A 113,872-nucleotide genomic window follows, 5' to 3' on the forward strand; every position below is an offset into this window, starting at 1 on the left:
GATCGAGAGGTGTTTCAAATGAACAACCCAACCAACGTCAAACTCCGCCTCAACAACTCCGAACTCTGGGGCGGGCTGATCGGGCTCGCGCTCGGCGGCTTCGTGATCTGGCAGGGATTGAAGCTGAAGCTCGGCACCATCAACGATCCCGGCTCCGGCTATGTGCTGTTCTACACGGGCATGCTGATGTGCGTGTTCGCGGGCTCCATCGTCATCTCGGCCATCACGGAAGGCGGGCCGACGCTGGAGTCGCGCTGGGAGAAGGCGCGCTGGAGCAAGCCGCTCCTCGTCATCGCCTGTCTCACCGCGTTCTCCTTCGCGCTCGAGCCGCTGGGATTTTTGCTGTCGTCGATCCCCTTGATGCTGCTGCTGTTGCGCCTGATCGATCCCGTGCGCTGGACGCTGGCGATTCCGATCGCCGTCATGGTGCCATCAGGAATGTGGTGGGTGCTCAAGCGCCTGCTGTTGATCCAGCTACCCTCTGGCCTGTTCGGGATCGGCTGACCGCATGGACACGCTTCTCAACGTCGCACATGGATTCGGTGTCGCGCTGCTGCCGATCAACCTGCTCTACTGCTTCATCGGTGTCTTCATCGGCACGCTGGTCGGGGTGCTGCCGGGCATCGGGCCGATCTCGGCGATGTCCCTGCTGTTGCCCGTGACGCTTTCGGGCACGCCGGAATCCGGCATCATCATGATGGCCGGCATCTATTACGGGTCGATGTATGGCGGATCGACCACCTCGATCCTGGTCAACATCCCCGGCGAGGCGGCCTCCGTCGTCACCTGCATCGACGGGCACCAGATGGCCAAGCAGGGCCGTGCCGGCCCTGCGCTCGGCATCTCCGCCTTCGGCTCCTTCATCGCCGGCACGTTCGCGCTGGTCGCCCTGATGCTGGTGGCCCCGAAGCTCGCCGGCATCGCGATCGCGTTCGGCCCGGCCGAGTATTTCAGCCTGATGGTGCTCGGCCTCGTGGTGCTCACCTTCCTGACCCAGGGCTCGATGCCGAAGGCGCTGCTGATGGCCTGCATCGGCGTCGTGCTCGGCCTGATCGGGCTCGACAGCATCACGGCGCAGCCGCGGCTGACATTCGGCCGCATGGAGCTGATCGACGGCATCGGTCTCGTCCCCGTAGTGATGGGGCTGTTCGGCGTCGCCGAGGTGCTGCTCAACATCGAGCAGGCGATCAAGCGCGACATCATCAATGCGAAGATCACCCAGCTCCTGCCCAACAAGGAGGACTGGCAGGCGAGCGCCGGCCCCGTGGCGCGCGGCACGCTGCTCGGCTTCCTGCTCGGCATCCTGCCGGGCGGCGGTGCCGTGGTGGCCTCGTTTGCGTCCTATGCGCTCGAGAAGCGGCTGTCGAAAGCGCCGGAGCGTTTCGGCCGCGGCGCGATCGAGGGCGTTGCGGGCCCCGAATCCGCAAACAACGCGGCAGCGGGCGGGGCGTTCATTCCGCTGATGACATTGGGCATCCCGCCGAACGTGGTGATGGCGCTGCTGCTCGGGGCCTTCGTCATCCACGGCCTGCAACCGGGCCCGCTGCTGATCACGCAAAACCCCGGCCTGTTCTGGGGAATCGTCGCCAGCATGTATATCGGCAACGTCATGCTGCTGATCCTCAACCTGCCGATGATCGGGATGTGGGTGCAGCTGTTGAAGCTGCCCTACAACATCCTGTTCCCGCTGATCATCCTGTTCACGATCCTGGGCGTCTACTGCTCGAGCAACAACGTGTTCGACGTCTATGTGATGATCGCGTTCGGCGTCATCGGCTATTTCATGCGCAAGCTCGGCTACGAGCCGGCGCCGTTGGTGCTCGCCTTCGTGCTCGGGCCGATGCTGGAGAACAATCTGCGCAAGTCGCTGATCCTGTCGCAGGGCGATCTCTGGACCTTCGTGCAGCGGCCGATCTCGGCGGCGTGCCTGACACTGGCGCTGGTGCTGCTGATCGCGCCGCTGCTGCCGTCGCTGCGCAGGAAGCGCGAACTGGTGGCGCTGGATGAGGGCGCATGAGTGTTTTATGGCCGCTGTGCGATCTCTTCCTTCTTCCCGTGTGGGAGAAGGTGGCATAGGCGGCCAGTGGCCGCGGTTCTTAAGAACGCCGAAGCAAAGCTTCGGCTATGGCGCCGGATGAGGGTTGTCTCCACAAACTCAGATCGCAAGGGATCGACTCGGTACGCTTCGCTTGGCCCATCCTACGGCATCTGCGCAAGATGCGGCATGATCACCTCTCACCGGCCTCCAGCCGGTCACGCAGAGCGCCAATCACGCGGCGGGCCGCCTCGATCTCCTTCACTGACAGGCCGTCCGCCAGGCTGTTGACCCACGGCGTCTGCAGGCGGCCTGCGGCGTCAAAGACCTGCCGGCCCTTGTCGGTGAGCACGACGAGCTGCGCCCGGCGGTGATGCGGATTGGTCTCGAACGCAACGAGGCCATCCCGCTCGAGATCGTTGACGATCCGCTGCACGTTCTGGCGGTTGGCGCCGAGATTGCGCGCGAGCCAGGCGACGGGCTCCGGACGCTCGGCATCGACGATCGCCCCCAGAATCTGCCAGCGCGCGCTGGTGAGGCCGAGCGAGGCGACCAGCCGGTCACCGGCGGTGAGGAGCAGGCCGTTGGCCCGGAACAGCTCGAGAATGAAGCCGGTCAGGGCCTCGCCCGCCGGGGTCCGCTTGATCTTGCTCATTTGTCTCGATCGCTCCTCATTGACATCGTAATGTCACTTATCTATGTCAGGTATCGCCTAATTGACATGATGGTACCAATTACATGGAGTGATGTCATGCCCCAGATGCGTCCGCTCGACCCGACGTTCCCGATCGACCGCCAGATCGCGCTTGATGCCGGCCCCGTGGTGCTGGTCAACCTGTTCACGCTCGATGCGGCGGATGAGCAGCTTTTTCTGAAGCGCTGGCAAGACGATGCCGCCTTCATGAAGCGGCAGCCGGGCTTCATCTCGACCCAGTTGCATCGTGCGATCGGCGACAGCCCGACCTATCTCAACTACGCGGTCTGGGAGTCCAATGCGCATTTCCGCGCGGCTTTCACCCATCCGGAGTTCCGCGCGAAGATCGCGGACTACCCGACGTCGGCCATCGCAAGTCCGCATCTGTTTCAGAAGGTCGCAGTCGCGGGGATTTGTGTGGCGTAGGTGCGCATCGTCATTGCGAGCGCAGCGAGGCAATCCAGACCGCCGCGGCGGAAAGACTCTGGATTGCTTCGCTACGCTCGCAATGACGGAGGAGAGAGTCGAGCCCACGAGAGCAATCGTACGGAGGGCAAAGGCGCCCTTGCGCCTTTCCGCACCCCTCAGCCCGCCGCGGGCAGTGCGCTATCCACCGCCACACCCCACGGGCGCTCGGCTGAGGCGAGGCCGATCAGGCGGCCCTGGATGTAGTCGCAGCCCCAGTCGCGCAGCATGTTGGCGGCGTCTTCGTCCTGCACCCATTCGGCGACGGTCTTGATGTCGAGGCGGTGGGCGAGATCGATCAGGGTCTGTACGAAGGCGCGGTCGTCGGCGGAGTGCGTGATGTTCTGCACGAAGGCGCCGTCGATCTTGACGATGTCGACGCCGAGCTTGCGCAGATTCCGGAAGGAGGTGTAGCCGGCGCCGAAATCGTCGATAGCGATGCGGCTGCCGAAATTCTTCAGCCGCGTGACGAAACCGCGGACATCATCGATGTCCTGGATCGCGACCGTCTCTGTGATCTCGACGATCAGCCGCTCGGCGACCCCGGGATGGGCCAGCATCAGCGACTCGATTCCCGCCCACCAGTCCGGATCCATGGTGGTGTCGGGCGAGATATTGAGGCTGAGACTGACATCGGGCGCGGCCGCGAGCTCGGCCACCACGAGCTCGAGCACGCGGTGATCGACGAGGCGGATGAGGCCGAGCCGCTCGGCGACCGGCACGATGTCGGGCGCGAGCAGGACCTGGCCGTCGCCCTGGTCCATCCGCACCAGGCATTCGTGGAATGCGCGCTGGCGCGAGACGGCCGACACGACAGGTTCGTAGGCGAGCTTGATGCGGCGCTCGTTCAGCGCCGTGACGATCTCGTCGGTGACACGGATGTTGACGCGGCGCTGCGCATCGCGCGCAGCATCGGGACGCCAGGCCGCAAACGAGCCGGCCCGCCGGCGCTTGGCAGCATCGAGCGTCTCATGCGCGCGATTGACCGCCTCGTCGGTGTTGCGGGCATAGCGCGGCAGGCTGACCGCCCCGATCGAGGCGGTGACCGAGACCGGACCGGATTTCGTCGGCACCACCTCGTCGCGGATGCCGGCGAGGAAACGCTCGGCGGCGACGTTCATGTCGTCGATGGTGCAGTTCTTCAGGATCAGGCCGAACTTGTTGCCGGAGAAGCGCCCGAGCACGTCGCCGCCGCGCAGGCGCGCGCGGATGCGCCCGGCGATGTCGAGGATCACCGCGTCGGCGACGTCGAAGCCGAAAGCGTCGTTGACGCGGGCGAGATGATCGATGCCGACCAGCATGAAGGCCGCCGTCGAGCGGAAGCGCCTCGTCTCCTCGATCGCCTCGGCCAGCGCCGCGATCAGATGGGAGCGGTTGAGCTCGCCCGTCAGTGGATCGAGCCGGGCCAGCCTGGTCAATTCCTCGTCGCGGGCGTGGCGCTCATTGTTGATGCGGACGGAGCCGATCGCACGCGTCGGCCGGCCATCGGGGCCGGCGAACCAGCGGCCGGTCTCCTCGATCCAGATCACGGGATCGGAGGCGCTCATGCGCACGCCATACTCGACGCGGTAGGGCGTGCCGTCGCCACCGTGCACCGGGGAGGTCTGCGCCAGCGCGGCGCTCCGCAGCGACTGCGCGGGCTCGATCAGCTTGGCGAATTCGGCGCCGGTCGCAAGCCGCTCGGCGGGGATGCCGGGGAAGACGGCACTGACCTGCTCGCCCCAGGCGATGGCGTCACTGGCGATGTCCCAGGCGAACACGGCCTGGCCAAGGGCGGCCAGGATGTCGGAGGCTTGCGGCAATGCAGGGGTCAAAATCGCCTCGTTTCGGGACAGCGGGAGTCCTGAGCCGGCACAGGATAGAGCCAGATTCGCCTTCGACCCTAGGCAAAGTTGATAAACAATTTGGAAACCACGTTGTGAAGTGAGGAGGGAACCAAACCGGCCCGCGCGGCATAGGCCTTGCGAGTACTGACACGCACCCGGCGCCCGCGTCCCGAAACGCGACAGGCTCCGCCGGATCAACGGTGATCGCGATGTTGGCTACTGGTCGATCGGACGAGTTGGACAGCGGAAAGGGCACGGCCCTGGTGCCGATGGTGCCGACGTTGCAGTGGGTCAACAAGGCGCCGCTGCCCCGCCCTGACCCGAGCTTCGTCACCCAGCTGATCGCCAACGCCGAGCACCTGCCCCAGACCAGCCGGCTCCGCCGCGCCTCGTCGGAAGATGCGCTGATCGCCTATGGCAGCAAGCGCCCGCTCGGAAGCGTCAGCGCCCGCACGCGGCAGGTGGCTTGATAAGCAGGAGATCGCGCTTCACCTCGCCCCGCTTGCGGGGGCGAGGTCGATCGCGAAGCGATCGGGCGAGGGGGACCCTCCGCGAGTCCAACTCTCACCATCCCCGGTGGAGACCCCAACCCTCTCCCCGCAAGCGGGGCGAGGGAGCGCACCGACACCGCGGCGACAGGCTCAAGTCAGCGCGGCGTGTCGGGCGAGGGCGGCGTGCCGTTGCCCGGCTGCAGATGCGGCGAGGGGATTTCCGGCGAGGGCGGGCTCACCGGCTTCGGCGCGGGATGATCCATCAGCACGGATTCGGCGACCGACTGCGCGGAGGGCGCGGGCGGCACCACCGGCGCTGGCTGCGGCGCCGGCGCCGGCTCGAACTTGGGCTCGGCCACAGCTTCATCAGCAGGCGGTTCGGCCCGACGCTTGGCCTTCCGCGGCGCCGGCGCCGTGGTCTCGGCGACATAGGTGACGCGGCGGCGCGTGCGCTGGGCGATGCCGCCGAGGAAATCGGCCATCGCGAGCAGCACCAGCAGGAAAAAGGTGGAATTGCCGAATTTGGGCCACATCACGAATTCGGCGGCGGCCGCGCCGAAGATGATCAGCGACAGCAGATGGTCCATCAGGAATTTCGAGCCGGGCCGCGCGCCCTTGACCACCTCGAGCAGCAACAGCACCACGCCGAGCGCGAGCAGGAGATCGGCGAGCGTGACCGGCCAGGTCTCGCCCGTGATCATCGGCACCTTGAACAGCACGTCCGAGAAGGACACGCTGGGCATCAGAAAGGCGATGATGTTGTAGACCGCGAGCGGAATCAGAAGCAGCGGGAAACCGACCATCGGCAAGATGCCTTCTCGATCAAGATGTCCAGACAGGACAATGCGGCGGCGAAGCATTGGCTCCGCCGCCGTCACTGCCATATCTCATGGGTTGGCCGAAATCAGGCAGGCCCGATCATCCCGCCCGGAGAAAGGTCCTGAATTCAGGTCTCTTTCTTCTTCAGGACCTGACGGCCCTTGTACATGCCGGTCTTGAGATCGAGATGGTGGGGACGACGGAGCTCGCCGGAGTCCTTGTCTTCCACATAGGTCGGCTTCTTGATGGCGTCTGCCGAGCGGCGCATGCCACGGCGCGACGGCGAGGTTTTTCTTCTCGGAACGGCCATTTCAATATCCTCTAGGGATTGGTGTTATCGGGGCATCGTCCGGGAGGGGACGGCTCAGCACCCGCAATACGAGGCGAGCTGAATGCCGATCAAGGCCGGGCTTATAGAGGAAGGCCGGCCGTAAAGCTAGGCTTTTGGCCCGGAAAATGCGCCCCAAAAGGGCCCGGAATCAGCGATTTTCCCGCCAGCAGGTCACAAGCGAACTCGCCTGGCCCCGCGCCATATAGGTGGCTGCCAGCCGCCGGACACCCGGTCCCGGGGTCCGGGCGCTGCGTTTGACCGGATTCGGCAGGATCGCGGCCAAAAGCGCGGCCTCCCGGGGCGAGAGGTTCTCGGCCGATTTGCCGAAGGCATAGGCGCTGGCCGCCTCTACCCCGAACTGGCCCTGCGGGCCCAGCTCCGCGATATTGAGGTAAATTTCGAGAATCCGCGGCTTGGGCAGCACGAGGTCGATCCACAGCGCCAGCGGGAATTCCAGCGCCTTGCGGATGAAGTCCCGCCCCTGCCAGAGGAACAGGTTTTTTGCGACCTGCTGGGTGATGGTGGAGGCGCCCCGAAAGGCGGTGCCGTCCTCCCTCGCGTCGTCGATCGCCTCGCGCAGCGCGCCCCAATCGATGCCGTGATGCTTGCAGAAATGAGCATCCTCGGCCGCCACCACCGCACGCGGCAGGTAGGGCGACATTTCAGCCAGATCGATCCACACCCGCTGCATCGGCGCGCCCCGCAAGCTGCGCCAGGCCATCAGTGTCGAAACGGGATGGCCGGCGCGATAGAACGGCGCGATCACATAGGGCGCGAGGACCACGACCGCGAGCACCACCAGCAGGATCTTGACGATGCGCAAATCGACCTTTCCGGCGCAAACTGAACCGCGGCCACGGGCTGGACCATTAAGTCTGTGATAATTCGGCTCTTTTCCAGCACTTTTTAGGCCTTCCAAGCGATTGACTGATGCAGGCGCATAAAGGATTGTCCCGCCGAATTTTAGTTCTGGAGCCCTTCTTGATGACCGGCACGTCCCCGTCCGATTTCGCCAAACGTCTGGACAAGACCGCTGATGATACCGAGGCCCTGCTCGGGCGCCTGCTGTCGGACGACATCCTGCACGATGAGATCGCCCGGCCCAAGCGACTGATGGACGCAATGCGCTATTCAAGCCTTAACGGCGGCAAGCGCCTGCGGCCGTTCCTTGTGGTCGAAAGCGCCGCGGTGTTCGGCGTGCCGCGCGAAGCCGCCCTGCTCGTCGGCGCCGCGCTCGAATGCATCCACTGCTACTCGTTGATCCATGACGACCTGCCGGCGATGGACAATTCCGACCTGCGCCGCGGCCGCCCCACCCTGCACAAGCAGACCGACGACGCCACCGCGATCCTCGCCGGCGACGGCCTCTTGACGCTCGCCTTCGACATCGTCACCCGCGACGAGATCCATCGCGACGCCAATGTGCGGCTCTTGCTGACGCGCGCGCTGGCGCGCTGCGCCGGCATCGGCGGCATGGTCGGCGGCCAGATCCTCGACCTCGCCGGCGAGGGCCGCTTCGGCGGCAACGAACCGATCGATGTCGCCCGTATTCAACAGATGAAGACCGGTGCGCTCTTGCGCTACGGCTGCATCGCCGGCGCGATCCTCGGCCAGGCCTCGCAGAAGGAATATCAGGCGCTCGACGATTACGGCCGCGCGCTTGGCGAAGCCTTCCAGATCGCCGACGACCTGCTCGACGTCGAGGGCGATGCCGCCGCGCTCGGCAAGCCGGCCGGCGCCGATGCCGCACTCGGCAAGACCACCTTCGTCACACAACTCGGCATCGAAGGCGCCAAGCAGCGCGTACGCGACCTGCTCGCGCGCGCCGACAGCGCCGTCTCGATCTTCGGCGATCGCGCCGCCGTGCTGCAAGCCGCCGCGCGCTTCGTCGCCGAGCGGAAGAACTGACTAGGAACTATCTTCACCTCTCCCCGCTTGCGGGGAGGGGTCGGATTGCATCGAAGATGCAATCCGGGTGAGGGGGAGCCTCCGCGAAGCCAGCTCTCACCGTCCTTGCGGAGGTCCCCCCTCACCCCAACCCTCTCCCCGCAAGCGGGGCGAGGGAGCAGACCGCCGCCGCGGCAACTGTGAGAGAGCCCTCACCGTCATGGCCACCGACAAAGAAGATCCCGTTCTCGTCCGCTTCCGCAAGATGTCGCGGCCGGTGCGGCTGATCTATGCACGGCCGCGGACCTTCATTGCGCTCGCGGCCGGCATCCTGGTCAGCCTGCTGCTGCCGGGCTCGCACCGGCTGGTGACGCGGCTGCTGTTCGGCTGGGATGCGCTGATCGCGGTCTATCTCGTGCTGGTCTATGCGATGATGCTGTGCAACGACCACCAGCACATCCGCCGCGCCGCGGCGATGCAGGACGACGGCCGCTTCGTGATTCTGCTGGTGACGGCGACCGGCGCCTTCGCCAGCATCGCCGCGATCGTTTCCGAGCTCGGCACACCACATCGCGGAGCGCTGGAGCTGACCATCGCGATCACCACGATCGTGCTGTCATGGGCCGCCGTGCACACGACCTTCGCGCTGCATTACGCCCACGATTATTATCGGAACGCCAAGCCGGGCGGCTTGCAGTTTCCGAGCGGCGACAAGGAAGACCACGCCGACTATTGGGACTTCGTCTATTTCTCGTTCGTGATCGGCATGACCGCGCAGGTCTCCGACGTCGGCATCACCGACAAGACCATCCGCCGCACCGCCACCGCCCACGGCATCGTGTCCTTCATCTACAACACGGCCTTGCTGGCGCTGACGGTCAACATCGCGGCGAGCGCGATTTCGAACTAGGCTGCCGTCGCGGCCTAGTGGTGTCAGTTGCACACCTCGGCATTGGCATCGTTGCCAGGGCCGCCACCGCCACGATATTCGAGATGGCAGCCCCGGTTGACGGGACGGCAACCGCTGCTGTTGCAGAACACCTGACCCCCACCCGAGCGACGGCCGGCGCCGGCGGCGGCAGCGATGCCGGCAGCTGCACCGTAGCCGCCTGACGCTTCGGCAGCCGCACCGCCGGCCTGGCGACGCTGCCGGGTCGGACGTTCATCACTGTCGTCGCGCTTGGCCGTTGCAGGCTTGGCCGGCCTGGCGGCGCGCTGCTTCTCGCACTCATTGTCGTCGTTGACCGCATAGCCCTCACGGCAAACGATCTTCGTGCACCTGTCGCCGTCGGCCTTGAAGCCGTGCTCGCAGACCAGCGGACAGACGCGCGACGGCTTGGCCTTGACCGCGTCGAGCGCGTCGGTGCTCGCGACCTTCACGTCGAGCTTGGTGCCGGCGTAGCGGTTGAACTGCGACAGCGAGCGCTGCGAGGACGTGTTCCAATTGCCGTCGGCCTGACCGGAGTAGCAGCCGACCCGGCCGAGCTCGGTCTGCACCGAGCGGCTGAGATCGGCCGGACTGGTCGCCCGCGTCAGCGAGGCAACGTTGGTGCCCGCCGGGCTCGCGGTGGTGGCCGGCGCGGTGCCTGGCGCCGCGGCGGCGAGCTCGACGCGCTGCTGCTCGGCGGCGGCCGCCTGCTGCTGCGCCTGCTCCTTGGCCTTCTGCGCCGCGAGTTGGGCCTGCTCGGCGACCTTCGCATCGGCCGCAGCCTTGGCCTGCGCATCCTTCTGCGCGCCGAGAGCAGCAAGACGATCGCGCTCGGCCTCGGCTTGCTTCGCCTTCTCGATCGCCGCCGCATGGGCCTGCTCGGCCTGGATCTTGTCGATCTGCAGCTTGGCGAGGTTGGCATAGAAGCCGTCAGGGTGCTGGGCGAGGAAGGCTTCCCACGCCGGCTTGTTGCCGACCTGGAGCGCGAGCTCGTAGTCGCGGCGGATATCGGCCTGCGGGTTCGCCACCGGCGCCGCAGGCGCTGCAGCCACCGCCTTGACCGGCACCAGCGGGACATCGTCGCCGCCGAGCGAGCCGTAGACGAACGGTTCCTGCTTGTTGCCGGTCGACTTCAGCACGTCGTCGCGCACGAAGCCGAAGGCGCGGCGGACATCGAGGCCCGGCGTCGTCAGATGCTTCGACAGCGCCACCGTAAACGGACTGTTGGCGCCGTCCCCGTCCTGCGCCGTGAAGCCGGCCTTGGCCGAATAGGCGATCAGCGTGTTGGGGCTGGTCGGCTCGACCTGGGCGAGACCGCGGCCGATGCCGCGCGAGGCGATCGTGCGCTTCATGGTCTTGCCAAAGGGATTGTCGCGGCAGGCGTCCAGGATCACCAGGCGGAGCTGTTTTGCCGGTTCGACCGCGACCAGGACGCGGTCGAGCGACAGCGCCTCGTCGTAGACGTCGGTGTCGCGCTCGAGCCTGGCGTCGACGGGGATCAGATAATTGGAGCCCTCGACCTCGATGCCGTGACCGGCATAGTAAACCACTGCAATGTCGGCAGTGCGGGTCGCGTCGGCAAAGTCGCGCAGCACACGCCGCGTGTCCTGGGCGGACAAATCGTGCCGGGAATCGACGACGTCGAAACCGGCCTCCTTCAGCGTGTTGGCCATCACCGCACCGTCATTGACGGGGTTGGCCAGCAAGGGGGCGTGCTGGTAGGCCGAGTTGGCGAGCACCAGCGCCACGCGCTTTCCGGCAAAAGCGGGATCAGTGCCAAACAGCAGCGCAGCAGCAAGAAGAAGCGGGCAAAGTCTGAGCAGGTTGCGCATGACACGACATCCGAAGTTCGGGCCACCCGGGCCCCTTTGGGCACCGCTCTAGCAGGACCAATCGCCGGCGCTTGTGATGGAGGTCACGAAGGCGGCATCGACGACGGGCGGAAAGACCCTTTATGTTTGTCACGCCAGCGCGGTCGGGGTTCGGCGACACAAGCGGGCGCGGGCCAGGTTCCTCTAGGGATCGCCGACATGCGCCCGATATTGCGGAAGATCGTCCGTGATCTCGTGCCAAGGCGCCTTCGAGCCCACGAAAATATGGGCGCTCGGGCGGATCGAGGGGGCATCGACCAGGGTTCCCATGGCGACATGGACCCATTTCCCCTCCCGCACCCGGGAATAGAGCAGCGAGCCGCATCGGGCACAGTGGGCGTCATGGGTGACCTGGTCCCCGTAAATAAGCCGCTGGTCGCCGCCCTGGACGATGCGGAGCTCCTCCTGCGCGATGCCGGCGAACGGCTTGAAGGCGGAGCCGGTGGTGCGGCGGCAGTTCGAACAGTGGCAGTTCATCGCATAGGAGAACGCGTCGGTCACTTCAAAGCGTACCGTGCGGCAATAGCATTCGCCGGACAGGATACGAGCGTTCGAATTTTCTGATCCGGTCATGGCGACGCCTTCGCGCAATTGGCTGACACACCCATAGCGCATTTTGATGTGTACGATTAAGTTCCGCCCAAGCCATCTGCAAAGGGATGACCCATGAGCCAGAACCGTTCGAGCGTCGAAGCCGTCGTCCAATCCTATTTTGACGGGCTCTATGAGGGTGATGCCGAAAAGCTCGGCGCCGTCTTCCATCCGTCCGCCGATCTGCGCTGGGTGGAAAACGGCGAGCTGAAGATCCTGACCGTACCGGACTGGCTCGCCTGGGTACGCAAGCGCGCCTCCGCGAAAGCCGAAGGCAAACCGCGTGAGGATTTCATCGTCACCATCGACCGCTCCGACGACAAGACCGCCTTCATCAAGGTGCGTTGCCAGCTGCCGCCGCGCTACTTCACCGACTATCTGGTCGCGATGAAGCTCGCCGACGGCTGGCAGATCGTATCGAAATCGTACAGGTATGACCTGAGGGAGTGAGGGAGTACTCTCGCGCTGCCCGAATTCGGGCGCGCTTGCCCCTCATTCTCCGTCATTGCGAGCTCCGCTCTCGCCGCGTCATTGCGAGGAGCCCTTGCGACGGAGCAAAATCCCGCCGCGGAAAGACTCTGGATTGCTTCGCTGTGCTCGCAATGACGGCGCGGATAAAGCGCACGCTACGTCTTCCCACTCACCCGCCTGAAAGTCCCCCATGCTTCTCGATCGCCGCTCCCTGCTCGCCTCGCTCGCCTAGATGGCCGCGTCTCCCACGCTTGCCGCGGAAGCGCCGCCAGAGCTCGAATCCTATGAGCGCGACAGCGGCGGACGGATCGGGCTCTATGCAGAGAATCTCGCGACCGGCAAGAAGCTCGCCTGGCGGGCCGACGAGCGCTTCGTCATGTGCTCGACGTTCAAGGCCTCGCTCGCGGCCTGCGTGCTGGCGCGCGTCGATCGCGGCGAAGAGCAGCTTGCGGCCATGATCCCTTATGGTGAGGCGGATCTGCTGGAATACGCTCCGGTGGCCAAGCAGAATCTCGCGGCCGGCAAGATGTCGGTCGGCGAGATGTGCAAGGCAATCGTCGAGCTCAGCGACAACACCTGCGCCAATCTGCTGCTGGCGCGGATCGGCGGGCCGGCCGCGCTTACCGCATTCTGGCGATCACTTGGTGACACCACCTCCCGGCTCGACCACAACGAGCCCGAGCTCAACCGCTCGCCGCCCGGCAATCCCCATGACACCACGACGCCGGCGGCGATGGCGAACAATCTGCGGCGGCTGGTGCTGGGCGAGGCGCTGTCGCAGGCCTCACGCGTCCAGCTCACCGACTGGATGGTGAACTGCAAGACCGGCGCGAACCGGCTGCGCGGCGGTCTGCCGGCGGACTGGAAGATCGGCGACAAGACCGGCAACAACGGCAAGGATGCGTCGGGCGATATCGCGGTCGTCTGGCCCAAGTTCGACAACAAGCCCGATGCGCCGATCCTGATCGCGGCCTATACCCAGGGCGGCACGCCGAATGCGGCGCAGATCGCGTCCGCTTTTGCCCGCATCGGACGCATGGTGGCGGAACGGCTGGCGTAAGGCCCGCGCATTGACCTCATGGCCGCTTCCGGGCGAAGACAGGCCATGATCGCAGCGAAATTCCAGACCTTCCTCATCCTGCTCGCGGTGCTGGCGGGCACCGCGCTCGTCGCCCGCCGTTTCAACATCGCGCCTGCGATCCTGCTGATGCTCTCCGGCGTCGGCCTCGCCTTCGTGCCGGGCATGCCCCCGGTCGAGCTGCCGCCGGAACTGGTGCTGCTGATGGTGCTGCCGCCGCTGATCTATTCCGCAAGCGTCGCCATGAGCTGGCGCGAGTTCAGGAACAATCTGCGGCCGATCGTGCTGCTCGCGGTCGGCGCGGTGATCTTCACCGCGGCGCTGGTGGCGGCCGCCACACATTATCTGATCGGCCTGCCCTTGACGGTGGGATTCCTGCTCGGGGCCATCGTCGCGCCGCCCGACGTGGTGGCGCCGCTCGCGATCGCGCGCCGGCTCAACTTGCCGCGCCGGCTCGTCGTCATCCTCGAAGGCGAAGGGCTCGCCAATGACGCCACCGCGCTGATCCTCTACCGCTTCGCGCTGGCCGCGATCATGGTCGGACATTTCTCGCTGCCGCTGGCGGCAGGCGAGTTCCTGCTGATCGTGGCCAGCGAGATCGCCTTCGGCATCGGCGTCGGCTGGCTTTCGTTGCGCTTCCGCAAATGGTCGAGGGATCCCCAGGTCGAGCTGACGCTGTCGCTGATCACGCCTTACGTCTCCTATTGGCTGCCCGAGCATGTCGGCGGCTCCGGCGTGATCGCGACCGTGGCCTGCGGTCTCTATGTCAGCTGGAACGGCCCGCTGCTGATCTCCTCGGCGACGCGCCTGCAGGGCATCTTCTTCTGGGACCTCATCATCTACCTGATCGAGGGCCTGCTGTTCCTGCTCACCGGCTTCCAGATGCGCGCACTCTACGAGAAGTCGAAGGCGTTTCCGCTCGACGACATCCTGATCGCGACCGCCGTCGTTCTGACCATCATCGTGACCGCGCGCTTCGCCTGGCTCTATCCCGCGACCTATCTGCCGCGGATCCTCTCCAAATCGCTGCGCGAGCGGGACCCGTCGCCGCCATGGCAATGGCCGTTCGTGCTCGCCTTCACCGGCGTGCGCGGCGCCGTGTCTCTGGCCGCCGCGCTGGCACTGCCGTTCACGCTGCCTAGCGGCGAGGCCTTCCCGTATCGTGACCTGATCCTGTTCGTCGCCTTCGGCGTCATCTTCGTGACGCTGATCGGCGTCGGCCTGACGCTGCCGCCCGTGGTGCGCTGGCTCGGCGTCGCCGAGGCGGGCCGCCACGAGCATGTCGCCGAGCACGAGGCCGAGATCGCGGCGCGACGCCAGGCGCTCGAGGCCGCGCTGAAGTCGCTCGATGCGTTGACCGCGGAAAAGGACATCTCCGACGAGGTGATGCGGCTGCTGCGCGCCCGCCACGAGATCCGCGTCAACCAGCTGCCGGATTCACTCGATCCCGCCCACCACGACGTCTCCGCCGCCGGCACCGCGCTAACCCGCAACCTGATCGAGGCCGAACGAAAATTCATCCACGGCCTTCTCCGCAACGGCCAGATCACGGACGAGACGAGGCGCCGGATCGAGCGGGACCTGGACCTGGAGGAGGCGAGCCTGGCGAACCGGGAGTATCGGGGCGGGCCGCTGTAGCTTCCCGTCATTGCGAGCGCAGCGAAGCAATCCAGGCTGCCGCCGCGGAAAGACTCCGGATTGCTTCGCGGTGCTCGCAATGACGGGCCGAAGCGTCGGAGCGTTCTACCGCTTCTCGCAAAATTCCCCCACCGCCGCGGCCACGGCCCCCGCAATCAGCTCCTGCCGTTCCGCCGAGTTCATCTCCATCTCCTCGTCGCGATTGATGATGGAGCCGGCTTCAAGCAGCACGGCGGCGCTTCTCGTTCGCGACAGCACGATGAGTCCGTCATAGCGGTACACGCCGACATCCTTGTCGAGCAGCTGGCGCTGGTAGCGGCCCATCACCGGCAAGGTGTATTGGCTGGCATAATGCAGACCCTGCTCCTTCAACTGTCTGCCGATCATCCGGGCCAGCTTGAGACTGGTGGTGAAGTGCGGATTGCGCTCGGAGACGAACAGCGAGTGGCCCGAAAATCGATCGCTGAAATAGCTGTTTGCACCGTCAAATTCCCAGGCCTCGAGTAGCTTGTCCGGCACCGAATCGTGGTGAACCGACAGGAAGAGATCGGCGCGCCCGTCATTGGCAGCGCCGACGCGCTTGAACAGGCTCGGCCGTGCCTTGCCGTCCGTGACGAGCAGGCGGGTGGCGGCAAAGCCTTCGGACTTGAGCTTCGCCGTGATGAGACTTGCGAGCCGGAAATTGAAGCCGAATTCCGGATCGTTGCGCGCGCTGAGGGCGCCGTAGGAGTCCGGAGTGTGACCGACATCCACGACGATCCGGAATTTCGGCATCTCGCATTTGGCCGGTGATGGCGGCGGCTGAGGTCTGACTTTCGCAACCTTCCGGACCGGAGCAGCACGGCCCGCATCGATCGACGGCAGCGACAGCGCGGCCAGCGACACGAGAAGAATTGCGACGACGCCACGTCCTAGCGACAAGCCTTACTCCGCTGCCGCAATCCGCGGCCGGCCGACGAAGCCCGTTCCGGAACCGGACTCGGTCAGGAATTTGTTGCCCTCGGCACGGAGCATGGCTGCTCCTCCCGATTGGTTTTTGGGAAGATTGGCGCGGACGAAAGGGAACGTCAACGCCGAGCTATTGACCGTGAACCATTTGCAGGATCTTGCCGCTGTTACAGGCCGCATCAAAGGCCTCAAACCGGCCTCTCCCCCTTCACCGTCACGCGTGTGCCCGAGCGCGTGTGCGGCCAGTAGTCCCACATCGCGCGGTGCTGGGTGCAGCGGTTGTCCCAGAAGGCGATGGCATTCTCGGTCCAGCGAAAGCGGCACTGGAACAACGGGTTTTCGGCGTGCTGGTAGAGATAGGCGAGCATTGCATCGCTCTCGTCGCGGGGAATGCCATTGATGTGGCGGGTGAAGCCGCGGTTGACGTAGAGCGCCTTCCTGCCGGTAACCGGATGCGTGCGCACGACGGGATGTTCGGCGTGCGGATAGGAGGGACGATCGGCGACGCCATAATTCGCGTAGAGCCCGCGATAGATCGGTTCGCCGTCGTGCAGCGCCGTGAGCCCGTCTAGATAGGCCTTCATGCGGTCCGACAGAGCCTCATAGGCCGCATACATGTTGGCGAACAGCGTGTCGCCGCCGCGCGGCGGGCATTGCTTGATGTAGAGGATCGAGCCCATCGGCGGCTCGAGGTCGCAGGACACGTCCGAGTGCCAGCCCTCGCCATTAGCGCGCGGCGAATTCTTGTCGGCGTAAATCTTCATCAGCGCCGGGTCTTCGTCCTCATGGGGAGCTGCGGGATGGAAATGCAATTCACCGAACTTGCGGCCGAAGGCGAGGTGCTGCTGCGGCGTGATGTGCTGGTCGCGGAAGAAGATGACGAGGTTTTCGGCGAGCGCGCGGTGGATCTCGTCCATCTGCCGGTTGGAGCGGGCATCGCCCTCGACGAGCTTGCCGATGTCGACGCCGGAGATTTCGGCGCCGATGATGGGGGTGAGCTTCTCGACCTGAAGCGTTTCGTATGGCGCGCCGTCATCGGCCGTATGGCGATAGCGCGGGCCTTGCTTGCCGGCGAGTGAGCTCATGGCATGTCTCCCGATCGTTGTTGATTGGGAGCATGGTAACGTGTGGCAATGGATGTGCAATCTGCGCTGCAAACACAGCCGTCGTCCCGTTCTTCGCCGGAACGATGGAAGTGTGTGGAACGCGAGCGGAGTACAAATTACTCCGCCGCAGGTGCCGGCACCTTGGCGCCCTGACCGTAGCGCTGGTCGATATAGTCGATCACCAGCGCCTTGAAGTCGGCGGAGATGGTCGGGCCGCGCAGCGTGCGGAACTTCTTGCCGTCGACGAAGACGGGCGCGGCCGGCGCTTCGCCGGTGCCCGGCAGCGAGATGCCGATATTGGCGTGCTTGGATTCGCCGGGGCCGTTGACGATACAGCCCATCACCGCGACGCTGAGCTCTTCAACGCCGGGATATTTCGTCTTCCAGGTCGGCATCTCGTCGCGGATGAAATCCTGGATCGAGCTTGCCAGCTCTTGGAACGTGGTCGAGGTGGTGCGGCCGCAGCCGGGGCAGGCCGCAACCAGCGGCACGAAGGTGCGGAAGCCCATGGTCTGCAGCAGTTCCTGGCCGACCTGCACCTCGCGGGTGCGGTCGCCGCCGGGCTCCGGCGTCAGCGAGATGCGGATGGTGTCGCCGATACCCTGCTGCAGCAGGATGCCGAGCGCGGCCGAGGACGCCACGATGCCCTTCGAGCCCATGCCGGCCTCGGTGAGGCCGAGATGGATGGCGTAGTCGGAACGAGCCGCGAGATCCTGATAGACCGCGATGAGATCCTGCACCGCCGAGACCTTGGCGGAGAGGATGATGCGGTCCTTGGGCATGCCAAGCTCTTCGGCGCGCGCGGCCGAGAGCAGCGCGGACTGCACCATGGCCTCGCGCGTCACCGCGCGGACGTCGCGCGGATTCGGCGAGGCGGCGTTCTCGTCCATCAGCCTGGTCAGCAATTCCTGGTCGAGCGAGCCCCAATTGGCGCCGATGCGGACCGGCTTATTGTTCTTGTTCGCGATCTCGATGATGTCGGCGAACTGGGTGTCGCGCTTGTCCTTGAAGCCGACATTGCCGGGATTGATGCGGTACTTGGCGAGCGCCTCGGCGCAGGCCGGATAGGCCGCGAGCAGCTTGTGGCCGATATAGTGGAAGTCGCCGATCAGCGGCGTGGTGATGCCGCGCTTGGCGAGGCCGTCGCGGATGTGCGGAACGGCGGCCGCGGCCTCCTCGCGGTCCACGGTGATGCGCACCATTTCGGAACCGGCGCGCGCAAGCGCTGCGACCTGGGCGATGGTGCCGTCGATATCGGCGGTGTCGGTGTTGGTCATCGACTGCACGACGATCGGCGCACCGCCGCCGACGGCGACATTGCCGACCTTGACCTGGATGGTCCGATGCCGGGGCGCGGGGCCTGCGATGTCTGAATCGAGAGGGTTTTCGAGCTTGTTCATGGCGTCCAGATATCAGGTTTTGGTGACGTTCAGCAATGCATCGCGCGGCGCCGCAGCCGTCGGGCTCGGACGGTTAACCAGAAAAAGCCCAGCAATTACAAGGACCGCGGCGGCGCCGAATGTCAGGCTCAGGGTATCGTGCATGATGAAATAGCTACCCACCACGCCAAACAAAGGGGTGATGAAGGTAAAAGCCGACAATTTGCTGGCCGAATAGGCCTTCACCAGCGCGAACCAAAGCGTGAACGTCGTTCCCACCACCCAGATCGCCTGGAAGGCCATCAGGCCGAGGGACAGCGGCGCCGGCGTGTGGGTTATGGACTCGCCAAACAGCCAGGCCGCCAGTCCCAGGATCGGGATCGAGGTCGCGACCTGGTAGCCCAGCGCTTTCTCGGGCGCGGCGAAGCGCAGCCGCGTGCCCTTGGCGACCAGCGTGGTGGCCGCCCACAGCCCGGCGCCGCCGACGATCAGGAGATCGCCGAGCAGGACGTGCGAATCGACGTTGGGCTGCGGCACGCCGATCGCGAGCGCGACGCCGGCAAAGCTGACGGCAAGACCCAGCCATTGCGAGGCGCCAAGCCGCTCGCCGAGAACCTGGTAGGAGCCGAGCGCGACGAAGAACGGGGCGGTGTAGAGGAACACCACCGCGCGAGAGGCGGAGGTGAGGCGCAGGCCCTGGAAAATCAGCACGAACTCGACGCCGAACATCAGCCCTGCGATCAGACCGGCCTTCCACGTGCCGTCACGCTCGAAGAATTTCACGCCGCGCAGGGCGCCGATGATGAACAGCACCGGCAGCGCGCCCATCGAGCGGATCATCGCCTGCAGCATCGGCGGGATGTCCGGCAGCACCAGCTTCACCGCGATCTGGTTGAATCCCCAGGTCAGGCACAGCATGAGCATCAGGGCGATGGCGCCGGCGCTGAGCGGACGGCCGGCGGACGGGTTGGCTTGAGGTGCGGACATTTCTTCCCAAAAATCCGGCTTTGCGCCGTTGTTGCTTCAAGACATTTTCTGACAATGGGCGCAGACGCCGGTGATCTCCACCACAGACAGCTTTGGCGCAAAGCCCGAGCTGCGCGCCGCGGCATTGAGATCCCCGGCGAAGGACCCCGACGGGATCTCTCCAACCAGACCACAGCGCTCGCAGATCAGGAACGCCACCGCCGAGGTCGAATCGTGATCATGGGCGGCACAGGCGAGATAGGCATTGCGGCTCTCGATGCGGTGCACGAGACCGTTGGCCATCAAGAAATCGAGAGCACGATAGACCGTGATCGGCGCCGGCCGCGCCATCGATTTTGCCAGCTCATCGATCACCTCGTAGGCGCCGAGCGGTCGATGGCTGGCAAGCAAGGCGCCCAGCACCTGGCGGCGAATCGGCGTGAATTTCTGCGCGCGCTGCTCGCAAACCTCCTCGGCATGCGCCAGCGCGTCCGCGGTGCAGCGGCCGTGATCATGGTCAGGCGCGGGAAAGGCCGGTTTTGCGAGGGTCATGCGGCCTGCGTTCTAGCATTTCCGGCGGTGGAACCCAAAGCATCACCGGCGGCGGGTTGCCAGCCATGCTCAGCCCGCGGGACTGCGTCCCGATAATCTGCCACTAAAAAATCATAAGCTTGCTTATATTATCCTAAGCTCATTGGAGACAAAGCTCATGACCCGCGGGTCCGTGGACCAGAACTTCCTGTTTACGCTCGCCGAGCTTTACCGCCTGCTCCGCGTTTATGCCGACAAGGAGGCCTCGCGCTTCGGCATCACCCGCGCGCAATGGGCGGTGCTGGCCAAGGTGGAGCGCAGCGAGGGCATGAAGCAGTCCGAACTCGCCGAGTTGCTCGAGGTGCAGCCGATTACGCTGACGCGCCTGATCGACAAGCTCTGCGACAGCGACTGGATCGAGCGCCGCAGCGACGCCTCGGACCGCCGCGTCAAGCGCCTCTATCTCAAGAAGGCCGGGCGGCAGCTGCTCGGCCGGATGAGCGGCCTGAAGTCGGAGCTCACGGCCAACGCGCTCGACGGCATCAGCCCGGCGGACGCCCACCGTCTCCTCACCCAGCTCGAAACAATCAAGGAAAACGTGCGCAACGCGATCCAGACATCAGGCGCGGAGCAAGCACGCAAGGAGCAGCGCTATGGCTGATCAGGTTCTCAAGTTCCAGCCCGAGCAGAGGTCGGACAGCGGCAAACCCACCGAGAAGGCCGGCGCCGATCCGCGCCGCCGCCTGCTCGCCGGCCTGCGCCGCTATCGCCGCTTCCTGCTGATGGTCGTGCTGCCCGTGATTGCCGCCATCGGCGGCGTCACCTTCTATCTCAACGGCGGACGCTATGTCGGCACCGACGATGCCTATGTCGGCGCGCAGAAGGTGCTGGTGACGCCCGACATCTCCGGCAAGATCCAGAAGGTCCTCGTGAAAGAAGGGCAGTCCGTCAAGCAAGGCGACGAGCTGTTCGAGATCGACCCCGTACCGTTCCGCCATGCGGTGGACGAGGCCAAGGCACAGCTCGCCCAGGCGCGCACGACCTACGACAATCTCATCGCCAACATCAAGATCTACGGCGACATGCTCAACCTCGCCCAGCAGGGCGTCGACCTGAAGCAGCGCGACGTCGAGCGCAAGCAGGCGCTGGTGAAGAACAATTACGGCTCCCAGCTCGATCTCGACAACGCCGCGAACGCGCTGGTAACGGCAGGCGCACAGACGCAGTTCGTCAAGCAGCAGCTGTCCAACGCAAAGACGCAATTGCTCGGCGATCCCAACCTGCCGCTCGAGCAGTTCCCTCCCTATGCGCAGGCCAAGGCAAAGCTCGACGACGCCCAGCGCAATCTCGATCACACCGTGCTGCGCGCGCCGATGGACGGCGTCGCGACGCAGGTCGAGCAGATCCAGCTCGGGCGCTTCGTTGCCGCCGGCACAGCGGTGTTCTCCATCGTCGATATCGCCCGTCCCTGGGTCGACGCCAATCCGAAAGAGAGCGACCTCACCTATGTCACCGAAGGCCAGCCGGTCACGCTCGAGGTCGACGCCTTCCCCAACCACGTCTTCAAGGGCAAGATCGGCTCGCTCTCGCCCGGCACCGGCGCGCAGTTCGCGATCCTGCCGCCGCAGAACGCCACCGGCAATTTCGTCAAGGTGGTGCAGCGCGTGCCGATCCGAATCTATTTCGACGAGACCGACAAATACGTGAAGAAGCTGAAGGCAGGCATGAGCGTCTATGCCACCATCGACACCGGCCACAAGCGTTCGCTCGCCGGCCTGCTCGGCCTGTCGGCGACCGCGAGCCAGGATAAAGAGTAAGGACTGACTCCATGTCCGGCCCCAATGCCAGCCTGATGGTCCCCGGCCTGCGCCGGAACATGGTGACGATCTGCGCCATGACCGCGACCATCATGCAGGCGCTGGACACCACCATCGCCAACGTCGCCCTGCCCTACATGCAGGGCACGCTGTCGGCCTCGCAGGACCAGATCAACTGGGTGCTGACCTCCTACATCGTCGCCGCGGCGATCATGACCGCGCCGGTGGGCTGGATCGCCAACCGCTTCGGCCGCAAGCGCATCTTCATCATCTGCTCGGCCGGCTTCACCCTGGCGTCGGTGCTGTGCGGCCTCGCGCAGGACATCAACCAGATGGTGCTGTTCCGCCTGCTGCAAGGCGTATTCGGCGCAGCGCTGGTGCCGCTGTCGCAGTCGGTCATGCTCGATTATTACACGCTCCAGGAGCGCGCCAAGGCGATGTCGATCTGGGGCATGGGCGTGATGATGGGCCCGATCATGGGCCCCTCCCTCGGCGCCTGGCTGACCGAGACCTATTCCTGGCACTGGGTGTTCTTCGTCAATTTGCCGTTCGGCGCCATCACCGTGCTCGGACTGATCGTCTTCATGGACGAGACGGAGAAGAACCTCAGCCTCAAATTCGACTGGCTTGGTTTCGCTGCCCTGGCGATCGCGATCGGATCGCTCCAGCTCGCGCTCGACCGCGGCGAACAGCTCGGCTGGCTGGAATCCAACGAGATCATCGCGGAATTCATCGTCTCGGCCGTCGCCTTCTACTTCTTCCTCGCGCACTCCTTAACAACGTCGACGCCGTTCATCCGCTTCGCGCTGTTCCGGGACCGCAACTTCGTCACCGGCTGCGTGTTCATGATCGTGATGGGCCTCGTGCTGTTCTCGACCATGGCGCTGGCCTCGCCCTACATGCAGAATGTGATCGGCTATCCCATCATCACCGCCGGCCTGCTGCTGGCGAGCCGCGGTTTCGGCACCTTCTTCGCCATGATGCTGGTCGGCCGCATGATGCGCTATTTCGAGGCCCGTACGCTGATCATCACCGGCCTGTCGCTGACCGCGGGCTCGCTATTCCAGATGACCGGCTGGACCGACCTGACCCAGGTGCCCGAGATCGTCACCGTCAGCGTCATCCAGGGCTTTGGCTTCGGTCTCGTCTTCGTGCCGCTCTCGACGGTCTCGTTCCTGACCCTGCCGAACCATCTGCGCACCGACGGCACCGCCATGCTGACCCTGATGCGCAATGTTGCGAGCTCGGTCGGCATTTCGGTCGTCATCGCCGAGCTGACGCAGGGTACGCGACGGACCTATGCGATCCTGTCCGAGCACATCAACCCGTTCAACCACGCCCTGCAGATGCCGGACGTGCGCGGCATCATCAACCTCTCCACCGACGCCGGCCGCGCCATGGCCGACCGGATGGTCGGCGTGCAGGCGCAGATCATCGCCTTCGCGCACGACTACATGCTGGTGATGATCTTCATCCTCTGCACCATCCCGCTGGCGCTGATGATCGGCTCGACCAAGGCCACGCTGCGCAAGCAGGCCGCGGGGCCGGAACATGCGGTGATGGAGTAGCAAGGTCCCGCCGTGGTCCCGGCGAAGGCCGGGCGTAGGCCGGGACGACACGGAGAAGTGGGGGCGCCGCCGCACCTCATTCGCTCCGCTACCCCAACAACTCCTCACACCCCAAATCCTCGACCGCGATCATCACGCGCTCCAGATTGTTCCACCAGATCGGCGGCGGGATGTTGATGCTCCACTGCCAGACGGGCCGCGTGATCTGCCAGAGCACCGCCCAGCGGTAGTCGCGATCGAGCGCGCCGCGCGTGTAGCCGGTGATGCCGCTTTCGATCAGCGTGTCGTGGTAGAGATTGAGCAGCGGGCGTTCGAGCGCCTGGCGGCGTTCCGGATACCAATGCATCGCCATCATATAGGCGAGGTCGTGGGTCGGGACGTCGATGCTCCAGAGATCGAAATCGAAGATGCGCACGGTGTCGGCGACGCCCGCGCGCGGCAGCAGGAAATTCCAGGTGTTGGCGTCGCCATGCGTGATGCTGAGATGACGACGCGAATGGTAACGCTCGGACAGCCGCTCCGATTGATCGATGAGCCGGCGGTACAGAATCCGCCGCTCCTCGCTGAGGCGATTGCCGAGAAGGTCGGCGAAGCGGTCATAATGGCCCGCAAACGTCTCCATGCGTTGCGCGCTTTCCTCGGTGCTCGCCCAGGTCCCGACGGTGTCGCCGAGGCTCGGATGGTCCCACCAGGCCGCATGCCAGCGTGCCAGCGTGGTGACGATGGCGAACGTCTGCTCGCGCGACGGCGGCACCGGCCAGGCCATCCCGATTTCGTGGCTGTCGGTGAGGTCCTCGAGCAGCAGATGCCAGATGGGGCCGCCCTCGTCGAAATGCCCGTCAAAGCAACGCGGAACGAGTCCCGGCGGCATCTTCGGCGCGAGCTGCGTGTAGTAGTCCACCTCGCGCCGGCCGCCATTGGCGAGGCTCTCGGCGAAAGCGGAATTGGGAGTCTTGAGGATCAGCGACTGCGGAGCGCCCGCGGATTCGCCGACATAACGCAGGCCGAGCCTGACGATATGTGACACGACGGTGTCACGCTGGTGCAGCACCTTCACCTCGCGCACCGCGCCAGCGTCCAGCACGCCGCCCCGGCGCAGCGCAGCCGTCAGTCGGGCGGGCTCAACGACCGCCGGCAATTGTGGAGGTGTCATGACCACGATGCCCCTGTCCCGCGCCATACTGCACGATCACGATCCCGGGCACCAGCGGGCCGATCTTGGCCGAGACGTCCTTTGCGGCGGAGGCAGATCGGAGATCGATCGCGCGATCTCCCGGGTCGCCGCGTCCTGCTCTTCCATCGCGGCGGCGACCGAGGTCGCAACGCCGTCGATCTCGACGATGTGACTTCCCATGGCCTCGGTCGCGTCCACGGCCGCCTGTGTCGAGCCTGGATCTCCGCGATGAGACGCCCGATCTCCTCGGTGGATTTGGCGATCTGGTGCGTGCGACCTGGGTCGCGTCGCGGCGACCAGGCCCCGCGGCGACGCATTGCCTCAGACGTCGAAGAACACCGTCTCGTCGTCGCCCTGCAAATGCAGGTCGAGGCGATAGACCGGCTTGCCGGCCTCGCGCACCGCGGTCAGCGTGGCGCGGCGCTCGGCGGGCACCAGCGCCAGCACCGGATCGGCGGCGTTGCCGGCCTCATCGCTGAAATAGATCCGGGTGTAGAGATGCCGCAGCATGCCACGGCCGAAGACGGCAAGCAGGATGTGCGGTGCCTGCGGCCTGCCATCGGGATCAGGCACCACGCCCGGCTTGATGGTGTCGAAGGAATAGTTGCCGTCCTCGTCGGTGCCGCAGCGGGCGAAGCCGCGGAAGCTGGCATTGGGCAGCGCGCGCTGGTCCTGCGGGTCGGCGAAGCGCCCTTGCGCATCGGCCTGCCAGATCTCCAGCAAGCAGTCAGGCACGACGACGCCGTCGCCGTCGAACACGCGGCCTTCGATGCGAACGCGATCGCCGGTGACGTCGGGCGTCAGCGTCGAATTGGTGAACGCGTCATTCCAGGCGTATTCGCCGGTCGGCGCCAGGCCGTACTTGAAGAACGGACCGACGGTCTGCGATGGGGTGATCCCGTTATCCTGCACGTTAGTGGTTCTCCATGGGCGTGGCGTTCTTGCCGCGCAGCACGATGTCAAAACGGTAGCACAGCGCCCATCCGGGCTGGGTGTTCTCGAGGTCGAACGACGAGACCATCCGCGCGCGCGCCTTCTCGTCCGGCACCGAGTTGAAGATCGGGTCGAACGGAAATAACGGGTCGGCCGGGAAGTACATCTGCGTCACCAGGCGCGTGACGAAGGAATGGCCGAACACCGAGAGATGGATGTGCGCGGGACGCCAGGCATTGTGGTGATTGCCCCAGGGATAGGCGCCGGGCTTGATGGTGACGAAGCGGTAGTAGCCGGCGGCATCGCTCACGGTGCGGCCGGCGCCGGTGAAATTCGGATCGAGCGGCGCCGGATGCTGGTCGCTGACGTGGACGTAGCGGCCGCAGGAATTGGCCTGCCAGATCTCGACCAGCGAGTTCGGTACACCGCGGCCGTCCTCGTCGCGCACATGGCCGTGCACGATGATGCGCTCGCCGATCGGCTCGCCCCTGTGTTGCGTGGTCAGATCGTTGTCGCCCGCGCGCACGGTCTCGTGGCCGTAGACCGGGCCGGTCAATTCCGACAGTGTGTGACGCATCGGGATCAAGGGCTTGTTCGGCGCCCGCTTGATCGAGCTCTTGTACTCGGGCGACAGCGGCAGCGGATGCGCCTTGTTGCTGGCGACGGGATAGATGAATGTCATTGGCGAACTCCTCCCCGGCCATTGTCGGTCCAGCCGGTCAACGCTTCCGCCATTCATTATAGGATATAACTAATTTGGGGAAGCGGGTTTAGGCCTCCTCCGCCGCCCCTATTTTATCGGCGGACGCGGCAGCACGGCCTCGCCGGGTTCGAGCCTGTAGGTGTGGTCCAGCGAGTACCAGGGCATCGACACGTCGGGCGCAGTCGGATGCGGGGTATCGTGGCGCTGGAACTTGCCGATCAACGCCTGCGTCACCCCGAATTGCACGTCGCTGTCGATATGCGGATCGGCGGGATCGTAGACCTGCGAGATCAGCGTCTTGAATCCCGGCTTGAAGATCAGGGCATGCAGATGCGCCGGGCGATAGGGATGGCGGCTCTGCGCCTCAAGCAGGCGGCCGACCACGCCATTGGTCGGAATGGGATAGCCGATCATCATCACCGAGCGGAAGGCGAAGCGTCCGTGCTGGTCGGTCGTGAACTTGCCGCGCAGGTTCATGTCGGCCTGCTCAGGATCCTGGTTCTCATAGAGGCCAACGGGAGAAGCGTGCCAGACATCGACCTCCGCGCCCGCGACAGGACGACCGTCCTTGTCGACGACGCGGCCGTTGACGAACAGCGGCGCACCCGGTGTCTCCGAGCGCACGATTGATCCGCCATTCTCGACCGGCGGCGAGTTCAGCCGCCAGAACGGTCCGAGCAGCGACTGATCGGTTTCGGTATTGCCGTTGTCCCCATTATTGAGCAGGCACACCAGCGGGGACACGCCGAGCGAGCCCGCCATCAGCACGACTTCGTTGTGGGTGTCGGTGGTCAGCTGGCCGAGCTCGGCGATCACCGCGGTGGCATCGCGAAATTCCTTCTCGGTCAGGCGAACGTCGCGCACGAAGGCGTGCAGGTGCTTGACCAGGGAGATCATGATCTGGCGCAGCCGCGGATCGGATGTCCGCTCCATAACCGCCAGGGCCGCGGCCGTGACATCCTGCTCGCGCTCGATGATCATGGGCTATTTTCTCACTTTCATTCCGGGATGCGAGAGACACCGCGCGAACCCGGCTTCTTCGCCTCTCCGCTTGCCGGCAGAGGCCGGCGCGCAAGGCGCGGCGGGTAAAGGGGGCTCGCCGGGTGTCCGACTTTCACCGGCCTTGCGGAGACTCCCCCTCCCCCCTCTCCCCGCAAGCGGGGAGCAGGGGGAGAGAGAGCTCAGTTCAGCTTCTCGATCGCGACCGCGACACCCTGGCCGACGCCAACGCACATGGTGGCCAGAGCCAGCTTGCCGCCGCGCTTCTCCATGCCGTGCACGGCGGTGAGCACGAGGCGTGCGCCGCTCATGCCGAGGGGATGGCCGAGCGCGATGGCACCGCCATGCGGATTGACGAAGTCGGCATCGTCGGCAACGCCGAGCTGGCGCATGCAGGCGATGCCCTGCGAGGCGAAGGCCTCGTTGAGCTCGATCAGGTCGAAATCGCTGATCTTCTTGCCGAGACGCTCCATCAGCTTGCGGGTGGCCGGCACCGGACCGATGCCCATGATGCGGGGCGGCACGCCGGCCGAGGCGAGGCCGAGGATGCGCGCGCGGGGCGTCAGGCCGTGCTTCTTCACGGCAGCTTCGGAAGCGAGGATCATCGCGGCGGCGCCGTCATTGACGCCGGAGGCGTTGCCGGCGGTGACCGTGCCCGGATTGCGCACGATCGGCTTCAGTTTTGCCAAACCTTCCAGCGTGGTCTCAGGGCGCGGATGTTCGTCCTTGTCGACCGTGATGGGGCCAGCCTTGCCGCCGGGAATGGTGATGGGCGTGATTTCTTCCGCGAAATACCCCGCCGCGATCGCCTTGCCCGCGCGCTGCTGCGAGCGGATCGCGAAGGCATCCTGGTCGGCGCGCGAGACCTGGAATTCCTCGGCGACGTTCTCGCCGGTCTCCGGCATCGCATCGACGCCGTACTGCGCCTTGAGCAGCGGATTGATGAAGCGCCAGCCGATGGTGGTGTCGAATATCTCGGCCGAACGCGAGAACGCTTCCTGCGCCTTGCCCATCACGAAAGGTGCGCGGGTCATGGATTCGACGCCACCGGCAATCGCAAGCTCGATCTCGCCGGAGCGGATGGCGCGGCCCGCGGCGCCGACCGCATCGAGGCCGGAGGCGCAGAGCCGGTTCAGGGTCTGGCCGGGAACCGAGTCCGGAAGGCCCGCCAGCAGCAGCGCCATGCGCGCGACGTTGCGGTTGTCCTCGCCGGCCTGGTTGGCACAGCCGAAGAAGACTTCGTCCACCTGCGCCCAGTCGAGATCGGGATGCTTGGCCATCAGCGCCTTGATCGGGGCTGCGGCGAGATCGTCGGCGCGCACTTTGGCGAGCGAGCCGCCGAAACGGCCGATCGGGGTCCGCACGGCATCGCAGATAAAGACGTCACGCATCGTTGTTCTCCCTGAATGCCGCGATCCGGCCAAATTCTTCAATGTCGGCGGAGTTTTAGGAGGGCGCCCGCGGCAGGTCAATTGACGGTTTCGCGTGCGATCTGCAGGGGCCTGCGGCCCGCCACGCATGCCGCGGTGCGGACAACGTGGAAAACCCGCTCCTGCCGGCCAAACCGATAGGAGCACAGGGCGAAATTTTGTAGGTTGCGCCGCCCATGACCATGCAACAGCCGATACCCGTACCGCCGCCCGACGAAGCGCCCGCACCGCAGGCGGAAGCCGTTGCGCGCGTCACGCCGATGATGGAACAGTACCTCGAGATCAAGGCGGCGCATCAGGGCCTCTTGCTGTTCTACCGGATGGGCGATTTCTACGAGCTGTTCTTCGAGGACGCCGAGATTGCCTCGAGGACGCTCGGCATCGTGCTGACCAAGCGCGGCAAGCATCAGGGCGCCGACATCCCGATGTGCGGCGTGCCGGTCGAGCGCTCCGAGGATTATCTGCACCGCCTGATCTCGGCCGGCCACCGGGTCGCGGTCTGCGAGCAGACCGAGGATCCTGCGGCCGCGAAAGCGCGCGGCAACAAGAGCGTCGTGCGCCGCGGTGTGGTGCGGCTGGTCACGCCGGGCACGCTGACCGAGGACACGCTGCTCGATGCGCGCGCCAACAATTACCTGCTGGCGATCGCGCGGGCGCGTTCGTCCGCAGGCGGCGACCGCTTCGGGCTCGCCTGGATCGACATCTCGACGGCCGAATTCGTGGTGACCGAGGTTTCGGGCGGCGAGCTCGCCGCGACGCTGGCGCGCATCAACCCGAACGAGGCGATCGTCACCGACGCGCTCTATAACGACAGCGAGCTCGGCCAGACCCTGCGCGAGCTGCCGGCGGTGACGCCGCTGACCCGCGACGTCTTCGACGGCGCCACCGCCGAGAAGCGCCTCTGCGACTATTTTGCGGTCGCGACCATGGATGGGCTGGCGCAGCTCACACGTCTGGAAGCCACGGCGGCGGCTGCGGCCGTCACCTATGTCGACCGCACCCAGGTCGGCAAGCATCCGCCGCTGTCGCCGCCCGCGCGCGAGGCCTCGGGCGCGACCATGGCGATCGATCCGGCCACCCGCGCCAATCTCGAGCTGACGCGGACGCTCGCGGGCGAGCGCCGCGGCTCGCTGCTCGACGCCATCGACTGCACCGTGACCTCGGCCGGCTCGCGTCTGCTCGCGCAGCGGCTGGCGGCACCACTGACCGATGCGTCGGCCATCGCGCGTCGCCTCGATGCGGTCGGCACCTTCGTAACGGACTCCGCCACACGGGAAGACATTCGCAGCATTTTGCGCGGCGCGCCGGACATGTCTCGCGCGCTGGCCCGTCTCTCGGTCGGCCGCGGCGGCCCGCGCGATCTCGCCGGCCTCCGCGACGGCATCCTGGCCGCCGACCAGGTGCTGGCGCGGCTCGGCGAGCTCGACCAGCCGCCGCAGGAGATCGCAGCGGTGATGGCGGCGCTGAAGCGGCCGTCGCGCGAGCTTGCCGCTGAATTCGCCCGCGCGCTCGACGAGCAGCTGCCGCTGATCAAGCGCGATGGCGGCTTCGTTCGCCAGGGCTATGAGCCCGCGCTCGACGAAGCCCGGAACCTGCGCGACGCCTCGCGCCTCGTGGTCGCCTCGATGCAGGCCCGCTACGCCGACGACACCGGCGTGAAGGGCCTCAAGATCCGACACAACAACGTGCTCGGCTATTTCGTCGAGGTCACCGCACAGCACGGCGACAAGCTGATGTCGGCGCCGCTGAACGCGACCTTCATCCACCGTCAGACGCTGGCGGGCCAGGTGCGCTTCACGACTGCCGAGCTCGGCGAGATCGAAGCCAAGATCGCCAATGCGGGTGATCGCGCGCTGGGGCTCGAGCTCGAGATCTTCGAGAAGCTCTGCGCCAAGGCGCTCGAGATCAGCGACGATCTGCGCGCGGCAGCGCAAGGATTTGCGCTGCTCGACGTTGCGACGTCGCTGGCCAAGCTCGCCGTCGACGAGAACTACGTGCGGCCTGAGGTCGACGGCTCGCTCGCTTTCGCGATCGAAGCCGGCCGCCATCCCGTGGTCGAACAGGCGCTCAAGCGCAACGGCGAGCCGTTCATCGCCAATGCCTGCGATCTCTCGCCTGGCCCCGCGCAGAAATCCGGCCAGCTCTGGCTGCTGACCGGCCCCAACATGGCCGGTAAATCGACCTTCCTGCGCCAGAACGCGTTGATTGCGCTGCTCGCCCAGATCGGCAGCTTCGTGCCGGCGACGCGCGCACGAATCGGCATCATCGACCGCCTGTTCTCGCGCGTCGGCGCCGCCGATGATCTCGCCCGCGGCCGCTCCACCTTCATGGTGGAGATGGTCGAGACCGCGGCGATCCTGAACCAGGCCGGCGAGCGCTCGCTCGTGATCCTGGATGAGATCGGCCGCGGCACCGCGACCTTCGACGGCCTCTCGATCGCCTGGGCCGCGATCGAGCATCTGCACGAGAGCAACCGCTGCCGCACGCTGTTCGCGACGCATTATCACGAGCTGACCGCGCTCTCGGCCAAGCTGCCGCGCATGTTCAATGCGACGGTGCGGGTGAAGGAATGGCAGGGCAATGTCGTGTTCCTGCACGAGGTGCTGCCGGGCTCGGCCGACCGCTCCTACGGCATTCAGGTGGCCAAGCTCGCCGGCCTGCCAGCCGCGGTGATCACGCGCGCCAAATCCGTGCTTTCCAAGCTGGAGGCGCAGGACCGCGGCCAGACCGCGCGTGCGCTGGTGGACGATCTGCCGCTGTTCGCGGTCCCCTCCCGCGCCGCCGCCGAAGCCGCGCCGCCGAGCGGGGCCGAGCTGTTGATGGAAGCCGTGAAGGCGCTGCACCCTGACGAGATGTCTCCGCGCGAGGCGCTCGATGCGCTGTATGCATTGAAGGCCAGGCTGCCGAAGCAGTGAAGGTGTAAGCCACCCCTTCTGTCTCCTGGGAAATGAAAGAGGTGGTTACGCCGGCGGACTGCGCTTCGCGCAGCCGCTTGCTAATCCACCCAACAGTTCTCCCCTACGCCCGCGCCGCGATCGCCGCGGCTTCCGCGGCGGCGCGCTGCATGCTGGTCGACATCTCGTTCGTGACCGTGCTCTGCTCCTCGACGGCGGCGGCGGTCGAGGTCACGTATTCGCTGACATTGTTGATCGCCTGCTTGATCGAGCCGAGCGCGCTGACGACGTCGCCGGAGATGCCGTTGAGGCTGCCGATCTCCTGGCCAATCTTGTCGGTCGCCTGCTTGGCCTGGTTGGCGAGGCTCTTCACTTCGGAAGCGACCACTGCGAAACCGCGGCCGGCTTCGCCGGCGCGGGCGGATTCGATCGTGGCGTTGAGCGCGAGCAGGTTGATTTGGCCGGTGATGTTGTTGATCATCTCGACGATGCCGCTCATCGCCTGCGCCGCCTCGGTGAGGCGCTGCGCCTGGGCGTCAGCGGCGGCGACCTGGTCCACCGCGCTCATCGCCGTCTCGCGCGATTTGGTCATCGCCTCCGAAATCTCCCGCACCGAGGCGTTCAGCTCCTCGGACCCGGCGGCGACCGATTCCATCATGGCGCGGACGCGCTCGTTCCCCATGCGGACCAGCACCTGCCGCGTGGTGTCGGTGGCATATTTCACGACCTTGAACGGCTTGCCGTTGAGATCGAGGATCGGGTTGTAGGAGGCCTGGATGTAGACCTCCTTGCCACCCTTGCCGATGCGCTTGTATTCCCCTGCCTGGTACTGGCCGCGGCCGAGCGTGGCCCAGAACTCGCGATAGGCGGCGCCGTCGCGCTCGGCGGGCTCGACGAACATGCTGTGATGCTTGCCCTTGATCTCGGCCAGGGAATAGCCGAGCGTGGCGAGGAAGTTGGCATTCGCCGTGATGATCGTGCCGTCCATGTTGAACTCGATCACGGCCTGCGCCTTGTCGATCGCCTCGATCTGCCCGGCTCGGTCGGCGTTCTTCAGCTTTTCCACGGTAATGTCGGTTGCATACTTGACCACGCCGAACGGCTTGCCGTTCTCGTCGAGCAGAGGATTGTAGGAAGCAAGGATCCAGACTTCGCGGCCGCCCTTGCCGATCCGCTTGAACTCGCCGGCCTGGTATTCACCACGGTTGAGCTTCGCCCAGAACTCGCGATAGGCGGCACCATCCCGTTCGGCCGGTGCGACGAACATGCTGTGATGCTTGCCCTGGATCTCGGCAAGCGAATAGCCGAGTGCCTTGCAGAAATTCTCGTTGGCGGCGACGATGGTGCCATCGAGCTTGAACTCGATCACGGCCTGGGCACGGCTGCTGGCGGCGATCTTCGAGGCATCGGTCATGCTCCGGATCTTCTTCTCGGTGATGTCGGTCGCAATCTTGGCGACCATCACCGCCTTGCCGTCGCCGTCGAGCACCGGGTTGTAGGATGCTTCGATCCAGACCTCGCGGCCGCCCTTCGCGATTCGCTTGAACTCGCGGGCCTGATACTCGCCACGATTCAGTGCGGCCCAGAAAGCCTTGTACTCGGCGGTCGCGCGCTGTTCGGCCGGCAGGAACATGGAGTGATGCTTGCCCTGGATCTCGTCGAGCCGATAGCCGAGCGCATCGAGAAAATTCTTGTTGGCCGTGATGATCGTCCCATCGAGTTTGAATTCGACCATCGCCTGCGAGCGGCCAATGGCATCGAGCCGCGCCTGTGCATCACTATGGGACTTGCGACCGAACATCCAAATGTCTCCTCGCTGGGAAATCGTTTTTCATGACGCAGCCAGCGTTGCCCGCGCGCTCGAAAATTTCGGCTCGCCGGTCGCTCGATTCTAGTGGAACTGTAGGCCGCCGCATTTGACGTGGGCGGCCGCCGCCGCTGACAAGTATATTTACGGACAAGGCACAAAGATTAAATTAACGACGCTATCAAAAAGCGGCGGCCGAACACCGGAGAACTACGAGGCGGATCACCGCAAAATTTCTGTACGGAATGCTTACGCTTCAATGCGCTGCCTTCGGCGCCCATCCCACCACAGCATCAAGTTCCACGTCACGCAGGTTGCAAGCGCCAGAAAAAGACCAATCACCGATCCAGATTTAACGACCGCAACGTGCATCACTGCGATCGCCATACCGAATCCGAGCAGGCCCCAGGCGGAGTTGGCGAGCACGGCCGCCGTCGGGGGACCGCCGATGCGCGGATGCAGGATCAGCATGATGCTGGAGAACACCACGGGGTACAGCGCGATGATGCCGCTGATGCGCGGACCGACCCAGCCGGAGGTCGAGACCACGATGGCGACGAGGGTCGCGACCAGCCCAGCCCGCATCGGGACGTCATACCAGCGGCGCGTCACCAGCGGCATTTTCGCATGGCGATAGCCTGCGAGCAGCGGAATGCAGATGCCGAATGCGATCAGGTTGGCGGCAAGGCCGGCTGTGAGCGTCCACTCGAACTGGCGGATGATCGAGGCAAGCACGATCCACACCGCGATGGCGCTTCCGCAACTCACGAGCATGCCGTGCCGCTGCGACAGCACGACATAGGTAAGGCACATGAAGATCGTCGCCGCATTGACCGGCAGGCTTGCCAGCGCGCCCTGCGCGACGAAGGCGGCGTCGTGGTCGAGCGCGAGGAAGACGTAGGAGGGGCCTGCCGAGATCGGCAGGGTCGCGACCAGCGCGCCGATCACCGGACCCGAGCGCTCGGCGATCATCGACGCCGTCACGACGAACGCTGCCGCGATCGCCATGCGCAAGAGCAGGAAGAGGATGAAGTGGAAGTCGAGGGACATTTCACGCGGGATATTATTGTTGAGGAATTTTCCGCGGGCTCGTTCAGCTCTCCCGAAGGAGAGGTCGATTTGCGCAGCAAATCGGGTGAGGGCTTCAGGTCCCACGAGGGAGCGCAACCCCTCACCCTCGCCTTCGGCGCGACCTCTCCCTATGGGAGAGGTGGGCAGTCACATCCTTTGCATCGACACCGAGACCTTCGGGCCGTTCTTGATGGTCTGGTAGACCACGCAGTAACGCTCGGTGAGTTTCAGCAGCAGATCGAGCTTGTCCTGCGGCGCCGGCGTCTCGACCTCGAAGCGGAGGCGGATTTCGGCGAAGCCGACCGGCGTCTCCTTGTCGACGCCGAGCGTGCCGCGGAAATCGAGATCGCCCTCGGCATAGACGTTGCCGGTCTTCAGCGGCACCTCGATCGCGGTGGCGACCGATTTCAGCGTGACGCCGGCGCAGGCCACCAGCGCTTCGAGCAGCATGTCGCCGGAGCAGAGCTCGAGCCCGGAGCCGCCGGTGGCGGGATGCAGGCCAGCCATCGCGATGGCGCGGCCGGTCTCGACCTTGCACGCGATACCTTCGCCCTCGGTGGAACCCTTGGCCTTCAAGGTGATCAGCGCGGCCTTGGGATCGGCCTTGTAGCGCTCCTTGATCGGGGCCTGCATCTGGCGCAGTTCGGCGGCGTCCATTGTCGTTCTCTCCCGGAAAAATCGTCCCTCGATTTACCGGCTCAGCGCGACATTGTCACCACCACATGGCCTGGCCGGGACCCTGGGTTGCGTCCCGGTCGGGCACGCGGCGGTCGAGCGAACGGTCGAGCGAGGTCAAGACACTTCGCTTGAAAGTCTCGAACAGCGGCGAATTGCGGTCGCGCGGCCGGCCGAGATTGATCTCGATGTGGTCGAACAGCCGGCCGGGCCGCGGCCGCATCACCAGCACGCGATCGGCCAGCACCACGGCCTCGTCGACGTCATGTGTGACGAGGATCAAGGTCGGCCGCGTGTCGGCCCAGAGGTCGAGCAGATGATCCTGGAGGTCGCGACGCGTGAAGGCATCGAGCGCGGAGAACGGCTCGTCGAGCAGCAGCACCTCGGGCTGCGGCACCAGCGCCCGCGCAATCGCGACGCGCTGCGCCTGCCCGCCCGAAAGCTCGCGCGGCCAGGCCTGTGCCTTGTCGGCAAGCCCGACGCGCTCCAGCGCGCGCGCTACCTTTGCGCGCCGCTCAGCCGCCGGCAGGTCGGCGAGGCCGAAGCCGATATTGTCGGCGACGCTGAGCCAGGGCAAAAGCCGCGGCTCCTGGAAGATGATGCCGATTTTTGCGTGCGGCGAGCTGATCGCTTCGCTGTCGAGCGTCACGGTGCCCGAGCTGGCACGGTCGAGGCCGGCGATGGCGCGGAGCAGTGTGGACTTGCCGCAGCCGGAGCCGCCGATGATGGCGATGATCTCGCCTTGGCGGATCTCGGCGGAGAAGCGCGCCAGCGCCTCGACGCCGTTGGGGTAGGTCTTGCTGACCCGGTCGAGCGCGAGCATCGCGTTACGCTCCCCTCGCGCGGGAGAAGGCATCCTGCCAGCGCAGGAACGGCGCGGCCGCAAGTTCGATCAGCCAGTCCGTGAGCTTGCCGAGGATGGCGAAGATCACGATGGCGGCGAGGATCTGCGCGGGCTTGCCGAGCTGCTGGCCGTCGAGCAGGAGATAGCCAAGGCCCTCGGAGGCGCCGATCAGTTCGGCCGCGACCACGAACATCCAGCCGAGACCGAGGCCGACGCGCAAGGAAACCACGTAAGCCGGCAGCACCGCGGGCAGCAGGATGCGGCGTATCATCGCGAAACCGGAGAGGCGGAAGGTGCGGCCGACCTCCACGATCTTGCGATCGACCGAGAGGATCGCGCCCATCACGCCGAGATAGACCGGAAAGAACACGCCAACCGCGATCAGCGCGATCTTCGAGGTCTCGAAGATGCCGAGCCAGAGGATGAACAGCGGCACCCAGGCGAGCGACGGGATCGCGCGCAGCGCCTGCACGGTCGGATCGAGCAGCCGCCGCGCCAGCGACCAGTAGCCGGAAATCGCGCCGAGCAGCGTGCCCGCGACCACGCCGAAGGCGAAGCCGAGCCCGACGCGCCACAGCGTCGCAGTGATGTGACGCACCAGCTCGCCGGACCGGGCGAGCTCGGTGAGGGTGGTGAAGATGCGCGAAGGCGGCGGCACCAGGCGCCCGTTGGACCAGCCGGACCAGACCACGAGCTCCCAGCCAAGCGCGAGCGTCACCGGCAGCAGCAGCCCGAGCACCGGCCGCGCATAGCGCGACAGCCGCGACGGCGCGGCGGCGCTTTCGGCGGGTTCCGAAGTCTGTTGCAGCACTGGAACGTCGGAGATCATGGCCGGTAGGAAGCGCGTCTGACGAGGGAATGCAACACTACTATTGCCGCGCCTGATGCTGCCGTCTTCCTTCTCCCCTTGTGGGAGAAGGTGGCGCGAAGCGTCCGACAGGGTTCTTTCCACTCGCAAAACTGTTCGTGAGGATGGATCCCTCACCCGGCTTCGCGTTCCGCGAAGCCACCCTCCCCCACAAGGGACCACAAGGGCGGAGGGCAGGAAGATCAATTCGTCGGCAGCGGGACCTGGTCGTCGATCAGGGCGTCGAGCGTGGCCTTCACATCGACCTTGGCGTCGACGACGCCGGCCTGTTGCAGGGCGAGGCCGGCGGCGAGGATCGACTCGCGCTGGGGCGCGCCGATGCGGCTGTGGCTGAGGTCGGTGCGCTCCTTGAGCTGCTTGTCGACAACGGCTTCTGGAAGCTTCGTCACCGCGATGAAGGTCTTCTTCAGCTCATCGTAATTCGCCAGCGAATACTTTCGCGCTTCTTCGTACACCGCGAGCACGCGGCGGGCGGCATCCGGATAGTCCTTCAGGAACTGCTCGCGCACATTGAGGACACCCCAGGTGTTGGCATCGGCCTTGCGATAGAACAGCTTTGCGCCTTCCTCGACTTCGGCCTGCGCCATCATGGGATCGAGACCGGCCCAGGCATCGACATCGCCGCGGATCAAAGCGGTCTTGCCGTCGGCGTGCTGCAGCAGCACCGGCGTGATGTCCTTCTCGGTCAGACCCGCACCCAGCAGCGCACGCACCAGGAAGATGTGCGGATCGGTGCCGCGCGTCACCGCGACGCGCTTGCCCTTGAGATCGGCCACATCAGCGATCCTGGAATCCTTGCCTGTCACCAGCGCTGTCCATTCGGGACGCGAATAGACGTAGATCGACTTGATCGGGTTGCCGTTGATCCTCGCGACCAGCGCCGCCGAGCCCGCGGTCGAGCCGAAATCGATCGAGCCGGCATTGAGGAATTCGAGCGCCTTGTTGGAGCCGGCCGACTGCACCCACGTGATGGTGATGCCGTCCTTGGCGAACTCCCTCTCGAGCAGCCCCTTCTGCTTCAGCACCAGCGACACCGGGTTGTAGGTCGCCCAGTCGATGCGGATTTCCTTGAGCGGATCGGCGGCCTCTGCCGCCGGGCTCATTGCGAGCGCCACCGCGCCAGCCAGAAGAATGCGTCGCGTAATCCCAGTCATGCCCGAACTCCTCAAAAACTTCGTTGTTTTTCAATGAGTTATATCCAGAGGTCAACGAGAAAATCCGACCCTTGAAAGGGCACCGGCTGAGAACAGATTTGCCCGAAGCCGGCCTTTTCCAGCACGGAACGACTATTGCCAGCGAATGACGGGTGACAGCGCCTGTCGCCTCTTATATCCGGTGAGACATGGACAGCGTCGCAACTGAGCACAAGCCTGAGGTGGACGATCGCTTCGACACCGCGCGGATCACCGCCGCGATCGATGCGCTTGCCGAGAAGCACGAGGGACGCGAGGACGCGTTCCGCACCGCCATGGCGCAACTGCTCAAGGCCGAGCTGATCGCGGCGCGCGCCGCGGCGCAGTCGATCCTGCTGAAGGACCGTCACGGCCGCCGCTGCGCCGAACGACTGTGCCATGTGCAGGACGAGATCATCCGCATCCTCTATTCGGCCGCGACGCGTCATCTCTACCGCTCGCACATCCCGAGCGGCGCCGAGCGGATGGCGGTGGTGGCGACCGGCGGCTACGGCCGCGGCCTGATGGCGCCCGAGTCCGACATCGATCTCTTGTTCATCCTGCCCTACAAGCAGACCGCCTGGGGTGAGCAAGTCGCCGAAGCCATCCTCTATTGCCTCTGGGACATGGGCCTGAAGGTCGGTCACGCCACGCGCTCGGTCGATGAATCGATCCGCCAGGCGCGCGGCGACATGACCATCCGCACCGCGATCCTGGAGACGCGGTTCCTCACCGGCGACCAGCCGCTCTACGACGAGCTGGTCGAGCGCTTCGACAAGGAGGTGGTGCAGGGCACCGCGTCCGAATTCGTCACGGCAAAGCTCGCGGAGCGCGAGGAACGGCATCGCCGCGGCGGTCAGTCGCGTTATCTGGTCGAGCCCAACGTCAAGGACGGCAAGGGCGCGCTGCGCGACCTGCACACGCTGTTCTGGATCGCCAAATACGTCTACCGCGTCCGCGACACCGACGAGCTCGTCGAGCGCGGCGTGTTCGACGCGCAGGAATACCGCAGCTTCCGTCGCTGCGCCGACTTCCTCTGGTCGGTGCGCTGCAACCTGCATTTCTACTGTGGCCGCGCCGAGGAGCGCCTGTCCTTCGACCTGCAGCGCGAGATCGCGATCCGGCTCGGCTACACCTCGCATCCCGGCATGCAGGACGTCGAGCGCTTCATGAAGCACTACTTCCTGGTCGCCAAGGAGGTCGGCAACCTCACCGCCATCCTGTGCGCCAAGCTCGAGGACCAGCAGGCCAAGCCCGCGCCGGTGCTGAGCCGGGTGATGGCGCGGCTGCGGCCGACCGCGGTGAAGCGGCGCGTCCCCGATAGCGACGACTTCATCGTCGACAACAACCGCATCAACGTCGCCGCGCCCGACGTGTTCAAGCACGATCCGGTCAATCTGATCCGCATCTTCCGCCTGGCGCAGAAGAACAACCTCGCCTTCCATCCGGATGCGATGCGCGACGTGACGCGCTCGCTCGGCCTGATCAACGCGCAGCTGCGTGAGAATCCCGAAGCCAACCGGCTGTTCATGGAGATCCTGACCTCCGACAACGCCGAGATCGTGCTGCGGCGGATGAACGAGACCGGCGTGCTCGGCCACTTCATCCGCGCCTTCGGCAAGATCGTCTCGATGATGCAGTTCAACATGTATCATCACTACACCGTCGACGAGCACCTGATCCGCTGCATCGGCTTCCTCCAGGAGATCGAGCGCGGCGGCATCGAGGAGTTCGCTCTCGCCAGCGACCTGATGCGCAAAACGAGACCCGAGCACCGCGCGGTGATATACATCGCAACGCTGCTGCACGACGTCGCCAAGGGCCGTCCCGAGGATCACTCGATCGCCGGCGCCAAGGTGGCGCGGCGGCTGTGCCCGCGGCTCGGCTTCAGCCCGGCCGACACTGAGCTCGTGGCCTGGCTGATCGAGGAGCATCTGACGATGTCGACGGTCGCGCAGTCGCGCGACCTCTCCGATCGCAAGACCATCGAGAATTTTGCCGCCGTGGTGCAGTCGGTCGAGCAGATGAAGCTGCTGACGATCCTCACCACCGCCGACATCCGCGGCGTCGGCCCCGGCGTGTGGAACGGCTGGAAGGCGCAGCTCTTGCGCTCGCTGTATTACGAGACCGAGCCGGTGCTCACGGGCGGCTTCTCGGAAGTGGATCGCGGCAAGCGCCTCGCCGTCGCGCACGCCGAATTCCGCATGGCCTTCGCCGAGTGGCCGAAGGACGAGCTCGACGCCTATATCGGCCGGCATTATCCGGCCTATTGGCTCAAGGTCGAGCTACCGCGAAAAATCCGCCATGCCCGCTTCGTCCGCTCCAGCGAGCAGGCCGGCCACAAGCTCGCAATCAATGTCGGCTTCGACGAGGTGCGCGGCGTCACCGAGCTCACGATCTTCGCCGCCGACCATCCCTGGCTGCTGTCGATCATCGCCGGCGCGTGCGCCTCGGCCGGGGCCAACATCGTCGACGCGCAGATCTACACCACGACCGACGGCCGTGCGCTCGACACCATCTCGATCTCCAGGGAATACGACCGCGACGAGGACGAGGGACGGCGCGCCACACGCATCGGCGAGATGATCGAGGACGTGCTGGAAGGCAAGCTGCGCCTGCCCGAAGTGGTGGCGCGGCGCACCGTGCGCAGCAAGGCAAAGCCCTTCGTGATCGAGCCGGAAGTGACCATCAACAACCAGTGGTCCGACCGCTACACCGTGATCGAGGTCTCCGGCCTCGACCGCCCCGGCCTGCTCTACGAGCTGACCACCGCGATCTCGAAGCTCAATCTCAACATCGCCTCGGCCCATGTCGCGACCTTCGGCGAGCGCGCCCGCGACGTGTTCTACGTCACTGACCTCCTTGGCGCACAGATCAACGCGCCGACCCGGCAGTCCGCGATCAAGAGCGCGCTGACCCACGTGATGGCCAGCGACAAGGCGGTGCAGCCGGCGGCATAGAGGCAGGCAAGCATCTTTCTCCACTCGTCATTCCGGTGCGCGCGTAGCGCGAACCGGAATCCATTCATCCGCCGAGCCGGTGGCACGATAGATTCCGGGCTCGCCGCTTGCGCGAAGCCCCGGAATGACGAGAGGAGAGATCTAAACCTCCACGCCCTCGTGCCGCAGCAGCCAGCGCTTGCGCTCCAGCCCGCCGCCATATTTCACCAGCGAGCCATCGGCGCCGACCAGGCGATGGCACGGCAGCACCACGCTGATCGGGTTGGAGCCGTTGGCATGGCCGACGGCGCGAATGGCTTTTGGCATAGCGATCCTTGCGGCCATCGCACCGTAGCTCATCGTGGTGCCGGCCGGGATTTGCGCCAGCGCGGTCCAGACCTTTTGCTGGAACGGCGTGCCGGCGACGCGCCATGCGACACCTGCCAGCTGGCCGAGATCGCCTTCGAAATAGCCCGACAGCGCAGTCCGCATCCCGGCCGGCGCGGGCCGATGGCTGAGATCCACGGCACCATAGTGCAGGCGCAACAGCTCGCGCATGCGATGCTCATAGTCGTCCCAGTCGAGCGCCCGCAGATTGCCCTCGGCATCGGTGACCAGCAACGCAATCCCGATCGGCGTCGCCATGCGATCGAGACCGAAGCGTTCAGGCGTCTTGGTTGATCGAACGGGCATTGCGGCACCAGCAATCGAAACACACCCATCGCACTTGCCATGGCGGCCATGCTAGCGTCCACCCGAAAGCTGACGCTTTTGGGGGAGCTCACCTTGAACCTGATCGCCAATGTCCTGGTGGCGCTGGTCGCCGCACTGCACGCCTGCTTCCTGATCCTGGAGATGTTCCTCTGGGACAAGCCACAGGGCCTGAAGGTTTTCCGCAACACGCCGGAGAAGGCCGCAATCACGAAGGTGCTGGCCGCCAATCAGGGGCTCTATAACGGCTTCCTGATCGCCGGTCTGATCTGGGGCCTCGTCCACGGCAATCCAGCCTTCGCGTTCCAGATCAAGGTATTCTTCCTGCTCTGCGTGATCGTGGCCGGGGCCTATGGCGCGGCGACCGTCAGCGCGCGGATTCTGATCGTGCAGGCGTTGCCGGCCGCGGTCGCGCTGGTTGCGTTGATTCTCGCCTGAGACGCTTCGGCGCAGCGCCGCGATCCTTGCGCGGCGGCTGCCCTTCCTCCACAATCCCAGGCAGCGATGGCGCCCGTTGCAACAACGGAAAAGACCATCGGTCGAAAATTCCGTCAGGAGGAACAACCCAACATGAGCAATCGCAGAGCCTTCCTAGCTGCCACGGCGGCGTTCGCCTTCGCGTTTTCCGCCAGCCAAGCCCTCGCCCAGAAGAAATACGACACCGGCGCGAGCGACACCGAGATCAAGATCGGCCAGACGGTGCCGTTCTCCGGTCCCTATTCCGTCTACGCCAATATCGGCAAGACGCAGGCCGCCTACTTCAAGATGATCAACGATCAGGGCGGCATCAACGGCCGCAAGATCAATTTGATCCAGTATGACGACGCCTATTCGCCGCCGAAGACGGTGGAGCAGGTGCGCAAGCTGGTCGAAGGCGACGAGGTGCTGTTCACGTTCCAGCTGATCGGCACCGCGGCCAACGCCGCCGTGCAGAAATATCTCAACGGCAAGAAGGTGCCGCAGCTTCTGGCCTCCACGGGCGCCGCACGCTTCAACGATCCGCAGAACTATCCCTGGACCATCGCCTATAATCCCAACTACGTGTCCGAGGGACGCATCTACGCCAAATACATTCTCAAGGAGCATCCGAACGCCAAGATCGGCGTGCTCTACCAGAATGACGACATGGGCCGCGACTATCTCGCGGGCCTCAAGAGCGGCCTCGGCGACAAGGCCGCCAGCATGATCGTCGGCGAGGTCTCCTACGAGGTCACCGATCCCACCGTCGACTCGCAGGTGGTCAAGCTGAAGTCGATGGGCGTCGACGTGTTCTACGATGCCTCGACGCCGAAGTTCGCGGCGCAGGCGATCAAGAAGCTCGCCGATCTCGGCTGGACGCCGGTGCACATTCTCGACATCAATGCGAGCCCGATCTCGGCGACGCTGAAGCCGGCCGGCCTCGACATCTCCAAGGGCATCATCTCGACCCAGTACGGCAAGGAGCCGGGCGATCCGCAGTGGAAGGACGATCCGGGCGTGAAGGCCTTCTTCGCCTTCATGGACAAGTATTTCCCCGAGGGCGACAAGCTCAACACCGTCAACACCTATGCCTATTCGGTGGCCGAATTGCTGACACAGGTGCTCAAGCAATGCGGCGACGACCTCACGCGCGAGAACGTCATGAGGCAGGTCGCCAACATCAAGGGCTATACGCCGAGCCTCGCGCTGCCCGGCATCAAGATCAACACCGGGCCGAACGACTTCCGCGTCAACAAGCAGATGCAGATGATGAGGTTCAACGGCGAACGCTGGGAGCTGTTCGGCCCGATCATCGAGGACACGGGACCGTCGGGTTAGTTTCGCGAACGGATCGTAGGCTGGGTTGGCCCAGCGATTGCGCGAAGCGCAAGCTGCTGGGCGTAACCCACCCCCGAACGCCGACCTTGCGTCGCAGCAACGCCTCCTCCACACTCGCCCTCAGCGGTGACGTCCGGTGCGCACAAGCGCACCGGTCAGATCACCGGCAATAACAAACTGAGGGAATTGCGAATGAGGAATGGAATGCTGCATCTGGCCACGGCAACGGCGCTGACCCTGGCGCTGTGGGCCTCTGCGGCCAATGCCCAGAAGAAATATGATCCGGGCGCCAGCGACACCGAGATCAAGGTCGGACAGACCATGCCGTTTTCGGGACCGGCGTCGGCCTATTCGTCGATCGGCAAGACCCAGGCCGCCTACTTCAGGATGATCAACGATCAGGGCGGCATCAACGGCCGCAGGATCAATCTGATCCAGTATGACGACGCCTATTCGCCGCCCAAGGCGGTGGAGCAGATCCGCAAGCTGGTCGAGAGCGACGAGGTGCTGCTGACCTTCCAGATCATCGGCACGCCCGTGAACGCGGCCGTGCAGAAATATCTCAATTCCAAGAAGGTACCGCAGCTGTTCGCAGCGACCGGCGCCTCGAGGTTCACCGATCCGAAGAACTTTCCGTGGACCATGGGCTACAATCCCAACTATTTCGTCGAAGGCCGAATCTACGGCCAGTACATTTTGAAGGAGCATTCGAACGCCAAGATCGGCGTGCTCTATCAGAACGACGACCTCGGCAAGGACTATCTGAACGGCCTCAAGGCCGGCCTCGGCGACAAGGCCGCCAAGATGATCGTGACCGAAGCGTCCTACGAGGTCTCCGATCCCACGGTCGATTCGCAGATCCTCAAGATCAAGGACGCCGGCGCTGATCTGTTCTTCAGCGCGACGACGCCGAAGCAGGCTGCTCAGGCGATCAAGAAGATCGCCGAAATGGGCTGGCATCCGGTCCAGATCGTCGACATCAACGCCACCTCGGTCGGTGCGGTGCTGAAGCCGGCCGGCCTCGATGCCGCCAAGGGCCTGATCAGCGTCAACTACGGCAAGGAACCGCTCGATCCGACCTGGAAGGACGACCCCGGCATGAAGAAGTATTTCGACTTCATGGCGAAGTACTATCCTGATGGCGATAAGGACTCGAATTTCAACACCTACGGCTACAGCACCGCGCAATTGCTGGTGCATGTGCTGAAGCAGTGCGGTGACGATCTGACGCGCGAGAACGTCATGAAGCAGGCGGCCTCACTGAAGGACGTCACCAGCGACACCGCGCTGCCCGGCATCAAGGCCAACACCTCGCCGACAGACTACCGCGTCAACAAGCAGCTTCAGATGATGAAGTTCAACGGCGAGCGCTGGGAGCTGTTCGGCCCGATCCTGGAGGATGCGGGCCCGGCGGGTTAGTGGTGATCTCGTAGGGTGGGTTATGCCCGCGGATCGCGCTTCGCGCGACCGCGAGCTAACCGACCCCACGAACTCAGGTCGGTATCTCTCCAAAGTTCTTGCCCACCGGCAGCACCGCGTGCCGGATCAGCCGCGAATCCTCCACCGCCGCCTGACGGTGCTTGACCGCTTCGCGATAGACCGGGTCGCGGATCATCTCGACGAAGGCGGCAACGCTCGGATACTCCGCGATGAAGCAATGGTCCCAGCGCTCCTCCTGCGGGCCGATCAGCATCAGCTCGAATTTGCCCTGCCAGACGATGCGGCCGCCGAGGCGTTCGAATACCGGGCCGCTCTCGCGCCCATAGGCGGCATAGGCCTCCGCGCCGCTCGCCTTGCGGCCATCGGGGTAGGCTGCTTCCTTCCGCAAGCGCACCAGGTTGAGCATGTGGATCGGGCCCGGGCGATCGTTCTCCCGGAATTGCGCAAAGATCTCCTTGGTCGGATCGATATGGCCCATGCCTGCTCCCTTCGTGAGTTCCCTTTGTTTTACGCCGGCGATCCTAGCCTTGCCGCCCGACAAGCGGAACTGCGGTGGGCGAATGCCGCACCTCCTAATCGCGCTTTAACGCCGGGGTAACCCGGCCTTAAACAGCGACCGCTAGCGTGCAGCGGGGCGGGCTGACCGGGCGTATTTGCGTATGGCGTGGGGAAAGAAAAAGGGTGGGCGGAAGGAGCCGCTGTTCGGCTTGCCCGCGGCGCTCGCCGATCTGCGCCTGACGGCTGCGGACCGCATTCCCGGCGGCGAGGACAAGCCGAAGAAATCGGCGAAATCACCCACCAAGCGCAAGAGCGAGGATACAGGCGAGGAGCCACCGCGCGAGCGCAAGACACCGGCCGGCCGCAGCGGCGCCAGGCGCCGCTCGAAGTCGCACTTCGGAGCCGGCCTTGGCCGCCTCGTCTATTGGGGCGCGGTGGTTAGTCTTTGGGGCGTGATCGCCGTGATCGGCGTCGTGATCTATGTTGGCGCACACCTGCCGCCGATCCAGTCTCTGGAGATTCCAAAGCGCCCGCCGACGATCCAGATCGTCGGCATCGACGGCAGCATGCTGGCGCAGCGCGGCGAGATGGCCGGCGCCAATGTCGCGCTGAAGGATTTGCCGCCGTATCTGCCCAAGGCGTTCATCGCCATCGAGGACCGCCGCTTCTATTCGCATTTCGGCATCGACCCCGTCGGCATCCTGCGCGCCCTCGTCACCAACGTGCTCCATCGCGGCGTGTCGCAGGGCGGCTCGACCTTGACGCAGCAGCTCGCCAAGAACCTGTTCCTGACCCAGGAGCGCACCATGCAGCGCAAGCTGCAGGAAGCGGAGCTCGCCATTTGGCTCGAGCGCAAGCACTCCAAGGACGAGATCCTGGAGCTCTATCTCAACCGCGTCTATTTCGGCTCCGGCGCCTACGGCGTCGAAGCCGCCGCGCAAAAATATTTCGGCAAGTCGGCCAGGAGCGTCACCGTCGCCGAGGCCGCGATGCTGGCCGGCCTCGTCAAATCGCCCTCGCGCCTTGCGCCGAACCGCAATCCCGAAGGCGCGGAGGCGCGCGCGCAGATCGTGCTCGCGGCGATGGCGGATGCAAAATTCATCACCGAAGCGCAGGCGCAGGCCTCGATCGGCCATCCCTCCTACAATGTGAAGCCGGCCGGCGCCGGCACGGTCAATTACGTCGCCGACTGGATCGGCGAGGTGCTGGACGATCTGGTCGGCCAGATCGACGAGAGCATCAAGGTGGAGACCACGATCGACCCGAAGCTGCAAAGCGTGGCCGAAGCCGCCATCATCGACGAGCTCGCGGCCAAGAGCGTGAAGTTCAATGTCAGCCAGGGCGCGCTGGTGGCGATGACGCCCGACGGCGCGGTGCGCGCCATGGTCGGCGGACGGAACTATTCCGAGAGCCAGTACAACCGCGCGGTCACCGCCAGACGCCAGCCCGGCTCCTCGTTCAAGCCGTTCGTGTACCTCACCGCCTTGGAGCAGGGGCTGACGCCCGACACGGTCCGCCAGGACGCGCCGATCGAGGTCAAGGGCTGGAAGCCCGAGAACTACACCCACGAATATTTTGGCGCGGTGACGCTGACGCAGGCGCTGGCGATGTCGCTCAACACGGTCGCCATCCGCCTCGGCCTCGAGGTCGGGCCGAAGAACGTGGTGCGCACCGCACACCGGCTCGGCATCTCCTCCAAGCTCGAGCCCAATGCCTCGATCGCGCTCGGTACCTCGGAAGTCTCGGTGGTCGAGCTGGTCGGCGCCTATGCACCCTTCGCCAATGGCGGCTTCGCGGTGGCGCCGCACGTCGTCACAAGGATCAGGACGCTCAGCGGCAAGCTGCTCTACATGCGCCAGCCCGACGAGCGGAACCAGGTCATCGACCCCCGCAATGTCGGCATGATGAATGCGATGATGCGGGAGACGCTGATATCGGGCACCGCCAAGAAGGCGGAGATCCCGGGCTGGCCGGCGGCCGGCAAGACCGGGACCAGCCAGGATTACCGCGACGCCTGGTTCATCGGCTACACCGCCAACCTCGTCACCGGCGTCTGGCTCGGCAACGACGACAACTCGCCGACCAAGAAGGCGACCGGCGGCGGCCTGCCGGTCGAAGTCTGGTCGCGCTTCATGCGCACCGCCCACGAAGGCGTGCCCGTGTCGAACCTGCCGAGCTCACCGGGCGGCTGGGGCCTGTCGAACCTCGCGCAGGCGACCTCGCAGGTGTCGCCGCCGACGGCGGCGCCGGGACCGGCACCGGCGAGCGCTGGCGGCTATCGCCCGCCGCCGACGCGCGCCAATGTGCGGCCGGAAGCGGCGGCCGGGCTCGACGGCTGGCTGATGGACCGGCTGTTTGGCGGCAATCGCTAAGCTGCGAATTGCGGTCCTCGTGGCCTCAAAACAAAAGCTGCGAAAACGACCCCATGCACAGTAGAGCGTGACATCGGCCGTGACGCCGGGGTGGATGGTGCGAAGCGTTTGATGCGGCGGGGCTAATCTGGCACGCGCCGCAATCGTCGCGCCTAAGGCGAGAGTCGCGCGAAATACCGAGAACACGTTTCCTCGGTGTCGTCCCGGCGAGGGCCGGGACACCGAGGGAGAGTTGGCCACCCGCAACGACGCGCGAGCCCTAATCCTCGACCCCGTACCGGTGCAGGTCATTGCCGTGCGTGTCGAGCCACTTCTTGGCGCGCTCCATCGACGGGCAGACTTTGCCGCAGACGCGCCAGAAGCGGGCGGAGTGGTTCATCTCGACGAGATGGGCGACCTCGTGGGCGGCGAGATAGTCGAGCACGAAGGGTGGCGCGAGGATCAGGCGCCAGGAGAACGACAGCGAGCCCGCCGAGGTGCAGGAGCCCCAGCGGCTGGACTGGTCGCGGATCGAGAGCCGCTTGACCCTGACACCGAGCTCGGCGGCATAGGATTCCGCAGACCGCTGCAGGTCGCGGCGCGCCTCGCGCTTGAGGAAGTCGCTGACGCGGCGATCGACATGCTCGAGCCCGCCGGCAACGCAGAGAATCTTTTCACCGCTGTCGCGCGTCTCGGTCCATACCGTGCCACGGGCGCCGGCGCGATGAATGATGCGATGGGGCGTGCCGCGAAGCGGTATCACCGTGCCAGGCTGGAACGGTGCAGCCTTCGGCAGGCGACCGAGACGTGCCGCGATCCAGGCGCCGTGACGCGTCGCGAAGTCTTTTGCTTCGGCGAGCGTGCCGCGCGGCGGCATGGTGAGGATGGCTTCGCGATCACTCGGATGAATTCGGAGCGTGTAGCGGCGCGCTCGGCGATGTCTTCGCAGGCGAATCGCAAAGAATTGCGACCCATGGGTGATGACGAGGGTCTTCGGTTCGTGGGGCCGCCGATAAAGGAGTGCGCGAGTGGCCATGTCTGTCAGTCCGGGGGGCAGGAGTTCACCCGGATTCTGCCATAACCACCGCCAGGGAAAGCGCTCGGCGCAAAAACAAATCATTTGCCCAATATACAGGGGTCCGGCGTCCGGGAGACCCTACAGACTGGGGTTGGAACCGGCTTTTTTCGCCCCCTCGGGACGCATGCGACACCCCCAAGCGGTGAGGCCGGACTCACTCCTATGAAGCTACCTAAATACCGCGAATCTGGGGGGAACTTGCCCCTGCCGGAGGCTCCGGCAGGGGCGGAAATTTCGACGGGAAAGCCGAAATACGGCTATGCCCACGCTGATCCGAGGAGCGCGCACAATCGGGCGTCTCTAAGGATGGCCACAGGGAGATCGGGGCCTTCATGGTTCGAGACGCGCGTTCCGCGCTTCTCAACATGAGGAGATTTATTCAGCCGCGAGAGCCTGCAACGAACTCGGATTCGCAGCCGAGACCATGAAGTCGTGAATCCGCGGCACGATCTCGGACTTGAAACGCGATCCGTTGAACACGCCGTAATGTCCGACGCCCTTCTGGACGTAATGAACGCGGCGATGATCGGGGATCGAACTGCACAGACCGTGCGTCGCTTCGGTCTGACCGAGGCCGGAGATGTCGTCGTTCTCGCCTTCGACCGTCATCAACGCAACGCGCATGACCTTTGAGGGATCGACGCGGGTTCCGCGATGGGTCATCTCGCCCTTCGGCAGCGAGTGCTTCACGAACACGGTGTCGACGGTCTGCAGGTAATATTCGGCCGAGAGGTCCATCACCGCGAGATATTCGTCGTAGAAGTCGCGGTGCTTGTCGACGAGGTCGCCGTCGCCCTTGACCAGATTGGCGAACAGCTGCTTGTGGGCGTCCATGTGGCGGTCGAGATTCATGCTGATGAAGCCGTTGAGCTGCAGGAATCCCGGATAGACGTCGCGCATCATGCCCGGATGCGGGAACGGCACCTTGGTGATGACGTGGTTGCGGAACCAGTCGATGCCGCGCTGCTGGGCGAGGTTGTTCACCGCGGTCGGATTGCGGCGGGTGTCGATCGGGCCACCCATCAGCGTCATCGAGGTCGGCACGAACGGATCGCGGCGCGCTTCCATGATCGAAACGGCGGCGACGACCGGCACGGACGGCTGGCACACCGCCATCACATGGGTGTTGCCGCCGAGGACGTGCAGCATCTCGATGATGTAGTCGATGTAGTCGTCGAGATCGAAGCGCCCTTCGCTGAGCGGCACCATGCGGGCATCGGCCCAGTCGGTGATGTAGACCTCGTGCGCCGGCAGGAAGGCCTCGACCGTGCCGCGCAGCAGTGTCGCATAATGGCCGGACATCGGCGCCACGATCAGCACGCGCGGCTGCGGGCTGCGCAGCGGACGGGTGAACTTGCGATCGAAGTAGAGCAGCCGGCAGAACGGCTTTTCCCAGACCGAACGGATCTCGACGGGGACGCGGATGCCGTTGACCTCGGTGTCGTCGAGGCCCCATTCCGGCTTGCCGTAGCGGCGCGTGGTGCGCTCGAACAATTCGCAGGCCGCGGCGACCGACTTGCCGACCTGGGTACGGGCCCAGGGATTGAGGGGATTCTGAAACAGCAGCTTGGTCGCGTCGGTGACTGCACGGGCGGGATTGAGAGAGGCGTGGGCCATCTCGTACATCCAGTACATCGGCGTCGTCAGGACCGGACTGCCTTCCGCAGCCAGGGGCGGGGCGCCACCAAACTCACCAATAGGCATCGCTATAATCCTCTTCGCATCGCAGCATACTGCCGAATGCGTAATATTGCGTCAATGCATGGTTCCGTACATCTACGTGGAGGAAACGATTAAATCGGCCTGAATCCACGACAAAGTGACGTTATTCACCGCCCGAGAGCAGCGAGCCGTGCTTTTTGGCGCTACGCAAAAGGGCAAGGAATGCCCAAAAAGAAGCGCCCAGAAGTACAGCATTGATGACCAACGCCTCGAGCATCAGATCGATCCTGAAGGTGTTCTCGATCAGCAGCGCGCGCATTCCCTCGAACACATAGGTCGGCGGCAGCGCCCAGGCGACATATTGCAGCCAGGCCGGCAGCACGCTGACGGGATAGTAGATGCAGGCGAGCGGCATGATCGCGAACATCAAGGTCCAGACGATGCTCTCGGCGCCCAGACCGTGCCGCAGCACCAGTCCCGAGACGAAGATGCCGACCGACCAGCTGGTGAAGATCAGATTGCAGAAGAAGGCGATCAGCGGCAGGCCGAGCGCATAAACGTTGAAATGAAACAGGAACAGCGCCAGCAGCGTCATCGGAACGATGCCGATCGCGAGCCGGATCAGGCTCATGACCGTCAGCGACAGCAGAAACTCGATCGGCCGGAGCGGGCTCATCATGAGATTGCCGATGTTGCGCGCCCACATCTCCTCCAGGAACGAGATGGAGAAGCCGAGCTGGCCGCGGAACAGGATGTCCCAGAGGATGACGGCGCCGATCAGCGTGCCGCCGGCCCGCGCGAAGAAGCTGGCGTTTTCCGCGATGTAATACTGGATGAAGCCCCAGGTGATGACCTGCAGCGCCGGCCAGTACAGAAGCTCGAGCAGCCGCGGCCAGGACGACAGCAGCAGGTACCAGTAGCGCAGGATCATCGCGCCGATGCGGTGGAGCGAGATGCCTCGGTGGAGGGAGAGCTCGATCATGGTGCGCTCCCGCACAGGGATAGAAATGCCGCGCACGGTCTATCCAAGACGTCATTGCGAGGAGCCCTTGCGACGAAGCAATCCAGAGTCCTTCCGCGGAACGATTCTGGATTGCTTCGCTTCGCTCGCAATGACGAAAGGAGCACCCGCTTCTCCCTCACCTTGCCGCCTCCTTCGCACCGTTCACCCGGCCGCGGGCGACGTCCAGAAACACCTCCTCCAGCGTGGTGCGGTTGTAGCGCGTCATGATGGCCGCAGGCGTGTCGTCGTCCTCGATGCGGCCGCGCTTCATGATGATGACGCGGTCGCAGAGCCGCTCGACCTCGAGCATGTTGTGCGAGGCCAGAAGGATTGTGGCGCTGTTCTCCTTGCGATAGCGCTCCATATGCGCCCGGACCCAGTCGGCGGTGTCAGGATCGAGCGAGGCCGTCGGCTCGTCCAGCAAGAGCAGCTCGGGCTGGTTGATCAGCGCTTTGGCGAGAGCAACGCGGGTCTTCTGGCCGGCCGAGAGCTTGCCGTTGGCACGGTCGATGAAATCGGTGAGGTCGAGATCGTCGGCGAGCTCCGCAATGCGGTCGGACAAATTCTTGACCGCGTAGAGCTTGCCGAAGATGGTGAGGTTCTGCCGCACCGTGAGCCGCATCGGCATGTCGACATAGGGGCTCTCGAAATTCATCCGCCCCAGCACCGCAGCGCTCTCCTCGGGCATGCGATGCCCGAGCACCTGCACGCGGCCGGAGGTCGGCAGCACCAGGCCCATGATCATCGCGATGGTCGTGGTCTTGCCGGCGCCGTTGCCGCCCAGGAGCCCGGTGATGCTGCCGCGCGGCAGCGAAAAGGAGATATCGTCGACGGCGCGGGTCTGCTTGTAGACCTTGACGAGGTGATCGACCGCGATCGCCGCGGAGGAGGCCTGCTCCGCGACAGTCGGCCGACTTGAACCCTTGCCATTCTCGGTCATGCTGGCCGTTCTTCTGCTATTGCAGCTGATAGCGCAAGGCTTGTAATCGGGGTGGTTCCGCGAGCCCAGCGTTTGTGATCCAGAAGGCACCGCCCCATTGGCCGTTATGACCGAAATCGCCGCTTCCGACTTTCGCCCCGCGCAGCGGCATATCCGCCTCGACACCATCCTGCGGCTGCGCTGGCTCGCGGTGCTGGGCCAGCTCGCCGCGATCTTCATCGTGGCACAGGGACTGGAGTTCAACGTCGAGATCGTCCCCTGCGTCAGCATCATCGCGCTGTCGGCCGCGCTCAATCTGGGCCTCCAGACCGCGGCAAATCCGATGCAGCGGCTGGAGCCGATGCAGGCCGCCGGCCTGCTGGCGCTGAACATCGTGGAACTGGCGGGGCTGTTGTTCTTCACCGGCGGGCTGCAGAACCCGTTCTCTTTCCTGTTTCTCGCCCCGGTGCTGATCTCGGCGACGGCGCTGCCGGCCCGCTTCACCTTCGGCCTCGGCCTGCTCGCCGTCGCCTGTGCCTCGGTGCTGTTCTTCTTCCATCTGCCGCTGCCCTGGGATTCCGACGATCCCCTGGTGCTGCCGCCGATTTATCTCGTCGGCGTCTGGCTCTCGATCGTGCTCGCCATCGGCGTCACCAGCCTCTACTCGTTCCAGGTGACCGAGGAGGCGCGCAAGCTCGCCGACGCGCTGGCCGCGACCGAGCTGGTGCTGACGCGCGAGCAGCATCTGACCCAGCTCGACGGCCTCGCCGCCGCGGCCGCGCACGAGCTCGGCACGCCGCTGGCGACCATCTTCCTGATCTCGCGCGAGCTGGAAAAGACGGTGAAGGATCCGATCTTTGCCGCCGACCTTAAGACGCTGCGCGAGCAGACCCAGCGCTGCCGCGACATCCTCAGCAAGATCACCCAGCTCTCCTCCACCGGCGCGCCGTTCGACCGCATGAAGCTGTCGGAGCTGATCGAGGAGGTGGTGGCTCCTCACCGCGATTTCGGCGTCGAGATCAAGGTGCGGATCGCGGTGGCCGCGGCCGCCGAGCCGGTCGGCTCACGCAATCCGGCGATCCTCTACGGCGTCGGCAACATCGTCGAGAACGCCGTCGATTTCGCCCACACCACGGTCGAGGTGAACGCCTGGTGGAACAAGGACACGATCGAGCTCCTGATCTCCGACGACGGCCCGGGCATTCCGCCCGATATTCTCAACCGGATCGGCGAGCCGTATCTGTCGCGCCGACGCACCCAGGACGACGGCGGCGGCGAACGGCGCGGCCTCGGCCTCGGCGTATTCATCGCGCGGACGCTGCTGGAGCGCACCGGCGCGAAGGTCTCGTTTACCAACCGGATCTTTCCGGAACACGGCGCGGTGGTGCACATCACATGGCCGAGGCCGCGTTTTGAGGCTACCGAGACAGTCGAAGAAACAATAGGATAGACCGCGACCTTGCGTCGCACAAAGGGGCCGATCGGCCATTGGCGGCCTTGGCACCGCCCGATTGCGAGGCCATATGTAACGCGCTGGAGAGAGGACAACACCTTGAACGCCATCGCCGAACTGAATGAACAGGCCGACCGCTCGCTTCTCATCGTGGAGGACGACAAGCCGTTTCTCGAGCGCTTGTCGCGCGCGATGGAGACCCGCGGCTTTTCGGTGACGTCGTGCGACACAGTCTCGGACGGTCTCGCGCAGATCGGCAAGGCGGCGCCCGCATTCGCCGTCGTCGACTTGCGGCTCGGTGACGGCAACGGCCTCGACGTGGTCTCGGCGCTGAAGAAGAAGCGCCCCGATGCCCGCGCGATCGTGCTGACCGGCTATGGCAACATCGCCACCGCCGTGACCGCGGTGAAGATGGGCGCGATCGATTATCTGTCGAAGCCGGCGGACGCCGACGACGTCGTCGCCGCGCTGCTCTCGACCAGCGCGGAGAAGTCCGAGCTGCCGACCAACCCGATGTCAGCCGACCGCGTACGCTGGGAGCACATCCAGCGCATCTACGAGATGTGCAACCGCAACGTCTCGGAAACGGCGCGCCGTCTCAACATGCACCGGCGGACGCTGCAACGTATTTTGGCGAAGCGCGCGCCGCGGTAGCGCTCGCGTAGCGTGGGTCAGCTCCGCAGATGCGCGAAGCGCATCTGTTCGGCGCAACCACCCTGCGAACTCACTCCCAGAAATCTGCATGCCCCTGCGGATCGACCAGGCGGTTGATCCGCAAGGCCGCCGCCATCGCGAAACGCACCGTCATCTGCTTGCGCGTGGCGGCGGCGAGCTTGTGCTCGGGCGCCTCGCAATGCAGGTGCGCGCCGTAGGCATCCGCAATGATCAGGCCGGTGTCTTCAGGAAAGATCTCGCACGGCAGATCCTGCGTGAAGGCGAAGAACAGGCGGTCGCAATGGGCGCGGTATTCGTGCCATTTCTGGTCGGCACGCAAATCCTCGATCGACGATTTGATCTCGACGATCCAGATCTCGCCGCGCTCGTTCAGCGCCACGAGATCCGCGCGCCGACCCGACGGCAGCGGCAATTCGCTGATGCAGGAGAAGCCGAGCGAATGCAAGAGCCGCGCGGTGCCGCGCGCAACGGCAAGCGCTGTTTCCGACTGACGGCGATCCGGCGGCGGCACGAGGCTGATGCGGGCGGTGTTGTCCATGGGCGGAGATTAACCGATTCCATTTGGCCCGTCATTCCGGGGCGCGCGCAGCGCGAGCCCGGAATCCATGACCACAGGGAGCGGTTGTCGAGCGAGGGCGGCACAGCGCTGCGAGGCGCGGGAACCTCTCCTTCCCCACGCACTTATCACGCAGCCGCCGCACCTCGGCGGAACCACCGAGGCTGCTCGCGCATGATCGACGATCTCTGGTACAAGAACGGCGTGATCTACTGCCTCTCCGTCGGCTCCTATATGGACGCCAACGGCGATGGCATCGGCGACTTCAAGGGCCTGCTCCGGCGGCTAGACTATCTGCACGGCCTCGGCATCACCACGATCTGGCTGATGCCGTTCCAGACCTCGCCCGGCCGCGACGACGGCTATGACATCGCCGACTATTATAGCGTCGATTCCCGCTACGGCACGCTCGGCGATTTCGTCGAGTTCGCCCAGGGCTGCAAGCAGCGCGGCATCCGCGTCATCATCGACCTCGTCGTCAATCACACCTCGGACCAGCATCACTGGTTCAAGGAGGCGCGGCGCGACAAGAACTCGCCCTATCGCGACTGGTACGTCTGGTCCGACAAGAAGCCGGCCAATGCCAACAAGGGCATGGTGTTTCCCGGCGTGCAGAAATCGACCTGGACGCGCGACAAGGAATCCGGCGCCTGGTATTTCCATCGTTTCTACGATTTCCAACCGGACCTCAACACCTCGAATCCGCGCGTGCAGGCCGAGATCCTGAAGATCATGGGCTTCTGGATCCAGCTCGGCGTCTCCGGCTTTCGCATGGACGCCGTGCCCTTCGTGATCGCGACGAAGGGCGCCAAGGTGAAGAAGCCGGTGGAGCAATACGACATGCTGCGCGTCTTCCGCGAATTCCTGCAATGGCGGCAGGGCGACGCGATCATTCTCGCCGAAGCCAACGTGCTGCCGAAGACGGACATGAAATATTTCGGGCGCGACGGCGATCGCATGCACATGATGTTCAACTTCCACGTCAACCAGCATCTGTTCTATTCGCTGGCATCCGCCGATTGCCGTCCGCTCGCCAAGGCGCTGGAAGCAACAAAACCGCGGCCGGCGACGGCGCAATGGGGCCTGTTCCTGCGCAATCACGACGAGCTCGATCTCGGCAGGCTGACCAAGGCGCAGCGCGATACCGTGTTCAAATGCTTCGGCCCCGACAAGGACATGCAGCTCTACGACCGCGGCATCCGCCGCCGCCTTGCGCCGATGCTGGGCGGCGACCGCCGGCGGCTCGAGCTCGCCTACAGCCTCATGTGCACGTTGCCGGGAACGCCCGTGATCCGCTATGGCGACGAGATCGCGATGGGCGACGACCTGTCGCTGCCCGAGCGCAATTGCGCGCGCACGCCGATGCAATGGTCGACCGAACCGCATGGCGGCTTCACCAAGGCCGACAAGCCTTCCTGCCCCGTCATCGACAAGGGTCCGTACGGATTTCCGCACCTCAATGTCGCGACACAGCGGCGCGATCCCAACTCCATGCTGAACTGGACCGAGCGCATCGTCCGCATGCGCAAGGAAGTGCCGGAGGTCGGCTGGGGCGACTTCACGGTGATCCCTGTGCGGGATCCCGCCGTCTTCATCATCCGCTACGACTGGCGCAACAATTCCGTGCTGTTCGTGCACAATCTCGACGAAAAGCCGCGCGAGATCGCGTTCTCGGCGGGACTGCCTGGCGAGGCCGGCGCGCATTTGATCAACCTGCTCGCGGAAGACCACAGTCACGCCGACAAGCGCCGCCAGCACCGCGTGGTGCTGGAGCCCTATGGCTATCGCTGGTATCGCGTCGGTGGGCTGGACTATCTGCTGAAGCGGAGCGATATCGACGAGACGACGATGCGGGGGAAGAAGCATCCGGGGTAAGGTCGGATGCCGTGGTTTGCCCCGTCGTTTCAACGATCGTCATTGCGAGCGAAGCGAGCAATCCAGAATTTTTTCGCGGGCAGCAGGCGCGATTGCTTCGCTGCGCTCGCAATGACGGGGAGACAGCGGTGGCCATCTCCTCCGCCGTTCTCCTGCCGGAAGCAGGGCTAGGATGGCGGCGCTACCACCACCCCCTCGTTCCCGCGCAGATCCAGCACGCCCTCCAGCTTCTCGCCCTCACGATCCAGGAACGTCGACAGCAGAATCTCGCTGCCCGGGCGGATCGCGCTGGTGGTGACCGCGATCGGGTCGGGGCCGAGATTGAGCACTGTTATCACCGACCTGTCTCCGACCGCGCGGCGATAGATCAGCAGATCGCCTTGCGCCTCGATCGGGTGATAATCGCCGGCGACCAGCGGCGGGCAATCCCGCCGCAACGCGATCAGGCGCTTGTAGAGGCTGAGGATCGAGCGCGGATCGGCTTCGAGATTGGCGACGTTTTCATGGATATGATCCTCGGGCAGCGGCAGCCACGGCCTCACCTGCGAGAAGCCGGCGAAGTTGGAGGAATCCCATTGCATCGGCGTGCGGCAGCCGTCACGGCCGACGCCGATGCCGGGCACGTTCTTCTCGAAGGGATCGCGCACATCCTCCGGCGCGATCGCGAGCTGATGCATGCCGATCTCGTCGCCGTAATAGAGCGTCGGCGTGCCGCGCAAGGTCAGCAGCAGCATGGCGGCGACGCGGGCCTGCTCCGGCCCGACGCGGCTCGCCACCCGCGGACGATCGTGGTTGCCGAGCACCCAGTTCGGCCAGGCGCCCTTCGGCAGCGCCTTCTCGTAGTCCTCGATGATCGTCTCGATCGAGCGCGCGCTCCAGAAGGTCGCGAGCAGCGCGAAATTGAACGGCATCTGCGCCCCGGTGAGGTCGTTGCCGTAATAGGCCATGAGACGATGCAGCGGCAGATAGATCTCGCCGATCAAGACGCGGGCGCGATACGCATCCGTGACGCGGCGCATCTCGGCGATGACGCCATGCACCTCGTCCTGGTCGGTGGAATATTGCGTGAGGATCTTCTCGTTCGGCGGCCGGCCCTCGACGTAATGCGGGTTCGGCGGGTTGTCGCGGAATTCGGCGTCCTTGATCAGGTGCCAGATCACGTCGACGCGGAAGCCATCGACGCCCTTCTCGAGCCAGAACCGCATCACGTCGTAGATCGCGGCGCGGACATCGGGATTGCGCCAGTTGAGGTCCGGCTGCTGGGCAAGGAAGGCGTGGTAGTAGTATTGCCCCGTGGTTTCGTCGAACTGCCACGCGCTGCCGCCGAATTCGGACAGCCAGTTGTTCGGCGCGCTGCCGTCGGGCTTCGGATCGCGCCAGATGTACCAGTCGCGCTTGGGGTTGTCGCGCGAGGCGCGGCTCTCGACGAACCAGGGATGCTGGTCGGAGGTGTGGTTCGGCACGAGATCGAGGATCAGCTTCAGGCCGTTGTCGTGGACGGCCGCGAGTAGCGCGTCGAAATCCGCCATGGTGCCGAACAGCGGCTCGATGCCGGTGTAGTCGGCGATGTCGTAGCCGAAATCGGCCATCGGCGAGGGAAAGATCGGCGACAGCCAGATCGCATCGACGCCGAGCGATTTCACATAGGGCAGCCGTTGCAGGATGCCGGCGAGATCGCCGACGCCGTCACCGTCGCTGTCCTGAAAGGAGCGCGGATAGATCTGATAGAAGATGCCGTCGCGCCACCAGTTCTCGCTGCCGTGAGCCATGTGGGAATACCATCCAAAGACTGCCCTCGCGCGGGAGAACGCGGAAGCAACGCCCCGGTTCAGATTGGAGAGCCAATTGGGACGCCCGTGTGACCTGTTCCCCGGTCCATCGCACGAATCTTTTGCTTGGCGGCATGGCAAAAATCGGCATTGTGGCGCCCATGACCGAGCAAAATGACACCAAAGCCAAGGCGGGCGCGATCATCGTTCCCGTGACGCTGTTCGAGCAGAACTGCACCATCATCTGGGACGAGCCTGGCAAGAAGGCCGTGGTGATCGATCCCGGCGGCGACGTGCCGAAGATTTTGGAGGCGATCAAGCAGACCGGCGTCACCGTGGAGAAGATCTGGCTCACCCACGGCCATATCGACCATGTCGGCGGCGCGGCGGATTTGCGCGATGCGCTGAAGGTGCCGATCGAGGGGCCGCATCAGGCCGACAAGTTCCTGCTCGACAACGTGGTCGAGAGCGGTGCGCGTTTCGGCATGACCGGCGTGCGCAATTTCGCGCCGGACCGCTGGCTCGACGAAGGCGACAGCGTCTCGATCGGCGGCCTGTCGTTCGACATCCTGCACTGCCCGGGCCACTCGCCGGGCAGCGTGGTATTCTTCAACAAGGACTTACGTTTTGCCCATGTCGGCGACGTCCTGTTCGCGGGCTCGGTCGGCCGCACGGACCTGCCCGGCGGCAGTCACGCGACGCTGATCAACTCGATCAAGACGAAACTGCTGCCGCTCGGCGACGACGTCGGCTTCATCTGCGGCCACGGCGCCGGCTCGAGCATCGGTCAGGAGCGGATGACCAACCCATTCGTCACCGGCGAGATGTAGGCTCCTTGTTTGAGCATGATCTGATCGGAAAACCGCTTCACAGTTTTCCGGATCATGCTCTATTCGGCGGCGTCTGCGAGCGCCGCCGTCTCGCCCAGGTTACGCTCGCCCCATTCGCGAATCGCGGCGACGACGGGCACGAAGCTCTTGCCCTTGCGGGTGAGGCGATACTCGACTTTCGGCGGCACCTCGCAAAGTCCTTGCGGTCGATCAGGCCGCTCATCGTCAGCGCCTTCAATTCGCGGCTGAGCACGCGCGGGGTGATCTCGCCGCTGCCTGACGTGCCGCGCAGCAGACCGCTCCTGATTTCGCCATAGCGGCGTGGGCCGTCCTTGAGGTCCCAGACAATGCGCAGCTTGTACTTGCCGCTGATCATCTTTTGAAACGCCGCGACCGGACAGGCGCGCGGCGGGATCACTCTTGCCTTCGCCATGTCGTCTCCTCCATGCGTTAGCCAGCGTGCGAAAGAATAGGAGCGACAACGAAAAAGTCCATACTATCAATTTTGTCCATACTTGCGGGATCGCTTCCAAGGCGCAGATGATGACGCGCATGACGAACAGGGAGCGTCACATGAAGCACTTCATGATCAGATACCAATTCAGGAACGGCACGACGGAGGAATGGCATCAGGAGATCGGCCGCTTCATCAAGGCGATCGACGGCGATCCGCAGCTGAAGGGGCGGATCGGATACCGCGTCCTCAAGGCCCGCGACGAGGGCAGCTATTTCCATCTTGCGAGCGTCAGCGACGATGCCGCGCAAAAGGCGCTGCAGTCGCGCGACTTCTTCCGGGCCTATCAGGAGATGACGCGAAAGGTCGCCGGCGGCGAGGTCACGGTGACGCCGATCGAGGTGATCGATCACACGGCAGCTTCGCCGAGTTGAAGCGACGGCGTCGCCCCAAACGCGGTTGTCGTCCCGGGCAAGCGTCAGAGCAGGAGCTTACTTCATCAATCCCACCGCCGTCAGGGCGCGCGTGATGATCTGGCCGAGATCGAAGCCACGGGATTCCTGCTGCTTCGGCTCGGCCGCTTCTTCGGCGACCTTCGCACGGATCGAGCGGGCGAGATGTGGGGCTGGTGAGCGCGCCGGAGCAGCCGGAGCGGCAGGCTTCGCTGCTTTTTTCTTCGCCGCATCCGGAATCCAGCCAGTCAGGCCGAAGAACTTCGCGATGTGATAGGACGAGGAGATGCCGGCCTCGATCAGGAACGCGCCTTCCATGCCGTAGCGCTGGTCGTTGTCGGCAACGCCAAGCGGCGTGCCGTGGGCCATGTCGGTGATGGCGTAGGACTCGACCAGCGTCTCGCCGTCCTTGTTCCACCAGGCCTGGCGCGGATAGCCGTCGACATTGGTCTCCGCCATCGGCACTTCAGGCAGATCGTGCAGATCGAGCCACTGCTTGACGATCTCGTTGGCATTGCCGGGATTGACGGTGCGATCGGCGCTGCCGTGCCACACCGACACCTTCGGCCAGGGACCACGATGATCGGAGGCGCGGCGCACGAGATCGCCGAGTTCGCGTGCGGGACGCGCCGGGGAATGAAACATGCCGTCCAGCGCCTCGCGCAAATTCGAGGCGATGCCGTAGGGCAGGCCGGCGATGATCGCGCCAGCCGCAAAGACTTCCGGATAGGTCGCGAGCATCACCGACGTCATGCCGCCACCGGCGGACAGGCCGGTGATGAAGATGCGCCTGGGATCGATGCGATGCGTCTCCGTCATGTGCGCGATCATCTCGCGGATCGAGCGCGGCTCGCCACTGTCCCGCGCCCTGTCTTCCGGATTGAACCAGTTGAAGCAGGTGTTGCCGTTGTTGACGCGCTGCTGCTCGGGCATCAGCAGCGCGAAGCCGTAGTGCCGCGCGAGCGTCGACCAGCCGGCGCCGAGATCGTAACCTGCCGCCGTCTGTCCGCAGCCATGCAGCACGACGACCAGCGCCCGGGGCTTCTGCAGTTGCGCCGGCACGAACGCGAACATGCGCAAGGCGCCGGGATTGTCGCCGAAGCCCGTGACCTCTTCCAGCGGACTGGATGAACCAGGGATACGGCCGAACTCGGCGAATCGCAGACCGTCCAGCCTTGGCAGACGTCTCAACAAATCGACATTTCTGGCTAACGACACGGCACTTTCCTGATGGGCGGCTTTCAACGTTCAGCCCAACCAGATAGTTGCTGCATTGCGAAATAAAAAGGCCGCGTGCTGTCGATCTCGCGAAAATCACCGGAAATCCCGCGGGAATCCGCATGTATTAACCGCAATGCCTCAACTTGATGCAGATGCGCGGCGCATCCACGTCAGAAATGCGGTGCAGATCATGATTAACGTCACAAACAGCGCGAGCGAGACGAAAAATCCTGCGCGCGCTGATTGCAGTGATTCGATCGCGAAGAATACCGCGCCGATTGCGGCCACTCCGGCCGCATTTCCGATCTGCGCCGTCGTACCATACATGCCGGAAGCCGAGCCTGCGGCGACGGGCTTGACCGTCGAGAGCACGGTACCGGACAGCGGCGCCATCACGAGTCCCTGGCCATAGCCGAAGATGACCATGGCCAGCGCGAGCGTGAGTGGTGTTGGCGCATCAACGCAGAATGCGGCCAGCGCAAGCGCGCCGAGGCCCGCGATCTGCAGCGCGCAGCCTTCGATCAAGACCATGGTGCCGCGATGCCGCGCCCGCACGCCGCTGTGGCGCGAGGCCACGACGAAGGCGAGCGCGAGCGGGATGAACGCCATGCCGGCGACGAGCGGCGGAATCTTCAGGCCGCGCTGCATGAACAGCGTCATGACCAGATAGAATGAGAGATTGGCGGTGAAGAAAAAGAACGCCGCGCCAAGGCCGCGCAGGAAGGCGGGGTCCGCCAGCACCGTCAGATCGATCAGCGGCATGCCGCCGGCACGTGCAACCGCGTGTTCGAGCTTGAGGAACGCCGCGAGGATCGCACCGCCGAGCGCCATTACCGGCCACAACCATAACGCCCAGCCGAGATCATGGCCGAACAGCAGCGGCCCGATCAGGCACAGCAATCCCGCGAACAGGACCATGCTGCCCTTGATGTCGAGCCTGGTCCCGGCCCGTCGCGGCACCGACGGCATGACGCGCCAGGCAGCCGCTGCGATGGCGAGGCCGAAGGGAACGTTGACGAAGAACACCGACCGCCAGCCGGTGCCGGCGAGATCGAGCGTGACCAGCAGCCCGCCGAGCAAAAAGCCCGCGGCGCCCGCGAGCCCGAGCACGATCCCGTAGACGGCGAAGGCGCGGTTGCGCGTCTCGTCGCTGAACAGAAGATGCAGCGTCGCCAGCACCTGCGGCAGCATCAGCGCTGCGGTCGCGCCCTGCGCCAGCCGCGCCATGATCAGCTCGATACCGGATTGCGCAAGACCGCACCACAGCGAGGTCGCGGTGAAGCCGAGCACGCCGGCCAGGAAGATGGTCTTGGTGCCGTGGATGTCGCCAAGCCGTCCGCCGGTCACGACCAGGGTGGCATAGGCGATCAGATAGATCGCGATGACGGATTCGATCTGCGCCGGCGACGCCTTCAGATCCACCGCGATGGTGGGAATGGCGACGTTCACGATGAAGGCATCGACGCCGAACATGAACTGGGCGGCGACGACGATCGCGAGCACCCACCAGCGGCGGGTCGAGTCGATCGGCTTTGTGACGGTTTGATGCATTGGCGCACGAGCTTCGGAATTTGTTCGGCGCGAGGCTCGCAAATCGCAGTCATCCGCGCGATTACCTCGGAGGTAGGATTTGTCGCTTGGCCCGATTGCTGCATGCTTTGCACCGCCCGGGCGCGTCGGCCTCTCCCGCAAGCGGGAGAGGCGGAGCAAGCCCGCTTACCATCTTCGTGAAATCCATATGCGATAGCCCTGCCGCCTGCGGGGAGAGGTCGGATCGCTCTTGCGATCCGGGTGAGGGGGACTCTCCGCGAGTCGCGCTGTTCCCTGGAACGACGCCCCTCTCGACGCGTCATTGCGAGCAATCCCACGACGTCCGCCCTCGCGGAGAGAGGCCCCTCCCCCCGACCCTCTCCCCGTAAGGATGGGGAGAGGGAGGCGAGGCATCTCGTCTGGCCTCGACGCATGCCTGCATTCCACCACGCGGGACATCGCGCGATTGCGTTCGTCGTCTCCGGCACGTAGCCTCACCGTCTCAACAAACAGAAAATTCAGCCGGAGAGAACGCCATGGCGCGCCTGAAGTTCGGAGCCTTTCTTGCCCCGCATCACCCGATCGGTGAGCATCCGATGCTCCAGTTCCGGCGCGATCTCGACCTCGTCGAGCAGCTGGACGCGCTCGGCTATGACGAGTTCTGGTGCGGCGAGCATCATTCCTCCGGCTGGGAGATGATCGCTTCGCCCGAGATGTTCCTGGCGGCCGCCGGCGAGCGCACCAAGCGGATCAAGCTCGGCACCGGCGTGATCTCGCTGCCCTATCACCATCCCTTCAACGTCGCCCAGCGCATGGTGCAGCTCGACCACATGACCGGCGGCCGCGCCATCTTCGGCTCAGGTCCCGGCGCGCTGGCCTCGGACGCGCACACGCTCGGCATCGACCCGATGACGCAGCGCGACCGCCAGGACGAGGCGATCGCCATCATCCGCCGCCTGTTCAACGGCGAGCGCGTCACCGCGAAGAGCGACTGGTTCACCATGAACGATGCCGCGCTGCAGATCCTCCCCTTGCAGGAGGAGATGCCGTTCGTGGTGGCGTCGCAGATCTCGCCGTCGGGCATGACGCTCGCCGGCAAATACGGCATCGGCATCATCTCGCTGGGCTCGATGACGACGCAGGGCCTGATGTCGCTGCGGCAGCAATGGCAGTTCGCCGAGGATGCCGGCAGGAAGCACGGCACCAAGGTGAACCGCGCCGACTGGCGGGTGCTGCTGACCTTCCATATCGCCGAGACCCGGGAGCAGGCCCGTCGCGAGGCCGGCGCCGGGCTGATGCGCTGGCACAATGAATATAATGTCGGCACGCTGCAGCGGCCGGGCCTGACCGCGTTCTCCTCGGCGGATGAAGCAGTGGACAAGACCGCTTTCGTCGAGGGCGCCGCGTCCACCATCGGCACGCCGGACGATCTCGTCAAAACCATCAAGAACGTGATGGAAGTGTCCGGCGGCGTCGGCGCCATCATCGGCTTCGTGCACGACTGGGCCAATCCGGAAAACACGCGCCGGAGCTGGGACATGGTCGCGCGCTATGTCGTGCCGGAGATCAACGGCTACATCGACGGGCTGCGCAGGTCGCAAAAATTCGTCATCGAGAACCGCGCGATCTTCGAGCGTGCAGGCCAGGCCGTAATGGCCAAGATCATGGAGAACGAGAAGGCCGCCGAGGCACTGAAGGTCACCGGCCCCGGCCGCGTCGCCATTCCCGCCGTCAACGCACCGGATCTGCAGAAGGAAGCAGCGAAGGGGTAGGGCTGCGATCGGCGCCGCTTGGGTTCACCTCTCCCTACGGGAGAGGTGAACCACGCCGCGGCACTTTCGCACGTAGGAACGGCACATCGCTTCTGCGCGAGGCTGTGCTAAGCTGACCGGATCAGCCTTGCTCAACCGGAGCAATCGTCATGTCGATGCAGAACGTCGCCCCTGCGCTTCCGTTCACCGCACCCAAGCGCAATGAGCTGAGGCACATTCCCGGCGACGAGGGCTGGCCGGTCATCGGCAAGACTTTTCAGGTGCTTGCCGACCCCAAGGGACATATCGAGGCGAACGGCGCCAAATACGGTCCGGTCTACCGCACCCATGTGTTCGGCGAGACCAACGTCGTGCTGCTCGGCCCCGAGGCCAACGAGCTCGTGATGTTCGACCAGCAAAAATTGTTCTCCTCGACCCATGGCTGGAACAAGGTGCTGGGCCTGTTGTTTCCGCGCGGGTTGATGCTGCTCGATTTCGACGAGCACCGGCTGCATCGCAAGACGTTGTCGGTCGCCTTCAAGTCCGGACCGATGAAATCCTATCTCAGCGATCTCGACCGCGGCATTGCCGCGCGCGTGGCGCTGTGGAAGGCGAGGCCCGGCGAGATGCAGCTCTATCCCGCGATGAAGCAGCTCACGCTCGATCTCGCTGCGGTATCCTTCCTCGGCGCCGATATCGGGCCGGAGGTCGATGAGATCAACCGCGCCTTCGTCGACATGGTCGCGGCCGCCGTAGCCCCGATCCGCAGGCCGCTGCCGGGCACCCAGATGGCGCGCGGCGTTGCGGGGCGCAAGCGCATCGTCGCCTATTTCCGCCAGCAGATCCCGCTCCGCCGCGGCAATCACGGCGGCGACGATCTGTTCTCGCAGCTCTGCCGCGCCACCCATGATGACGGCGCGCTGCTGTCCGAGCAGGACATCATCGACCACATGAGCTTCCTGATGATGGCAGCGCACGACACGCTGACCTCGTCGCTGACCTCGTTCATCGGCGAGCTCGCCGCGAACCCGGACTGGCAGGACAGGCTGCGCGCGGAGGTTCTGGCGCTCGGGCTTCCCCCCGGCGCGCCCAGCAGCTTCGACGATCTCGAAAAGATGCCGCTGTCGGAGATGGCGTTCAAGGAGGCGCTGCGGATCAAGCCACCGGTGCCCTCGATGCCGCGCCGCGCGATGCGGGATTTCACCTTCAGGGGCTATACGATCCCCGCCGGCACCGCGGTCGGCGTCAACCCGCTCTATACGCATCACATGAAGGACATCTGGCCGGAGCCGGATCGCTTCGATCCCCTGCGTTTCACCGAGGAGGCCCAGCGTGGCCGCCATCGCTTCGCCTTCGTCCCGTTCGGCGGCGGCGCGCACATGTGCCTCGGCCTGCACTTCGCCTACATGCAGGCCAAGTGCTTCGCGCGGCACTTCCTGCAGAACATCGAGGTGTCGCTGGCACCGGGCTACAGGCCGGACTGGCAGATGTGGCCGATCCCGAAGCCGCGGGACGGGTTGAGGGTGCGGGTGAAGGCAGTTTAGCGGCACCACCGTCACTAACGAGCGACGCGAAGCAATCCAGACCGTGTCCGCGGAAACAGTCTGGATTGCTTCGTCGCAAGGGCTCCTCGCAATGACGGAAGCCTACCCAGTGGTGGGCGCGGCGCGCGAAGGGCGCCTTTGCCCAACCTACAGGGACCGCCTCGTCCTACGCCCCCTGATCGAACGCCTTGCGCAAGGCCGACAAGCCCTGCTGCTGTTGGCTCCAGTTGCGGCCGCCGGTCATGGCGCCGTCGATGACGAGGTCGTGGCCGTTGATGAAGCTGGATTCGTCGCTGGCCAGAAACACCGCGGCATGGGCGATATCATCAGGAAGACCGGCGCGCGGGATCGGCTGCGCGGTCTTGTAGACCTCGCGCATCACCGCCGGCGTCTTCTCCGCGGCGTCGGTCGAGAGTCCCAGCGCCTTGCCGAAGATGCCGGTCGCGATCGCGCCGGGCGAGATCGAGTTGACGCGCACGTTGGACTCGCCGAGCTCCATCGCCACGCATCTGGTGAGATGGATCACCGCAGCCTTGGCCGCGCCATAGACGATCGATGAGGAGAAGCCTGCAAGACGGCCCGCGATGCTGCCATTGTTGATGATGCTGCCAGATCCCTGCTTCTTCATATGGGGCGCGGCGTGCTTCATGCCGAGCATGACGCTGCGCACCAGCGTCGCCATCGCCGCGTCGAAGCGCTCGACCTCGAGACCCTCGATCCCGCCGGTCTGCGCCGGGCCGCCGGCATTGTTGAACAGGCAATCGATGCGGCCGAACTTCTCCACCGCGAGCGCGATCAGCGCCTGCATCTGCGCTTCGACCGTCACGTCGGTCTGAAGGAAGACGCAAGTAGCCCCGAGCTGCCTCGCCAGCGCCTCGCCTTCCGGTACGCGCCGCCCGGCGATCACAATTTTGGCACCTTCAGCAACGAAGACTTCCGCAGTCCGCAATCCGATCCCGCTCGTCGCGCCCGTGATCACCGCCACCTTGCCGTCCAGCCTGCCCATGGAATGTTCCTGCTTTCGAACCCCTTGACGCCAAACGGCAAACACCGATCGACGACGGCACCGCGACAGTCGCTGCCGCGACGGTCACTATTCCTGCCGGCTTTCGACAAGGCAAGCTTTGCTTGCGCGCCCGACATGCGTAACATTCAAGGCGGCCGCACGTCGCAACCGGGCTGGGCATGGAGAAGCTGATCGAGGAGTTCCGCAAGGGCTGGCAGGGCGTGGCACCGCCCTCGCTCGGCCTGAGCATCGCTTTTGCGATCGCCTGCCTGCTGGTGGCGACGCTGGCGCGCTGGGGGCTCGCCCAAGTCCGCCCCGACGTCTACTTCACGCCTTACTTTCCGGCCGTGTTCTTTGCCGCCGCCTTCGGAGGTTTTCGGCTCGGCATCGTGACGGCGATCATCGGCGGCGTGCTCGGCGTGGTCCTGAATTTCAGCGATGCCATTGCCGACAACGCCCGCTTTGCCCTGCTGGCGCTGTACTGGGTGGTCTGCGCGCTCACCATCTGGGGCGTCGAGCATTATCGGACGCTCCTGATCGAGCAGCGCCGGATCTCCAAACGCCTGATCGAGGAGGAGGATTATCGCAAGCTGCTGGTCGACGAGCTCCAGCACCGGCTGAAGAACAAGCTCTCGACCGTGCACGCCGTGATCCATCAGGTGCTGCACGACCAGCCCCAGGTCTGGGCCCGGATCGATCCGCGGCTGCGTTCGCTGGCCACGACCGACGATCTGATCTCGCGGATCGACAAGGGGGGCTGCGATATCCGCGACCTCCTGATCGCCGAGCTCGGGCCCTACGGCCATGTCCGCTTCACCCTGAACGGCGACCGGCTGTTCCTGCCGCCAAAGCTCGCGGTCACGCTGTCATTGATGTTTCACGAGCTCGCCACCAATGCAGGAAAGTATGGCGCATTCTCCGCGCCGCGCGGCCTGTTGCAGGTGTCGTGGACCGTCAGCGAGGACCGCCTGACCATCACCTGGGACGAAACCGAGGGGCCGAGCGTGGACAAGGTGTCCGAGCCCGGCTTCGGCACCAAGCTGCTGAAATCGGCACTTTCGGCTTTCGATGGTAGAACCGAGATCTCCTATCTCAAGTCCGGGCTGCATTGCATCATGCAATGCCGCATCCCCAAAGGCGGCTAGCGGAGAGCAAGACTCGGTCGGATCACCTCTCCCCAACGGGGAGAGGTGCGCCGGGGCTCCCATCGATTCAAACAAGGCTGAGCTCGCAACAAGATTCGAGCAAAACGAAAGCGATCCGCGCGCTCTGCTCGCGCTTTCGCAGGCGACCGTTGACGCTCTGTTAATGACGATTTGCGCGCGTTGCATCGTCGCCAGTTTCGTCGAGGACACCCCCGTATTTCTCCGCACCCCTTAACCAAACTTAAGAGGGAACTGCGCATGATCGCGTGCATTGCAAAGGCGCGCTGAACAACAAGATTCATGACTTCTATGAACGACGACAAATATTCCGGCGCGACCGAGGCCGAACTCGGATTTCTCAAGGAAATCGTTAGAATGCTGCCGGCCGGGCTGACCGTGCAGGATGCCCATGGCGAGCTTCTGCTGGTCAACGATGCCGCTGCGGCCCAGCTCGGCATGGACGGCAGCCGTCCCTCGCCGGACCTGGCGCCGCGCCGCGAAGCCTGCCGCAAGGCTCTGAGCGCCGGCCAGGCCATCGTCATCGAGGAAGCGCTTCACGACGGCGCCGCGCGCCAGGTGCTGCTCACGACCCATCGACCCGTTCGTCTCGCCGGACGCGAGCTCCTGATCTCGGCCTCCTCCGACATCACCGAGCAGAAGAATTTCGAGGACCAGCTGTTCCGCTCGGCCCATTTCGACGAGCTGACCGGCCTGCCTTCGCGCCGCGTGATCGAGCATCGCGCCAACGGCCTGCTCGCGAAGGATCGCAGCAGCGAGCGTTTCGCGCTGGCCTTTCTCGACGTCGACAACTTCAAGCACATCAACGACTATTACGGCCACGCGGTGGGCGATGCGCTGCTGGTCGAGCTGTCGAAGCGGCTCGGGCGCGACTTGCGCGATTCCGACATGCTGTCGCGCATCTCCGGCGACGAATTCCTGCTGCTGCTCTCCCCGATCCAGAGCCAGGAGGAAGTCGCCGAGTTCATGCAGTCGACGCTGGAGCGGCTGACTGCGCCGTTCTTCATCGATCATTCGGAAGTGTTCGCCTCGACCTCGGTCGGCATCAGCCTCTATCCCGACCACGGGCGCAGCTTCGAGACGCTGCGGCAGAACGCCGACATTGCGATGTACCGCATCAAGAACAACGGCAAGGGACTGGCCGCATTCTTCGACGCCAACATGGAGCGCGAGGCGCTGGCGCGGAGCAAGATCGAGCAGTCGCTGCGGCTCGCCATCCTGGAAAAGCGCTTCTGCTGCGCCTTCCAGTCCAAGGTCGACATCCGCACGCAGGCCGTGAAGGGCATCGAAGCCCTGGTGCGCCTGCGCGACGACGAAGGCGTGATCCAGGCGCCGGGTTCGTTCATCAACCTCGCCGGCGAGCTCGGGCTGATCGACGAGCTGACCCATCTCGTGCTCGCCGAGATCGTCAAGTCGATCGACGTCATCAACGACACCTTCGGCGCGGCAGCGACCATCAGCATCAACGTCGCCGCCAGGCAGGCCGGCAATCCCGAGTTCATGCGCAGCTTCGCGCGGGCACTGGAGGAGACCGGCTTTCCGCAGCGCTTCATGATCGAGGTGACGGAAGACGCCTTCGTCGCCAAGAATCATTTCCAGGCCGAGATCCTGCCGATGTTCCGCAAGCTCGGCGTCGGCATCTCGATCGACGATTTCGGCACCGGCTATTCCTCGCTCTCGGCGCTCGCCGACATCACCGCGGACGAGATCAAGATCGACCGCTCCTTCATCACTGACATCCACAAGCGCCCCCGCAGCCAGGGCATCTTGCGCGCGATCGAATCCCTGAGCGAGGCGCTCGGCATCACCGTGATCGCCGAGGGCCTCGAATCCTACGAGGAGCTGGCTTATCTGCAGGCCGCGACCAAGATCCGCTACGCGCAGGGCTATTACTTCTCCCGCCCGATCTTCCTGGAGGAGCTGAAGCTCGCAATGCCGGTCTCCAGCGAAGCCCGCGCCAGCGTCGCCACCCGCCCGATGCAGCAGAACCGCCACGGCTATTCGCGGGCGAGCTTGTATCGGAGGTAGAGCGCAAGCGCCGCTTCAATCTCGGTGTCGTCGCCCGGCTTGACCGGGCGACCCGGTATTCCAGAGACAGTCGTTGTTGAATCGATCCGCCGCGGCGTACTGGATGCCCCGGTCGAGCCGGGGCATGACAGTGGCGGGTGTGGCCGCACCTCAACGCCCATTTCTCCCTTTGAAATCGCTACACTTTTGCTAATAAACAGGCGGGCTTCCCGCGAGGCACGCCATGTCCGTCCCCACTTCCGCCGTCAGCGATCCCGCCTATCTCCGTGCCCGCGCGATGGTGACGCTGTTCGAGCGGCTGGAGAACCTCTGCGAGGGCGCGATTGCGATCGATCGCGGCGGGCGCGTCGTCTACGTCAACGAGAAATATCTGGCCTCGCTCGGCCTCGAGCAGACGGCAGACGCGATCGGCCGGCCGATCGAGGAGATCATTCCGAACAGCCTGATGCGGAAGGTGGCCGAGACCGGCGAGCCGATCCTGCTCGACATCATGGAGCTCGGCGGCGAGCAGCTCGTGGTGACGCGCATGCCGATCGAGGACGAGAACCGCAAGGTCATCGGCGCGATCGGGTTCGTGCTCTATGACCATCTGGAGAGCCTCAAGCCGCTGCTCGCCCGCGTCGCCCGGCTGGAGAGCGATTTGCGGCTGGCGCGACGGCAATTGTCCAACGCCCGCGCGGCGCGCTTCACCTTCGCCGATTTCGTCGGCTCGACGCCCGCCATCGCGCAGGCCAAGGAGCTCGCGGGCCGCGCCGCGCGGCAGAGCGTCACGGTGCTGCTCACCGGCGAGACCGGAACGGGCAAGGAAATGCTGGCGCAGGCCATCCACAACGCCTCCTCCCGGGCCGACAAGCCGTTCGTCAGCGTCAATGTCGCAGCGATCCCGGAAACGCTGATCGAGTCCGAATTCTTCGGCGCCGTTCCCGGCGCCTATACCGGCGCCGACCGCAGGGGGCGCGAGGGCAAATTCCGGGTCGCCGACGGCGGCACGCTGTTCCTCGACGAGATCGGCGAGATGCCGCTGCAGCTCCAGGCCAAGCTCCTGCGCGTGCTGCAGGAGCGCGAGATCGAGCCGCTCGGCTCGGACAAGATCAGCAAGGTCGACGTCCGCGTCATCGCCGCGACCAATGTCGATTTGCGCAAGCGCGTCAGCGACGGCGCGTTCCGGCCCGATCTCTACTACCGCCTCAACGTGCTCTCGGTCGACCTGCCGCCGCTGCGCCAGTGCCTGGACGATCTCCCCGACATCTGCGCCCGGCTGCTCGACGACATCAGCGCGTCCGGCGATTACGTCAAGGCCAAGATCACGCCGAGCGCGCTGGCCGCGCTCGCCCGTTACGACTGGCCGGGCAATGTCCGCGAGCTCCGCAACATTCTCGAGCGCGCGCTGATCCTCAGCGATTCCGGGCGCCTGACCGGTGACGACTTCGTCCGCATTCTGCCTGTTGGCAGCGAGGTCAGGCTTGCAGCGCCGGAGCGGCCGGTCGGTCTCGTCGTGCCCTATGCCGAGGCCGAAGCCGAGTTCGAGAAGCACACGCTCGAGCAGGCGCTCGCCGCCAGCAACGGCCAGATCTCCGAGGCCGCCAAGATGCTGCGGATCTCGCGCGCGACCTTCTACAAGAAGCTCGCCAAGTTCGGTCTCGCCGCGGGACCGGCCTCCGTCTGAGTTTCGAGACTCGGGCTGTCCGGAGTCTCGGAATCCTGACATACGATCTGGCCGCTTTTTCCCGAAGCATTCGCTGAATCTGCTGGATTTTCAGCCAATTTGCGCAAACCTGTGGCATCTGGCGCGGAGCTTGCTCTTCGCTTTGCACAATGACGCATGCTGCACGTGCGCATTCACAACCAGGGAGGACGCAAGATGAGTGAAGCGATCTCGGTCCATCAGCTTCAGACGAGACAGCCCTCGCACGTCACGGTCGCCACCGCGAGCCTGATCGGCACGGCGATCGAGTGGTACGACTTCTTCCTCTACGGCACGGCCGCGGCGCTGATCTTCAACAAGCTGTTCTTTCCGACCTTCGATCCAATGATGGGCACGCTGCTGGCGTTCGCCACCTACGCGCTCGGCTTCATCGCCCGCCCGCTCGGCGGCGTCGTGTTCGGGCATTACGGCGACAAGATCGGTCGCAAGACCATGCTCTATCTGACGCTGCTGATCATGGGCGCGGCGACCGCGGCGATCGGTTTCCTGCCGACCTATGAAACCGCCGGCATCTGGGCCGCGATCCTGCTCGTCACCTGCCGCCTGATCCAGGGCTTTGGTCTCGGCGGCGAATGGGGCGGCGCGGTGCTGATGGCGGTCGAGCATGCGCCCGCGGACAAGAAAGGTTTCTACGGCAGCTGGCCGCAGCTGGGGGCGCCGCTCGGCCTCGTGCTCGGCACGCTGGTATTCTCCGTGGTCTCCGCACTGCTCACCGACGCGCAGCTCTATGCCTGGGGCTGGCGCATCCCGTTCCTGTTCTCGATCGCGCTGGTGCTGGTCGGCCTGTGGATCCGCTTCACCATCGCGGAATCGCCGGAGTTCCAGAAGGTCAAGGACACCAAGCAGGAAGTCAAGATGCCGATCCTCGAGGCTATCCGGATGTACCCCAAGAACATCCTGCTCGCGATGGGCGCGCGCTTCGCCGAGAACGGCTTCTTCTACATCTACGCGACCTTCGTGCTCGCCTATGCCACGCAATCACTCGGCATGAACAAGCAGGACATGCTCAACGGCGTGCTGATCGGCGCGGCGATCGAGACCTTCACCATCCCGGCCTTCGGCGCGCTCTCCGACCGGCTCGGGCGGCGGCCGATCTACATCTTCGGCGCGGTGTTCTCGGCGCTGATGTCGTTCCCGCTGTTCATGCTGCTGTCGACCAAGAACCCGCAATACGCCTGGATCGCGATCGTGCTCGGCCTCGCCGTCGGCCATGCCGCGATGTACGGCCCGCAGGCGAGCTTCCTGTCGGAGCTGTTCGGCACCAAGGTGCGCTACAGCGGCGTCTCGCTCGGCTACAACCTCGCCTCGATATTCGCCGGCGCGCTGTCGCCGCTGATCGCGACCGGATTGATGACGGCCTACGCGCCGGCGACCTGGCCGATCTCGCTCTACATGATCGCGCTGGCGCTCATCACCATCGTCTCGGTCTATTTCGCGACCGAGACACGCAAGGTCGCCCAGCCCTGAACGCGCCTCCGCGACGCCGGAGCGGCTGGTCGCCGGCCGCTCCACGCGATACGAATGGAGGCAAGCAAGAAGAACCGCCATGCGGTCCGCAACAGACATGGGAGGGAATGCCATGAGCCAGCATCCTGCCTTGCCCTATTTGCGCAACGCCGAGAAGGGCAAAGTCGTCACCGCCGCGGAAGCCGTCATGCTGATCCGTGACGGCGACACGGTGGCCACCGGCGGCTTCGTCGGCATCGGCTTTGCCGAGGAGATCGCGATCGCACTGGAGGAGCTTTATCTGTCCAACGAGGGCGATGCGCCCTACACGCAAGGCAAGCCGCGCAACCTGACGCTGGTCTATGCGGCCGGCCAGGGCGACGGCAAGCACCGCGGCCTCAACCATTTCGCGCATGAAGGCCTGGTCCGGCGCGTGATCGGCGGGCATTGGGGCCTTGCGCCGAAGCTGCAGCAGCTCGCGATCGCCAATCAGATCGAGGCCTATAATCTGCCGCAGGGCGTGATCACCCACCTGTTCCGCGACATCGCGGCGCGCCGGCCCGGCCACATTACCCGCATCGGCATGGGCACCTTCGTCGACCCCCGGCATGGCGGCGGCAAGCTGAATGCGCGCACCACCGAGGACATGGTGGAGCTCGTCACGCTGCGCGGCGAGGAGTGCCTGCTCTACAAGGCGTTCCCGATCAATGTCGGGATCATCCGCGCCACGACGGGCGATCCCGACGGCAACCTCACCATGGAAAAGGAGGCGCTGACGCTGGAGGCGCTCGCCATCGCCATGGCGGCGCATAATTCCGGCGGCATCGTCATCGCCCAGGTCGAGCGTGTCGCGGAGAGCGGCAGCCTCAATCCGCGCCAGGTCAAGATCCCCGGCATCCTCGTCGACTGCGTCGTGGTGGCGAGACCTGAGAACCACTGGCAGACCTTCGGCACGCAATACAATCCGGCGTTCTCGAGCGAGATCCGTGTCCGCGCCGCCTCGCTGCCGGTGATGCCGGTCAGCGAGCGCAAGATCATCGCCCGGCGCGCCGCCCTCGAGCTCAAGGCCAACAGCGTCGTCAATCTCGGCATCGGCATGCCGGAAGGAATCGCCTCGGTTGCCAATGAAGAGCGGATCATCGACCTCATCACGCTGACGGCGGAGCCGGGCGTGATCGGCGGCATCCCGGCGAGCGGCATCGATTTCGGCGCTGCGATCAACACCCAGGCGGTGATCGACCAGCCCTATCAGTTCGACTTCTACGACGGCGGCGGCCTCGATGCCGCCTTCCTCGGCCTCGCCCAGGTCGACCGTGCCGGCAATCTCAATGTCAGCAAGTTCGGGCCGAAGCTTGCCGGGGCCGGCGGCTTCATCAACATCAGCCAGAGCGCCAAGGAGGTCGTGTTCGTCGGCACGTTCGGCGCGGGCAAACAGCGCATCGCGGTGAACGACGGCAAGCTCGTCATTCTCGACGAAGCCAAATCGCGCAAGTTCGTCGACAAGGTCGAGCACGTCACCTTCAGCGGCCCGTTCGCCGCCGCGCGCAAGCAACGCACGCTCTATGTCACCGAACGCTGCGTGCTCGAGCTCAGGCCGGACGGGCTCGAGCTCACCGAAATCGCGCCCGGCATCGACATCGAGCGCGACATCCTGCGCCTGATGGACTTCAAGCCGCTGATCCCGCGCGACCCTGCGCTGATGGACGCCCGCATCTTCCGCGACGGTCCCATGGAGCTGCGCGAGCGCCTGCTCACCATCCCGCTCGACCAGCGCTTCACTCTGGACGAGCAGCAGAACCTGTTCTTCGTCAATCTGGAGCGCTATCCGCTGCGCAGCAAGGCGGAGATCGACACCATCGCCGATATCGTCGAGGCGAAGCTCGCACCGCTCGGCCGCCGGGTCTACGCCATCGTCAATTATGACAATTTTTCCATCCTGCCCGAGCTGATGGACGACTATTCAGCCATGGTGCGCAGCCTGGTCGACCGCTTCTATTCCGGGGTGTCGCGCTACACCACGTCGGGCTTCCTGCGCATCAAGCTCGGCGAAGCCCTGGAGAAGCGCGGCGTCGCGCCGCATATTTTCGAGAGCGCGGAGGAAGCGCAGTCGGATCGACGTCAGGCCGAGGGAGCCGCCGCAGCACCTGCCGTCCGGCGAGCCCAAAAATGATGCATGGTCCAAAGAGCCGGCACGCTCGGCCGGAGGTTCAATTGCAATGTTCGTAGTGTTGTGCAAATCGCTGTTGCCGAGAAACTTTGAATCAGGAGGGACCATCGTGCGTCGATCATTCATCATAACAACAACCATCCTTGCCCTCGCCGCGAGTACCTCCGCACGGGCCGACGATCTCAAGGTCGCGCTGATCTACGGCAAGACCGGTCCGCTGGAAGCCTATGCCAAGCAGACCGAGACCGGCCTGCAGATGGGTTTCGAGTACGCCACCAAGGGAACCATGACGCTCGACGGTCGCAAGATCGTCGTCATCACCAAGGACGACCAGGGCAAGCCGGACCTGTCCAAGGCCGCGCTCGCGGAAGCCTATCAGGACGACAAGGCCGACATCGCGATCGGCACGACCTCGTCGGCCGCGGCCCTCGCCATTCTCCCGGTGGCCGAGGAGAACAAGAAGATCCTGATCGTCGAGCCCGCCGTTGCGGACCAAATTACCGGCGAGAAGTGGAACCGCTACATCTTCCGCACCGCGCGCAACTCCTCGCAGGACGCGATCTCCAACGCGGTCGCGATCGGCAAGCAGGGCGTCACCGTCGCGACGCTGGGGCAGGACTACGCCTTCGGCCGCGACGGCGTTGCCGCCTTCAAGGAGGCACTGGCCAAGACCGGCGCAACGCTGGCAGCGGAAGAATATGCCCCGACGTCGACCACCGACTTCACCGCGGTCGGCCAGCGCCTGTTCGACGCGCTGAAGGACAAGCCGGGCCGCAAGATCATCTGGGTGATCTGGGCCGGCGCCGGCAATCCGCTGGCAAAGCTCCAGGACATGGACCCGAAGCGTTACGGCATCGAGCTCTCCACCGGCGGCAATATCCTGCCGGCGCTCGCCGCCTATAAGGGTCTGCCCGGCATGGAAGGCGCGACCTATTACTACTATGAGATCCCGAAGAACCCGGTGAACGACTGGCTGGTCGCCGAGCATCAGAAGCGCTTCAACGCGCCACCGGACTTCTTCACCGCGGGCGGTTTTGCCGCCGCGATGTCCGTGGTCGCCGCCGTCACCAAGGCGAAGTCCACCGACACCGAGAAGCTGATCACGGCGATGGAAGGCCTGGAGTTCGACACGCCGAAGGGCAAGATGGTGTTCCGCAAGGAAGACCATCAGGCGCTGCAGAGCATGTACCACTTCAAGGTCAAGGTCGATCCGAACGTCGCCTGGGCCGTGCTCGAGCCGGTGCGCGAGCTGAAGATCGAGGACATGGACGTTCCGGTCAAGAACAAGCGGTGAGATGGTGTTCACCTCTCCCGCTTGCGGGAGATCCGGGTGAGGGCTCTCTCCTCTTGGGGATTGTCCCCGAGCGGAGACACCCTCTCCCCTGCCCTTCCCCGCAAGCGGGGGAGGGGCGCACCGCGACGGCGGATCAATCCAGTTTCATCATTTTCAGACGTTCAATGACGCTCACCCTCGAAACCCGCGACCTCACCATTCGCTTCGGCGGCCATGTCGCGGTCAACAACGTCACCTGCACGTTCCGCCCTGGCGAGCTCACCGCCATCGTCGGGCCGAACGGCGCCGGCAAGACCACTTATTTCAATCTGATCTCGGGCCAATTGCGCGCATCGAGCGGCAACATTTTGTTCGATGGCACCGACATCACCCAGCACTCGGCGCCGATGCGCACGCGTGCTGGCCTCGGTCGCGCTTTCCAGCTCACAAATCTATTTCCCAATCTCACCGTGGAAGAGAACGTCCGCCTCGCCGTGCAGGCGGCGAACGGCACCCATTACGACATGCTGCGGCCCTGGATGCTGCGCGGCGACCTGATCGCGCGGGCAGATGCCATCCTCGACCAGGTCGCCCTCGGCAATCGTCGCGGCGTCGCCGCCACCGCGCTGTCACATGGCGACCAGCGCAAGCTCGAGGTGGCGCTGATGATCGCGCTGGAGCCGAAGGTGTTCATGTTCGACGAGCCGACCGCCGGCATGAGCATCGACGAGGTGCCTGTCGTCCTCAAGCTGATCGCGCAACTGAAACAGGACAGGAGCAAGATCATCCTGCTGGTCGAGCACAAGATGGACGTGGTGCGCTCGCTCGCCGACCGCATCATCGTGCTGCATAACGGCCAACTCGTTGCAGATGGCCCACCGGCCGAGGTGATCGCTTCGCCGATCGTGCAGGAGGCCTATCTGGGCGTAGCACCGAAGAGTGCCGCATGACCGACCTGCTCAAACTCTCCTGCGTGCACACCCATATCGGGCGCTATCACATCCTCCAGGGCATCGATCTCACTGTGCCGCAAGGACAGGTCACGATGCTGCTCGGCCGCAACGGCGCCGGCAAGACCACGACGCTGCGCACCATCATGGGCCTGTGGCAGGCTTCCAGCGGCGAGATCACCCTCGCCGGGATGCGCATCGAGAGCCGCGCCACGCCCGACATCGCCCGGCTCGGCGTCGGCTATGTGCCGGAAAGCATGGCCGTGTTCTCCGACCTGACGGTGAAGGAGAACCTCGTGCTCGCGGCGCGCGACGGGCCGCTCGACGACACCCAGCTCGACTGGATCTTCGGCTTCTTCCCCGCGCTGCGCCGGTTCTGGCTGTCCCGCGCGGGGAGCCTCTCGGGCGGGCAGAAGCAGATGTTGTCCATCGCGCGCGCCATCATCGAGCCGCGCAAACTGCTGCTGATCGACGAGCCGACCAAGGGGCTGGCGCCGGCCATCGTCATGGCGCTGATCGAGTGCCTGAAGGAGATCAAGCGCAAGGGCGCAACAATTCTTCTGGTCGAGCAGAATTTCTTTGCCGCCCGCGAGCTCGGCGACAGCGTGCTGGTGATGGACAACGGCACCATCGTCCATCGCGGCGAGATGGCGGCGCTCGCCGCCGACGTGCCGCTGCAGGAGCGGCTGCTCGGCCTGAGCCTGGAGGCGCATCAGTGACTGACCTTGCTGCAACCGATCCATTGCCGAAGCCGAAGCGCGACATCGCGCCGGTGCTGCTGCCGATCGCGCTCGCGCTGCTGATGATCCCGCTGATCGGATCGACTTCTTCCTGGCTGACCCTGACCGCAGCGAGCCTTGCCATGGGCATGATGATCTTCATCATGGCCTCGGGCCTCACACTGGTGTTCGGGCTGATGGACGTGCTCAATTTCGGCCACGGCGCCTTCATTGCCGTCGGCGCCTATGTCGCAACCCTGGTGCTGGCGCCGTTCGCGGCGTCGATCCAGGCGGATTCGCTCTGGATGAACCTCGCGGTGCTGGCCCCGGCTGCGCTGCTCTCGATGGCGGTATCAGGCGCGCTCGGCCTCGTCGTCGAGCGGGTGCTGATCCTGCCCGTCTACGGCCAGCATCTGAAGCAGATCCTGATGACGACCGGCGGCCTGATCGTCGCCGAGCAGACGCTCTATGCTCTGTGGGGACCGCAGATCATCCCGATGCCGCTGCCGGCCTCGCTGCGCGGCTCCTTCATCCTCGGCGACGTCGCAATCGCCAAGTACCGCGTGCTGGCGATGCTGATCGGGCTTGCCGTCTTCATCGCGATCCAGCTCGTGCTCAACCGCACCAAGGTCGGCCTCCTCATCCGCGCCGGCGTCGAGAACCGCGAGATGGTCGAGGCGCTCGGCTATCGCATCCGCCGCCTGTTCCTCGGCGTGTTCATGACGGGATCGGCGCTGGCGGGCCTCGGCGGCGTGATGTGGGCGCTCTATCGCGAGCAGGTGCACGCTTCCATGAGCGACGACCTTACCGTCCTGATCTTCATCGTCGTCATCATCGGCGGCCTGGGATCGATCGGCGGCTGCTTCATCGGCGCGATTCTGGTCGCCATGGTCGCCAATTACGGCGGCTTCCTGGTGCCGAAACTCGCCCTCGTCTCCAACATCCTGCTGATGGTCGTCATTCTGATGTGGCGGCCGCGCGGCCTCTATGCGGTGACCAGCCGATGATGATCCTCTCCGGCGATCCGCCGCGCAGCCGTGTGCTCACGCTCCTCCTCGTCGTCATCATCCTGGCGCTGGCGGCGACGCCGTTCCTGTTCCCGGGCGCCAAGGCGCTGAACGTCGCGGCCAAGATCTGCGTCTTCGCCGCGCTAGTCGCCTCCTACGATCTGCTGCTCGGCTATACCGGCTCGGTGTCGTTCGCCCACACCATGTTCTACGGCATCGGCAGCTACGCCATCGCCATCGCGCTCTACGGCATGGGGCCGAACTGGGCAGCGGTCGCAACCGGCATCGTCACCGGCCTGCCGCTGGCGGCCCTGCTCGCGCTCGCCATCGGCCTGTTCTCGCTGCGGGTCGCCGCGATCTTCTTTGCCATGATCACGCTCGCGGTCGCCTCCGCCTTCCAGGTGCTGGCCTCGCAGCTGTCCTGGCTGACCGGGGGCGAGGACGGCCGCAGCTTCCAGCTGCCGCAGCTGCTGCGCCCCGGCACCGTGCTGATCTCCAAGAACCTGTTCGGCTTCGAGATCAACGGCCGGATCCTGACTTTCTATCTGGTGTTCGCGATCTCGGCGCTGATGATCCTCGCCTTGCTGCGGGTGGTGAACTCGCCGTTCGGCCGCGTGCTGCAGGCCATCCGCGAGAACCGTTTCCGCGCCGAGGCGCTCGGCTTCCGCACCGTCTTCCATTTGACCTACGCCAACTGCATCGCCGCCCTGGTCGCCGCCAGCGCCGGCATCCTGAATGCACTATGGCTCCGCTACGCAGGTCCCGACACTTCGCTAAGCTTCTCCATCATGCTTGACATTCTGCTGATGGTGGTGATCGGCGGCATGGGCACGATCTACGGCGCGATCATCGGCGCCACCATCTTCATCCTCGCCCAGAACTATCTGCAGTCGCTGATGGGCGTCGCCTCCAAGGCGGCGTCGGAAGCCGGCCTGCCGCTGCTGCCGGGACTCTTGCATCCCGACCGCTGGCTGCTGTGGCTCGGGCTGCTCTTCATCGCCAGCGTCTACTTCTTTCCGACCGGCGTGGTCGGACGGCTGCGCCATGGGGGCGGCAAGAAGACCGAAGGCGCCTCGCATTAAGCATTGATTAATTATGCCGCGCCGCGATTGCCGCGAGCGCAACGCAACTGCGGCGTGCTTCGCGCCTTGCGGGGCGCGGGAGCGAGAGCGCTACCGGGCTTAATGGTTGGGTAACTGGTTTTCCTAAGCTTTGCGCCATTTGTGCGGTGTATTCCTGTCCTTGCAGGGAGGGGGAATGCGCCAGGTCTTTTCCACGATGGCAGCCGGAACATCCCTACAGCCGCGAAAAACGGCTGGGCGGCCTTGGCGCGGCGTGGCCCTGTCCTGTGGCTCACCCTGTGCGGCGTGCTGCTGGTCGCGGGCATCTTCGCCGTGACCGCCATGGCCGTCGGCGAATTCCGCGAGCGGACGCTGGTCAACCGCGAGCGCGAGCTGGAAAAAACGGTGCAGCTGATCGCGCGCCACTTCGATCAGCAGTTTGAGGACTCCGATGTCGTCGCGGCCGATCTCATCGGGCAGATGAACCTGCCGGAGATCACCTCGCCCGAGATGTTCCGCGAGCGCATGTCCGGTGCCGCTGCGAACCAGATGCTGCGCAGCAAGGTCAGCTCGGTCTCCTATCTCGGCGACATCGCGATCTACGATGCCGACGGCGAGCTGATCAACTGGTCGCGAGGCCAGCCGCTGCCCAAGATCAACATCTCCTCGCGCGCCTATTTCCAGACGCTCAAGTCGGACCCGATGTCCGAGCCGGTGCTGCTCGAGTCCGTCCGCAGCTTCATCATCGGCAAATGGACCACGGTCGTCGCGCGCCGGCTCAACGGCACCGACGGCACCTTCTTCGGCGCCATGGTCCGACGGATCGATCCGGACAGCTACCAGAACTATTTCGCATCCGTGGCGCTCGCGGAAGGCACGGCGATCGCGCTGTTCGACCGCGAGGGCAAGATGCTGGCACGCTACCCCCATGTCGAGGAGCTGATCGGCAGGAGCTTCAGGGATGCGCCGCTGATGCGGAAGGTGCTGACCAAGGGCGGCCAGCACACGCTTCGCGTCAAGGGCCCGGTCGACCTCGAGGAGCGGCTCGGCTCGGCGGCGTCGCTGAAGCACTTCCCGCTCGTCATCGTCGCCACCAACACCACGGCTGCAGCGCTTGCGGACTGGCGGCAGCAGACCGGTTTCATGGTCACCACGGCCGCGCTTTCGGCCGCCGTGATCGCGCTGATCCTCTACCTGATCATTCGCCAGATCAACCGGCAGAACCGCGAGGCCCAGGAGCGGATCGAGGCGGAACGGCTGCGGCTCGACACCGCCCTCAACAACATGTCGCAAGGGCTGATTCTCTACGACGCGAACGGCTACATCGTCACCTGCAACCGCCGCTACGCCGACATGTTCGGCCTTTCGCACGACGTCATCAAGCCGGGCTGCCACGTCCTCGAAGCGATGCGCCACCGCAAGGAGCGCGGTGCGTTCGAAGGCGACGTGGAGGAATTCTACGCCGAGGTCATGAGAGTCGTCACCGAAGGCACCGTCTCCACGCGGACCCATCAACTGCCCAATGGCCGGGCCTTCCAGGTCATCAACACCCCGCTCGCGCAGGGCGGCGTCGCCACCATCGAGGACATCACCGACCGCCGCAACCTCGAACAGGAGCGCGATCGCAACCACACCTTCCTGCGCGAGATCATCGATCACATTCCGTCGCAGATCACGGTGAAGGACGCTCAAAGCCGCCAATATCTGCTGGTCAACCGCATCGCGGAGGAGGTCTTCAACGAAACGGGCGAGACGATCGTCGGCAGGACCGCCACCGATATCCTCCCGGCACCCGACGCCGATATCGTCAAGCGCGACGACGACGCCTTGCTGCAATCGCCCGACCGGCTGTTGCTCAGGGAACAAAGCTGGGAAAGACGGACGGGCGGCCAGCGCCATACCATCTCGAAGCGCATCGGCATTCGCGACAAGGCTGGCGAGCCACGTTACATCATCAACGTGATCGAGGACGTCACCGAGCGGCGGCGCGACCACGAGAAGATCGCGCATATGGCGCATTACGATGCACTGACCGATCTGCCGAACCGCACGCTGTTCCGCGAGCAGATCGAGCGCGAGCTGGAGAAGGTCGCGACCGGCGCGCAGTTCGCACTGCTCTATATCGACGTCGACGAATTCAAGGGCATCAACGATTCGCTCGGCCATCACGTCGGCGACGAGCTGCTGAAGGCGATCGCGACCCGCCTGCGCGGCTGTCTCAAGAAAGGCGACCTGATCGCGCGGCTCGGCGGCGACGAATTCGCGGTGATCCAGACCGGGATCCAGTCCTCGGCCGACGTGCTGTCCTTCGTGACGCGGATCTACGAGGCAATCCGTCAGCCCTATCACTGCCTCGGCCACCAGCTCTCCACCGATGCGAGCATCGGCATCGCGCTGGCGCCGCAGGACGGCGCCGATCTCGACCAGCTCGTCAAGAATGCCGACCTTGCGATGTACGGTGCCAAGGCCGGAGGCCGCCGCACCCACCGTTTCTTCGAGCCCGAGATGGACGCGAGCGCCAAGGCGCGCCTGACCATGGAGCAGGATCTGCGCCACGCCCTGGTGAACGGCGGCTTCGAGATCCACTATCAGCCGCTGGTCGATCTGCGCTCGGGCGCGGTCACCGGCTGCGAGGCCCTGCTGCGCTGGCGCCACCCCGAGCGCGGCATGGTGTCGCCGGCGGAGTTCATTCCGATCGCCGAGGATACCGGCCTGATCAACGAGCTTGGCGACTGGGTGCTGCGCATGGCCTGCAACGAGGCCGCGACCTGGCCGGCGCATATCCGCGTTGCGGTCAACGTCTCGCCGGTGCAGCTCAAAAGCGACACGCTGGCGCTCAGGATCGCCAGCGCGCTCGCCGCCTCGGGGCTTGACCCGCGCCGGCTCGAGCTCGAGATCACCGAGGCCGTGCTGATCCGCGACGACGAGGCGGCGCTGTCCATCCTGCACCAGCTCCGTTCGATCGGCGTGCGCATCGCGCTCGACGATTTCGGCACCGGCTACTCCTCGCTCAGCTACCTGAAGCGCTTCCCGTTCGACAAGATCAAGATCGACCGCTGCTTCGTCGCCGACATCGCGGAGACCAGCGGCGCGCCCGTGATCGTGCAGGCGGTGGTGAACATCGCCGCCGCCAGCAGCATGACCACGGTCGCAGAGGGCGTCGAGACCGAGGCCCAGCGCGAGATGCTGCGCAACCTCGGCTGCACCGAGATGCAGGGCTATCTGTTCAGCGCACCGAAGCCGGCTGCCGAGGTGCGAAAGCTGTTCGGCAAGGGCGATGCCGCGCCGGTGGCGGCGGTGGCCTGATGGCGAGGCCAAACAAGGCTCGGGCGAAGGCCGCCAGACCGGCGAATGCCTGCGCGTGATCGCCTCGGTCGTCAGCCGTCATGGCTGCGCCGACCGGCTGCTGCTCGAGGCCGACGAGGCGCTCTACGTGGCCAAGCGGGTCGGCCGCAACCACGTCATCTGCGCCGAAAGGGCGCTGGCCGAGTTCGCATTCCTCGGCCGGGTGGCGGTTCCTGGTTCTTTCCGCCAAATTGGCCTAGCGCGGGGAGGCGAGAAGCGGTTGCCCACTCCGCGCCAATCGGCTAAATGAACCGCATTGCACCCGTAGCTCAGCTGGATAGAGCGTTGCCCTCCGAAGGCAAAGGTCACACGTTCGAATCGTGTCGGGTGCGCCAGCGTTTCTCTTGATCTACCAACGTTTTAGAGCGTTGGTGGTAGCTCCTCAAAAGCTCCTCGAACCGGCCGGTCACAAGCTGGTCACACGAGAGGAGTTTTTTGAATGGCAAGCCTACGGTACAGAAACGGGAAGTGGCAGGTCCAAGTCAGACGCCACGGACACTCGACACGAGCCAAATCGTTTCAATCCAAGTCCGATGCACAACGCTGGGCGCGGCAGATCGAAGCCGAGCTAGATCGGACGCTGATTCCCAATGACGTACGGTCCCTGAGTACGATTACCGTTGCACAGGTCCTCACGCGATATCGCGACACGATAACCAAAGAGAAACGTGGGCTCGTACCCGAACGCAAACGGATTGAGGTGTTCCTTCGTCAGCGATGGAGCACCCTGCCGTTGGCAAAGATCGATGCTGCAGTCTTTAGCCGATACCGTGACGCGCGCTTGAAGCAGGTGCAGCCCGGCACGGTCATACGAGAGCTAGGGCTACTCCGCTCAATTTTCGAGATGGCACGCCGAGAATGGGGTTACACCGCATTACAAAATCCAATAGCCGGACTAAGAAAGCCAAAGGCACCTGAGGGTCGCGAGCGCAGATTGAGACCCGGTGAGCTACAGGCGCTTATCGAGGCGTGCAGCACTGTAGGCGGCTCATGGCTGTTGCACGGCTTTCAGCTTGCCATCGAGACGGGCCTACGGCGCGGTGAACTGCTGGGCATTCGATGGCAGCACGTGAACTTCGATGCAGCAGTCCTACACGTGCCGTTCACCAAGACGGACAAGGCTCGCACGATCCCGCTCACTGACCGGGCTGCGGAGATTCTTACGGAGCGCAAGGCGACATCCGCGTCAGATGCAGAGTACGCATTCCCCGTCAGCGCCAACGCGTTCAGGCTTGCATGGGAGCGTTGCAAGCGCCGTGCAGAGCGAGCCGGATGCATTGGCATCAAAGAGCTACGGTTTCATGATCTACGGCACGAGGCGGTAAGTCGCTTTTTTGAGAAGGGATTAAACACAGCTGAGGTTGCGTCCATCAGCGGACACAGGGACCTCCGTACGTTATTTCGGTACACCCATCTTAAGCCAGAAGACCTCGTTACGAAGCTACGCAATAGCAAGGTGCTGGCGGCATGAGCAACCAAGCACTGACAATGCCCGAGTACGTCGCTCAGCTAATCACGTTACCGCTGGAAAGCTTGGGTCTGCATCCTTCTGACGTTCAAGACGATCTGATTAGCTGTCCGCTTCAGTACGAAGATGGCACCGTACTATCTCTCGTGGTGACGTGCATAGCTAAGCGCGGATGGTTCAGGAAAGCGCCTACGCTAGTCATCTCCGCTATAACGATGGAGGGAGGCGCGGTCCATGTTCACTTCAGAGAGACCATAGCCGTTCCCGTGGGTCCGAACGATCTGCCGTTCGCCGTACGATTCTCAGCAAAGGTCAGAGCGATTGCTTGGACGATCGCCGCCACCGGCAATATGGGAGAATGCGTAAGCTTGCCGGGGAGGCCGACTGCCTAGCAGACCGCCGTCATAAAGGCTTTGCCTCCCTATTAGATAAAAGCTTGCAACCCTCACCGACGTTGGAGAACCGCAAAATGAAGGACACGTATTTTCTCGATTATCTCGAAGAACAAATTCGCTTGAGCGAATACGCTTCGGAAGACGCCCCTTACGACGAGGGATACTTGACCGCTTTACGCGAGGTCTTAGAAGACCTTACCGAATTAGACGCAATACAGCGTCTGCGGGGCGCGTAGAGCTTTTTCTTCATCAGATATCACGCTTGCTCTCTTATAGAGCTAAGTGACGAACTAAACAGCAACTGGCCTGCCGGCGAACGTCGGCGGGCCATTTCATTTGGAGAATACGCTTGACGCATGTCGATGCGGACATCGCAGTCAAAGAGATGACCAAGCTATGGCGCAGCTTCGGTATGGAAGCTAGTAGCCAACTACAACATACGTGGCGACGCATGTGCGTGGCGCTCAATGAAACCGGCAATGGCTCAGTAGGCTGGACCACACTGGCAATGCCAACAGGCATCGGTAAAACGCAATTCACTGCCTTGTATTGTGCTCTGCTAGAAGAGCCCGCACTCAGCTTGCACAACATCCGATCCAACAATCTGCATCCCGGGGTGCTTTTTGTTACACGATTGATCTCAGAGGCAAAGACGTTCATCGACCAAGTTAACACGTTGGCGGGCCGCACCATCGCCGCTGCATACCACAGCGGCTCGGACACGAAGCTAGCCGACACGATCCGCTTTCCCGTCCTCGCCATCACGCACGCCGCCTGCGAACGTCATCAGTCACGCGATATGACGGACGGCATTCCCAGCAACGTTTGGGATCAACTTACAAGCTGGCAGCTTGGAAGCAGAGGCAAGATCATTGTCGATGAGACGCCAAACTTCGTATCCTCTGTACGAATTGATACCAAGGAACTTTCTCAGACGCTCGGTGCACTCGCCTGGTTACGCGACGCCAAGAAAGAGCTCTACGTAAACATGGAACGGATCTTGTCTGCGAGCACCAATCCAGCCCTCGGGAGCGGAAATAGGCGCATTACAGATTCCGAGTTCAAGCACCTGCAATCAATAGACACTGCCCTTATACTAGAGCACCTGAAGTCCGTTGATGATGACGCCATCACTCTAACTCAGAGCAGTGAGAGAACTTCGCTACGGAAGCTATGCACATCCACTGTTGAGTCAATCGGCGCGCTGCAAAGGAACGGCTGGGGCTGGATAAGCTATCAGGGCAAGACTGCGCAACTGCATTCAGCGGCGCTGCATCCTTCTCTACGTACCGGCTCGGGCGTCATACTTGACGCTACTGCAAGCTTGTATCCGGGCTACGGCCTACTCAGCCCTCCTGCGAAGACCATCACCGCCGCAGAAAACACGCGGCGCTACGATAATGTCACGCTGCATCTCGCGTGGGGTCACGTCGCCGGGAAGGAACGCTTATTGAAGGCTGTCGATCAACTTTGGCCCAAATACAGACTGGCAATACAGAGCATAGTGCCGGCCAACGATCGCGTTTTAGTCTGCTGTCACGAGGAGTTTAAGCAGAGGGTCTGCGGCGATCCTGAAAATCCCGCCCAAATGACATTTGCTCATTACGGAAATATAGACGGCAGGAATGACTGGAATGACTACGAGGCCGTGGCACTGATCGGCTTGTATTATCTTCCCAGCGCGGTGCATATCAACACAGCACAAGCCTTGCTTGGACCTCAGACAGACGACTGGTTGCAGAACTCACGAGTTCGTGCGGCCGGCTCGCACGACGTGGTAATCGAGATGCAGCGTGCTCACCTCGCCTCTACGGTCATTCAGACCATTACCCGCGTTCGGTGCCGGAGAGTGATTAACGAAGAAGGGCAGAGCGACACAACAACTGTGTTCTTGGCACTTCCTGCTGACGCGGATGGTCGCGCGGTCCGGGACGCAATTCTTCACTACATGCCGGGCATACAGATCAAGGCGTGGTCTTTGGATACAAGTAAGAAGAGAGCCAGGAGCGATCGGGGCGTCAAGAAGCTACTGGACTTCCTAGCCTGTGCGCCCAGAGGGGTCCACACGAAGGCTCAGACGCGCGCACGGATGCCAATCGGGGCAGCATCATTAGATCGCGCAATCCGACGCCTCAACGATCCTTCATCGAGTGAGCGTGCGCAGCTTACTGCCTTAGGGGTCACATACCATGGGGGACGAGGCAAAGGAGCTGAATCATTTTTTATGAAGGCGTAGTCTCGCCATCCGGCCTTGCACACGTCCAACAAGCAATCACGAGAACAGAGGCCGCCGCGAGCGGCCTTTCTCGTTTCTACACGGGGAGGCCGTGCAGGGCGGGACACCTTTCCGAGCGTTTCGTTAGCAATCGGCAGTGCGTCGCCTGCAATGCCATCAAGGCGCGCCAGCGAGAAGCCCTGAGGGGCTTCAATGACCCGTCCTTCAGAATGTATCGTAATACGCTGAGGCGCGCTGGTATGGTTCTCAGAGGACGCGCCAGCCCGGCTAACGCGGTCGGCTGCGACCATCCCAAATTGCGCGATTACATCGCTGGTCAGTTCCGCACTGGAATGTGCTGGGAGAAATATCGGGAATGGGAGGTGGATCATGTCACGCCGCTGTCGTCGGCGCGGACGCTGGTCGAATTGGTCGCGCTGTGCCACTTCAGTAACCTGCAACCGCTGTGGCGAAGCGAGAATCTGAGAAAGGGCGGGGCCTAGTGCCCCGCCCCGGTCATTACGCCCACACCCGGGCGCATCTGTCTTTCTCGATTCTTGCCGGTTTCATGGTTTGCTCGGGCACCCTCGACCTGGCCCCTTGGAGGGGGCCAAAGCTCGGGCCTGGCTCTGGTCAGGACGCTCTGTCTCGTTCTCAAAATGTCCTTGAATTGCCGGCTCGGATGAAGTCTATAAATGTTGGCATCTTAGGTGAGCGCGGGGCCAAGTCGCAATGAGTTCGGGGGAATGATTTTCAGCAAAACGGCTTTTTCATCTCCGAGTCTGCGCGGAGTGGCACATGAACCCCGTTGAGATCGAGGAAGCTGTCTCGGCACTTGCTCAACAGGCATTCGATCCGAGTGAATTTCCGTTCGACTTTCTCCGAGCTTTCGGGAACAAAGAAACGACGCTCAAGCGGCTGCGAAAGGGCGAAACGAACAAATCCGATTTGGATGGAGTTCTTCAGACCAACAATATTCATATTGCCGTCGCTGCGCCCGGCGAGGTTACAAAGATGCTTGCCGCGCTCAAGGCGAGCCCCGCGACGGCGCGGGCAAAAGCGAAATTTGTTCTTGCGACGGACGGTGAATGGTTCGAGGCCGAGGACCTTGTGTCCGAAGCAGCGCCCGTCGCCTGTCCTTATGCAGAGTTTCCTAATCACTTCGGCTTCTTCCTGCCGCTCGCTGGAATCTCGACTGTCCGCGAGATCAGCGAAAACGCTTTTGACATTCGGGCTACGGGACGCCTTAACCGCCTCTACTTGTCCTTGCGCCAAGAAAATCCTGATTGGGATACGAATGCGCGTCGGCCGGACATGAATCACTTCATGGCGAGGCTGATCTTTTGCTTCTTCGCTGAAGATACTGGCATCTTCTTCGGCGGCCGGCTGTTCACCGACACGATCGCCCAGATGAGCGCCCGCGACGGGTCCGATACGGATTTCGTAATCGGAGAGATTTTCCGGGCCATGAACACAAAGATCGCCGATCGCCACGCGACCAAGTTGCGTCCCTGGGCTGATGCATTTCCTTATGTGAACGGCGGCTTATTCTCCGGCAGTCTCGACGTGCCGCGCTTCAACAGGACGGCGCGCTCCTATCTTATCAACATCGGCAGTCTCGATTGGAAGCAGATCAACCCCGACATCTTCGGCTCGATGATCCAGGCCGTCGCGGAAGACGAGGAACGCGACGCGCTCGGCATGCACTATACGAGTGTCCCGAACATCTTGAAGGTGCTGAACCCGCTGTTCCTCGACGACATCCGTGCACGTCTGGAAGAAGCAGGCGAAAACCCTCGCACTCTGCTGAACCTGCGTAAGCGTCTGGCGCGGATCAGGGTCTTCGATCCGGCTTGCGGCTCCGGCAATTTCCTTGTCATCGCCTATAAGGAGATGCGAGCGATCGAGACCGAGATCAACAAGCGGCGTAAGGATCAAGGACGCAAGAGCGACATTCCGCTCACCAACTTCCGGGGGATCGAGCTGCGTGATTTTCCCGCCGAAATCGCTCGGCTCGCACTCATTATCGCTGAGTATCAGTGCGACGTTCTCTATCGCGGCCAGAAGGAGGCACTCCAAGATTTCCTGCCGCTAGACGCCGAGAACTGGATCACGTCTGGCAACGCTCTGCGGCTAGACTGGTTAAGCATTTGTCCGCCGACCGGGACAGGCGTCAAGCACCACGCGGACGACTTGTTTCATAGCCCGCTCGATCAGGCGCAGATCGACTTCGAGAATGAAGGAGGGGAAACGTATGTTTGCGGGAACCCGCCGTATCTTGGGAATACGTGGCAGTCTGCTGAACAGAAGGCCGAAATCCGCGATGTCGTAAATGGTCGTACAAGCTCGGCCGGATTTCTTGACTATGTGTCGGGTTGGTTCATCAAAGCGGCGGACTATATCAAGCGTGCTGGCGGTGTAGCCGCTTTCGTTAGCACGAACTCCATTTGTCAAGGGCAAACCATCCCGATTCTCTGGCCGATCGTTTACAGCACCGGCTGCGACATTCTTTTTGCCTACACATCTTTCAAGTGGTCGAATCTTGCGAGCTACAATGCAGGTGTAACCGTCGCTGTTGTGGGAATTGGAACATCAAGCAATGCACCGCGGCGTTTGTATGAGCATCAAGACGATGGAAGTGTAGTGCTGCGCGAAGGAGTTTCTATCACGCCGTATCTGTCGATCGGCTCGCGCGTCATCGTTGAAAAGCGTGATACGCCGTTGTCGGAACTAGCAGTGATGGAGTTTGGCAACAAACCCAGCGATGGCGGCCATCTTCTCCTTACCCTCGATGAGCTTGAGTCCCTTGGGCTATCAGAACAGCAGCATGAACGATTCATTCGCCGCATCTACGGGTCACAGGACTTCATCAACGGCGGCCTACGATTCTGCCTGTGGATAGACGATGAGCACCTGGCGGAGGCTGAGGCGATACCTGCATTGAAGGAGCGTATTGAGGCTGTGCGTGCCTTACGTCTGGCAAGCCCGGACAAGGGGGCGAGCACCATTCTTTCCAAACGTCCCCATCAGCTCAAACTAATGCGAATCGGCAAAACGCGAACCATCGTTGTGCCAAGTGTTTCCTCGGAGCGTCGTCCATACTTGCCAACGGGTATCGTTGATGAGCAAACCACGCTCACGAACCTCGCGTTTGGCCTCTACGACGCTCCGCTCTGGAACCTGTCCCTTATCGCTTCGCGTCTGCACCTTGTCTGGATCGCCACCGTTTGTGGGAAGCTGAAGACCGACTATCGCTACTCAAACACCCTCGGCTGGAACACCTTCCCAGTCCCCGCGCTGACCGAGAAGAACAAAGCCGACCTGACTCGCTGCGCCGATGACATCCTGTTGGCGCGCGAGGCGCATTTCCCAGCGACCATCGCCGACCTCTATGATCCCGACAGCATGCCCGCCGACCTGCGCGAAGCCCACGAACGTAACGATGAGGTGCTTGAGCGCATCTATATCGGCCGCCGCTTCCGCAATGACACCGAACGGCTCGAAAAGCTGTTCGATTTCTACACTAAGAGCGTGGCCGGGAAGCCGAAGGAAGCACCTAGGAGGCGTAAGCTACCCAAGTCCACAACAGGTTAATCTAGACGTCACGCAACTCAGAACATATGTTGAACAAATGTGGACGCCCTTGGGGGGGGGGTAGGCTCTTATGGACGGGTTTGAATGGGACCCCGAGAAGAATACTTCGAATATGCAGAAGCACGGGTTGTCGTTCGAGGAAGCTGCCTCAATCTTTGGTGGACCGGTTTTGACGGGTCCCGACGACAGCGCCGAAGAGTACAGAGAAAAGAGCTTCGGCCTTCTCGGTGGCGTCGTTGTTGCCTGCGTCGTGCACACGGAGCGAGACGGAAAGATTCGCATCATCAGCGCCCGCAAGGCGACGGCGAAAGAAAGAAAGTACTTTGATGCCTATCTCAGAAAAACGTTTAGCTGAGCTGGCGGCTTTGCCAGATGATGCCATTGATACCTCCGATATTTCGGAGGCGGACGAGGCATTCTTTCGAGCAGCCAAATTGCGGCAACCGAAGAAGTCGAGTGTCATTCCCTCAGTATCCGTCACTTACGCCAGGACTGGGAGATCAACTCGCTCGAATGCACTGGGAATGCGTCCCATGCAGGAGAGGGCCTTTGAAAGGCGTGGTGAGCAATATCTGTTGATCAAGTCTCCCCCTGCGTCGGGCAAGAGTCGCGCGCTCATGTTCATCGCTCTCGACAAGCTTCATCGTCAAGGCGTCAAGCAAGCCGTGATTGTGGTGCCAGAGAAGTCCATCGGTGCGAGCTTCCACGATGAGCCGCTGACCCAATTCGGTTTTTGGGCCGACTGGAAAGTTGTGCCTAAATGGAATCTTTGTGATGCGCCCGGGGCAGACAATGGCGGCAAAGTCAATTCCGTGGGCGCTTTCCTCGAAAGCGACGACAGAGCATTGGTCTGCACCCACGCGACTTTTCGTTTCGCCGTGGACAAGTTCGGCATTGAGGCGTTCGACGACCGGCTGATTGCCGTCGATGAATTTCATCATGTTTCAGCCAATCCAGACAACAAGCTTGGTCTGCATCTCGGCGATTTTATCGCACGCGACAAAGTTCACATCGTTGCGATGACCGGCTCGTATTTCAGAGGAGATGCCGAGGCTGTGTTGGCTCCGCAGGATGAGGCGAAGTTCGATACGATTACCTACACTTATTATGAGCAGCTAAATGGCTACGAATATCTCAAGGAACTCGACATCGGCTATTTCTTCTATTCTGGTTCGTATACTGACGACATCCTGAAGGTACTCGACCCCACGGAAAAGACGATCGTCCACATCCCAAACGTCAATTCTCGCGAGAGTACTAAGGATAAGATCAGGGAAGTCGAACACATTATCGAAGAATTGGGCGTATGGGAGGGGATCGATCCTACAACCGGCTTCCAATTAGTTAGAACGCCCCTCGGTCGCGTGCTCAAGATCGCCGATTTGGTGGATGATGACTCCGCAAAACGCGACCGGGTTTCCGCCGCTCTAAAAAACCCATCCCAGAAGAGTAACCGCGACTATGTCGATATTATCATCGCGCTTGGCATGGCGAAGGAGGGCTTTGACTGGATTTGGTGCGAACACGCGCTTACAGTAGGCTATCGATCCAGCCTTACCGAAATCGTTCAAATCATCGGCCGCGCCACCCGCGACGCGCCGGGCAAGCTGCGCGCCCGCTTCACCAACCTGATTGCCGAGCCGGATGCGTCGGAAGAGGCGGTCACCGAGGCCGTGAACGACACGCTGAAGGCCATCGCTGCCAGCCTTCTCATGGAGCAGGTGCTTACGCCGCGCTTCGAGTTCAAACCGAAGAATTTGCAGAGCGGCCCGACCCCCGGCTTCGACTACGGGGAAGATGGCTACGACCCCAGCAAGACCAATGTCGGCTTTAACGGGGAAACCGGCCGATTCCAGATTGAGATCAAGGGGCTCATCGAGCCGAAGAGCGGGGAGGCGCAACGCATCTGCAATCAGGACCTGAACGAGGTCATCGCCGCCTTCGTGCAAGATAAGACCACGATCGAGCGCGGCCTGTTCGATTCTGAACTAGTACCGGAGGAGCTAACCCAGCTTCGCATGGGCAAGATTATCAAGGACAAGTATCCCGAGTTGGATGAGGAGGATCGGGAGGCCGTGCGTCAGCACGCCGTCGCCGCGCTGAATCTTACACAGAAGGCCAAGGAAGTCGCGCTTAGAGGAGCCGAGGGCAACGGCGAAAAGAGCCTAAACACCGCCTTCATTGAAGGCGTTCGCAAATATGCAATGGATGTGCGCGAGCTAGACATCGATCTTATCGACCGGGTTAATCCCTTCGGCGAAGCTTATTCCATCCTCGCCAAGACGATGAGCGAGGAGAGGCTTAAGCAGGTCGCTGCCGTGATCGGGGCCAAGCGCGTCAACCTCACCATTGAGGAGGCGCGGGACCTTGCTAAGCGAGCTTTGAAGTTCAAGCAGGAGCGCGGCCGATTGCCCTCGATCACCTCGCCCGACGCCTGGGAAAAGCGCATGGCTGAGGGAGTCGCCTTCCTTCAACGCGCGAAGACGGAAGCAGAACGTGGCTAATGGCTTCACCGACCAGGATGATGCGCTTCTCGCCGAACTTGGGGTCGAGACTGACGCAAAAAGGGCGTCGAGCCGCACGCCTCGCGAGGAGCGAATCATTGCTGGCTTCGAGGAGATTCAGCGTTTCGTGACTCAGCAAGGCCGCCCTCCGCAGCACGGCGAGGACCGCGACATCTTTGAGCGGCTGTATGCTGTGCGGCTCGATCGCCTGCGCGAGCTGACCGATTGCCGCGCTTTAATCGAACCCCTCGATCATCAAGGACTTTTTGCCGGCGTACAAAGCGCCCCGCTCAGCGCCGCGGACGAACTCGAAGATGACGAGCTATTGGCGCAACTCGGGGTGGACGACGCCACGGCCAGCGACATCACGGAATTGCGGCATGTCCGTTCGGCTGCCGAAAAACGCGCCGCCGAGGAAATCGCCAATCGCCAAAGGTGCGAGGACTTCGACGCCTTCAAACCGCTATTCGAGCAGGTGCAAAGGGAACTTAGCTCCGGCGTGCGCCAGACCCGCCGCTTCGAGCGTAAGTCCGAAATCGCACCCGGTCGCTTCTACATCCTAGCCGGTCAGAAAGCGTACGTTGCGGCCATGGAGCAGCCTGCGGTCAACGAACATGGCAATATAGATGCTCGGCTTCGAGTTATCTTCGATAACGGAACTGAGAGCAATCTGCTCATGCGATCGTTTCAAAAAGCACTCCAACAGGATCCAGCGGGGCGGCGGATCGTTGAGCCTACGGCCGGTCCTTTGTTCTCAGATCGGAATGAAGATGGAGACGAGGCCAGCGGGATCGTCTACGTACTGCGCAGCAAGTCCGACAATCCGAGCATCGCTTCACACCGGGACGTGTTACACAAGATTGGAGTCACGGGCGGCGACATCGCGCGCCGTGTTGCCGCTGCGAAGAATGATCCGACCTTTCTCATGGCCGATGTCGAAGTGATCGCCACTTACGAGCTCTTCAACATCAACCGGATGCGCCTTGAAAACCTAATCCACCGCGTTTTCGACGCGGCGCGCCTGGACGTAGAAATAAAAGATCGCTTCGGAAATCCGATTACACCGCGTGAGTGGTTCCTAGTGCCGCGATTTGTGATCGATGAAGCCATCGATCGAATTAAGGATGGAACGATCACGGACTATCGATACGATCCGACAACAGCAGCATTAGTGCCTCGACGGGATAGCAGCGTGGCTCCGTCTTGACTGGGCGTCCCGGTATTGGGATTTCGCATTTGATTTGACTGCTGTGATGAGGTCGGAATGTCCAAGTTCATCGTTTTTGAAGACGTTAGTGCGGATTTGGGGGCTCCAATAATTGATGGGAACGGCGCTCGTGACTATTACCGGCTCGGCTATTTCCGCTGCGCTAGAGAAGCAGCGGTGGCACTGAAGCAACTAAAAGGCGACAATCGTTCTGCGATGCCCATTCTTTTTCTCTATCGGCAGTACATCGAAAGCGCACTAAAGGATGCACTACACTTATCTAATGCTTTTGACTTAGAACAGTCCGATAAGAAATTCGGGCATGACTTGGCCGCGCTTTGGCTGGAAGCTAAGCAAGTGCTCTCGCGATTTGTGGCCGTTAAGACGTTGGAGACCATTGACGAGACGATCGCTGAATATGACGCGATCGATCGACGCGCCGATGCGTTCCGATATGCTGTAGATCGGAATGGTGAAAGGCATTTCAAAGATTACGGAATAGTATTGCTGCACGAGTTGATCGAACAACTCGACTGGGTTCATCACGTATTGGAAGAATCGATCGTCCAGATCAGAGCGGAGGAGCGTGAGCTAGATCGGGCGATCGCAGAGGCCGTCGCCAGAGATCGAACTTAGGTCCGTCATGGGATCAGAAGCGTTGGCTTTCCCACCCAGTAAGCTGAAACCTCGAAGATGCATAGTGCACCCAACGAGATAGTAATATGTCCGAACTTACTGGCTATCTTCCGTACTCCTGCGAATTAAGGGTTCGGGGACAGGGGATCAGATCAGCCTCGAAGATGCACTACGTCTAGATCCCGCATTAAACGCTGTCCTCGGTCAGCGTATGCACAGACGGCCGCTCGAACAGCCTAGGCACTTCCGGTTTTCTCGCCTAGCGATACCTGCCACGGAAGGATATTGCTTTCGCGCATAGCACCCGATTGTTGAGATCGGAATTGCCAAGGACGAGGATAACACCCTCTCCCTTTTGAAACACAACCGGCTTAGGCTTTCCGAAGTCCGCGTCGTTCTTGCCCTGACAATCACCGCCCGCGAAGGCGAACTCAGCGGAAGTGATCTCAATATCTTCTGGCGTCTTTTTTAGCTCAATCAGAATCCCAATTTCGTTCTTTGAGAAGTCCCAATCGACCTTCTGAAACACCTCGAACTCTGTCTTGAACTGCTTCTTACAGGCTTTGTCGGCGGTCGAATACATTGTCCTGTCTTGGCCCTGCATCCGACCAAGCATGCAGTCCTCATAGTTGTCGTAGCTGAACCACCCTGCGTGTGCAGCCTGTACGCCTATCGCCGCGTATAGGATGGCACAGTAGACGACCGACTTCATGATTGCTTCTCCGCCTCGAAGGAACCTAGCCGTAATTCGCTCCGGCTGGAAGTGGGCTACGAAGCCCGCTGAGTGGCCTCCCGGCGAACGGAAGATTAAACGCACAGGCGGATTCCCTAGCGGGTCCCTCCCAGTGCGTATTCGCACTTCAGCACCGCCACTTCGACGCCCTGACGTGAATGCTTCTCAAAGACGACCTGTCCTTCGTTTAGAAAACCAACCGTCCAATGCGCCCATATTCCCTCCTCGTCCCATGAAGCGGAACCAACAGGAAAACCTCCTTTCGAGTTTCGCTTCCAGCGCTTTATCGGAAATCCAAACTCTCCACTTGTCGTCCAGCCGTCCGGGGTGCTCGTAATCAGGACAGTCACCGACTTGTTTTGCGGTTTGGATAATCCGGGGTCCGGGCTTTCCCATTCAACCTCACTGTCCCCTTTACAAAGAACCGTGTCGAACGGCCTCTTGAAATCGGCAGTATACCCAGCGTTTGCCGAACTGTTGAGAGCAGCGAGAGCTACAGCCGCGATAACGATCTTCTTCATTCTCGGTCTTCCTTCGCTATATTCGGCTTATGTCAGACGAGATCAGGATCGACATCGCCAGGTACTACGACCGGCACGGCAAGAAGCCAGCCGGGAAAGGCTATTGGGTATTCCGTATAGTGTCCACGTTGGCTACGGCCAAGGACCGCATCTATGCTCCGCAGGAAGAAATGCAGTTCAAGTCTGCATGCCAGCGCGTGATCGAGATCGCGGCCCTGAGTAGGGCCACGGGCATCCAGCTACTAACAGAGTGATCTACCGCGCGAGGTTCGCCACCAGACCACTAGAGCTATCCCTAGTATGGCGAATGGATAGACGACATCGATCGCCATCCGTAGCGCGTGCAGGACGCCAGTTAGAGTTTGCGCCAAGCTAAACGCGCGAAAACGACGGATTTTTTTGTGGGGGCATCCAATAGATTGGACGGACGGAAGTCCCCCGTGGGCCGCCCGGTCTGGGCGCGCTCTGGTCACATCCCGGTCACAGCGGTCACACAAAATCGGCCTAGCCCGACTTGACCTTAAAGAGGGTATCCCCCTAACCTATTGTTCGTGATCGCCTGCGTTTTCAGGGACTTTTGAGGCTTTGGACTAGAGAGACGCTAAGCCCACCAGACCGGTTGAGTTGCCCTCCGAAGGCAAAGGTCACACGTTCGAATCGTGTCGGGTGCGCCAGTAAAATAAGGGTTTTTTTGAATTTTCATCTTCTGAACAAAGCTTGCCGGAAGCATACCGGAAGCACTCATTTAGCCCGCACCTTCCATCTGAGCCCTCCATTTCAACTCCATGCTCCGCATTCACGTTCGCGGGGCCGCCCCGTTTGGTCGCTTGCTGGCGCCGGAAAAGCCTATCTTTTGGCATCACCGTCCTTAGAGATGAGCAATAGGTTGTAAAGCCGCACGAATCCGTCCTGCTTCCGATCTTCGACAGGTTCTCCGTCGCAGATGAGCAGTTCGCGCCAGAACGGGATCAATTCGGAAAGGATGGGTCTACGGGGCAGCACTCGCAGTAGAACCGCTGGGAAAAAATTCAACTCTGGCAGCAAGAGGTGAGCGAGTTTCTCCCAAAGAGTCGAGTTCAATTTTTCAGTGTTACATCGTCTGCAACAACAGCGCAGATTGTCGGGGTCATCGGTGCCTAGAATTTGCGGTACTACATGATCGACACTAGGGGCGTTTGGCGCATAACGGGAGGAGCCGAAGTCTTTGGGAGTTGGTTGACCACAAAGATAGCAGCGGAAACCATCGCGTTCGAAGATGGCCATTCGGTTCAGAGCGATGGGGCGCAAGCCATAGGTAAGGCCATAGTCGCAGTACTCCGAACAATGCGCTCGCCGGTGAGCGGCGAGCACAGATGGGGGTGCTGCTGGAATGGCGATCTCACGCCCTAAATCCGGCACGAAGAGGGTGCCGCAGTATTGGCATTCACGCGATTCTGAGTCCGGCATGCCGTCGTACCACAGCACGCGCCGGTGGGGCGACTTTCTCATCCTCTCCATGAACCGGCGATGGGGCGGCTCACGCTTGTACACTTCCTGTAGATAAGCGGCGTTTAGCGCTGGCAGCGATGCTAAGAGCGACGGAAGGCGATGGTTCATGGTTCCTTACCCCCGACCATTCTTGTTGTTCGCGCTCCCGTTTGCAACTTCCGAAGCGCGAGCGGGGCCTGATCTTTCAGGCAGGTGGTGGCAGGTCGCGGGCCAGCGACGGAGCCGCCGCTGAGCAACTCGTCGCGCTGAAGCGGTGAGGCTGCAAACTGGGACGTCCGAGTTGATAAGGATTTCTTCACCTTCATCTAGGGTTACGTCAGAATTGGCTATGGCCGAGCGCTTCGCGTTGATTCTAGAGTCAGACAAGCCGCTGCTGGGGGCCAAACGGAGTTGTCCGAATGGGTGTGGCAGGCTGGCGCTTCGCGCGGTTCAAGAGAACTCTTATCGGGCGGGCGGCGGTTGTCGCTGTGCTGGAAGAGTTGCCGTTTATCTGCCCCGTGGTGGTCGCAGTCGGCTCGCTGATCATGATTGGGATCACGCTCTACAGGGATTGGCCGCAGTGAGGGGTCCGCTTTGCTCCTAAAGCGACACTGCTGCTGCGGAGTAGCGAAATGACGTGATGGGCCAGAAGACGACGTTAGAGGCGCTCGGCTAAGAGTGCCGGTTGATAAAAGTTGGTTCGAGGCGGCCTGCCGCGACAATAGCAGTGGGTAACCCTATCAGCTTGTGCGTGCTGTCGTAGGTTATTGCAGGAACTCCGATTTCGATACTTTGATCCTGTTGTCACCGGCAGCGGTCAACTAGGCGTCGGTGGCTGAGAGCGACCAGCGCTCCCGCCTGTCAACTACTGCGAAAGCCGTTCTTGATCAAACAGCGCGGCAGCACGTTCCTGCGTTCTTCGTTGGAGAACAGCATTGAAAAAGAAGATGAGTGATCCTGTCGCGGACTTACGCTATGTGATCCGAGCGGCTGAAGGTCGCTTTGTGCTGTGGGATAACACGCGCCTCGACCAGCCGCTATCTAAGCATCGCTCACTGGCTGCGGCCGAACACACGAAGGACATCCATGCCCGCATCGACCGCCTTATCAGGGCAGGACGTAGACGGCGCGAGCCAGGATGATCGCAGCCAACAACTCATGCGACATTACTCAGTCGGCGGCGGCGTATCGTTTAGCAATTGAGAAACAGCCGTGACGACCTGCGCGGGCGCGAATGGCTTGGTCAGGAGAACGCTGTTGGGCACGCCACGCGACGCCCACTCGTCAGCAGCAGCTCCGGTCATGTAAACCACGGGAAGGTCGGCGGATAATTCTCTCGCGCGTTTTGCCACCTGCCAGCCCGTGTGCTCGTCCTGCAAATTAATGTCTGTCACAAGCGCGCGGTATTTGCGGTCGTCGTCAAGCAGCGCTAGCGCCTCCTGACCGGAGGGCACTACCTCGGTCTCAAAGCCTCCCTCTGCCAGCGCCTCCCGGACCATTTCCGCAATGAGGTAATCGTCCTCGACAATCAATATCCGCAATGGACTTTGCACGGCCCGCCCTCCAGCCCACATCGTTGTGGCTGCGTGCTAAGTACAAAAGTGCACACAACGTTCCAATCTGCATTAGGGGACGAGCGCTAGGACCGGTTCCATGTTACCAGATCAGCCCTCCTGATTAGAGAAGGTCACTGAGCAGTAGCTAAGGGGCAGCCAATGGCTTCGGTGTTTTTGGTGGAGGATGAAGTACTCATCCGCATGATGGTCGCCGAGATGGTGACGGAGCTTGGCTATACCGTCGCGGCCGAAGCCGGTGATTTGCCTTCGGCGTTGGAGCACGCAAAAGACGATGCCTTTGATCTCGCCGTGCTCGATGTAAGGCTAGGCCCCGATAGCATCGCGCCTGTGGCGAAGGCTCTCGCGCATCGCAACATCCCGTTCGCGTTCGCAACGGGTTATGGAGCGGACGGAGTGCCAGAGGAATTTAGCGGACGACCATGGCTGCAAAAGCCGTTTGCGATAGAACAGCTTGAACGCTGCTTCGCTCAACTGTTGCCATAACGATAAGCAGACCATCGAAACAAGCATCAACCGAGGCGGCTTTACTCGCTCGTGCTGTTCTCGTCCCAATGCAGTGTGGCCCTCTCTGTTTTAAGGTCTTCGACGACTACAGCCACCCGCATGCGGCCGAACGCCGAATGCGCCCGGTTCTTGACCTTCACCAAGTGGCCGCACCGGTAGTCGCGCTGGCGATGCTTCGAGACCAAGCCCTCAAGCCCCATCCGGGCACGCTGCATCGAACAGGTCGGGACCGATCTCGCCGCCCACGCTGGGCGATGCCCTCACGGTAAACGGCTGTCTATAATGTGCCGTCTATAATTTTGGCTTTACTTCCAAGTATCTTGCCGACTCCTCCGGTGACCGCATCAAGCTCATCGTCTCGCAAGACCGCCATGTCGTCATTGGCGCGCGGCGGCTCGTTCTCTCGGGCAGTCTTTTGAGGCTGAGCCGTGGTCTGCTTCCTTGGTGGAGGTGCGGATGCCGATCGCGATGCTTGGAACTAAGAGTTCCGCGCGGCTGTCGCCAGACTCTCCCCGATATTCTTGATGACGTTGGAAAATGCGTTTTGAAGCATGCTGAACGAGCTTCCGCCGGAAACCGAATCGAGTTCGTCGTCTCTCAGGACTCGATTCTGCTCGGGGCGGATTGGCTTGCTGGGATGTGTCATGCTGTTCATGGCTTTCATCCTTAATGAGTGTGGAAACCCGCGCGAACGCTATATGACGGCAAGAATATAACAGTGATCTACATCACTCGTCCGAGCGCCTGGGTGCCCTTTCGGCAAGCGCCCGAGCTACCAGCGCCTCGACGAAGCCCGCGAACCCTTCCATCCTCTTGCGGTCAGTATTGTCTCATTGGAAGTTTTCTTGCACGGCAGATGGAAGCCCATATACGGGGCCGAGCAGAGTGAGTGTCGCGAGACTGACCGCGCCTAGACCACGCGCGACGAGCAGCAGCAGCGCGATCACCGCGTACATGTCGGCTATCGGCGGAAGACCAGAACCAGCTCAGTGCAGCGCTGACGTTTGACCCGAAGCCGACCTTTCAGGCCCGTAGGCGGACTGTTGATCTAGATCAACGATGCGTTGCGGCATTGTGTCTGGGGTACGCGCCCACAGGGTTCTGATGTCTCCAAGAGGGAGCTTCCAATGGCGCGTACCCGTCAGGACGACAATAGCCCAAAGCCAGAAAGCCGCTTTCTAAGCCGCCGCAACTTACTGCTGCTTTGCGGCACCACACTCTCCGCCGCTTATTTGCTGTGCGCACTGGGAACAACCAGCCTCGCGCAGCAAACAACCGGCACACCAGGCTCGCCCGGCGCTACGACGACGATTGACGGAAAATATCTTCCGTCGCCACCGCCGAAGTTCGGCGGCGTGATCAATCTGCAGGCCAGCCAATCGAAACCATATTGGCCTGCACGGGTGGTGCCGCCCAAAGGGGCGCCCAACGTGCTCCTGATCATGACCGATGATCAGGGTTACGGAGTTTCCGGGACCTTTGGAGGCGTCGTCCCGACGCCAGCGATGGATCGCATTGCGGAGATGGGTCTGCGCTATACTCAGTTTCACTCCACGGCCCTATGCTCGCCGACACGCGCGGCGCTGATCACCGGCCGCAATCATCATTCGGTTGGGTTCGGCATCATCTCGGAACAGGCAACCGGCTATCCAGGTTACGACAGCATCATCGGACCAGAGAGTGCCACCATTGGAACGATCCTGAAGCAGAACGGGTTCGCCACCTCCTGGTTCGGCAAGAACCACAACACGCCGAGCTATCAGTACGGCGCGTCGGGACCGTTCGACCAATGGCCCATCGGCATGGGTTTCGACTATTTCTACGGTTTCCTGGGCGGCGAGACGGACCAGTGGACGCCATATCTGTTCAAGAACACCACCCAGGTTTTCCCCTGGATTGGCAAGCCCGGCTACAATCTGACGACGGATATGGCGGATGAAGCCATCGCGCACCTGCGACAGCTCAATGCCGCCGCTCCGGATCAGCCGTTCTTCCTCTATTACGTGCCCGGCGGCACCCATTCGCCGCACCAACCAACCAAGGAATGGATCGACAAGTTCAAGGGCAAGTTTGACATGGGTTGGAACGCCCTGCGCGATCAAATCTTCGCCAATCAAAAGCGGCTTGGTGTAGTCCCCGAGAACACGCAGCTCACGGCCTGGCCTGACGACCTGCAGAAGTGGGAGGCTTTAACGGCGGATGAGAAGAAGCTGTTCGCACGGCAAGCTGAGGTGTACGCCGGTTATGTCGCCTACACCGACCACGAGATCGGTCGCGTGATCCAGGAAGTGCAGGACCAAGGCAAGCTCGACAACACGCTGATCATCTACATCAGCGGTGACAACGGGACGAGCCCTGAAGGCACTGTGCGCGGGACACCGAACCAATACACGGCGTACAACGGCATATTGGACCTTCCCATTGCCGAGCAGTTGAAGGCATACGACGCCTGGGGCTCGGCAGCGACCTATCCGCACATGGCGGTGGCCTGGTCATGGGCCTTCGACACGCCATTCAAGTGGACGAAGCAGGTCGCGTCGCACTTCGGCGGCACCCGGCAGGGCATGGCGATCTGTTGGCCGAACCGTATCAAGGATGCGGGGGGCATCCGCACCCAGTTCCACCACATGATTGACATCGTGCCGACCATCCTGGAGGCAACCGGCATTACCGCGCCGTTGATGGTCAACGGCATCGCGCAAAAGCCGATTGAAGGTGTCAGCATGGCCTACACCTTCGACAAGTCGAGTGCCGACGTGCCGTCCGCGCGAACAACGCAGTATTTCGAGATGTTCGCCAACCGCGCCATCTATCACGACGGCTGGATCGCTGCGACAACGCCACCTGCGCCGCCTTGGCTCTTGGGGACAGCCAAGATGCCCGAGGATGTCGTCAATGGTTACAAATGGGAACTCTACAACATTGCGGAGGACTACTCGGAGAGCAATGACCTCGCTGCAAAAATGCCTGACAAGCTGCGCGAGTTGCAGGAGCTGTTCATGGTGGAGGCGACGAAATACAACGTGTTTCCGCTGGACAACTCGGTCCTTTCGCGCGTCATAGCGCCAAGGCCAAGCGCGACCGCCGGTCGGGACATTTTCACCTACTCAGGTGAGTTGTCGGGGATCCCAACAAGCGATGCACCCAGCATCCTGAATAGGTCCTACAAAATCACCGCCGAAGTGGACATTCCGGGCAGTTCTGCTTCGACGGTTGGGCGTACGGGCGCGCAGGATAGCAGCGAAGGGATGATCGTCACCCTCGGCGGCCGTTTCGGTGGCTACGGACTGTATCTGCTCAAGAGCAAGCCGGTTTTCGTCTATAATTTAGCCGACCTCGAACGCTTCCGCTGGGAAGGCAAGGACGCGCTCACGCCGGGCAAGCACACCATCGTGTTCGATTTCAAATACGATGGACCCGGCTTCGGCAAGGGTGGCACGGGCATCCTGAACGTGGACGGTAAGGAGGTCGCGACCAACAACGTCCCGCACACCCTTCCATTCATCATGTCTATCGACGAAACCTTCGACGTGGGTGTCGATACACGTACCCCCGTTGACGATAAGGACTATCAGGTGCCCTTCCGCTTCACCGGTAAGATTGACAAGCTCACCGTCAAAGTCGGGCCGGTACATCTCACCAGTGAGGAGCATCAGGTCGTCCGGCACGCGCGAGCCGGCGCGAACAACTGATGCCTCAGCAATCCGGCCGGGCGTCCTTCTCTGGGGGGCCGGCCGGACGTGCCGGTGTCCAGCGAAATCCGTCGAACATCGCGTGGCGCGCCATGTCAGGTCCTGCGCCTCCTGCTGTTTGCGCTCGGCGAGCAGGCGGGCGGGAACGGTCACATCGCGGACGGGCATGGGACCGGCGCCGGGACGGGAGGACGTCATTGCGGCGCTCGATCACGCCGGGATCGCCGAGGGGCCGGGCGGTCCGGCGGAAATGGTTCCGGGCCAGCACCACGTCCGCATGAACATGTATATCGCCCAGGCGAAGAGCGGCCGTTTCGAGATCGTCGAGAGCTTGGGGGCCATCGATCCGGACGAGGCGATGGCGCCGTCCGTCGCGGAGGGAGACCGATAGCGTAGTCGGCCCATCAAAAAGGGGGTGCTTGAGATGAGTGTCCTGTCTCCGGTCAACGAGAGCCTCCTGAGCCAGCGCCTCGGCGCGCTCGGATCGGTAAGAAGCTGGGCGCCGAATGTCCTCTCGGAGCTCGAACACTTCATCCGTACTGCCGACGACTATGATCTCTTTCGCGTCAACCCTATCCAATACGGCCGCCTCGTCGGCCTGTCCGAGGCGGACGCGATAGAGCTGTTCGTGCACACCGCCAAGGTGGGCCTGTTCGACATGGACTGGCTGCTCATCTGCGCCTATTGCCCGCAGGTCGCGGGCAGCTTTCGCGAGCTCGATCAGGTCCATCCACGCTTTCAGTGCGCGTTCTGCGACGCGATCAACGATGTGTCGCTGGACGACTACATTCAGGTCACCTTTACGGTCTCGAGTGGCGTGCGCGACATCATATTCCGCCATCCCGAAATGTTGTCTGTCGAGGATTTCTATCTGCGCTATAACTTTTCCAAGGGCTTCATCGCTCCGCACGGGATGACGCACCAGCAGCTCGTTGCTGCGCTCTCACGAGGATTCGCCGATATCCAGGCCCATGAGCACCGCAGCTTCGACTTCGATGTCACGGCTGGCCGTTTCGAGGTGCTGGACCTCTGCCATAAACTTCTTTTAGTCTTCTTCGCGGGCGGGGAGCCGGCAGAACCGCAGGGGACGCTGGTCCAGCTCGAGTCGGGCCGCCTTGTGCTACCGGACCGGCCCACGGCACCGAGAGACATGGTCCTCGGCGACGGACGCTTTTCGTTCCGGCAGACGGCCGATCTCAGCCCAGGCAAGCACACCATCCGGATCGACAACCGCAGTGACGATCGCGGTCGCTTCTGGTTCGTCCAGTATCCCCCAGGTTTCGAGCCCCATCTGGTCGAATATGAGCCGTTTCTTTCCGGCAAGCGGTTGCTGCTCACCCCGAGCTTCCGCGAACTCTACAAGGCGCAGCTTGTTGATGAGGGCGAGAGCATCAAAGTCTCAGACATGACTTTCCTGTTCACCGATCTGAAGCAGTCGACTCCGCTGTATGAAAGCGTGGGTGACGTGAATGCATATTTTTTGGTTCGTCAACACTTCGAGATCTTGAACACGATCATCCGGGAACGATCCGGCACCATCATCAAGACGATCGGCGACGCGGTCATGGCGGGGTTCGAGCGTCCCCAGGATGCCGTTTGCGCCTCCATCGAGATGATCGAAGAACTGTCTAGATTCAACCGGACCGCTTCGCGGCCGCTGGGCCTCAAGGTCGGTGTCCATAGGGGGCGGGCGATTGCGGTGAACCTCAACGACCGGATCGACTATTTCGGACAGGACGTGAATATCGCCGCACGCGTGCAAGGTCTCGCCGACGTCAACGAAGTTTGCATCAGTGCAACGGTCATGGAGGCGCCGGGGGTCAGCGACATCGTCAATTCACGCTCGGTGTCGCGCAACTACGAGAACCTGAAGGGCATCGGTCAAAAGATGGAAGTCCATCGCATAACAATCACGCCGACGCAGACATAAACGACCGCGGTGCTGCCGCGACGCGAAGGCCGACGGTTCGCGCGGCTCGACACTGCGTGCGCAGCTATCCGACGATATGGTAGCCGCCATCGACGTAGATAACCTCCCCGGTCATCAGCCTCGCATAGTCGGTGGCGAGAAAAGCCGTGGTCGCGCCGACGTCGTCGACGGACACTAGGTCTCGCGCAGGCGCGCGTTGCGCGGCACGTTCCAGCAATTCGTCGAAGTGCGCGATCCCGGATGCGGCGCGTGTCTTGATGGGTCCGGGCGAGATGGCATGCACGCGGATCCGTTTCGGTCCGAGCTCGTTGGCGAGGTAGCGCACCGAACTCTCGAGCGCCGCTTTCACCGGCCCCATCACGTTATAGTTGTCGATCACCTTCTCTGCGCCATAATAGGTCATGGTGAGGATCGTGCCTCCGTCACGCATCAACGGAGCCGCAAGATGCGCCATGCGGATGAAGGAGTAGCAGGACACATTCATGGCCTGCAGAAAGCCTTCGCGGGAGCAGTTCGACAGCGGACTGTGGAGATCCTGCTTCGGGGCCGAGGCGATCGAATGGAGCGCAAAATCGAGCTTTCCCCAAGTCTGCTCGACGGCCTGAAACACGCTCTCCAGCTGGCCCGGTCCGGTGACGTCGCAGGGCAGGAAGATCGGAGCCTGGAGCGCCCTTGCGAGCGGCTCGACGAATGGCTTTGCCTTCTCGACCGAATAGGTGATTGCAAGATCGGCGCCCAGCCCGCGAAAAGCCTGAGCACAGCCAAACGCGATCGAATGCTCATTGGCGATGCCGAGAACGATGCCCTTCTTGCCGGCGAGCGGACGCGCGGAAAACTCGACCATGTCTGCCTCCTGTATCAAGCCATCGAAGCCGCTGCCGACGCGGGCAGGCTGGATCGGCGCCAAGCATCCGCGACAAGGACGGCCACCGCGGCGGACGCCAGACGCGTCCGCAGTTTGTCGGCCGGGCTGGTCATCATGATGGGAACGCGCGCTCCGAGGACGATTCCCGCGCCGTCGGCACCGGACATGAACGTGAGCTGCTTGACGAGCATGTTTCCGGATTCGATGTCCGGGACCAGCAGGATGTTCGCCCTGCCCGCAATGCGAGATGTGATCTGCGCCTGCCGGGCGGCCTCCGTGCTGACGGCGCTGTCGAACGCAAGGGGGCCGTCGACCAGACCACCCGAGATCTGACCGCGCTGAGCCATCTTGGCCAGAGCCGCAGCTTCCAGAGTCGAGGGGATCTTCTTCGTGATGTGCTCGATCGCCGACAGGATCGCGACCCTCGGCTCCTCGAAGCGTAGCACATTCGCAAGTTCGATCGCGTTTTGGCAGATGTCGCGTTTCTCGATCAGGCTCGGCGAGATGTTGATGGCTGCATCGGTCACGATGAGAGGCGTCGCATAATTCGGCACGTCCATGACAAAGGCGTGGCTCATTCGCCGTTCGGTCCGCAGACCCGTGCCTGCCGCCACGACCGCATGCATCAATTCGTCGGCGCGCAGGCTGCCCTTCATCACCGCCTCCACCTTGCTCGCGCGCGCCAATTCGACGCCGACGGCGGCCGCAGCCGCGGCATGCCCGACATCGACGATTTCGCACCCAGCGAGGTCGATCTTCTCCGCCTCGGCGAGCGACCGGATCGTTCGCTCCGGTCCGACGAGGATGGGCGTGATGAGCCGCCCCTCCCCAGCGCACACGGCGCCCTCCAGCGAACTCCGGTCACAGGGATAGACGACGGCGGTCCGAACCGGCTCCAGGCCGGCGCAGTGCGCGAACAGTTCATCGTATCGGTCGTGACGCCTGATCTGGACTTCCGGAAGCGGGACGGCCGGCCGACGGATCTTATCCGTCGGGGCGATGACCTGGGCGGTGCCCGTAATCACCTCGTCCTGGTTCTGATTCACGCAGCGGCAGTCGAAAACGACGATGTGCTTTTCGGGGCGCTTCTCCCTGGCGGTCACGGTGACGGTGATGGTGTCGCCGAGGCCGACCGGCTTACGGAAGCGCAGATCCTGCGCAAGGTAGATCGTGCCTGCGCCGGGAAGACGCGTGCCCAGCACCGCGGAAATCAGCGCTCCGCCCCACATGCCATGGGCGATGACGCGGTGAAAGGTGCTGGTTTCCGCATAGGGCTGATCCAGATGCGCCGGATTGACGTCACCGGACATCACCGCGAACAGGGCGATGTCGTCCTTGGACAGCGTCCGCGTCAGAGCTGCGCTTTCGCCGATGGCGATTTCGTCGAAGGTCCGGTTCTCAATGACGTCGGCCTGCATGAGGCTCTCCACGGGATTGGCGGGTCAGGACTGACGCACATAAAGGCCCGGAGCATCGCCGCGTACCGGATATCCGTTGTCCGGCGCTCCGACCGGCGGCGGCGCGGTTCGCCCACTTGAGTGGCGCGCCAGCCAGCGATGCCACTCCGGCCACCAGGAGCCCTTGAGCACGGGGGTCTCCCTGCGCCAAGTGTCGGGATCGACATAGCGGTCGTTCGGCTGGTGGACGTGGAACTGATAGGTGCGCCCTTGATGCCCGGGTTCGCTGACGATGCCAGCATTGTGGCCGCCGCTGGTCAACACGAAGGCGAGCTCGCCCGGCAGTGCCAGATGCGTCTTGAACACCGAGCGCCAAGGCGCGACATGGTCGGCCGCGGTGCCCACCGCGAAAGTGGGGATTCGAATGTCCGCGATGGAGATTGGGCGGCCCTCGACGCAATACCGGCCTTCCGCTAGGTCGTTGTTGAGGAACAGCTGACGCAGATATTCCGAATGCATGCGGTAGGGCAGCCGCGTCGTATCCGCATTCCAGGCCATCAGGTCGTTGATCGGCTGCCGGCCGCCCATCAGGTATTCGCGAATGACCCGCGACCAGACGAGATCATTGGAGCGGATGATGTTGAAGGCGCCGGCCATCTCGTAGGGGTCGAGATACCCGCGGTCCCACATCAAGTTCTCGAGGTAGGAGATCTGGCTCTCGTTGATGAAGAGCATGAGTTCGCCCGCCTCGGTGAAGTCGGCCTGGGCGGCAAACAGCGTCATCGACGCCAGACGTTCGTCGAGGTCGCGTCCCATCGTCGCCGCGGCGATCGTCAGCATTGTGCCGCCGAGGCAATAGCCGGCAGCATGCACCTTGCGTCCGGGAGCTATCGCGGCGATCGCGTCCAGCGCCGCCATCACCCCGAGCTTCCGGTAATCATCCATGCCCAGGTCGCGATCATCGGGACCCGGGTTCTTCCAGGAGATCATGAAGACCGTATGCCCCTGGTCGACCAGGTACTTGACCAGCGAATTCTGCGGCGAAAGATCGAGAATGTAGTACTTCATAATCCACGCGGGCACGATCAGAACGGGCTCGGCGTGCACCTGTTCGGTCGACGGCGCATACTGGATCAGCTCCATCAGCCGGTTCTGCAGCACCACCTTGCCCGGCGTGATTGCGACGTTTTGCCCCACTATGAACTGATCGGCCCCGCTTGGTGCCTGGCCCGTGATCGTCCTCTCGCAGTCCTCGACGAGGTTCTGCAGCCCCTTAAGGAGATTGCGCCCGCCTTGCTCAATAGTGACCTGCGCGATCTCCGGATTGGTCAGGATGAAATTGGATGGCGATGCGATGTCGAGGGCCTGCCTGACCGTGAATGACAGACTTCGCTCATTGCGCCGCGAGACGCCCTCAATCCCGGTGGTCGCATCGTTCCACCATTGCTGGTTCAGCAGAAACGCCTGGTAGATCAGGTTGAACGGCCAGCGTTGCCACGCCTCCGCCGCGAAGCGGCGATCAGTCGGCCTCGGCTCGACGCACGGTGGGGTGCCGGGCTTTACCGCGCTCTCACCTGCATAAAGACCCAATCGCGCAGCGTTGCGCAGCGCGTCTTCCGCGAGCTGGAGCCGCTTTCCCGGCGAAATCGCCAGATGCACCATCCAGTCGAAGGTCTGCTCCGCCAGCACTGCGGGGCTCAGCCCAAAGGTGAGCCGCGCGAGTTGTGCCTTGAAAGCCCGGTCCAGGCTGAGCGCACCCTGGCCGCTGGCGAGCGACCATGGGGGCTTCGCCGGCGAGATCCTGGTTCTCCCGGCTGCCGCGGGCAATTGTACGGGCTGCGCAGTGGCGGCGTTGCGGACCTCGGCCGCGGGGGTCGCCGCTGCTCGCGGACGACCGACCACCGGCATTGCCGTGGCCTCATGGGCCTCGGCTATCGGCACCACTCTTTCGGTCATATCCATCGCAATGCCCTCGCTTGGGTGCATGACACCTGAGATCGTGAACTAGCGCGCCATGATCTTCTCCGCCTCTGGCACACGCTTGACCGGTCATTCGGCCGCGATCTCCGCGTGGCACGCGGCCTCGAAGCTCAGCTTTCCGGTCTCCGCAATCGCATGATCTTCAGTGGTTGATGGCCGCTGATCGATTTTCCGGGAGGTCCCTTCGCCGCTGCATGAGCCTCCGGTTTTGCGCACCAGGACCGCAGCTCATCTTGGGGCCATCGGCACTTCCTCGCCCTCCTCTTTGGCCAGCAGCCGAAGCATCTCGAGCCCGAATTCGCCTTCCTGAGGCGATTTGATGTACTTTATTTCTCCTAAGAGCCGAAGAGCATCCGCCAGCGCAAGCGCCTGCCGTGCGCTCTTCGCATCCGCCGCCGACAGGGCGCGCGTCGCTCTGCTTTCAAACACGATCGTATAAAGCATGCTCCTCCCCCTCAAGCCGGGCGGGCCGCGCCGCCCCTCCGTAGGAGTCCACCTCCTTCAGTGCGCAGCAGACGCATGCTCACTCCGCCGAGGGCGTTCGCAGATGCTCGAACGCCTTGACGACGTCGCCGACCGAGCGCGACCAGGATTGCTGCGCAAACTCAAAATGGCACTTGATCGCCTCGGCCGCGTCATCGCACTCGGCGAGCTTCTTCAAATAGTCAGCCTGCTCCTGAAGGCGGGAGGCAGTGAATCCCCAGACCTCCTTCGATATCGCGCCGTAGGCGATCTTTGCGCTGCCGTTGAACGGCTTTAGCCATTCGGGAGGCGAGAACGAAAAGGTGGGTACCGCCGATGCATCATTTGGCATTGGATGCCCTCCGCATTAAAGATGGCCAAAAGTAGCGCAGCTTGGCCTCGTGCTTGTTGATTAAGGTCAATGCTGATTCAGCTTGAACTGCGCAGAATGTGAATTCATGCGCGATTGTGCTGAGTTGATCCGGTTCGGCGGCTCCGGGGCCGACGACGGTAAGCGCAGTGGACCTACGCATGAAGTCCGCGAGGACGCGAGAGGCCGCCTCACAGTCCACCCGGCTGCCACCCGCGTTCCAGTGCAAGGGACGGTGCAATGTGAGCAGGACGCTCAGTCGCCAGCGCGGCCTGATCGACAATGTGATACCGCTGAAGCGGTATTTCATGCTGGTTGGCGGAGGGTTGCTCGCGCTGCTCTTTGCCCTCGATGCGCTTGCCCCGCGCCAAGCGGCCGTCGAGCGCGGGGGTTCCGCGGCACAGCGTCCCAAGATTCGGATCTACTCCGAGCTGAAGGCACCGGGAGCCATCATCATCGACACCGGCCAGCCCGTGATGCTGCCCGCGCCGCCATCACAGACGGTCGCGAACCCCCTCGGGGCGCTGGCGTCGCAGGAGGGGCACAATGCTGCTCTCGACGGTCCTGCATCCATCGCAAAGGATCCAGGTGACGTGCGCAAGGTAGAGACAAAGCTAAAGCCACCCGGCAGATCGACCCGCCTTCGGAACAGGCGACCACAGCCCGCCTATGCACAGCGACCGTATGCGCGCGGATTCGACTGGTCGTGGACGAACTTCGGCCTGCAGAACGCCCGCAGCCGCGACAGCTTCGCCCAATGGAGGCCGCCGCCCCAGAGGCAAGCCGCCGGAATGCGCGAAGTCAGCTGGGCCCGACCCGCGCCGACACGACCTTCACAGCCCGGCTGGATCGACCACCGCTGGTGAGACTATTGAGTCGTCCGTTAAGAAGGCGAATTGAGCGGGGCGGGACGGCCGAACGTGCGCCATAGCTGGAGCAGGATGAGGCACAAGAGTTCTCTGAGCCAGGCGAGGATGCGGCGGAAGTTGTGGCCCACGGCTGAGAGGATGACGTTAGCCGCATCGCCGGCGCGGCCTTTGAGGTAGCAGCGGCCGAGGTGACCATCGGCCTTCAGGTGTCCGATGATGGGTTCGATGGCGGAGCGGCGGCGCAGCTCGCGCTTGATGACACCGAAGACGCCGCGCTTCTGGCCGGAGATGAAGATCCGTCGGGGATTTTGTGCGTCGTGGCCGCGGTATCCCTTGTCGACATAGGCCCGCTCGATCGCGCAGCCGGTGAGTGTCTCGGTGCGGTCGATGACGTCCCGCAAGGTGTGACCGTCGTACGGGTTATCGGGTAGCGCCCTGGCGTGCAGCACGAACAGGCCCCCGGGAGAACGGCGGTTGTTGGTGACGATGGAGGCTTTGACGCCGAACTCGTAAGGCGCGGCTGCTTTGCCCTTGCCGATGCACTCCACCTCCGGGGCGTGGAAGGAATAAAGCTTGAAGCCGCGCTGGCGCTGCTGCTGCGAGCGGATCTGCGAGGCCCGGCTGAGCGGGAGGGCGAACGTGTTCTCAAGCACAGCCTGACCTTCGATCTTGCGGCGGATATCGCGGATGATCCGGCCCAGTCGGCTGCGCAGGATGCGCAACTGCCGCTGATGCCGCTTGAATTGCTTGGCATGGCCGTAGCGTCCCGCCATCATTGTCGCGGTTTTGGCAATGCGCAGATAGGACTGCCGCAGCTTGACCCCGTGCTTCCTCGCCAGACGGTTGAGCCCCTTGATCGCCGCGTGCAAGAGCTTGGCATCGGTCGGGAAGGTGATCGCCTTCGGCTGCACGGTGGTATCGACTGTGACCCGCTTGATGTCCTGGCTGCGTAACGCGCCGGCCTCGTGTGCCACCCGCAAGCTCTCGGCCAGCAACAGCTCCAGCTTGTCGCCGAGCCGCTTGCGCCAGTGGCTCAGGTCCGAGCGCTCGTGCGGGAATGCGTGCTGGAAGAACTCTTCGCCGGTGAAGTACTGGAAA

The 113,872-nt window shown here is 63.4% G+C and carries 99 protein-coding genes, 1 tRNA gene and 3 pseudogenes (1 of these 103 running past the window's edge); 54 read left to right on the top strand and 49 right to left on the bottom strand.

Translation table 11 applies throughout. The features are described from left to right. The first annotated feature begins 18 nt into the window (after positions 1 to 18). Both ACRQ5Q_RS40265 and ACRQ5Q_RS40270 read left to right on the top strand, forming a co-directional pair. Complete coding sequence (locus ACRQ5Q_RS40265) at positions 19 to 504, top strand: tripartite tricarboxylate transporter TctB family protein (RefSeq protein ID WP_439395335.1); 486 nt, start codon at positions 19 to 21, stop codon at positions 502 to 504. A 4-nt stretch (positions 505 to 508) separates the two neighbouring features. Next, the gene (locus ACRQ5Q_RS40270) at positions 509 to 2,017 is read left to right on the top strand and encodes a tripartite tricarboxylate transporter permease (RefSeq protein WP_439371924.1); all 1,509 of its coding nucleotides are present in this window, start codon (positions 509 to 511) and stop codon (positions 2,015 to 2,017) included. Between the two features lie 211 nt (positions 2,018 to 2,228). Here ACRQ5Q_RS40270 and ACRQ5Q_RS40275 read toward each other — a convergent pair whose 3' ends face one another. After that, positions 2,229 to 2,690 carry a MarR family winged helix-turn-helix transcriptional regulator gene (locus ACRQ5Q_RS40275; RefSeq protein WP_439371926.1) on the bottom strand — a complete coding sequence of 154 codons (462 nt, stop codon included), beginning with the start codon at positions 2,688 to 2,690 and terminating at the stop codon, positions 2,229 to 2,231. A 96-nt stretch (positions 2,691 to 2,786) separates the two neighbouring features. On the opposite strand from ACRQ5Q_RS40275, the gene ACRQ5Q_RS40280 reads away from it, so the two are divergent. Further along, positions 2,787 to 3,155, top strand: coding sequence for an antibiotic biosynthesis monooxygenase family protein (locus ACRQ5Q_RS40280; RefSeq protein WP_439371927.1), 369 nt, complete (start codon positions 2,787 to 2,789; stop codon positions 3,153 to 3,155). A 158-nt stretch (positions 3,156 to 3,313) separates the two neighbouring features. On the opposite strand, the gene ACRQ5Q_RS40285 is transcribed toward ACRQ5Q_RS40280, so the two are convergent. Further along, positions 3,314 to 5,008, bottom strand: coding sequence for an EAL domain-containing protein (locus tag ACRQ5Q_RS40285; protein ID WP_439395337.1), 1,695 nt, complete (start codon positions 5,006 to 5,008; stop codon positions 3,314 to 3,316). A 221-nt stretch (positions 5,009 to 5,229) separates the two neighbouring features. On the opposite strand from ACRQ5Q_RS40285, the gene ACRQ5Q_RS40290 reads away from it, so the two are divergent. Beyond that, positions 5,230 to 5,490, top strand: a complete 261-nt coding sequence (locus ACRQ5Q_RS40290) for a hypothetical protein (RefSeq protein WP_439371929.1) — start codon at positions 5,230 to 5,232, stop codon at positions 5,488 to 5,490. Positions 5,491 to 5,666: 176 nt separating this feature from the next. Here the strand turns inward: ACRQ5Q_RS40290 and ACRQ5Q_RS40295 are convergent, their stop codons facing one another. The 3 genes from ACRQ5Q_RS40295 to mtgA form a co-directional block, all read right to left on the bottom strand. Then, positions 5,667 to 6,314: a hypothetical protein gene (locus ACRQ5Q_RS40295; RefSeq protein WP_439399951.1), complete on the bottom strand. Its 648-nt coding sequence runs from the start codon at positions 6,312 to 6,314 to the stop codon at positions 5,667 to 5,669. 143 nt (positions 6,315 to 6,457) lie between these two features. Then, a complete protein-coding gene (gene rpmF / locus ACRQ5Q_RS40300) occupies positions 6,458 to 6,640 on the bottom strand; it encodes a 50S ribosomal protein L32 (protein ID WP_439371932.1) in 183 nt (60 codons plus the stop codon). Between the two features lie 169 nt (positions 6,641 to 6,809). After that, a complete protein-coding gene (gene mtgA / locus ACRQ5Q_RS40305) occupies positions 6,810 to 7,484 on the bottom strand; it encodes a monofunctional biosynthetic peptidoglycan transglycosylase (RefSeq protein WP_439395339.1) in 675 nt (224 codons plus the stop codon). A gap of 161 nt (positions 7,485 to 7,645) precedes the next feature. Between mtgA and ACRQ5Q_RS40310 the strand changes: the two genes are divergently transcribed. Further along, entirely contained in the window at positions 7,646 to 8,569 is a 924-nt protein-coding gene (locus ACRQ5Q_RS40310) for a polyprenyl synthetase family protein (RefSeq protein ID WP_080133655.1), read from the top strand. 199 nt (positions 8,570 to 8,768) lie between these two features. Beyond that, complete coding sequence (locus tag ACRQ5Q_RS40315) at positions 8,769 to 9,458, top strand: DUF1345 domain-containing protein (protein WP_439371935.1); 690 nt, start codon at positions 8,769 to 8,771, stop codon at positions 9,456 to 9,458. Positions 9,459 to 9,481: 23 nt separating this feature from the next. Here the strand turns inward: ACRQ5Q_RS40315 and ACRQ5Q_RS40320 are convergent, their stop codons facing one another. Then, positions 9,482 to 11,308 (bottom strand): caspase family protein, encoded by a 1,827-nt coding sequence (locus ACRQ5Q_RS40320; RefSeq protein WP_439395340.1) that lies wholly within the window; start codon positions 11,306 to 11,308, stop codon positions 9,482 to 9,484. Positions 11,309 to 11,491: 183 nt separating this feature from the next. Then, on the bottom strand, positions 11,492 to 11,920 hold the full coding sequence (locus tag ACRQ5Q_RS40325; protein WP_439395342.1) for a GFA family protein: 429 nt from the start codon (positions 11,918 to 11,920) through the stop codon (positions 11,492 to 11,494). Between the two features lie 93 nt (positions 11,921 to 12,013). Here ACRQ5Q_RS40325 and ACRQ5Q_RS40330 point away from each other — a divergent pair, with 93 nt between their 5' ends. From ACRQ5Q_RS40330 to ACRQ5Q_RS40340, 3 genes are all read left to right on the top strand, one after another. After that, a complete protein-coding gene (locus ACRQ5Q_RS40330) occupies positions 12,014 to 12,388 on the top strand; it encodes a nuclear transport factor 2 family protein (RefSeq protein WP_439371939.1) in 375 nt (124 codons plus the stop codon). Positions 12,389 to 12,641: 253 nt separating this feature from the next. After that, positions 12,642 to 13,469, top strand: a complete 828-nt coding sequence (gene bla, locus ACRQ5Q_RS40335) for a class A beta-lactamase (protein ID WP_439395344.1) — start codon at positions 12,642 to 12,644, stop codon at positions 13,467 to 13,469. 45 nt (positions 13,470 to 13,514) lie between these two features. Beyond that, a complete protein-coding gene (locus tag ACRQ5Q_RS40340; RefSeq protein WP_439371942.1) occupies positions 13,515 to 15,125 on the top strand; it encodes a Na+/H+ antiporter in 1,611 nt (536 codons plus the stop codon). Positions 15,126 to 15,230: 105 nt separating this feature from the next. On the opposite strand, the gene ACRQ5Q_RS40345 is transcribed toward ACRQ5Q_RS40340, so the two are convergent. From ACRQ5Q_RS40345 to ACRQ5Q_RS40365, 5 genes are all read right to left on the bottom strand, one after another. Further along, a complete protein-coding gene (locus ACRQ5Q_RS40345; protein WP_439371944.1) occupies positions 15,231 to 16,046 on the bottom strand; it encodes an N-acetylmuramoyl-L-alanine amidase in 816 nt (271 codons plus the stop codon). A gap of 215 nt (positions 16,047 to 16,261) precedes the next feature. Further along, complete coding sequence (locus ACRQ5Q_RS40350) at positions 16,262 to 17,158, bottom strand: TauD/TfdA dioxygenase family protein (RefSeq protein ID WP_439395346.1); 897 nt, start codon at positions 17,156 to 17,158, stop codon at positions 16,262 to 16,264. A gap of 137 nt (positions 17,159 to 17,295) precedes the next feature. Next, positions 17,296 to 18,579 carry a flavodoxin-dependent (E)-4-hydroxy-3-methylbut-2-enyl-diphosphate synthase gene (gene ispG, locus ACRQ5Q_RS40355; protein ID WP_439395348.1) on the bottom strand — a complete coding sequence of 428 codons (1,284 nt, stop codon included), beginning with the start codon at positions 18,577 to 18,579 and terminating at the stop codon, positions 17,296 to 17,298. Between the two features lie 12 nt (positions 18,580 to 18,591). Next, a complete protein-coding gene (locus tag ACRQ5Q_RS40360) occupies positions 18,592 to 19,545 on the bottom strand; it encodes a DMT family transporter (RefSeq protein ID WP_439395350.1) in 954 nt (317 codons plus the stop codon). A 36-nt stretch (positions 19,546 to 19,581) separates the two neighbouring features. Beyond that, positions 19,582 to 20,076: a Fur family transcriptional regulator gene (locus ACRQ5Q_RS40365; protein WP_439371950.1), complete on the bottom strand. Its 495-nt coding sequence runs from the start codon at positions 20,074 to 20,076 to the stop codon at positions 19,582 to 19,584. A gap of 157 nt (positions 20,077 to 20,233) precedes the next feature. Here ACRQ5Q_RS40365 and ACRQ5Q_RS40370 point away from each other — a divergent pair, with 157 nt between their 5' ends. From ACRQ5Q_RS40370 to ACRQ5Q_RS40380, 3 genes are read left to right on the top strand one after another with little or no spacing between them, the layout of a single operon-like run. After that, positions 20,234 to 20,716, top strand: a complete 483-nt coding sequence (locus ACRQ5Q_RS40370; protein ID WP_211403568.1) for a MarR family winged helix-turn-helix transcriptional regulator — start codon at positions 20,234 to 20,236, stop codon at positions 20,714 to 20,716. Then, on the top strand, positions 20,709 to 21,872 hold the full coding sequence (locus tag ACRQ5Q_RS40375; protein WP_439395352.1) for an HlyD family secretion protein: 1,164 nt from the start codon (positions 20,709 to 20,711) through the stop codon (positions 21,870 to 21,872). The genes ACRQ5Q_RS40370 and ACRQ5Q_RS40375 overlap by 8 nt, the downstream gene beginning before the upstream one ends. An 11-nt stretch (positions 21,873 to 21,883) precedes the next feature. Further along, entirely contained in the window at positions 21,884 to 23,440 is a 1,557-nt protein-coding gene (locus ACRQ5Q_RS40380; RefSeq protein ID WP_439395354.1) for an MDR family MFS transporter, read from the top strand. Positions 23,441 to 23,528: 88 nt separating this feature from the next. On the opposite strand, the gene ACRQ5Q_RS40385 is transcribed toward ACRQ5Q_RS40380, so the two are convergent. From ACRQ5Q_RS40385 to pcaF, 6 genes and pseudogenes are all read right to left on the bottom strand, one after another. Further along, positions 23,529 to 24,620 carry a phosphotransferase gene (locus tag ACRQ5Q_RS40385; protein ID WP_439395355.1) on the bottom strand — a complete coding sequence of 364 codons (1,092 nt, stop codon included), beginning with the start codon at positions 24,618 to 24,620 and terminating at the stop codon, positions 23,529 to 23,531. A 31-nt stretch (positions 24,621 to 24,651) separates the two neighbouring features. Then, positions 24,652 to 24,880: pseudogene (locus ACRQ5Q_RS40390) on the bottom strand (methyl-accepting chemotaxis protein); the annotation flags it as partial. Positions 24,881 to 24,935: 55 nt separating this feature from the next. After that, positions 24,936 to 25,526 (bottom strand): protocatechuate 3,4-dioxygenase subunit alpha, encoded by a 591-nt coding sequence (pcaG, locus tag ACRQ5Q_RS40395; RefSeq protein WP_439395357.1) that lies wholly within the window; start codon positions 25,524 to 25,526, stop codon positions 24,936 to 24,938. 1 nt (position 25,527) lies between these two features. Beyond that, positions 25,528 to 26,229, bottom strand: coding sequence for a protocatechuate 3,4-dioxygenase subunit beta (pcaH, locus tag ACRQ5Q_RS40400; RefSeq protein ID WP_439395359.1), 702 nt, complete (start codon positions 26,227 to 26,229; stop codon positions 25,528 to 25,530). A 108-nt stretch (positions 26,230 to 26,337) separates the two neighbouring features. Next, positions 26,338 to 27,231: a dioxygenase gene (locus tag ACRQ5Q_RS40405; protein ID WP_439395361.1), complete on the bottom strand. Its 894-nt coding sequence runs from the start codon at positions 27,229 to 27,231 to the stop codon at positions 26,338 to 26,340. 200 nt (positions 27,232 to 27,431) lie between these two features. Continuing rightward, complete coding sequence (gene pcaF, locus ACRQ5Q_RS40410; RefSeq protein WP_439395363.1) at positions 27,432 to 28,640, bottom strand: 3-oxoadipyl-CoA thiolase; 1,209 nt, start codon at positions 28,638 to 28,640, stop codon at positions 27,432 to 27,434. Positions 28,641 to 28,855: 215 nt separating this feature from the next. Here pcaF and mutS point away from each other — a divergent pair, with 215 nt between their 5' ends. Further along, complete coding sequence (mutS, locus tag ACRQ5Q_RS40415) at positions 28,856 to 31,594, top strand: DNA mismatch repair protein MutS (protein WP_439395365.1); 2,739 nt, start codon at positions 28,856 to 28,858, stop codon at positions 31,592 to 31,594. 103 nt (positions 31,595 to 31,697) lie between these two features. Here the strand turns inward: mutS and ACRQ5Q_RS40420 are convergent, their stop codons facing one another. From ACRQ5Q_RS40420 to ACRQ5Q_RS40445, 6 genes are all read right to left on the bottom strand, one after another. Further along, positions 31,698 to 33,374: a PAS domain-containing protein gene (locus ACRQ5Q_RS40420; RefSeq protein ID WP_439395366.1), complete on the bottom strand. Its 1,677-nt coding sequence runs from the start codon at positions 33,372 to 33,374 to the stop codon at positions 31,698 to 31,700. A gap of 255 nt (positions 33,375 to 33,629) precedes the next feature. Continuing rightward, on the bottom strand, positions 33,630 to 34,430 hold the full coding sequence (locus tag ACRQ5Q_RS40425) for a hypothetical protein (RefSeq protein ID WP_439371966.1): 801 nt from the start codon (positions 34,428 to 34,430) through the stop codon (positions 33,630 to 33,632). A 168-nt stretch (positions 34,431 to 34,598) separates the two neighbouring features. After that, positions 34,599 to 35,108, bottom strand: a complete 510-nt coding sequence (locus tag ACRQ5Q_RS40430; protein WP_439371968.1) for an OsmC family protein — start codon at positions 35,106 to 35,108, stop codon at positions 34,599 to 34,601. 55 nt (positions 35,109 to 35,163) lie between these two features. Next, positions 35,164 to 35,949: an ABC transporter ATP-binding protein gene (locus ACRQ5Q_RS40435; protein ID WP_439371969.1), complete on the bottom strand. Its 786-nt coding sequence runs from the start codon at positions 35,947 to 35,949 to the stop codon at positions 35,164 to 35,166. A gap of 4 nt (positions 35,950 to 35,953) precedes the next feature. Continuing rightward, positions 35,954 to 36,799 carry an ABC transporter permease gene (locus ACRQ5Q_RS40440; protein ID WP_439395368.1) on the bottom strand — a complete coding sequence of 282 codons (846 nt, stop codon included), beginning with the start codon at positions 36,797 to 36,799 and terminating at the stop codon, positions 35,954 to 35,956. Between the two features lie 221 nt (positions 36,800 to 37,020). Continuing rightward, positions 37,021 to 37,992 carry an aliphatic sulfonate ABC transporter substrate-binding protein gene (locus tag ACRQ5Q_RS40445; RefSeq protein WP_439371974.1) on the bottom strand — a complete coding sequence of 324 codons (972 nt, stop codon included), beginning with the start codon at positions 37,990 to 37,992 and terminating at the stop codon, positions 37,021 to 37,023. Between the two features lie 188 nt (positions 37,993 to 38,180). Here ACRQ5Q_RS40445 and ACRQ5Q_RS40450 point away from each other — a divergent pair, with 188 nt between their 5' ends. After that, entirely contained in the window at positions 38,181 to 40,970 is a 2,790-nt protein-coding gene (locus ACRQ5Q_RS40450) for a [protein-PII] uridylyltransferase (protein ID WP_439395370.1), read from the top strand. A 141-nt stretch (positions 40,971 to 41,111) separates the two neighbouring features. On the opposite strand, the gene ACRQ5Q_RS40455 is transcribed toward ACRQ5Q_RS40450, so the two are convergent. Beyond that, a complete protein-coding gene (locus tag ACRQ5Q_RS40455; protein WP_439395372.1) occupies positions 41,112 to 41,642 on the bottom strand; it encodes a methylated-DNA--[protein]-cysteine S-methyltransferase in 531 nt (176 codons plus the stop codon). Positions 41,643 to 41,681: 39 nt separating this feature from the next. On the opposite strand from ACRQ5Q_RS40455, the gene ACRQ5Q_RS40460 reads away from it, so the two are divergent. The 3 genes from ACRQ5Q_RS40460 to ACRQ5Q_RS40470 all read left to right on the top strand — a co-directional run bounded on the left by ACRQ5Q_RS40460 (position 41,682) and on the right by ACRQ5Q_RS40470 (position 44,876). Next, the gene (locus ACRQ5Q_RS40460; RefSeq protein WP_439371979.1) at positions 41,682 to 42,098 is read left to right on the top strand and encodes a DUF1304 domain-containing protein; all 417 of its coding nucleotides are present in this window, start codon (positions 41,682 to 41,684) and stop codon (positions 42,096 to 42,098) included. 132 nt (positions 42,099 to 42,230) lie between these two features. Next, entirely contained in the window at positions 42,231 to 43,457 is a 1,227-nt protein-coding gene (locus ACRQ5Q_RS40465; protein ID WP_439371980.1) for an ABC transporter substrate-binding protein, read from the top strand. 192 nt (positions 43,458 to 43,649) lie between these two features. After that, positions 43,650 to 44,876 (top strand): ABC transporter substrate-binding protein, encoded by a 1,227-nt coding sequence (locus ACRQ5Q_RS40470; protein WP_439395374.1) that lies wholly within the window; start codon positions 43,650 to 43,652, stop codon positions 44,874 to 44,876. Between the two features lie 73 nt (positions 44,877 to 44,949). Here the strand turns inward: ACRQ5Q_RS40470 and ACRQ5Q_RS40475 are convergent, their stop codons facing one another. After that, complete coding sequence (locus ACRQ5Q_RS40475; RefSeq protein ID WP_025033272.1) at positions 44,950 to 45,375, bottom strand: DUF1330 domain-containing protein; 426 nt, start codon at positions 45,373 to 45,375, stop codon at positions 44,950 to 44,952. Positions 45,376 to 45,556: 181 nt separating this feature from the next. Between ACRQ5Q_RS40475 and ACRQ5Q_RS40480 the strand changes: the two genes are divergently transcribed. After that, positions 45,557 to 47,767, top strand: coding sequence for a transglycosylase domain-containing protein (locus ACRQ5Q_RS40480; protein ID WP_439371984.1), 2,211 nt, complete (start codon positions 45,557 to 45,559; stop codon positions 47,765 to 47,767). A 259-nt stretch (positions 47,768 to 48,026) separates the two neighbouring features. Here the strand turns inward: ACRQ5Q_RS40480 and ACRQ5Q_RS40485 are convergent, their stop codons facing one another. The 4 genes from ACRQ5Q_RS40485 to ACRQ5Q_RS40500 form a co-directional block, all read right to left on the bottom strand. Then, complete coding sequence (locus ACRQ5Q_RS40485) at positions 48,027 to 48,866, bottom strand: M48 family metallopeptidase (protein ID WP_439371986.1); 840 nt, start codon at positions 48,864 to 48,866, stop codon at positions 48,027 to 48,029. A gap of 333 nt (positions 48,867 to 49,199) precedes the next feature. Beyond that, positions 49,200 to 50,528: a polyhydroxyalkanoate depolymerase gene (locus ACRQ5Q_RS40490; protein ID WP_439371987.1), complete on the bottom strand. Its 1,329-nt coding sequence runs from the start codon at positions 50,526 to 50,528 to the stop codon at positions 49,200 to 49,202. A 121-nt stretch (positions 50,529 to 50,649) separates the two neighbouring features. Continuing rightward, a complete protein-coding gene (locus ACRQ5Q_RS40495) occupies positions 50,650 to 51,468 on the bottom strand; it encodes an ABC transporter permease (protein WP_439371989.1) in 819 nt (272 codons plus the stop codon). Between the two features lie 157 nt (positions 51,469 to 51,625). Continuing rightward, entirely contained in the window at positions 51,626 to 52,429 is an 804-nt protein-coding gene (locus ACRQ5Q_RS40500) for an ABC transporter ATP-binding protein (protein ID WP_439395376.1), read from the bottom strand. Positions 52,430 to 52,535: 106 nt separating this feature from the next. On the opposite strand from ACRQ5Q_RS40500, the gene ACRQ5Q_RS40505 reads away from it, so the two are divergent. Together ACRQ5Q_RS40505 and ACRQ5Q_RS40510 are read left to right on the top strand one after the other, a co-directional pair. Continuing rightward, positions 52,536 to 53,858: an ActS/PrrB/RegB family redox-sensitive histidine kinase gene (locus ACRQ5Q_RS40505; protein ID WP_439371992.1), complete on the top strand. Its 1,323-nt coding sequence runs from the start codon at positions 52,536 to 52,538 to the stop codon at positions 53,856 to 53,858. 102 nt (positions 53,859 to 53,960) lie between these two features. Further along, positions 53,961 to 54,515, top strand: a complete 555-nt coding sequence (locus ACRQ5Q_RS40510; RefSeq protein WP_018644326.1) for an ActR/PrrA/RegA family redox response regulator transcription factor — start codon at positions 53,961 to 53,963, stop codon at positions 54,513 to 54,515. Positions 54,516 to 54,585: 70 nt separating this feature from the next. On the opposite strand, the gene ACRQ5Q_RS40515 is transcribed toward ACRQ5Q_RS40510, so the two are convergent. Further along, a complete protein-coding gene (locus ACRQ5Q_RS40515; RefSeq protein WP_439395377.1) occupies positions 54,586 to 55,074 on the bottom strand; it encodes an MmcB family DNA repair protein in 489 nt (162 codons plus the stop codon). Between the two features lie 192 nt (positions 55,075 to 55,266). Between ACRQ5Q_RS40515 and ACRQ5Q_RS40520 the strand changes: the two genes are divergently transcribed. After that, positions 55,267 to 56,967 (top strand): alpha-amylase family protein, encoded by a 1,701-nt coding sequence (locus tag ACRQ5Q_RS40520; RefSeq protein ID WP_439395380.1) that lies wholly within the window; start codon positions 55,267 to 55,269, stop codon positions 56,965 to 56,967. Between the two features lie 167 nt (positions 56,968 to 57,134). On the opposite strand, the gene ACRQ5Q_RS40525 is transcribed toward ACRQ5Q_RS40520, so the two are convergent. Then, a complete protein-coding gene (locus tag ACRQ5Q_RS40525) occupies positions 57,135 to 58,736 on the bottom strand; it encodes an alpha-amylase family glycosyl hydrolase (RefSeq protein ID WP_439395382.1) in 1,602 nt (533 codons plus the stop codon). Positions 58,737 to 58,897: 161 nt separating this feature from the next. On the opposite strand from ACRQ5Q_RS40525, the gene ACRQ5Q_RS40530 reads away from it, so the two are divergent. Beyond that, positions 58,898 to 59,566, top strand: a complete 669-nt coding sequence (locus ACRQ5Q_RS40530; protein ID WP_439371999.1) for an MBL fold metallo-hydrolase — start codon at positions 58,898 to 58,900, stop codon at positions 59,564 to 59,566. Positions 59,567 to 59,625: 59 nt separating this feature from the next. Here ACRQ5Q_RS40530 and ACRQ5Q_RS40535 read toward each other — a convergent pair whose 3' ends face one another. Together ACRQ5Q_RS40535 and ACRQ5Q_RS40540 are read right to left on the bottom strand one after the other, a co-directional pair. Further along, positions 59,626 to 59,754, bottom strand: coding sequence for a winged helix-turn-helix transcriptional regulator (locus ACRQ5Q_RS40535; RefSeq protein WP_439399952.1), 129 nt, complete (start codon positions 59,752 to 59,754; stop codon positions 59,626 to 59,628). A 65-nt stretch (positions 59,755 to 59,819) separates the two neighbouring features. Next, positions 59,820 to 59,999 (bottom strand): annotated as a pseudogene (locus ACRQ5Q_RS40540) (winged helix-turn-helix transcriptional regulator); the annotation flags it as partial. 140 nt (positions 60,000 to 60,139) lie between these two features. On the opposite strand from ACRQ5Q_RS40540, the gene ACRQ5Q_RS40545 reads away from it, so the two are divergent. Beyond that, complete coding sequence (locus tag ACRQ5Q_RS40545) at positions 60,140 to 60,454, top strand: hypothetical protein (protein ID WP_439372003.1); 315 nt, start codon at positions 60,140 to 60,142, stop codon at positions 60,452 to 60,454. Between the two features lie 57 nt (positions 60,455 to 60,511). Here the strand turns inward: ACRQ5Q_RS40545 and ACRQ5Q_RS40550 are convergent, their stop codons facing one another. Together ACRQ5Q_RS40550 and ACRQ5Q_RS40555 are read right to left on the bottom strand one after the other, a co-directional pair. After that, positions 60,512 to 61,690, bottom strand: a complete 1,179-nt coding sequence (locus ACRQ5Q_RS40550; protein ID WP_439395383.1) for an extracellular catalytic domain type 1 short-chain-length polyhydroxyalkanoate depolymerase — start codon at positions 61,688 to 61,690, stop codon at positions 60,512 to 60,514. Positions 61,691 to 61,831: 141 nt separating this feature from the next. After that, positions 61,832 to 63,244 (bottom strand): MFS transporter, encoded by a 1,413-nt coding sequence (locus ACRQ5Q_RS40555; RefSeq protein ID WP_439395385.1) that lies wholly within the window; start codon positions 63,242 to 63,244, stop codon positions 61,832 to 61,834. 515 nt (positions 63,245 to 63,759) lie between these two features. On the opposite strand from ACRQ5Q_RS40555, the gene ACRQ5Q_RS40560 reads away from it, so the two are divergent. Continuing rightward, a complete protein-coding gene (locus tag ACRQ5Q_RS40560) occupies positions 63,760 to 64,995 on the top strand; it encodes an LLM class flavin-dependent oxidoreductase (protein ID WP_439395387.1) in 1,236 nt (411 codons plus the stop codon). Positions 64,996 to 65,144: 149 nt separating this feature from the next. After that, positions 65,145 to 66,518, top strand: a complete 1,374-nt coding sequence (locus ACRQ5Q_RS40565; RefSeq protein WP_439372007.1) for a cytochrome P450 — start codon at positions 65,145 to 65,147, stop codon at positions 66,516 to 66,518. 166 nt (positions 66,519 to 66,684) lie between these two features. On the opposite strand, the gene ACRQ5Q_RS40570 is transcribed toward ACRQ5Q_RS40565, so the two are convergent. Then, positions 66,685 to 67,524 (bottom strand): SDR family NAD(P)-dependent oxidoreductase, encoded by an 840-nt coding sequence (locus tag ACRQ5Q_RS40570; protein WP_439372008.1) that lies wholly within the window; start codon positions 67,522 to 67,524, stop codon positions 66,685 to 66,687. Between the two features lie 179 nt (positions 67,525 to 67,703). Here ACRQ5Q_RS40570 and ACRQ5Q_RS40575 point away from each other — a divergent pair, with 179 nt between their 5' ends. The 22 genes from ACRQ5Q_RS40575 (at position 67,704) to ACRQ5Q_RS40680 (ending at position 96,407) form a co-directional block, all read left to right on the top strand. Continuing rightward, complete coding sequence (locus ACRQ5Q_RS40575) at positions 67,704 to 68,669, top strand: sensor histidine kinase (protein ID WP_439372010.1); 966 nt, start codon at positions 67,704 to 67,706, stop codon at positions 68,667 to 68,669. Between the two features lie 309 nt (positions 68,670 to 68,978). Then, the gene (locus ACRQ5Q_RS40580) at positions 68,979 to 70,715 is read left to right on the top strand and encodes a putative bifunctional diguanylate cyclase/phosphodiesterase (protein WP_439399953.1); all 1,737 of its coding nucleotides are present in this window, start codon (positions 68,979 to 68,981) and stop codon (positions 70,713 to 70,715) included. 223 nt (positions 70,716 to 70,938) lie between these two features. Continuing rightward, the gene (locus ACRQ5Q_RS40585; RefSeq protein WP_439372012.1) at positions 70,939 to 72,381 is read left to right on the top strand and encodes a sigma-54 interaction domain-containing protein; all 1,443 of its coding nucleotides are present in this window, start codon (positions 70,939 to 70,941) and stop codon (positions 72,379 to 72,381) included. Positions 72,382 to 72,576: 195 nt separating this feature from the next. Beyond that, positions 72,577 to 73,887, top strand: coding sequence for an MFS transporter (locus ACRQ5Q_RS40590; protein ID WP_439372014.1), 1,311 nt, complete (start codon positions 72,577 to 72,579; stop codon positions 73,885 to 73,887). Positions 73,888 to 73,999: 112 nt separating this feature from the next. Then, positions 74,000 to 76,036, top strand: coding sequence for an acyl CoA:acetate/3-ketoacid CoA transferase (locus ACRQ5Q_RS40595; RefSeq protein WP_439372016.1), 2,037 nt, complete (start codon positions 74,000 to 74,002; stop codon positions 76,034 to 76,036). Between the two features lie 106 nt (positions 76,037 to 76,142). After that, positions 76,143 to 77,327 (top strand): substrate-binding domain-containing protein, encoded by a 1,185-nt coding sequence (locus ACRQ5Q_RS40600; protein ID WP_439395389.1) that lies wholly within the window; start codon positions 76,143 to 76,145, stop codon positions 77,325 to 77,327. A gap of 164 nt (positions 77,328 to 77,491) precedes the next feature. Further along, positions 77,492 to 78,256, top strand: a complete 765-nt coding sequence (locus ACRQ5Q_RS40605; RefSeq protein WP_439395391.1) for an ABC transporter ATP-binding protein — start codon at positions 77,492 to 77,494, stop codon at positions 78,254 to 78,256. Continuing rightward, entirely contained in the window at positions 78,253 to 78,975 is a 723-nt protein-coding gene (locus tag ACRQ5Q_RS40610) for a branched-chain amino acid ABC transporter ATP-binding protein (protein ID WP_439395393.1), read from the top strand. Before ACRQ5Q_RS40605 ends, ACRQ5Q_RS40610 begins: the two co-directional genes overlap by 4 nt. Continuing rightward, a complete protein-coding gene (locus ACRQ5Q_RS40615) occupies positions 78,972 to 79,982 on the top strand; it encodes a branched-chain amino acid ABC transporter permease (RefSeq protein ID WP_439372023.1) in 1,011 nt (336 codons plus the stop codon). The genes ACRQ5Q_RS40610 and ACRQ5Q_RS40615 overlap by 4 nt, the downstream gene beginning before the upstream one ends. Further along, the gene (locus tag ACRQ5Q_RS40620; RefSeq protein ID WP_439372024.1) at positions 79,979 to 81,064 is read left to right on the top strand and encodes a branched-chain amino acid ABC transporter permease; all 1,086 of its coding nucleotides are present in this window, start codon (positions 79,979 to 79,981) and stop codon (positions 81,062 to 81,064) included. Before ACRQ5Q_RS40615 ends, ACRQ5Q_RS40620 begins: the two co-directional genes overlap by 4 nt. 243 nt (positions 81,065 to 81,307) lie before the next feature. Next, positions 81,308 to 84,349 (top strand): EAL domain-containing protein, encoded by a 3,042-nt coding sequence (locus ACRQ5Q_RS40625; protein ID WP_439395394.1) that lies wholly within the window; start codon positions 81,308 to 81,310, stop codon positions 84,347 to 84,349. Then, positions 84,321 to 84,638: a hypothetical protein gene (locus ACRQ5Q_RS40630; protein WP_439395395.1), complete on the top strand. Its 318-nt coding sequence runs from the start codon at positions 84,321 to 84,323 to the stop codon at positions 84,636 to 84,638. The genes ACRQ5Q_RS40625 and ACRQ5Q_RS40630 overlap by 29 nt, the downstream gene beginning before the upstream one ends. A gap of 8 nt (positions 84,639 to 84,646) precedes the next feature. Then, a tRNA-Arg gene (locus tag ACRQ5Q_RS40635) sits at positions 84,647 to 84,723 on the top strand. Between the two features lie 398 nt (positions 84,724 to 85,121). Then, the gene (locus ACRQ5Q_RS40640) at positions 85,122 to 85,859 is read left to right on the top strand and encodes a tyrosine-type recombinase/integrase (protein ID WP_439395396.1); all 738 of its coding nucleotides are present in this window, start codon (positions 85,122 to 85,124) and stop codon (positions 85,857 to 85,859) included. 322 nt (positions 85,860 to 86,181) lie between these two features. Then, a complete protein-coding gene (locus ACRQ5Q_RS40645; RefSeq protein ID WP_439395397.1) occupies positions 86,182 to 86,487 on the top strand; it encodes a hypothetical protein in 306 nt (101 codons plus the stop codon). A gap of 113 nt (positions 86,488 to 86,600) precedes the next feature. Further along, entirely contained in the window at positions 86,601 to 88,487 is a 1,887-nt protein-coding gene (locus tag ACRQ5Q_RS40650) for a hypothetical protein (RefSeq protein WP_439395399.1), read from the top strand. Between the two features lie 296 nt (positions 88,488 to 88,783). Then, positions 88,784 to 88,969, top strand: a complete 186-nt coding sequence (locus ACRQ5Q_RS40655; protein ID WP_439395401.1) for an HNH endonuclease signature motif containing protein — start codon at positions 88,784 to 88,786, stop codon at positions 88,967 to 88,969. A 295-nt stretch (positions 88,970 to 89,264) separates the two neighbouring features. After that, complete coding sequence (locus ACRQ5Q_RS40660; RefSeq protein WP_439395403.1) at positions 89,265 to 92,060, top strand: class I SAM-dependent DNA methyltransferase; 2,796 nt, start codon at positions 89,265 to 89,267, stop codon at positions 92,058 to 92,060. A gap of 70 nt (positions 92,061 to 92,130) precedes the next feature. Then, a complete protein-coding gene (locus ACRQ5Q_RS40665; RefSeq protein ID WP_439395404.1) occupies positions 92,131 to 92,415 on the top strand; it encodes a BrnT family toxin in 285 nt (94 codons plus the stop codon). Next, positions 92,387 to 94,564 carry a pseudomurein-binding repeat-containing protein gene (locus tag ACRQ5Q_RS40670; RefSeq protein WP_439395406.1) on the top strand — a complete coding sequence of 726 codons (2,178 nt, stop codon included), beginning with the start codon at positions 92,387 to 92,389 and terminating at the stop codon, positions 94,562 to 94,564. Before ACRQ5Q_RS40665 ends, ACRQ5Q_RS40670 begins: the two co-directional genes overlap by 29 nt. Continuing rightward, positions 94,557 to 95,771 carry a GIY-YIG nuclease family protein gene (locus tag ACRQ5Q_RS40675; protein WP_439395408.1) on the top strand — a complete coding sequence of 405 codons (1,215 nt, stop codon included), beginning with the start codon at positions 94,557 to 94,559 and terminating at the stop codon, positions 95,769 to 95,771. The genes ACRQ5Q_RS40670 and ACRQ5Q_RS40675 overlap by 8 nt, the downstream gene beginning before the upstream one ends. Before the next feature lie 57 nt (positions 95,772 to 95,828). Then, positions 95,829 to 96,407, top strand: coding sequence for a hypothetical protein (locus tag ACRQ5Q_RS40680; protein ID WP_439395410.1), 579 nt, complete (start codon positions 95,829 to 95,831; stop codon positions 96,405 to 96,407). Positions 96,408 to 96,666: 259 nt separating this feature from the next. Here ACRQ5Q_RS40680 and ACRQ5Q_RS40685 read toward each other — a convergent pair whose 3' ends face one another. The 3 genes from ACRQ5Q_RS40685 to ACRQ5Q_RS40695 all read right to left on the bottom strand — a co-directional run bounded on the left by ACRQ5Q_RS40685 (position 96,667) and on the right by ACRQ5Q_RS40695 (position 99,149). Beyond that, positions 96,667 to 97,119, bottom strand: a complete 453-nt coding sequence (locus ACRQ5Q_RS40685; protein WP_439395411.1) for a hypothetical protein — start codon at positions 97,117 to 97,119, stop codon at positions 96,667 to 96,669. Between the two features lie 116 nt (positions 97,120 to 97,235). Then, positions 97,236 to 97,661: a hypothetical protein gene (locus ACRQ5Q_RS40690; RefSeq protein WP_439395413.1), complete on the bottom strand. Its 426-nt coding sequence runs from the start codon at positions 97,659 to 97,661 to the stop codon at positions 97,236 to 97,238. Between the two features lie 846 nt (positions 97,662 to 98,507). Beyond that, a complete protein-coding gene (locus tag ACRQ5Q_RS40695) occupies positions 98,508 to 99,149 on the bottom strand; it encodes an HNH endonuclease (RefSeq protein ID WP_439395415.1) in 642 nt (213 codons plus the stop codon). Positions 99,150 to 99,547: 398 nt separating this feature from the next. Here ACRQ5Q_RS40695 and ACRQ5Q_RS40700 point away from each other — a divergent pair, with 398 nt between their 5' ends. Together ACRQ5Q_RS40700 and ACRQ5Q_RS40705 are read left to right on the top strand one after the other, a co-directional pair. After that, a complete protein-coding gene (locus ACRQ5Q_RS40700; RefSeq protein WP_439372031.1) occupies positions 99,548 to 99,712 on the top strand; it encodes a hypothetical protein in 165 nt (54 codons plus the stop codon). A gap of 351 nt (positions 99,713 to 100,063) precedes the next feature. Beyond that, on the top strand, positions 100,064 to 100,270 hold the full coding sequence (locus tag ACRQ5Q_RS40705) for a hypothetical protein (protein WP_439372033.1): 207 nt from the start codon (positions 100,064 to 100,066) through the stop codon (positions 100,268 to 100,270). Between the two features lie 24 nt (positions 100,271 to 100,294). Here ACRQ5Q_RS40705 and ACRQ5Q_RS40710 read toward each other — a convergent pair whose 3' ends face one another. After that, positions 100,295 to 100,681, bottom strand: coding sequence for a response regulator (locus tag ACRQ5Q_RS40710; protein WP_439395417.1), 387 nt, complete (start codon positions 100,679 to 100,681; stop codon positions 100,295 to 100,297). Between the two features lie 162 nt (positions 100,682 to 100,843). On the opposite strand from ACRQ5Q_RS40710, the gene ACRQ5Q_RS40715 reads away from it, so the two are divergent. Next, positions 100,844 to 101,188: a response regulator gene (locus tag ACRQ5Q_RS40715; RefSeq protein ID WP_439395419.1), complete on the top strand. Its 345-nt coding sequence runs from the start codon at positions 100,844 to 100,846 to the stop codon at positions 101,186 to 101,188. A 499-nt stretch (positions 101,189 to 101,687) separates the two neighbouring features. Here the strand turns inward: ACRQ5Q_RS40715 and ACRQ5Q_RS40720 are convergent, their stop codons facing one another. After that, complete coding sequence (locus ACRQ5Q_RS40720) at positions 101,688 to 101,864, bottom strand: hypothetical protein (RefSeq protein WP_439372041.1); 177 nt, start codon at positions 101,862 to 101,864, stop codon at positions 101,688 to 101,690. A gap of 175 nt (positions 101,865 to 102,039) precedes the next feature. Further along, on the bottom strand, positions 102,040 to 102,165 hold the full coding sequence (locus ACRQ5Q_RS40725; protein ID WP_439372042.1) for a hypothetical protein: 126 nt from the start codon (positions 102,163 to 102,165) through the stop codon (positions 102,040 to 102,042). A 171-nt stretch (positions 102,166 to 102,336) separates the two neighbouring features. Here ACRQ5Q_RS40725 and ACRQ5Q_RS40730 point away from each other — a divergent pair, with 171 nt between their 5' ends. The 3 genes and pseudogenes from ACRQ5Q_RS40730 (at position 102,337) to ACRQ5Q_RS40740 (ending at position 106,831) form a co-directional block, all read left to right on the top strand. Then, positions 102,337 to 104,901 (top strand): arylsulfatase, encoded by a 2,565-nt coding sequence (locus tag ACRQ5Q_RS40730; RefSeq protein WP_439395421.1) that lies wholly within the window; start codon positions 102,337 to 102,339, stop codon positions 104,899 to 104,901. A gap of 184 nt (positions 104,902 to 105,085) precedes the next feature. Then, a pseudogene (locus ACRQ5Q_RS40735) lies at positions 105,086 to 105,292 on the top strand (ABC transporter substrate-binding protein); the annotation flags it as partial. 33 nt (positions 105,293 to 105,325) lie between these two features. Beyond that, the gene (locus ACRQ5Q_RS40740; RefSeq protein WP_439395423.1) at positions 105,326 to 106,831 is read left to right on the top strand and encodes a DUF5939 domain-containing protein; all 1,506 of its coding nucleotides are present in this window, start codon (positions 105,326 to 105,328) and stop codon (positions 106,829 to 106,831) included. Between the two features lie 64 nt (positions 106,832 to 106,895). On the opposite strand, the gene fabI is transcribed toward ACRQ5Q_RS40740, so the two are convergent. The 5 genes from fabI to ACRQ5Q_RS40765 all read right to left on the bottom strand — a co-directional run bounded on the left by fabI (position 106,896) and on the right by ACRQ5Q_RS40765 (position 111,887). Next, positions 106,896 to 107,675, bottom strand: coding sequence for an enoyl-ACP reductase FabI (gene fabI / locus ACRQ5Q_RS40745; RefSeq protein ID WP_439372047.1), 780 nt, complete (start codon positions 107,673 to 107,675; stop codon positions 106,896 to 106,898). 14 nt (positions 107,676 to 107,689) lie between these two features. Beyond that, complete coding sequence (locus ACRQ5Q_RS40750) at positions 107,690 to 109,114, bottom strand: bifunctional enoyl-CoA hydratase/phosphate acetyltransferase (protein ID WP_439395424.1); 1,425 nt, start codon at positions 109,112 to 109,114, stop codon at positions 107,690 to 107,692. A 24-nt stretch (positions 109,115 to 109,138) separates the two neighbouring features. After that, a complete protein-coding gene (locus ACRQ5Q_RS40755; RefSeq protein ID WP_439395426.1) occupies positions 109,139 to 111,055 on the bottom strand; it encodes a PHA/PHB synthase family protein in 1,917 nt (638 codons plus the stop codon). 246 nt (positions 111,056 to 111,301) lie between these two features. Next, positions 111,302 to 111,517, bottom strand: a complete 216-nt coding sequence (locus ACRQ5Q_RS40760; protein ID WP_439372053.1) for a hypothetical protein — start codon at positions 111,515 to 111,517, stop codon at positions 111,302 to 111,304. 79 nt (positions 111,518 to 111,596) lie between these two features. Then, positions 111,597 to 111,887: a phasin family protein gene (locus ACRQ5Q_RS40765; RefSeq protein ID WP_439372054.1), complete on the bottom strand. Its 291-nt coding sequence runs from the start codon at positions 111,885 to 111,887 to the stop codon at positions 111,597 to 111,599. A gap of 260 nt (positions 111,888 to 112,147) precedes the next feature. Between ACRQ5Q_RS40765 and ACRQ5Q_RS40770 the strand changes: the two genes are divergently transcribed. Next, positions 112,148 to 112,771: a hypothetical protein gene (locus ACRQ5Q_RS40770; RefSeq protein WP_439395428.1), complete on the top strand. Its 624-nt coding sequence runs from the start codon at positions 112,148 to 112,150 to the stop codon at positions 112,769 to 112,771. Positions 112,772 to 112,788: 17 nt separating this feature from the next. Here the strand turns inward: ACRQ5Q_RS40770 and ACRQ5Q_RS40775 are convergent, their stop codons facing one another. Continuing rightward, positions 112,789 to 113,872, bottom strand: partial view of an IS5 family transposase gene (locus tag ACRQ5Q_RS40775; protein ID WP_060909953.1) — the 3' portion only. It continues 263 nt past the right edge of the window; only the last 1,084 of its 1,347 coding nucleotides appear in the window; its start codon lies off the right edge, out of view; it ends in the stop codon at positions 112,789 to 112,791.

It is taken from the genome of Bradyrhizobium sp. PMVTL-01 (assembly GCF_051861855.1).
Lineage (GTDB): Bacteria > Pseudomonadota > Alphaproteobacteria > Rhizobiales > Xanthobacteraceae > Bradyrhizobium.

Coding starts and splice junctions, on each gene's coding strand:
- pcaF (WP_439395363.1), bottom strand. CDS start 28,640: ATGCGTGACGTCTTTATCTGCGATGCCGTGCGGACCCCGATCGGCCGT.
- ACRQ5Q_RS40560 (WP_439395387.1), top strand. CDS start 63,760: ATGGCGCGCCTGAAGTTCGGAGCCTTTCTTGCCCCGCATCACCCGATC.
- ACRQ5Q_RS40380 (WP_439395354.1), top strand. CDS start 21,884: ATGTCCGGCCCCAATGCCAGCCTGATGGTCCCCGGCCTGCGCCGGAAC.
- ACRQ5Q_RS40480 (WP_439371984.1), top strand. CDS start 45,557: ATGGCGTGGGGAAAGAAAAAGGGTGGGCGGAAGGAGCCGCTGTTCGGC.
- ACRQ5Q_RS40505 (WP_439371992.1), top strand. CDS start 52,536: ATGACCGAAATCGCCGCTTCCGACTTTCGCCCCGCGCAGCGGCATATC.
- ACRQ5Q_RS40555 (WP_439395385.1), bottom strand. CDS start 63,244: ATGCATCAAACCGTCACAAAGCCGATCGACTCGACCCGCCGCTGGTGG.
- ACRQ5Q_RS40325 (WP_439395342.1), bottom strand. CDS start 11,920: ATGACCGGATCAGAAAATTCGAACGCTCGTATCCTGTCCGGCGAATGC.
- ACRQ5Q_RS40760 (WP_439372053.1), bottom strand. CDS start 111,517: ATGCTTTATACGATCGTGTTTGAAAGCAGAGCGACGCGCGCCCTGTCG.
- ACRQ5Q_RS40350 (WP_439395346.1), bottom strand. CDS start 17,158: ATGAGCTCACTCGCCGGCAAGCAAGGCCCGCGCTATCGCCATACGGCC.
- ACRQ5Q_RS40570 (WP_439372008.1), bottom strand. CDS start 67,524: ATGGGCAGGCTGGACGGCAAGGTGGCGGTGATCACGGGCGCGACGAGC.
- ACRQ5Q_RS40435 (WP_439371969.1), bottom strand. CDS start 35,949: ATGCTCGCGCTCGACCGGGTCAGCAAGACCTACCCCAACGGCGTCGAG.
- ACRQ5Q_RS40715 (WP_439395419.1), top strand. CDS start 100,844: ATGGCTTCGGTGTTTTTGGTGGAGGATGAAGTACTCATCCGCATGATG.
- ACRQ5Q_RS40360 (WP_439395350.1), bottom strand. CDS start 19,545: ATGTCCGCACCTCAAGCCAACCCGTCCGCCGGCCGTCCGCTCAGCGCC.
- ACRQ5Q_RS40755 (WP_439395426.1), bottom strand. CDS start 111,055: ATGGATATGACCGAAAGAGTGGTGCCGATAGCCGAGGCCCATGAGGCC.
- ACRQ5Q_RS40465 (WP_439371980.1), top strand. CDS start 42,231: ATGAGCAATCGCAGAGCCTTCCTAGCTGCCACGGCGGCGTTCGCCTTC.
- mutS (WP_439395365.1), top strand. CDS start 28,856: ATGACCATGCAACAGCCGATACCCGTACCGCCGCCCGACGAAGCGCCC.
- rpmF (WP_439371932.1), bottom strand. CDS start 6,640: ATGGCCGTTCCGAGAAGAAAAACCTCGCCGTCGCGCCGTGGCATGCGC.
- ACRQ5Q_RS40750 (WP_439395424.1), bottom strand. CDS start 109,114: ATGCAGGCCGACGTCATTGAGAACCGGACCTTCGACGAAATCGCCATC.
- ACRQ5Q_RS40330 (WP_439371939.1), top strand. CDS start 12,014: ATGAGCCAGAACCGTTCGAGCGTCGAAGCCGTCGTCCAATCCTATTTT.
- ACRQ5Q_RS40460 (WP_439371979.1), top strand. CDS start 41,682: ATGGCGGCCATGCTAGCGTCCACCCGAAAGCTGACGCTTTTGGGGGAG.
- ACRQ5Q_RS40605 (WP_439395391.1), top strand. CDS start 77,492: ATGACGCTCACCCTCGAAACCCGCGACCTCACCATTCGCTTCGGCGGC.
- ACRQ5Q_RS40265 (WP_439395335.1), top strand. CDS start 19: ATGAACAACCCAACCAACGTCAAACTCCGCCTCAACAACTCCGAACTC.
- ACRQ5Q_RS40370 (WP_211403568.1), top strand. CDS start 20,234: ATGACCCGCGGGTCCGTGGACCAGAACTTCCTGTTTACGCTCGCCGAG.
- ACRQ5Q_RS40445 (WP_439371974.1), bottom strand. CDS start 37,992: ATGACTGGGATTACGCGACGCATTCTTCTGGCTGGCGCGGTGGCGCTC.
- ACRQ5Q_RS40680 (WP_439395410.1), top strand. CDS start 95,829: ATGTCCAAGTTCATCGTTTTTGAAGACGTTAGTGCGGATTTGGGGGCT.
- ACRQ5Q_RS40520 (WP_439395380.1), top strand. CDS start 55,267: ATGATCGACGATCTCTGGTACAAGAACGGCGTGATCTACTGCCTCTCC.
- ACRQ5Q_RS40725 (WP_439372042.1), bottom strand. CDS start 102,165: ATGTACGCGGTGATCGCGCTGCTGCTGCTCGTCGCGCGTGGTCTAGGC.
- ACRQ5Q_RS40455 (WP_439395372.1), bottom strand. CDS start 41,642: ATGCCCGTTCGATCAACCAAGACGCCTGAACGCTTCGGTCTCGATCGC.
- ACRQ5Q_RS40485 (WP_439371986.1), bottom strand. CDS start 48,866: ATGATTTGTTTTTGCGCCGAGCGCTTTCCCTGGCGGTGGTTATGGCAG.
- ACRQ5Q_RS40290 (WP_439371929.1), top strand. CDS start 5,230: ATGTTGGCTACTGGTCGATCGGACGAGTTGGACAGCGGAAAGGGCACG.
- ACRQ5Q_RS40315 (WP_439371935.1), top strand. CDS start 8,769: ATGGCCACCGACAAAGAAGATCCCGTTCTCGTCCGCTTCCGCAAGATG.
- ACRQ5Q_RS40320 (WP_439395340.1), bottom strand. CDS start 11,308: ATGCGCAACCTGCTCAGACTTTGCCCGCTTCTTCTTGCTGCTGCGCTG.
- ACRQ5Q_RS40295 (WP_439399951.1), bottom strand. CDS start 6,314: ATGGTCGGTTTCCCGCTGCTTCTGATTCCGCTCGCGGTCTACAACATC.
- ACRQ5Q_RS40740 (WP_439395423.1), top strand. CDS start 105,326: ATGAGTGTCCTGTCTCCGGTCAACGAGAGCCTCCTGAGCCAGCGCCTC.
- ACRQ5Q_RS40515 (WP_439395377.1), bottom strand. CDS start 55,074: ATGGACAACACCGCCCGCATCAGCCTCGTGCCGCCGCCGGATCGCCGT.
- ACRQ5Q_RS40630 (WP_439395395.1), top strand. CDS start 84,321: ATGCCGCGCCGGTGGCGGCGGTGGCCTGATGGCGAGGCCAAACAAGGC.
- fabI (WP_439372047.1), bottom strand. CDS start 107,675: ATGGTCGAGTTTTCCGCGCGTCCGCTCGCCGGCAAGAAGGGCATCGTT.
- ACRQ5Q_RS40385 (WP_439395355.1), bottom strand. CDS start 24,620: ATGGCGCGGGACAGGGGCATCGTGGTCATGACACCTCCACAATTGCCG.
- ACRQ5Q_RS40580 (WP_439399953.1), top strand. CDS start 68,979: ATGAACGACGACAAATATTCCGGCGCGACCGAGGCCGAACTCGGATTT.
- ACRQ5Q_RS40720 (WP_439372041.1), bottom strand. CDS start 101,864: ATGAACAGCATGACACATCCCAGCAAGCCAATCCGCCCCGAGCAGAAT.
- ACRQ5Q_RS40530 (WP_439371999.1), top strand. CDS start 58,898: ATGACCGAGCAAAATGACACCAAAGCCAAGGCGGGCGCGATCATCGTT.
- ACRQ5Q_RS40730 (WP_439395421.1), top strand. CDS start 102,337: ATGGCGCGTACCCGTCAGGACGACAATAGCCCAAAGCCAGAAAGCCGC.
- ACRQ5Q_RS40375 (WP_439395352.1), top strand. CDS start 20,709: ATGGCTGATCAGGTTCTCAAGTTCCAGCCCGAGCAGAGGTCGGACAGC.
- ACRQ5Q_RS40275 (WP_439371926.1), bottom strand. CDS start 2,690: ATGAGCAAGATCAAGCGGACCCCGGCGGGCGAGGCCCTGACCGGCTTC.
- ACRQ5Q_RS40280 (WP_439371927.1), top strand. CDS start 2,787: ATGCCCCAGATGCGTCCGCTCGACCCGACGTTCCCGATCGACCGCCAG.
- ACRQ5Q_RS40665 (WP_439395404.1), top strand. CDS start 92,131: ATGGACGGGTTTGAATGGGACCCCGAGAAGAATACTTCGAATATGCAG.
- ACRQ5Q_RS40620 (WP_439372024.1), top strand. CDS start 79,979: ATGATGATCCTCTCCGGCGATCCGCCGCGCAGCCGTGTGCTCACGCTC.
- ACRQ5Q_RS40450 (WP_439395370.1), top strand. CDS start 38,181: ATGGACAGCGTCGCAACTGAGCACAAGCCTGAGGTGGACGATCGCTTC.
- ACRQ5Q_RS40365 (WP_439371950.1), bottom strand. CDS start 20,076: ATGACCCTCGCAAAACCGGCCTTTCCCGCGCCTGACCATGATCACGGC.
- bla (WP_439395344.1), top strand. CDS start 12,642: ATGGCCGCGTCTCCCACGCTTGCCGCGGAAGCGCCGCCAGAGCTCGAA.
- ACRQ5Q_RS40590 (WP_439372014.1), top strand. CDS start 72,577: ATGAGTGAAGCGATCTCGGTCCATCAGCTTCAGACGAGACAGCCCTCG.
- ACRQ5Q_RS40425 (WP_439371966.1), bottom strand. CDS start 34,430: ATGTCCCTCGACTTCCACTTCATCCTCTTCCTGCTCTTGCGCATGGCG.
- ACRQ5Q_RS40310 (WP_080133655.1), top strand. CDS start 7,646: ATGACCGGCACGTCCCCGTCCGATTTCGCCAAACGTCTGGACAAGACC.
- ACRQ5Q_RS40430 (WP_439371968.1), bottom strand. CDS start 35,108: ATGGACGCCGCCGAACTGCGCCAGATGCAGGCCCCGATCAAGGAGCGC.
- ACRQ5Q_RS40490 (WP_439371987.1), bottom strand. CDS start 50,528: ATGCCTATTGGTGAGTTTGGTGGCGCCCCGCCCCTGGCTGCGGAAGGC.
- ACRQ5Q_RS40340 (WP_439371942.1), top strand. CDS start 13,515: ATGATCGCAGCGAAATTCCAGACCTTCCTCATCCTGCTCGCGGTGCTG.
- ACRQ5Q_RS40565 (WP_439372007.1), top strand. CDS start 65,145: ATGTCGATGCAGAACGTCGCCCCTGCGCTTCCGTTCACCGCACCCAAG.
- ACRQ5Q_RS40690 (WP_439395413.1), bottom strand. CDS start 97,661: ATGAAGAAGATCGTTATCGCGGCTGTAGCTCTCGCTGCTCTCAACAGT.
- ACRQ5Q_RS40700 (WP_439372031.1), top strand. CDS start 99,548: ATGGGTGTGGCAGGCTGGCGCTTCGCGCGGTTCAAGAGAACTCTTATC.
- ACRQ5Q_RS40685 (WP_439395411.1), bottom strand. CDS start 97,119: ATGAAGTCGGTCGTCTACTGTGCCATCCTATACGCGGCGATAGGCGTA.
- ACRQ5Q_RS40765 (WP_439372054.1), bottom strand. CDS start 111,887: ATGCCAAATGATGCATCGGCGGTACCCACCTTTTCGTTCTCGCCTCCC.
- pcaH (WP_439395359.1), bottom strand. CDS start 26,229: ATGACATTCATCTATCCCGTCGCCAGCAACAAGGCGCATCCGCTGCCG.
- ACRQ5Q_RS40475 (WP_025033272.1), bottom strand. CDS start 45,375: ATGGGCCATATCGATCCGACCAAGGAGATCTTTGCGCAATTCCGGGAG.
- ACRQ5Q_RS40660 (WP_439395403.1), top strand. CDS start 89,265: ATGAACCCCGTTGAGATCGAGGAAGCTGTCTCGGCACTTGCTCAACAG.
- ACRQ5Q_RS40575 (WP_439372010.1), top strand. CDS start 67,704: ATGGAGAAGCTGATCGAGGAGTTCCGCAAGGGCTGGCAGGGCGTGGCA.
- ACRQ5Q_RS40545 (WP_439372003.1), top strand. CDS start 60,140: ATGAAGCACTTCATGATCAGATACCAATTCAGGAACGGCACGACGGAG.
- ACRQ5Q_RS40525 (WP_439395382.1), bottom strand. CDS start 58,736: ATGGCTCACGGCAGCGAGAACTGGTGGCGCGACGGCATCTTCTATCAG.
- ACRQ5Q_RS40405 (WP_439395361.1), bottom strand. CDS start 27,231: ATGATCATCGAGCGCGAGCAGGATGTCACGGCCGCGGCCCTGGCGGTT.
- ACRQ5Q_RS40670 (WP_439395406.1), top strand. CDS start 92,387: ATGCCTATCTCAGAAAAACGTTTAGCTGAGCTGGCGGCTTTGCCAGAT.
- ACRQ5Q_RS40440 (WP_439395368.1), bottom strand. CDS start 36,799: ATGATCTCCGACGTTCCAGTGCTGCAACAGACTTCGGAACCCGCCGAA.
- ACRQ5Q_RS40270 (WP_439371924.1), top strand. CDS start 509: ATGGACACGCTTCTCAACGTCGCACATGGATTCGGTGTCGCGCTGCTG.
- ACRQ5Q_RS40595 (WP_439372016.1), top strand. CDS start 74,000: ATGAGCCAGCATCCTGCCTTGCCCTATTTGCGCAACGCCGAGAAGGGC.
- ACRQ5Q_RS40470 (WP_439395374.1), top strand. CDS start 43,650: ATGAGGAATGGAATGCTGCATCTGGCCACGGCAACGGCGCTGACCCTG.
- ACRQ5Q_RS40500 (WP_439395376.1), bottom strand. CDS start 52,429: ATGACCGAGAATGGCAAGGGTTCAAGTCGGCCGACTGTCGCGGAGCAG.
- ACRQ5Q_RS40420 (WP_439395366.1), bottom strand. CDS start 33,374: ATGTTCGGTCGCAAGTCCCATAGTGATGCACAGGCGCGGCTCGATGCC.
- ACRQ5Q_RS40495 (WP_439371989.1), bottom strand. CDS start 51,468: ATGATCGAGCTCTCCCTCCACCGAGGCATCTCGCTCCACCGCATCGGC.
- ACRQ5Q_RS40610 (WP_439395393.1), top strand. CDS start 78,253: ATGACCGACCTGCTCAAACTCTCCTGCGTGCACACCCATATCGGGCGC.
- ispG (WP_439395348.1), bottom strand. CDS start 18,579: ATGAACAAGCTCGAAAACCCTCTCGATTCAGACATCGCAGGCCCCGCG.
- ACRQ5Q_RS40585 (WP_439372012.1), top strand. CDS start 70,939: ATGTCCGTCCCCACTTCCGCCGTCAGCGATCCCGCCTATCTCCGTGCC.
- ACRQ5Q_RS40695 (WP_439395415.1), bottom strand. CDS start 99,149: ATGAGAAAGTCGCCCCACCGGCGCGTGCTGTGGTACGACGGCATGCCG.